This window comes from Vibrio sp. 1CM24A, from assembly GCF_023161725.1.
Classification (GTDB): domain Bacteria; phylum Pseudomonadota; class Gammaproteobacteria; order Enterobacterales; family Vibrionaceae; genus Vibrio; species Vibrio coralliirubri.
Genome location: NZ_JALNTS010000003.1, coordinates 115344 through 230686 on the forward strand (window position 1 = coordinate 115344; position 115343 = coordinate 230686).

The window sequence follows — 115343 nt, forward strand, 5'->3', positions numbered from 1 at the left end:
AATGGTGTTGTAATCGACGCCAGAAATATTGATGAACTCTGTCTTATCTTCTTTGCCATACGGATACAGTTTGGTGGTGTTTTTTAATGTTGTAATGCTCTGTTCCATACTCTCTGGCGAGCTCACCAAACGCAGCAACAGCCAATGTTGATACCCTTCGCTGACAACCTCAATGTACCCTTCGGGAACCTCGCCCTTCCACGAAGAGTGACGGATAAAATACTTGCCTGATTTAGCTGCATTGTCTGGGTGAGTGACACCAATTCGATCAACGTATTTAAATGCAGCATTGTCGAGTAAACCCATAACCGGAGTAGGAACTTCTAGAATCACCGGGCCATTTTTTACATCAATTTCCGAAGTGACATAAGGTGTCGTCGTGTTTGCTGTTAACCAAAGGCTATTGGCGTCTAAGTTGTCTTCAGAAATTGCGATGGTTTGATTAGGCTTCATGCCGATACTCTCATGCCCCAACAATAACCCTTGTATTGAAGCAACTGGAATACCGGATAGAAAAACACGAACAGCATTAGAGACTTGAACAAAATCTTGCACCTTGGCGTGCGTTTCTAATGTCGGGGCACCATCGGTATAGTTGAGCTCACCTAGATAGGCAGATTCGACCTTATTTGGCGTAATGATACTATCTGGTACTTGCGCACTAAATTTAGGCTCAGCGAGCGCCACAGATGAACAACCTAAAGTAATCAGCAGCGTAACAATAATCGATTTTTTCATAATATTTTCTCTTGTCTAAAATGATTCTCATCGCCTAACCGGCCCCAATTTGTATGCTTCACTTAGGGGCACGCATTAAGCTATTTACTTGCAGAGACGGTTGAGTCTCTATTGCTTGCTAGCCACTGATTTTTTCCATGTCTTCTAGCATCCAGTTTTTAAAGAAAGTCTTCGATGTTGGACGGTAAAGTCGGAACAATAAGAAGTAATCTTCACCACCTGTAGGAACCCAGTTTTCCTCCTGCCCTTTTGGTGCTTCAGGGCCGAAATACAGATCATACGAACCATCTGGATTCTTTTTCATCGTGTCAGCGTTTCGAGACGATAGTCCTACTCGATCGACTCCTTTAACAAAATTCTTGGTTTCCATGTTGTAAACAATCGCTGACCAGAAGTCCTCGACAGGCGTATCGGCTGGTACATTGAGCTTGTACGTCGCTTTGCCATCTAACATCTCACCTTTTGAATCACGTAAACCCGTTAGATAAAAGGTTGAACCACCGAGTTGTTTAGGCAAGTAAGTCACGTAGAAGTACGACGCCGCACGCTTATCAACTAACACCTCATCTTCATCCACAAATGGGAAACCAAGCTGAGCTTGAAGGCCAAAATTCCAGAAGGACCATTGCGACAGAGGTTTGCCGTTTTCGTCTCTCCATAGCGCACTCACCGTTTGATCCGGTTCAACGAACTTTGATTGCATGTGCGCATAGGCCATCAGCACACCTTCACTCATCGCTTTTTTCTGCTCAGCTGTTGGGTCGAATTTTTTCCCTTTTTCAATACCAAGGTCTTTTAGTAACGACGCCATTGCTTTGTCTTGCGTTCTGACCGGGTTCTCTTGGATGACGTCATTAATGTCTTGAAAAAACGTCTCGTTGTAATAAGGGAGGCTGTCATAAGCGACATCTGTTGCGTCCAAGTAATCTGTCTTAGGTGGATTTTCTGCATCGGCTAAGTTGTAGATTTTGATTTGCTTCGCGTAGTTACCCGCATCCAAATCTGTCGCCCCATTGGTTAATGACGGTCTGAATGAAAAGCCATACAGGTACGTATCCGTTTCAAATACAAGGTAACCCTTACTTTCGAGTTCCTGCTTCGTACCTAATTTACTGTCGTAACCTGGTGGCAAGAATAGATACTTCCCTCCTTTGCCTTCGTCAGCACCTTTGTAGCCAACATCAGCAATAGGAACCTCCCATTGGTTAACGATTGAGCCAAAGTAGTTCACTTTGTCTGTTGCTGCTGGAACCTCAATCACCACCGGGCCGTTCTTCGACGTTATCGTTGCCCAAGCGTACGCGGTGGTATCGTTCGCGGTGAGAAACCCCTTTTCGGAACCAAAAGGTTCGTTCACGTAAACCACATCGTTGAAGTCGCCACCAAGGTCACGACGGGTCGCTTTTAGGAAATCGATTTGAGTCACAGCCGGCATATAATGGATTGCTGTTTGAGTGGCGCGCTGCACCATCATTTTGTATTCGAGATTTTCAATCTGTGATGCGCGATTAAGGATGTCATCTGTATCATCGAATGATTGGGAATAGACCGGCATTGTGCTGATAGCAAGTAGCGAAGCTAATAGAAGTTTTTTCATGTTGAGCATATCTCTTCGTAAAGGTGAAACATTCAATTGTTTAAAAAACATCCTTTGTTTGAACCCAGTATACGAAGGAGACCAAATCCCATCCAATGACTTATAATCATTATAAATTATTCGAATTATGGATAATGCTAGATACAATTCGACTATCCCGGTACCACTCAATGATCTGTAAACCTTCCTCTACTCCGCAATAATTTGGTCGATTGTGATCACCGAATCACAATGTGCAGATGTGATTGTTTATATTCAAGGAAATTCAAATAGTTAAGATAAACATAATGTTACGAGCAACGATCGCATTACTCAGTGTTACTAGCTTCGCCGTATCTGCCAACGCCCCTCTTCCTTCTGGAGAAGAGTGGCTCAACCATGCTACTGAAGGGCTTGCACCTTACTGGTTGATGCCTAGCGCTCAAGGAGAACCGGTAGGTAACTTCCCGACTTTCCGCTGTGATGACGGTATCTTGCTAGATGTTTCCGATGTGTGCCCTGAACTGAACAAAGGCTGGATCACGCCACACTTTGGCAAAGAGTTTACGCGGATGAAGTCACGTCAAACTTATGCCTATGGCGTGCTCTACCACCTTACTGGCGATAAACAGGCTTTAGCGCTTGCCAAGCAAGGTGCCTACTACATAATTGATCAGCTAGAAGATAAGCAAAACGGCGGCTTTATCGGCTACACAAAAGAGGGAAAAGTAGGCCAGGATTGGCAGCAGCGTACCTCTCAAGATCAAGCGTACGCGCTGGTTGGCCTTGCTATGTACTACTACTTGACCCAAGACAAAAAGGTAGAACAAGCACTCATCGCACAACAAGCTTTTATCTTTGATAAATATCGACTTAGCGACAACAGCGGTCTTGTTTGGGTACTTGCTGACGATGAAGATGGCAGTGCAAAACGACGTGAGCTAGTCGCACAGCTTGATCAGATAAACGGCTATATGTTGCTCGTCGCACCTTTGCTCAAAGAGCCCGTCAAATCAAAATGGCTTGATGACTTAAACTGGCTCACGCAAACCATGATTGACCAATACCATTCTGAAGATGAACAACGCTTCTACGGCGCAATTCACGATAAAGCTGCGATGATGCCGAATGCTAATCACAACGATTTTGGGCACACCATCAAAGCGTATTGGATGACCTATCTGACAGGCCAAACATTGAATAACTCTGAATGGAAAGAGTTTGGCATCAAAGGGATGAAACACACTCTCGCTCAGGCGCAATATCAGAAAGAGTTCGCCAGCGTCTCCCAATATTATGGCGAAGAACTTCAGAAGGCGTGGAAAGGACAAGAGATAACTGGCTGGCAAAGCAGACCAAACACAAATTGGGCTTCATCATGGGAGTGGGCGGAGCTTGATCAAGCCGCAATGACGGTTTCGCTGGTCGATGGTTCAATGAAAGACGTATTGCAATACACCCTACCGACCTTTCATGATGTATGGGTCGATCATAAATACGGAGGTGTTGGGCTTGATCCAAAACGCACCAAAGCTTTCCATTGGGGCAACGGTTATCACCAGTTTGAACATGCGCTGATTGGCTATTTGTTCGCTCAGCAAGTTGACGCGAAGCCAGCAGTATTGCATTACTCAAGGCCGACCAACAGCGAGATGCCAATGGAACCGTATTACTATCAAGGGGATGTGGTTAAGTTGGAGAACCTAGATGATGGGACACAAAAGGTCAGTTTCAATAACATTCGACCTTAGCGCTGGTATTGGTTCTGATTAAGCGGATTGACAACCAAGCCTGAAATCAGTTTTCAGGCTTTTTAATGGCTACTTTCTCTTCCCTTGCTCCACCAACTTTTCATTCCATGCCGTATTGCCGTCACGCTTAGTCACGTCATACTCTGAACAGAACTGAGAGATAGTCATGTTGTTGTCGCCAGTCGCCAATTTCAACGCCAACTGGACTTGTTGAAGTTTGCTTTGCAGACGCAGAATCTGACCAGCATTTGGGCTTTTTTCTTTGGCATACTTTAAGGCTGCATGCTTACGCTCTGCCGCGCCCGCTCGGCGATCTGCTTCTGATAACAGATACTTGAGTTGAGCAACACTCTTGCCTTTCTTGAAGGCAGGATCAAGCAACTCAACGCATTCATCAAACGATGGATCGATAACGTATGGGTCAACTTTATGAGCTTGTTGGCGCATCCATTCGAGTGCGAGTTTTTCATCTGACATAATTACATCTTTACCAAAGAAACAGCCCTATATGGTATCGCTCAATAGCAAACCGCTGCAATAACAAATTGAGTGACTTTACGCCTTTTTGCACTGTGCCGATTGACTCATTTAACAATCACAGCACCAATAGTTGGCTTTAACGCATCACAAACAGCTCTTCGTGGTAGTGTTGTTCAATATCAAATTGATAGGTGTCTAATTCTTTTTTCAGTGATGTAGAGAACAACTCCGGCCCACAGAAATAAATCTCGTACTCGTTGAGGTCGCCACATTGATTGACAATTCTTCCGGCGTTCAATCGAGGTGAATGTAAGGTGTCTATCACGGTCAACTTCACACCAACCGCGTGTGCAAGGTGCCACAACTCATCGATTAATTGCTTATCAACACCGCGAGTACAATAAAACAACTCAATACGAGGATGATCTCGTTCTGTTTTGAGCGCTTCAAGTGTTGCAAAAAACGACGCAATCCCGACGCCACCAGCAATCCAAATTTGTGGCTTGCTTAGGTCAAAATCAAGTCGACCATAGGGACCTTCAACCGTAACCGCATCGCCCGCTTTCACTCGTTCATAAAGGCCATTAGTAAAATCACCCAGCTCTTTGATCAAAAAGCGCAGCTCTGAATCTTCACTGCCAGAAACAATGGTAAACGGATGAGGATCTTCATTACCAAAACGCAGGTATGCAAACTGCCCAGCGTTATGACCATGCCAAGATGCATCAGGTTTTAAGACTAGCTCCATCACCTCAGCTTGTGGAAAATAACGAGTCGAGGTAATGGCCGCTGAGTGACGATTACGACGCCCAACCAAGCCCAACAAACTGTAAATCGCTGCGATAGACCCAACCAAAGCAAATGCCACAGTTAGATAATAAATAGGCTCTCCCCAATACGCTCGTTTAAGCAGTATTACTGAGTGAAAAGCGATAAACAGGTACGCAACCGACATCAAACGGTGAGACAATTTGAACGGTTTGTACTTCACTGCCGCCCATAGTGACGCCACAAGTAAAATGAGTAATAAGTAGAAGCCCCATTCGCCAATACTCTGAGCAATTCCGCGCAATTCACTGACCCATAACTCCCATCCAGTCAAAACAGCTTGCGGCCCTGAACCATCGTGTCGAACAGGCTTATCTAACACGCCAGACACCACCAATGACTTAGGAATTTGGTACCACAACCAGTGTGTCACACCCAGTGCAACACCACCGATACCGAGCCATTTATGGACTCGATATGCTTTATCCATACCTTTCAGCCAATTCTCAACCATAGGTAAACGCATCGCCAAGATCATGGTGATGGACATTAACATCAGAGACAAAATACCTGAGTACTGAATCATGGCTGAGCGCCATTCAAAGACATCGCTTGAAGCGAATAATTGCGGTTCCATCGCAAACCAAAAGGCTGACATTGTGGCAATCATTGCCCAAATGATATTGCGGACTGTTTTCATTTTTTAACACTCATAAAGACGACATCATTACTTTAGCTCCTGTGATGTAAAGGGACGTCAACGCGCGTAAATCTATGCAAAGGATCTCGTTCATTGTGCTGTAGCAGAGATAAAAGAGACAAGCTGCCCACGGCCAAACTAAGCGCTCTTTGATCGATAAAAGCGGATTCTTCGTACATATAAGTCCGTTAGTGAGCATGCTCGAAGATAACAATAAATGAGAAGAAGAGAAGATATGAAGGATATGAAGGATATGACCCTTTCTAAACAAGATATCCAAACAATGGATCCGCGCCACCGCATTCGTTTAGTTAATTCCTTGTCTGGATTTAAAAGCGCCAACCTAATTGGCACTTGTGATAAACAGGGGTTTGAAAACCTTGCGATAGTAAGCTCTGTCATTCACCTAGGGTCTGATCCGGCGCTGCTTGGTTTTATTGTTCGCCCAGATAAAAGCCGCCGTCATACGCTAGAAAACATTCTAGAAACAAAGTACTTCACCGTTAACAGCATTGGTGCTGACTTTGTCAAAAAGGCTCATCAAACTTCGGCTCGCTACCCTAAACCAGTCTCAGAATTCAACGCGGTCGGTTTAACGGCCTATTATGACGACAAATTCCCCGCTCCCTTCGTCTTGGAAAGCAGTTTAAAGATAGGGTTAGCGTTCAAAGAACAGATCACTATCGAAAGCAATCAAACTCAAATGCTGATCGGTGAGGTTATAACGATTCACGCACCCAAACGCGCCGTGATGCCGGATGGCTACCTTGATCTAGAAGCGTTGGATTTAGTCACGGTTTCGGGGCTTGATAGCTACCACGTAACTCAAAGACTGCACCGATTAAGCTATGCAAAACCACAACAGCCACTCTTTCCACTCACTCGTGAAGGTAACCCAACCTCATGGGAGGCTTTCGAACTCAATCTAGACTAATTTTGTTCGGCAATTTGCTATCAAAAGTGCTAACGTCCTTTAATTACAAGAGATGCATCTCACACAAGTGCATCTCACTGAGCGCCCCATTCATTCTTACGTCTGTTTCCAAGGACCCTTTTGAAGTTAACTCACTTTAAATACAAAACGCGCGAAGGCCCAGACTACCGACATGGCGATCAGGTGTCTTTTATGGACATCAAACAGACCTTTGGTATGGGCAGCATTCGTGTGGGTGCTTGGGTGACGAAAGAAGAAAAAGAGTTGGCCGCAAATCTGATATTCGATTCGCTAGCCGACTTGGCTTACATCTTGGCTTTGCCACCAGAGGCAATTGGCCTACGCGGTACATTAGGCTTAGCGTTTGGCAGTGGCGGCAGAAAAGGCGTGCAAGCACACTATGCCCCCAACCAGAGAGAATTAGCCCTCGCCAAGAACGCCGGAGCTGGCGCGCTCGCTCACGAGTTTTGGCATGCGTTTGACCACTATATCGCTGAGAAAGCGTTTGAAATCGGCGATACTTCTGGCCCTCGTAAGCAAATCTTGTTCGCCAGCGACTGTTGGTTGCACGATAGAAAAGTAAGACCTCATCCATTAAACGAGAGTTTGATGTCTCTGTTTGACGCCACATTGCTTAGCGACAATAACTTGGACAAACACGATTACGTGGCTCGCAGTGTTATTGCCGACAAGGCGATGTCTGCCCGTTACTTCTCACTACCCACAGAGATGATGGCGCGTGCCTTTGAGTCGGTGATTGAATCGTGTTCCGATATCAAGAACGCTTATCTGGTGGATGGCACAACCAAGCCTGACATGTACCCCGTGTATCCGGATATGGCGCATCGAGAAGAGATATACCAAGCACTACAAGGTTACTTCGCACCATTAGGGCGATCTTTGAGTAAATAGCGCTTAGGACAGCACATGACCAAAGCTTCGAAAGCGTTTATAGTCCAGACACACTTCAATATGCATGATTTAGAGGCAGTAATGATCAGTTGGCCATCTTTGGTAAAACTCGACGGTGACGATGAGCTTATTTACGTCGCGTCAGAACAAGATTTCCAGGCGGAATGCTCAGATATGATCTTGGGCGAAGATGATTACCTCATCGATTCAGAGGGCGACATCTACTCGCTTCAATCAAACTCAAACCAACTGGGTTTAGCGAAACGAGCCGAGCAGTATTCGGTTGAAAGCGTGACTAAACTGATTCGAAACCACGAGTTCCAGAAGGCAGAAGTGTGCCTGATGAAGATCCACTTCTTAACGATTGAAGAAGCAATTCAATCGCTGGCTTTTGAGCCACGTTAATAGCTCTCCTGAAAGCTAATAAACGAAACCTGTTAAAACAAAAACAGCGCCTCAATGGGCGCTGTTTTTCGTTGTTGTCTTGGCTATTTCAAAAAAGAGCTAATACATTAAGCGATAAAAATCTGAGCCAATGCGTAGCCCAAGCAACATGCGCCGACCACACCGATTAAACCAACCGACATGAATGAGTGGTTGAAGTACCACTTACCAATCTTGGTGGTACCCGACACATCGAAGTTCACCGTTGCGATATCTGATGGGTAGTTAGGGATGAAGAAGTAGCCGTAAACCGCTGGCATCAAGCCGATAAGCAGTGCTGGGTCTAATCCTAAGCCCAGGCCAACCGGTAGCATCATACGTGCTGTTGCTGCTTGTGAGTTCACCACAACCGATACGATGAATAGCGCTAGTGCGAACGTCCATGGGTAGTTGGTCACCATTTCCACGATGCCAGATTTGAACTGAGGCATTGCGTATTGGAAGTAGGTATCCGACATCCAAGCGATACCGAAGATAGCAATCGCCGCCACCATACCCGACTTGAATACCACGCCGTTTGGCACATCTCGCGGGTCAGTTTTGGTCGCTAACAAGATGATACCACCGAAGCAGAGCATCATCATTTGGATGATCACCGACATCTTGATTGGCTTGTCGCCGTCTACGATGGTTCTGATCTCAGGCACCATCGCCACGATAACAATCACCACAATCGACAATAGGAAAATCAATACCGCATTACGAGCCGAAGTTGGCAGCACTTCATCCAAAGACGTCGCAGTGGTGCTTTCAATACGCTTTTTCCACTCAGGATCTTTTAGGCGCGCTTGGTATTCAGGATCGTCGTTCAGTTCTTTGCCGCGTTTCAAGCTGTACAAAGAAAGTAAGAACGTACCAAACAGCGTTGCAGGTACCGTCACCATCAAAATGGAAAGCAGAGTAATAGAATGTTGAATATCAGAAAGCTGTGCGAGGTAATAAACCACAGCCGCTGAAATTGGCGAGGCAGTAATAGCCAGTTGAGACGCGACAGATGCCGCCGCCATTGGACGCTCAGGACGAATACCGTTCTTAAGCGCGACATCACCGATGATAGGCATGATGGAATACACCGCATGGCCAGTACCCAATAGGAAGGTCATCGAATAAGTCACAAAAGGTGCTATCAGGGTGACGCGTTTCGGGTTCTTTCTTAGTACCCTTTCCGCCACTTGCAGCATGTATTTTAAGCCACCAGCCGCTTCGAGTATCGAAGCACAAGTAACAACGGCGAGGATGATCAACATTACGGTGACAGGTGGAGACGTTGGTGGCATCTTGAAGACAAACACCTCGATAACCAAACCAATACCAGAAACAACACCTAAGCCAATACCGCCATACCGAGACCCGATATAAAGGACGACTAATAAAAATAGAAACTCAAAATACAACATAAGCAACCCTGCTAAAAATGTGGACTAATGTTATTTTCTCCCTAAGCTCAGCCATTTACTTATTGCTTGGTCACACTATGATTGCAGGCTCCCGTTAATTGTTTTTTATAAGATTATGGTCACGCAAACTGACCTGTAAGTTTATGAAATGTAATAAGAAGACGGACGCACAAGCTAGATTTGTTATGTGGAATAATCATAATTGTTTCTGTTAGATCTGGATGTCCTATAAAATATCAGGCTCATAACTGAACGATATTATTCCAACCATAATCAATCACATTTAAAGTCATTCAGAAGCATATTAACGAGCCGATTGGATACATTCTTACTGAACGTTGACTCGCCTATCACTAGACACTATGTCAAAATACCCGCCCTCACGACGACAACACAGAAAGAACCACGTATATGAATTTTCAAGCTGCTATTTTTGATATGGATGGACTGCTGCTCGACACCGAGCGACTTTGTATGCAGGTTTTTGAAGAAGCATGTCACGCGCAAGGTGTTCCGTTTTTGCAAGATGTCTATCTAGGCATCATTGGTTGTAACGCAAAAACCATCGAACAGATTTTTCGAAATGGTTACGGTGAAGGGTTAGATTACCCAGCGCTGAATAATGAATGGCGCACCCGCTACAGTGCAATTGTTAAAAACCAAGCAATCCCAGTAAAAGATGGCGTGATTGAGCTGCTTGAATGGCTAAAATCGAATGACATTCCAATCGCGGTGGCGACCTCCACTCAGCTTGATATCGCAAAGAAGAAGCTTGAGCTGGCTGGCCTAGACTCGTACTTCACCTCGTTAAGCACAGGCTGCGAAGTGACTCACGGCAAGCCTCACCCAGAGATCTACCTGCTAGCGGCAGAACGCTTAGGTGTTGCACCTGAAACCTGCCTAGCGTTTGAGGACTCAAACAACGGTATTCGTTCATCAATGGCAGCGAACATGATCAGCTTCCAAATTCCAGATTTGGTTGAACCTTGCGAAGAAGTAAAAGCGCTTGGTCACACGATCAGCCCTTCGCTACACCATGTATTGGCGCAGCTGCAACAGACCGCCGCTTAAAAGCCAATACAACAAATAAAGACCAATATTAAGCCGACTCACTGAGTCGGTTTTTTTGTGGGTATTCCTTTTATAAAAGATAAAAAATCGCGCTAGAAACTGTTACAGTCGATGTGAAACGATGGAAATCGAGAAGCAATATTGATAATGGAGCAAGAGACGCGTGATTGAAAAAATTGAAAGCCAACTGCTTGATTTTGCACAACAAGAAATGACACAAGATGCGGCGCATGATATTAGCCACATCAAGCGCGTCGTCAAAACTGCTAAGGCTTTATGTGCTCAAGAACAAGCTAAGCTTGAGGTCGTTCTGCCTGCTGCTTACCTTCATGATTGTTTCACCTTTCCCAAGAACCACCCAGACAGAGCCAAAAGCTCACAAATGGCGGCAGACAAGGCGATCTCTTTCCTCAAATCTATCGAGTATCCTGCGCCCTATCTCGACGAGATCCATCATGCGATTGTCACTCACAGTTACAGTGCCAACATCACACCAGAAACCTTGGAAGCACAGATTGTTCAAGATGCTGATCGCCTAGATTCTCTCGGTGCGATAGGCATTGCTCGCTGCCTAAACGTTGGCCAAAGCTTTAACGCAGAGCTTTATAACCACGAAGACCCGTTTGCCAAGCAGCGTGACTTAGATGACAAGCATTACAGCGTCGACCATTTCTACGTGAAACTGTTCAAGCTGGCTGAAACCATGAATACAGAATCCGCCAAATTAGAAGCCAACAAGCGTACCGACTACATGCGCGGTTTTCTAGAACAGTTGGGCGCAGAAGTTTAACGGATTACAAAAGAGACACGCGATAAGGAAGAGGGAAGGATATGGAAATAAACCGCTTTAAAGCATCCGACGCCGAAGAGATCGTCACTTGGTTTACATCCTTAGAAGACTACGTTCTATGGGGCGGGCGAACATTTGGTTGGCCATTAGAAGCCGCCTCTATCATCGAACGCTCTCAAGAGCCACATGTCGAGCTCTATACCTTTTCTGCACCTAAGTCATACTCTGAACCGAAAGCCGATTCAAACACCAACTCAAACGCCAGGGACTTGCTTGGCTTTATGGAATTTCAACGCATGTCAGACAGTGAACTTCGCTTTTGCCGAGTTGCGATTCACCCAAACCAACGAGGCAAAGGGCTTGGGCAATCCATGATAGAAAGTGCATTAGACGCTGCGAAACAAATCCCTGATGTCACCACCATCACCTTGGCCGTATTCAAGCAAAACCACGGCGCAAAACGCTGCTACGACAAAGCGGGCTTTGAGGTGGTAAACAAAGAGCCGAGCGTGAAAGAGTTCAATGGCAAAACATGGCCCTTGTATCAAATGGAATTGAAACTCTCTTAATTGGCTTTCATTTGATTTGAAGACAATGGCTTAAGCTCCTTTTCATATAGAAATTAGTCCCCATATCATAAAGAATCGCTTTAGTTTGGAACCTCCAATGACCCAAGAAAAATTCGACACTATTTATCAACGTGCGGCTCACCGTAAAGGTGGAGCGGCCGAGCTCGAAAAGATTGTTCGTGCACCCCTTTCCCAAGCTGAGCTATCACAGATCACCGACGACCGTTGGCTAGCAGCCTTTACTGAAAAGGTATTCCAATGTGGTATTTCATGGAATGTGGTGAGAAAGAAATGGCCGCAATTTGAAGAAGTGTTCTTTGAATTCAATATCGAAAAAATGCTAATGCTGCCGAATGAGATGTGGGAACAGAAAGCGCAAGATCCGCGCATTATTCGTCACCTGACTAAGGTGATGACCATCCCTGCCAATGCCACCATGATTCACAACGCCAAGCGTGAGGCCGATTCGTTCTCACAAATGGTTGCCGACTGGCCATCAGAACGCATCACAGAACTTTGGGATTATCTGAAAAAACACGGCAAGCGATTAGGTGGTAACACGGGCGCTTACACCTTACGCCAAATGGGTAAAGATACCTTCATCTTGTCATCGGACGTTGAAGCGCACCTACGCAGTACCGATGTGGTGGATAGCGGCCGTAACACCAAGCGAGCACAAGTCGCGGCAAGTAAGGCTTTCAACGAATGGCAGCAGCAATCAGGTCGTAGCCTCAGCGAAATCAGCCAGATCGTGGCGTACAGCTGCGGCGATAATCGCGTCTAGTTTTAGGGCGAATGACTTAAAGCTCAAGATTGCACACAGTTCCCTGCAAACTAAATGTTATAAGTCATTAACAAATAAGCGTGCATCGCACTTTCATCCAGTGGCATTGTATAGATAAATGTATACAATATAGAGTAATACTCATGAATTATTCTCGACCAACCCAACTCGACTAAACAAGGGTCCTTATCTCTATGACAGTTCTCAAAAACTCTGTCTCCAAAGGTGTAAAAACGAAAGTAACAGGCCAGACTCAAGACGATGTTGTTTACTGCCATATCTTCGACGCGATACTAGAACAAAGGCTGCCACCAGCCACCAAATTAAGCGAAGAAGCACTAGCAGAAATCTTTGGCGTTAGCCGTACTATTATCCGCCGTGCCTTGCTGCGCCTCTCCTTAGAACAAGTTGTGGTGATCCGTCCTAACCGAGGTGCTGTGATTGCAGCCCCAACAGTAGACGAAGCCAAGCAGATATTTAAAGCACGTGAAGTGATGGAAATTGCTATCACTGAGCTAGCGGTTAAGAACGCAACCAAAGCCCAAATCGACGAGTGTAGAAAACTGGTCGCGAAAGAGAACTGCGCCTTTGACCAAGGTGACTATGGTTCTGGCTTACGTTTATCTGGTGAGTTCCACATCAAACTGGCTGAAATGGCTGAGAACGCGCCACTGCTGGCTTTCCAACGCAGCTTGGTATCGCAAACCTCTCTGCTTATTGCCCAATACGAAACCGGCAGCCACTCAAATTGCTCTTTGGATGAACATGAAGGATTGCTGGATGCGATAGAGTCTGGCGATGAAGAGCAAGCCGTTGACCTAATGCGAGAGCATTTAAGCCACATTCGCTCCAAGCTCAACCTAGACAGCAACACAGCTTCGAGTGACCTGCATGTGGTGTTCTCTGATCTGCTCAAGAGCAAATCATAGTTCTGCTAACTAGATATCCAAATCTTTTGTTAACAACTTTTTGTTAACAAAACAGAAGAGAAGTAAGCCTCAGCGTTTACTTCTCTTTTTTATGCGTAAAGCCCTCCTCCATCGTTAGACAATCACCACTACTTCCCCTGTTCGCCTTGTTATTACTTGCCTGAATGAGGCTATAGAACTGAATAACACCGATGCGCTCGCCTCCTTAAACTCCTACAATTTTTGTATACATAGATAAAAACACATTCACACTATTAAACTTACCAAAAACCCATCAACTCTTTATAAAACAAACAAGTAGACAATGAAATAAATTGTATACAATTTAACATTGCGCCTCATTGTTGCATTTTTGTAAATAAATAGTTGACCACAGGGTCAGGATGGATAATTATTGACCTAGAAGTCAAAAAGAATACACATGGAAATATGTCGATTTACAAGGAGGTCTCTTGATTACTTTTTTGCTCAATCAGGAAATAAGACGTGAAGACAATCTGTCACCTAACATGACAGTGCTCAACTACCTTCGTACCAAGGTTAATAAAACCGGTACAAAAGAAGGTTGTGGGTCGGGTGACTGTGGCGCATGTACGGTAGTTCTGGGTGAAGTGGTTGATGGACAACTACAATACCGCTCGGTGAACTCTTGCCTTACGTTCGTTTCAGCACTGCATGGCAAACAACTGATCACGGTAGAAGATCTGCAAAATCGAGATCGCTCTTTGCACCCAGTGCAGAAAGCAGTGGTGGATTTTCACGGTTCACAGTGTGGTTACTGCACGCCGGGCTTCATCATGTCGATGTTTGCACTAGGCAAAAACAAACCCGATGCGAGCAAAGAAGACGTCATGGAATCACTGGCGGGTAACCTATGTCGCTGTACGGGCTACCGACCAATTGTTGATGCTGCGATGTCGCTTTCAACAGACCAACCTTTGATCGACCAGTTCGCTGAGCTCGAACGCAACACCATCAAGAAGCTAGAAAGTATTCAAGACACCGAGGCCAACTTACGCCTTGGTCACCTCACCGCTTTTTCCCCGAAAAGCACCGATGAGCTGGCCAAGCTTTTTCAAGCCCACCCGAACGCTAAGCTGGTTGCTGGCGGTACGGATTTAGCACTGGAAGTGACGCAATTCCATCGTGAGATTGAAACGCTGATCAGCGTAAACCTTGTTGAAGACATGAAGGTATGTGAAGAGACCGACACCGATTTAATCATTGGTGCCAACCTGCCTATCAGTGACTCTTACTCGCTACTGAAAAAACACTACCCAGATTTTGGTGAACTGCTGCATCGCTTTGCGTCACTGCAAGTGCGTAACCAAGGCACCATCGGCGGTAACGTGGCGAACGCCTCGCCTATCGGTGACACCCCTCCTCTGCTGATTGCCCTGAACGCGAAGATCAAACTTCGTTGCGGCGACGAGTCACGTACCATGCCGATTGAAGACTACTTCATCAGCTACAAAGTGACGGCGCAAAAAGAGAGCGAATTCATTGAACAGATCATCATTCCTAAGCCAACTAACGACAGCTTCCGAGCTTACAAACTGTCTAAGCGTTTAGATGATGATATCTCTGCAGTGTGTGGTGCGTTTGATATTCAAATCGAAGACGGCAAGGTTTCTTACGCTCGTATCGCCTTTGGCGGTATGGCTGCAACACCTAAGCGCGCGGCGCGTTGTGAAAATACGTTATTAGGCAAACCGTGGACAGACGCTAATATTAAGTTAGCGATGCAGGAACTGTATAACGACTTTGAACCGCTATCTGATTTCCGTGCAAGCCAAGAATACCGTTCATTGTCGGCGGCCAACATGCTGCGTCGTTACTTCATTGAACAACAGAACAAAAACAACCAAATCGAAACAAGGGTAACGTCTTATGTCTAAATCACACGAGCATGCGATGACCCACGAAGAGATGGTTACCATTGCAAAACAAGACCTAAAAACTGGCGTAGGTAAAAGCGTTAAACACGACAGTGCAGCCAAGCAAGTCACGGGCGAAGCGGTATACATTGATGACCGCCTAGAGTTCCCAAATCAGCTGCACGTATACGCACGCCTGAGCACTCAAGCACACGCCAACATCACCAAAATAGATTTATCACCGTGTTACGAATTTGAAGGCGTGGCAATTGCCATTCAAGCGAAAGACGTACCGGGTGAACTGGATATTGGTGCAATTCTTCCGGGTGACCCACTGCTTGCTGATGGCAAGGTGGAATACTACGGTCAACCTGTGATTGCCGTGGCAGCTAACGATTTAGAAACCGCACGTAAAGCCGCACACGCTGCAATCATTGAATATGAAGAACTGCCTGCGATTCTTGATGTAAAAGAAGCGCTAGAGAAAGAACACTTCGTGACAGAAAGCCACACTCAACAACGTGGTGACTCTAAAGCCGCACTGGCACAAGCGAAACACGTGATCTCTGGTGACCTAGAGATCGGCGGCCAAGAACACTTCTACCTAGAAACTCAAATCAGTAGCGTGATGCCAACCGAAGACGGCGGCATGATCGTGTACACATCGACTCAAAACCCGACCGAAGTTCAAAAACTGGTTGCGGAAGTGATTGGCGTACCAATGCACAAAGTCGTGATTGATATGCGTCGTATGGGTGGTGGTTTCGGTGGTAAAGAGACTCAAGCAGCCTCTCCAGCGTGTATGGCAGCGGTTATTGCTCACCTTACAGGCCGACCTACAAAAATGCGTTTGCTGCGCAGTGAAGACATGCAGCAAACCGGTAAACGCCACCCGTTCTACAACCAATACACCGTCGGTTTTGACGACAATGGTGTGATTCAAGGAGCTGACATTACCGTTGCAGGTAACTGTGGCTACTCGCCAGACTTATCAAGTTCTATCGTCGACCGTGCGATGTTCCACTCAGACAACGCCTATTACCTAGGCGATGCAACTGTGGTCGGTCATCGATGCAAAACCAATACAGCATCGAACACCGCTTACCGTGGCTTTGGTGGCCCGCAAGGCATGATGACGATTGAACACATCATGGACGATATTGCGCGTTACCTGAAAAAAGATCCTTTGGAAGTACGTAAGGCAAACTACTACGGCGAAGAAGGCCGTAACGTGACTCATTACTACCAAACCGTTGAAGACAACTTTTTACCTGAGATAACCGAACAGCTTGAACGCAGCAGTGACTATCACGCACGTCGTAAAGAAATCGCTGAGTTCAACAAGCAAAGCCCTATCTTGAAGAAAGGCCTTGCGATCACACCAGTGAAATTCGGTATCTCGTTTACTGCGACTTTCTTGAACCAAGCAGGTGCGCTCATCCATATCTACACCGATGGCAGTATTCATTTGAATCATGGTGGTACGGAAATGGGGCAAGGCTTGAACATCAAAGTGGCGCAAATCGTTGCACAGGAGTTCCAAGTCGATGTCGAACGTATCCAGATCACCGCTACAAACACAGACAAAGTTCCGAACACATCACCAACCGCAGCCTCATCGGGCGCCGACCTCAACGGTAAGGCCGCGCAAAACGCCGCAATAACCATTAAGCAGCGCCTGATCGACTTCGCTTCTTCGCACTTCAAAGTGTGGCCTGAAGAGGTGGTATTTAAGAACGGCATGGTGCAAATCCGTGATGAGATCATGACCTTCAACTCATTTGTTGAACTGGCTTGGTTCAACCAAATCTCGCTATCGAGCACTGGCTTCTACCGCACTCCGAAGATCTACTACGATCACGAGAAAGCGCGCGGTCGCCCGTTCTACTACTACGCGTATGGCGCATCTTGTTCAGAGGTTATCGTCGATACCCTAACTGGCGAAAACAAGATTCTGCGTGTCGATATTTTGCATGACGTGGGTGCTTCACTGAACCCTGCGATTGATATCGGCCAAGTCGAAGGTGGCTTTGTGCAAGGTGTCGGTTGGTTAACGACGGAAGAGTTGGTTTGGAACCAGCAAGGCCGCTTAATGACCAATGGCCCGGCAAGCTACAAGATCCCAGCGATTGCTGATATGCCAATTGATTTCAGAACGCACCTTTTGGAAAACCGCAGCAACCCAGAAGACACCGTCTTCAACTCGAAAGCCGTGGGTGAGCCCCCTTTCATGTTGGGTATGTCGGTATGGAGCGCACTGAAAGATGCGATTAGCTATGTTGCCGTCGATGGCGCGATTCCTAAGCTCAACACACCGGCGACGCCAGAACGTATTCTGATGGCGATTCAGGAAGTCACTGAAACGGCTCCGACTTCGGTCGATGCTCAATCAGAAACGGCTTAGAGCTTATATCGTTCGTTTAGCTTAGGAAGCATAAAGGGATTTAGGAGGACGTATGTTTAAGGATAATTGGATTCACGAACTGGCAAAACTGGAAGAGAACTACGAACCGTGTGTGATGGTGACGGTTCTTGAAGACAGAGGCTCAGTGCCACGTGATGCAGGCACCAAAATGCTTGTCACTCGTGACCGAATCATCGCTACGATTGGTGGTGGTCACCTTGAACATGTGGCCACTAAAATGGCTCGCGAGATGCTGATTGCCAGCGAAAAATCACTCAAAGTAGAACGCTTCAACCTAGGCGCTCGTCTAGGCCAATGTTGTGGCGGAATGGCGACGTTAAGCTTTGAGCCGATTGGCACTCAGCAGAATCACCTTGTGCTGTTTGGCGCTGGCCACGTTGCCAAAGCGCTGCTGCACATTGTCGCGACTCTGCCATTCCGTGTCACCTGGATTGATGAACGTGAAGAAGTGTTCCCTGAAACGCTGCCACACGGTGTTAAAAAGCTTGTTTCAGACGATCCGGTTGGCGAAGTCAAACACATGCCACCAAACAGCTACTACCTTGTGATGACGCACAACCACCAGCTCGATTTTGACCTAACCAAAGCCATTATCGACCGTGAAGACAGCCGTTACTTCGGCATGATCGGCTCGCTTACCAAGCGTAAGAAGTTCGACTTCCGCTTAGAGCAGCGCGGCTACAGCCAAGAACAAATCGAAACCATGATTTGCCCTATTGGCATTAGTGCTGTGAATGGCAAACACCCTGCCGAAATTGCGGTATCGGTTGCGGGTGAACTGATCGCACACTATCAAGGCCAAGCGCTTGAACAAAAGCGCCCAACCAAACAATATCGAAATCAGGATTTGACCGATCAACACAGTCAACCAAGCGACGTAGGCGAGCCACCATTGGAAGAGAAGATCGCCTAACACAAGTCGCAAAGCTTTAGCGGCCATAACGTCGCTGAAGTCATTAAAAGGAAGTAAACATGACAACGCAACGCAAAGCTTATCGCGCCAGTATTTTACACAGCGTCGCCGACCCAAAAGATGTCGGTATCGATGAGTCTTACGACTATTTTGAAGATGGTGTTTTAGTGGTTGAAAACGGCCATGTCGTCGACTTAGGGCATGCCGACGAGGTATTGGCTCGCCAACCTAAAACACTCGAAGTAAAAGAATACAAAGACAAGCTGATCACCTCTGGCTTTATTGATACGCACATCCACTACCCTCAAACAGGGATGATCGCGTCTTACGGTGAACAGCTACTAGATTGGTTAGAGAACTACACCTTCCCAGAAGAAAAACGCTTCAAAAACCCAGTCTATGCACACAAAGTGGCAAAGCTATTCCTAGACGAACTGGCGAGCAACGGCACCACGACAGCACTGGTGTTCGGCACGGTACACAAAGAGTCGGTCAACGTATTCTTTGAAGAAGCCGAGAAGCGTAACCTACGCATGATTGCAGGTAAGGTATTGATGGATCGCAATGCGCCTGATTACCTCACTGACACACCGGAATCTGGTTACACAGACTCCAAGGAACTGATTGAGAAATGGCATAACCGCAGCCGTTTGCTTTACGCGGTAACGCCTCGTTTTGCGCCAACCAGCACACCAGAGCAACTTGCTACTGTCGGTAAACTGCTAGAAGAATATCCAGATGTGTACATGCACACTCACCTTTCTGAAAACGAGAAAGAGATCGAGTGGGTGAAATCGCTGTTCCCAGAGCGCGACAGCTACCTAGATGTCTATGACCATTACGGACTACTTCACAAACGTTCGGTATTTGCTCATGGTATTCACCTTTCTGATTGTGAGTGTAAGCGCCTTGCTGATACTGAATCTGCTATCGCCTTCTGCCCAACTTCGAATTTGTTCTTAGGCTCGGGCTTGTTCCGATTACCTGAGATGGAAGATCACGGCATTCGTGTCGGCGTCGGTACTGATGTAGGCGCAGGCACCAGCTTCTCGATTCTGCAAACCATGAGTGAAGCGTACAAGATCATGCAGCTACAACATAAGAAGCTACACTCGGCTAAGTCGCTGTTCTTGGCAACACTAGGCGGCGCACGTTCGCTGCATTTAGAAGACAAGATTGGTAACTTGGAAGTCGGTAAAGAAGCGGATTTCGTGGTGCTCGACTTGCACGCTACACAGCTGATGCGCTTTAGAATGGAACAAGCTACCAAGCTCGAAGAGAAGCTATTTGTACTAATGAGTTTGGGTGACGACAGAACCGTTAGCGAGACTTACATCTACGGCGAAAAGGCCTACGATGTGAACTTCAAAGATTACAAGAAGCTCGTTAGTTAGTTCGCTAATAAACACACGCTAGGTAACCTTTGTTGTTAAAGAACCCGTCCAGATTCGCCTAGCTTTTAAAGACCAGCCGTTAACGCCGCTGGTCTTTTTTTGTCCCTAATTCAAAGAAATACAAATAATTGCTCGTGGTGTGCTCCACACCCATGACGCGGCTGCCTTATGTTGATAGGTTAGGTTTAATGGCATTAAGTCGTAATTTGTCCGTTTAAAACAAATCATCACTCTCGCTTAGAAAGGAATTCTATGTTCGAACAGGTCGTCAGCATTCTGTTTCCCGTTTTTGCTTTAGCCAGTGCTGGCTTTGCGGTGGGTCGTTGGCTCAAGCCCGATTTCAAACCGATCAATCGCATCAACATGGATGTGTGTATTCCTGCGCTAGTGTTTGCATCGCTGACCACCATGCCTCTCGACACCGAACAACTGCCACTCATCACCGCCTCTTTGGTCGCGGTGTTAGTGCCCGCTTTATTGATGATACCAATCTGCAAGATCTTTAAGCTCAATTTCAAGGCTTGGGCTCCGCCACACATGTTCCGCAACAGTGGCAACCTGGCGATTCCCCTATTTACCTATACCTTTGGCGAGAGCGCATTAGCCCCTGCTGTACTGCTGTTTGTTGTGTCGGCTTGCGTGCACATTAGTGTTGGCTTGGCGCTGTTGAGTGAAGGTAACCCGATCAAACAGATCCTCAAAATGCCGATATTCTTAGCGGCTGCATTAGCGATGACGCTCAACCTGTCTGGCATTGCAGTGTGGAATCCAATCTACGAAGCTACCTCCCTACTCGGCCAAGCAGCCGTGCCTATCATGCTGTTATCGCTAGGTTCGCAAATGGTGAACTTGAAGCTAAGCGGACTCAAAGTAGGCTTGTTGTGTACGGCTCAATCACTGTTCACAGGAGCCATCGCCTTTGCCATCATCTACTTCTTTATTCCGCTGCCTACGCTGCACTTACAAATGATGGTGCTGTTCACCATGTTGCCACCCGCCGTGATGAACTACCTGTTTGCAGAACGCTTCAATGTCGAGCCGCCCAAGGTCGCGTCCATGGTGCTATTCGGCAACTTCCTGAGCGTGGTGACTTTGCCGATCTTGCTATCGTTCGCGCTGTCTATGTCGAGCTAATTATTTGCGCACTTATCCAGTTTAAGCTCTGCCGTCACTTTAGTAAGGCGCAGAGCTATTGCGAAACAGACTAAGTAAGGACTTACATACCAGAAGAGGCTTTCTAATGGCTGCTTCACCTGCGCTTCTCTGGTTTTAATGTATTGGTTCTTTTGTTTTTCATACTGACTCAGCATACCATCCACCCACACGGCATCGCTTTCAACCAACGACACGCTCGGCGCAGGAACCGTAAAATCCGATGCGTTGGGTAACAAGGTGAAATCGACATCTTTGAACGTGATCGCCGTATTCAAATACCACAAACACGCTTCGTGGTGCTGAGCGTGACTATCTAAAGATGGCTGACCGGTGCAGGTATCACTTCTTAATTTATCCAAAGAAAACTGCTGAACCGATTCTAAAATCGCCACCGCTCTGGTTTGTTCGGTTTCAACCCAATCACCCGCTACTTTCGCACGAATCTCAGACACTGCACCCAGCATCCCGATACCCGCCAAGAACGGCCATAGATAATCCATAAGCTTCCATTTGCGTCGGCTCAAGTTGAACCCACACCAAATCGGAAGATGAAAAAGGAGCGTTAGCCCAAGCGATAGCAAAACGAAATTCAAAGAGCTAGAGAGCATGAGTTCGCTATCAAAGAAGTTCTTCATAATGAGAGACTTGCCTGTATAACAAAGAGAAATTTGATACTAAATTCGATATTTGAAATGAGTGTAAGGGGAAAGCAAAAACAGCACTAAAAGTTAGAGTTTGGATAAATAGCATCCAATTGAAACTTGTCGTTATTTCAAAGCCAACACATGATCGATAAAAGCCGACTTCTTTGCACGGTACTTTTCTTGAGACCAACCTTCACAAGACATTTTGAGGGTGTTGTATTGCTCCACTAAAGCGGGGGTCACTCGCAGCTTGTCACGAAATGCCAGAAAACATTCGAACTCAGAACTATTGGCGACCACTTGCAAGGCCACGTCATGAGCGGATGTAGATTCCAACATACACAGTTCGGGTGTTCTTAAGGTATCGAGTTTCTCTGTAAAGCCTAGTGTTGTGAGCCTCCCTATAACATCCTCAAGTTCGCCAAGCTCAACTCCAACGAATATATCCAAGTCGCCTTTAGATACTGCAGATGGAATCGAAGATGCGCCTACGTGCTCAACTCTCGCATTAGGGATTAGCGTTTTGATGTCACGTTCGTATCGGACAAACAGCTCGTTGCAAGCCGCTTGGTATTGTTCCGCGGGGTAAAATTTCATATATCCTTACTCCGAATCACAAACTATTGAACATACCAATTGCTAACAGAAGCAACACGATGCTAATAGCTCCGATATAAGAGATTCTGGTTCGCTCTTTTTCAGTTGGAATCAATGGGGGAAAGCGCCCTAGTGTGAATACTTTACAGACTATCCAGCCAGCTCCGTAACCAATGAACTCAATCAATATCGACTGAAACAGATACCTAAAGAATGAGCTCAACGCCCTAAAATACGCGACTATTAAGTCTTCCATTTTTGTCCTAACTAAAGTCAATTTGGACTAAAAATGCCATGGGTAGAGATTCATATCAAGAACCTTATACAGAACTACACACGTAAAGAATAGCTCTTAAAGGTAAGCGCTCACCACTGACATGCAGTGCTTTACTGAGTTTTCTTTCTCGCCGACAGGCGCAACATAGTGAATTGCAGCTTCGGTATGTGCTTGGTCTGCGAGTTTGCTGATAACCCATGCTGCTAGATATTTGGATGACAAGCAGCCGCCTGCTGTAGCAATGTTTCCTTCCGCATAAAACGGCTGATCCAACACAGTCACGCCGGATTCTATTACCCATGGTTTCGTTGTTAAATCAGTACAGGCTGGAACCTGATTCAGCAATCCCAACACCGACATTAACAAAGTCCCTGAGCATTGACCGCCAATCAATTGTGTTTGTGGGTTAAGGCTTAACCTCGAGAGTAATTTATCATCTTGGGCGATATCGCGGGTCAACATGCCACTTCCAAACAATACCGCATCAGCAGTATTGGCAAACTCCAAAGGTTGCTGAGATTGGATTGTGACTCCATTCATTGAAGTCACTGATTCTGTAGGGCTAGTAATCTGCACATTCCAGTCAAACTCTTTCATTCGATTCAAAATACCCGCTGCGATGAAAGAATCTAGCTCGTTGAATCCATCAAATGTTAGTATGGCAATATCCATATTTACCCTTATCTCTTTGAATAAACGAAATTTCAGTTCAAGTATTATATGTACACTAACCCTGAACTGAACATACTAGCCTAAGAGATTACCATCAGGCAGTCGCTTTCTTACGCCTATTGCGATAACTTTTCAAAGCGCCAGTCAACCAATTCTTCTGATGTAAATTATTCACAAACCATTCAATGAATGCTTCTGAGTATCTATGTCGTCCATCTAACTCATAATGGTAATTTGAACATTTGGCGTTCTGAGTTTTGTTTTTCTTAACAACCGCTTGAAAGGAGTGGCTTGTAATATTTACATACTCTTGTCTTGCGTTGATTTCTTCAATGGCCGTTTTCTGGTGATACGGATGAGTGATATCTGGGCCTTTGGTCTCTCGAATGATGATTGCTTTCTCACCGCCGTCACTCAGGGAGAGCGATAAATCACTTTCTGACGATTTTTTAGTCAATGCCAATTTGTAATCTATAGATATAGAAAATTCATCTGAATCACACTCTTTCGCAATTTCAGTAAATTTCGTCAAAAAACTTTTAACTTGGCAAGCGGTAAGCTCTCCATAAGTTTCTTTAATTACCGCGGTTTCAGGCTCAAATCCATCAACAATAAGACTAAGCAAACCCACACTTTGACCAGCTAGTGGGCTATTACCCATTAGTAATTTATACCGTTTTTGATAGTTAAGAACCGTTGCTTGAAATAAACGCGATAGTTGAGGTTGTAATTCTGGAATTAAAAGATGAATAGCCTGATCACGCAAATCTATTAAGGTTTCCAAATTCTTAAATACATTGTCAGAAGGGTCCATTAGCTTAGACATAGCTTCACGAATGCTAATGCTAAAGTCACCATCTTTAAAAATGCTTGATGCTCCGTCTCTTTTAGCCAATTCCGATTTCAACATAAGCTCCCAAGCGTTCACCATCATAATCGTAAATGCTTCTACACGATTACCTAATGTAGGCCGGTTATAGACCTCCAAAGCTAAAGTAAAAGCATCATGACTTCTTTTAATGAGCTGATTTGAGAACACTTCATCGGGTGACTTTCCTTGAGTATTTTGACTCTGAGACATCAATAAGAAAAACTGGTCATTTGATAGTTGCGTGATACCGCTACATTTCCAAAGTGAGCGACTTACTTTAGTAACATACTTACCTTTTAATTTTTCATTAAAATACTTATTCACCGAGTTAACACTGTAGCCAACAGATTCAGCAACTTCTCTTGCAGTAAATTCGGATCCATTTTCTTCAAGCGTTCGGAGTTCATCCAGTAACTGAAGAAGCATACCTTTTCTAACCATCTCTATTTTCCCTTCGGAAAGCACATGTTCACAATGACTTATGTTTATTTCTAATCACAACATAGCTTTTGATATAGCCAAACTGTTGTTAAAACACTTTAATTCACATATGCATATAGAGTCACCAACTGAATGATAAATCTGCATTTCCTTTGTCCAAAAACAAAAAGCCCCGGTTATAGGAACCGGGGAAACAGGGTGGGATGAGTTTGGCGCGTGCCCGTAAACCAAACTCTCCCCAAGCCTTACCTAAGACTCATGCTCTTAGGTGAAGGATTCACATCATTATTGAAGCGTAGCGCCTTGCTCTACCCAAGTACCGATCAGTGCGCGTTCTTCGTCGGTCATTTGAGTCATGTTGCCGAGCGGCATCACCTTGGTTGTTACGGTTTGAGCAACAATCCTTGGGACGTTGGCTTTAATCTCTTCTGGGGTATCAAACATCACACCACCAGGTGCAGCAGCAAAAGCAGCATGGCTCGGGGTTGATGAGTGACACACAGAACAGCGCTCTTGAATGACTTTGTTGATAGTTTCAAAGCTGACGCCTGCGCTAGCAGTTTGCATTGCGTGGTCTGCTGGTGCGGCCTGAGAACTAGTCGTTGAAGCGGTGTCGTTTGCAGCAAGCTCTTCTGTCGCTGATTCAGTCGCGCTGACTTGCACTTCTTGAACCACTGGTGCTTGCACAACCGGAGTCATCTGTTTTTTCGCATAAGGTGAGGTAACAAACGCAAGCGTGATCATACCCAGTGCTGCTACTGGTATTGTCCATGCAAACTTCTGGCTACCGTGGCGGGTGTTGAAGTAGTGACGTACCAAGATACTGAAGATCGCTAAACCAGCAAGGATCAACCAGTTGTATTCCGAGCCGTAAGTGCTTGGGAAGTGGTTACTGATCATGATGAACAGCACTGGCAGTGTCATGTAGTTGTTGTGACGAGAGCGCAGTAGGCCTTTCGCTGGCAGTGCCGGATCCGGTTCGCGCTTCTCTTCTATCGCTTTCACCAAGTTGCGTTGTGCAGGCATGATAACGCGGAATACGTTACCCACCATGATGGTACCGATGATCGCGCCCACGTGGATGTAGGCACCACGACCACTGAACACTTGAGTTAGGCCGTAAGTTGCAGCGACGAGCAGCACAAACAGCACAACGCCAAGCAACACGGGGGTTTTACCTAACGGTGAGTCACACAGTAGGTCATAGATAAACCAACCGGCAACGAATGAACCAATACCAATCGCAATTGCCGTTGTAGAATCAAGGCCAGAGCCCGGTGCAATCAGGTAAATCTCGGCATTAAGGTAGTAAACCACACCCAGTAGACACACACCGGTGATCCACGTGAAGTAAGCTTCCCATTTGAACCAGTGCAGGTGCTCTGGCATCTCTGGTGGCGCAAGTTTGTACTTCTCTAGGTGATAAATACCACCGCCGTGAATTGCCCATAAGTCGCCTGAAAGGCCGGTTTTTGGGTTTACTCGGTTAAGGTTGTTCTCTAACCAAACAAAGTAAAATGATGCGCCTATCCACGCAACACCAACAATCATGTGAGCCCAGCGTATTGCTAGATTCAACCATTCTGTAATATGCGGATCCATAATAAACTCCTGTATCACAACGCTTTAGCTAAGCGTTGCTCTTCCTTATTGTCGTCCGTTGGCAAGTCGTCCAAATGCAATGCCACTCGGTCGCTGTCGAAATAAACTTCATCACAGTTGTGCCCTTCGCCGCCTCTATCGACGATCAAGAACTGGTCTTGATCGGTGAGGGCGAGAACTGGGTGATGCCACACCCCTTTGTGATAGTTCACTCCTTGACGACCGTTGCTCAAGAAAGCTCGGCTATTGGCTAATGTTGGATCGTCGCCTTTTGGCGCAACAACAATTAAATAGGGTTGACCAAGTAATGGAATGAATGCCTGAGAGCCAAGTGGATGACGCTCTAACATTTTGATGGTCAGTGGGTAGCTCAACGGTGTGGCTTGGAAGATGCTGATGATCGCTTCTCCGTCTTGGTCTTGCACATCCGTTGTCGCTAGCTTGTGGTAGCGACGTGTTGATCCACTGTTGATCATGAAGAAATCACTATTATCGGACTCGATAACATCGCCAAACTCTGCAAAAGCTTGCTTGGTTAACGGTTCGATGGATAAACGACGTATTCCATTACTCATACTCATTTCCTTACCTATTTCGCTTTCGTACCAAACAGACGCAAACGGCTGATACCACCATCTGGGAATATGTTTGCACGTACGTGGGTAATCGCACCAAGGTCGTTTACCTCAGAAATGAATTCGTGAATCTCGTGCGCTTGCAGCTTTTGTGCTGGCAACAGCTCACGCCAGAATAGGCTTTGTGTTTCTACTTGGTCGTCGGTACCACCTTTCACGTAAGCCGCTTGAATCGAGCAGCTGTCAGGGTAGTTACCTTTGAAGTGGGCTGTATCAACAACGATGCGTTCGATGTTACCTGGGTGACCTAGTGCCACGATAACCCAGTCGTTACCCGGTGTACGACGACGTGCTGTTTCCCAGCCATCACCCATGTTTTCACCGCGGCCAGGACCTAAGATATTGGCTTTGTTACCGTAGTGTTCGTCACTACATGCGAGAGCTCGGCCACCGTGTTCAACCGATGCTAGGTCGACTTGTTGCTGAGAATCTATTGCTTCCCAATCCACACTTGGTCGACCATAAACACGTAAACGTGCAACACCGCCATCTGGGTAGATGTTCAAACGTAGGTGCGTAAATACTTGGTCGCTTTCAATCGCTTCAAGATGATGATGATCACCTTGTAGTGCCATTGAAGGCAGAATTTCTTGCCACTCTGTTGAGTCTGTTGGCTCACCTTGTGGTGAATAACACGCGTCAATTGATGCCGAAGGTGGGAAGTTACCTGTGAAGAATGAGGTATCAATATCAACGCCAGCAATGGTGCCAGCTAGGCCAAGGCGAACGACACAGTAGTCGTAACCTTCACCACGTTTACGTCTGCTTTCCCAACCGTCCATCCACTTGCCGTTATCGTCGTATAAGTCGTCTTTCCACTCTGGCGCTGCGTGGCTGAGAAGACGGCTTTTATCTGCGAAAAAATCGTCTGTTGCGAAGGTAGCTTCTGCGCCGAGTTTTTCGTCTGCAAGGTTTATGTATTGTTCAAATGTTTGGGTCATGTCCGTGTAATCCTATCCAATTAATCAAGTAATAATAAAATGAGAACTCAGTGGCTTATTCGCTTATAAAGCGTGCTCTTAGCGCACTAAGACTGGGCTGAGATAGCTGTTAACTCCGTTAACTTACATATCCCAGAGACGAAACATCGCGATCTTGTTGATCTCTTGAATCGCCGTAGCAAACTCAGTTTCACTATCATTTCCTAATCGCATCTCGAACGACTCAAGAATTTGGTAACGATTGGCTCCCTTCACCGCCATGATAAAAGGGAAATTGAAGCGACTTTTGTAGCTGTTGTTGTAAGAAGTGAATTTTTCAAATTCTTCGGCGTTGCACTGGTCGATGCCCGCCCCCGCTTGTTCTTTGGTCGACGACTCGGTGAGTTCGCCGTTTACTGCTGCTCGACCGGCTAAATCCGGGTGAGCGTTGATCAAAGCCAACTGTTTGCCTTGGTCTGCACTTAACAAGGTCGATGCCATTTTCAGATGAAGATTCTCGATATGGTCATCTTCGGCATTCAAACCTTGGTCATACACCACTTCTGCAACCCATGGGCTGTGTTCGTAGACATCAGCAAAGTGAGCGACAAAGGTATCGCGGTCCATGGTTGTTGGTTGGCATGATCGAAATTCAGTCACGTAAGCCTCCTTGCTTCACTGCTAGTTTTGCTGTTGATGATTAGCGTTATTTGGTTGATATGGATGATGTTGGTGCCAGTGGTTGGCGATATCGATTCGACGACATAACCACACGCTGTCGTGCTGTTTTACGTAATCTAAGAAACGTCTCAATGCAGCAATACGACCGGGGCGACCAATCAGACGACAATGCAGCCCAACCGACATCATTTTCGGTGCGGTTTCGCCTTCCATATAAAGGGTGTCAAACGTGTCTTTCAGATATTGGAAGAATTGCTCACCAGAGTTAAAGCCTTGCGCCGTTGAAAAACGCATGTCGTTCACATCAAGTGTGTAAGGGATCACCAATTGCGGATGACCAGTCTCGGTGTGCCAATAAGGCAGGTCATCGTCATAAGCATCTGAGTCGTAAAGAAAACCGCCCTCTTCAGCAACCAAGCGACGAGTATTTGGACCCGTTCGACCTGTGTACCAACCTTGCGGGCGCTGACCCGTCACTTGTTGGATGATCTCAATCGCTTTGGTCATGTGGTCGCGCTCTTCAGACTCATCAATGTATTGATAGTCTATCCAGCGGTAACCGTGGCTACAGATTTCGTGACCCGCTTCGACCATGGCTTTGGCAACGTCTGGATGACGCTCAATCGCCATTGCGACAGCAAATACAGTCAGTGGGATTTCATATTCATCGAACAAGCGAAGAACACGCCACACACCTACACGGCTACCATATTCATAGATGGATTCCATGCTGATGTGACGTTCGCCTTTGATCGGTTGTGCTGACGGGATCTCTGAAAGAAAGGCTTCAGACTCGTCGTCTCCATGTAACAAACAACGCTCACCGCCCTCTTCATAGTTCAATACAAAAGAAACCGCGACGCGCGCATTACCTGGCCATTGAGGGTTGGGAGGGTTAGCTCCGTAACCGATCAAATTTCTTGAATAATCCTTATTCATCCAAGTACTCCTAACATAAGTGGTTGGCTTAGCCGCTCTTTCATTGGTTCATCAAAATGAATCAATGAATGGATTTTCCAAAAACTGAGCAACCTTACCCCTGTACATTTATTGTATACAATTATTTATCTCAATGTAAAGATTTTGTTATTCAAGTTAATTTTCTTTATTCAAACCATTTAAAAACAATGCTTTAACAATACAACCCTCGACCAAAAACCAATAAGCCACATCTAAAAAGTCAGAAAAAACGACTAAATAGTTAACATTTTTCCAACAATTTGCTTTACTAATTGTATACAGTTCGTACATAGTTAGTGATAACAAAGTGACCAGTTGCATTCTTTGCAGGGTCGAATTACACAGATAAACCACGGAACAGAGGAGCGCCAAAAGCGCTATTAAAGGACTATGGGAAGACTAACAACACACGTATTAGACACCACACACGGCTTGCCTGGCGCAGAGATCAAGGTAGAGCTTTATAAGGTCAACGAAGACTCAACAGAAAAGCTGGCGACGGTACTCACTAACTCCGATGGCCGAACCGATGCGCCGATTCTGGCAGGAAATGATTTCCGACCGGGGAAATACCAATTGGTGTTTTACGTCGCCGATTACTACAGAAGCAAAGGCGTGGAGCTGGATGGCGTGCCCTTCCTAGATGATGTGGTTATTCGCTTTGGTCTAGATGATCCAGACGCGCACTACCACGTTCCTCTTCTCGTCTCGCCTTACAGTTTCTCAACCTATCGGGGCAGTTAGTCCCGTGACCTAGAACTTCGAACTAGGCTCAACCAACAAATCATAAACAAATTCACGTGTACACCCCAAAAGGTGTGCACTCACTAAACACGCTCATATAAAAATACTAACAACGTTATTAGTTAGAAGTTGATGATTAAACAACAGATAACTAAAGAAATAACGGCTAGGAAAAAACCTTAAAACTTAATATTGAAATCTCGCTGTATTCAATAAATGGATCACAACATAAAAGGACTTGCTGACATGAGTGAGAGTAAAACAGAAATACTCAACCAAGATGCGAACAACGGAATTTTAGAGAAGTTTTTTAAAATTAAGGCCCACGGAAGTAGCGTAAAAAATGAGTTAGTCGGCGGTGTCACCACCTTCGCAACCATGGCTTACATCATCTTCGTTAACCCACAAATTATGGCCGCTTCAGGCATGGATTCAGGCGCGGTATTTGTCGCGACCTGTATTGGTGCTGCGATCGGTTGTTTGTTAATGGGGCTATTTGCGAACTGGCCTGTCGGACTTGCGCCGGGCATGGGCTTGAACGCCTTCTTCTCGTTCACTGTAGTAAGCGAAATGGGCTACAGCTGGGAAGTGGCACTGGGTGCGGTGTTTATCTCCGGTATCTTGTTCGTCGGGATGAGCTTCTACAAAGTCCGCCAATGGATCATTGAAAGTATCCCAGTGAGTCTGCGTTACTCCATGACAGCGGGTGTTGGTTTGTTTTTGGGTCTGATTGGCTTAAAAACAGCAGGCATCGTCGTTGAAAACCCAGCAACTTTGGTATCACTAGGTGACTTCACTAAACCAGAAGCGCTACTGGCGGCTATCGCGTTCCTTATCATCGCGGTTCTCAGTGAGCGTAAAGTCTTTGGTGCGGTGTTAATCGGCATTTTGAGTGTCACTCTGGTCGGCATGATGCTTGGCTTAGTGCACTACAACGGCTTCTTCGCAGCGCCACCAAGTTTAGCACCTACGTTCCTAAAAATGGACATTATGGGCGCTCTCGATGTTTCAATGATCAGCGTTATCTTGGCTTTCCTTTTTGTAAACATGTTCGATACCGCGGGTACTTTGATGGGCGTGGCTGAGCGTGCAAACCTGACGAACCCAGAAACAGGCAAGATCGAAGGCCTGAGCAAAGCGCTGAAAGCCGACAGTATCTCAAGCGTGGCAGGTGCGTGTGTGGGTTGTCCGCCAGTAACCAGTTACGTAGAAAGTGCAGCGGGCGTTGCAGCAGGCGCACGAACTGGCCTATCGGCAATTGTGGTTGGTGTGTTGTTCTTAGCGGCGATTTTCCTATCTCCACTTGCAGGTATGATCCCAGCTTACGCAACCTCTGGCGCTCTGATTTATGTGGCGTTCGTGATGATGAGCAGCATGCAGCACGTTGACTGGAAAGACTTCACCAACGGTGCTCCCGCAGCCATTACAGCGTTAATGATGCCTCTGACCTTCTCTATCGCGAATGGTATCGCACTCGGTTTCATTACCTACACAGTGCTGAAACTGGCGACAGGTAAAACAAAAGACGTCTCGATTTCGATGTACTTCCTAGCGGCTATCTTCATCGCCAAGCTGGTATTCATCGGTTAACCCTATAGTTCCTGAGCAGTCGTTTCTTGATTGCTCACAACGTTGCTTGGCTGGTTCGCAAGCCAAGCAACAACATGATTTTTAAGAAAGCTAATTACATTGATGACGAGAGCATAACCCCTACCGATTCAGTGCACCTTTTTTATGACCCTACGCAGTTTGTAGAAGTCATTATTTGACCGCCAATCGCCTGTAAACGGAAACGCAGGCAGAGGAATATCAAATGAAACTTCTGTACACCCTAAATGAAAGACCGCCTCATGGGCTAACCCTCCTACTCGCACTGCAACACATGCTCGCCTCGATTGGTGGCATTGTGGCTGTTCCCCTTATTGTCGGCGCTTCTATCGGCCTACCTAATACAGAGATCGTCTCGCTGATCAATGCTGCGTTATTGGCGTCTGGTATTGTGACCGTCGCTCAATGTCTTGGTTTCGGCCCTGTCGGTATTCGGCTGCCCGTTGTGATGGGTTCAAGCTTTGCCTTTTTGGGTGTCGCTATCTCGATTGGTAACGAAGGTGGCGTCGCCGCTATTATGGGCTCAGCACTTATCGGCTCATTCGTGGTAATTGGTGCCAGCTTCTACATGGACAAGGTTCGAAAGCTGTTCCCGACCGTGGTAAGTGGTGTGGTGGTTACCTTAATCGGTTTAACCATTTTACCGGTTGCCATGAATTGGGTCGGAGACTCTCCTGCCAACACGGAACAATTCGCCACACTACCTAAACTGTTTCTAGCCCTTGTATCGTTAGGCATCGTAGTCGGCGTATCGGTTTACTGTAAAGGTGCGGTTGCCGCTTCAGCTATCGTGATTGGTTTAGCGGGCGGCTACATTGTGGCGCTATCGCTCGGCATGGTCGACCTTGAGCAAATCAGCTCTGCCGCTTGGGTTGGTGGCCCAGAACCTTTCAAATACGGCTTCACCTTTTCTGCGAGTGCCATCATCAGCATGAGCTTGGTTTACATCGTGGTTATCGCCGAAGCGACCGGTGACTTCATGGCACTCGGTAACAACTGCCAAACCAAAGTATCTGGTAAAGACTTAAAACGTGGCCTTCTAGGCGATGGCCTTGGTAGTACCTTATCTTCAGTTTTAACGGCAATGCCATTGGCGTCATTCAGTCAAAACGTCGGTATTGTGGGAATCACAGGTGTAGCGAGTCGCTATGTAGTGGCTGCAACCGGTGGTTTGTTGATTTTAGGTGGTTTGTTCCCGAAATTAGCCGCCATTGCCGTCACAATACCTAAGCCTGTTTTGGGCGGGGTGGGTTTCGTGATGTTCGGTATGATCGCCTACGCGGGTATCCGCATGTTGATCAAGGCCGCAGACACCAAGCGAAATGCCTTGGTAATCTGTGTTGGTTTGGCATCTGGTTTGGCCGTCACTTTCGAACCAAGATTGCTGCAACACTTACCGCATGATTTAGCGAACTTTCTTCATTCTGGCATCACTACCGGTACTATTATGACGGTACTGCTGAACCTTGTTCTGCCAAAATCTTCACGAGCAGAAGAGCAAGAAGCGCTAGCCGAAAGCCAAGCGCAAGTTGAGCTAGAAATGAAAGAACAAGCTGAAGAAGCACTTCAAGCAGATGAACAATTAGAGATTCAACAAGCAAGTACAGAAGCAGACGTTCAAGCGGCATCAGAAAACCCTGAGCCAAAAACGAACTAGCTGGTTCACTGACTAACGTAAAACCGATTTCCGTAGGATCAGGGCTGATTAGAGCATTAAACGTTTTAACGACCCTGATTCGAATTTATCTTTTAACTACAAATACCAAATAAAGACCCTCTTCCCTGAAAAGGCTGAGATGGCTAAGGACTACTATGAATGGAAACCATCTGGATTAAGAATCCTCTCGCAATCTACACTGGCTCACTGGCTGATGCAGAAGGCGGAATTGTCATTAAAGGTAATACAATCATTGAATTGGTTGGTAAACACAAAGAACCGACCTTACCTGTAGATTACAGCGTCGACGCTTCTCGTCATGTTGTGACTCCTGGGCTTATCAATGCGCACCACCACTTCTATCAAACCCTAACGCGTGCCTACCCTGGCGCACTCAATAAAGAACTCTTCAATTGGCTACAAAGCCTCTATCCAGTTTGGGCCAACCTCGATTCTGAGATGATGAGCCTTGCTACAGAGCTGGCGCTGGTTGAACTAATGATGTCGGGCTGTACCACCGCCTCTGATCACCATTACTTACTGCCAAACGGGCTTGAACACGCCATCGATTTACAAGTCGAAGCAGCAGAGAAGCTGGGAGTTAGAGCCATATTCACACGCGGTTCTATGAGCCTTGGGGAAGATGAAGGTGGGCTACCACCACGACACACCATTCAAACCGAACAGACCATCATTGATGACAGCCAACGCTTGATTCGTGATTACCACCAGCGTGATGAAGGCGCGATGATTCAAATCGCACTCGCACCTTGTTCGCCGTTCTCAGTCACCACGGATCTAATGAAAGAGACCGCTAAGATCAGTGAGCGTGAGAACGTCATGATGCACACTCACCTATGCGAAACCTTGGATGAAGAAGACTTCTGTATCGAGAAGTTTGGCCTACGCCCTGTCGATTACCTAGAAGATGTGGGCTGGCTCAACGAACGTACTTGGCTTGCTCATGGTATTCACTTCAATCCAGAAGAGATCAAGCGTTTGGGTAAAGCAGGCATTGGTATCAGTCACTGCCCAACGTCCAACATGATGTTGGCTTCCGGTATTTGTAAGAACAACGATCTTGAAGCCGCTGGCGTTAAAGTCGGGCTAGGAGTGGATGGTTCTGCCTCCAATGACGGTTCGAACATGATTGCCGAAGTGCGCATGGCGATGTACTTACAGCGCCTACAATATGGCTCTGCGAACGTATCTCACTTCGACGCACTGCGTTGGGCAACATCGGGCTCTGCCGCCGCAATGGGCAGAACGGATATCGGTACGCTAGAAGTTGGCAAACAAGCTGACATCGCGATGTTCAAGCTCGACGATATTCGATTCTCTGGTAGCCACGACCCACTGGCTGCATTGCTACTCTGCGGTGCGCAACAAGCGGATAAAGTGATGGTAGCCGGCAAATGGCGAGTTAACGATGGTGCTGTGATTGGCGTAGACATGGAGCAACTGATGCACCGCCACCACGCTGCGGCGATGAAGCTCGGTAAGTTGGCGATGAATAACTAGAGTTTCGATATTTTGGATTCACCGGAAAGCAAAAGGCCGACGTGATGTCGGCCTTTCTTGCTTATTCATTCTATTCGATTTTTAGAATCCGCTTGACGTCCTAATCCATCAAGCTCTTAGACTTAATCGCTTTCTTAGAAAGCTCTTTAGCGAACTCAGTGATGTCTGCTTCGAACTCATCGACGCTTTGGCGGATGTCATCCAGTTGAACTGTCTGCATCACTCGGTTTTCCATTACGATTTGGCCGTTAACAATCGTAGTGTCGATGTTGCTTGGGTTCGCTTGGTAAACTAGTGTCGCGTATGGGTCGTAACTTGGCATCATGTTCGCTGATTGTGTCTCTACAATCACGATATCCGCTTTCTTTCCTACTTCAAGAGAACCGATTTGGTCTTCCATATGTAGGGCTTTTGCGCCGCCTAATGTCGCCATCTCAATGACTTGTTCAGGGATCATGATGGTGCGGTCTGAATGCTTTAAGCGTTGCATGTTTGCTGCGTAGCTTAATGTGCGCATGATATCGACTTGGTTAGAGCTCATTGGACCGTCGGTTCCTAAGCCAATGCGCATGTCAGCACGGTACATCTCCCACGCAGGGGCAATGCCTGTCGCACCTTTAGCGTTCGCCATTGGATTGTATGAGATACCCGCGTCAGCTTGTTTCAGTAGCTTTTGGTCGTTCTCCGAAAGATGGATACCGTGAGCAATGACTACACGCTCATCAAGCACACCGATTTCATCCATGTATTCGACTGGCGACGTTGCTTTAGTTTCATCTTTGATGCGCTTCTCTTCATTCGGGAATTCAGCAACGTGAATCAGCACCGGCACATCGTATTGAGCAGACAGCTTGTTGATCTCTTGCAGCTTGTCTTTGCTGACTGTGTACACCGCATGTGGTGCATAAGCAGGTGTAATCAGCTCATCGTTTTTGTACTGCTCAATAAAACCTTTGGCATACTCAATGCCGCCATAAGGTTCTTTGGCATCAACCACTGGGAACTTAATCACGGTTTCGCCGAGCACGGCGCGTAAGCCGACTTCTTTGGTCGCTTTTGCCATTTCGTCCATGTGGTAATACATATCGGCATAAGTGGTTACACCGCTTTGTGCTAATTCGATAGAGCCAAGCTTGGTTGCATTGTAAATCAGTTCACGGCTAAGCTTTTCAGCTTCTAGAGGGAAGAAGTAAGCGAACAAGCGGTTCGAGATGCCCTCTTCACCTAATCCACGAAACGCAATCATAGGTAAATGGTTGTGCGCGTTCACCATACCCGGCATGACGATTCCATCTTGAGCATCAATCACCTTTTCAGCGCGATATTGAGTGATCAAATCCTCGTTACCGACTGCGATAATCTGGTCGTTTTTCACCACTACCACACCATCTTCAATCACATCCATTTCTGAATTGATCGTCAGAATTTGTCCGTTAGTGATGATCAGATCGGCGTTGTATGTTTGAGTTGCGACCGTCGAACCACAGCCTGCCAGTAGAACAGCGCTGATGGTGCATGCCAAGCTTTTAAGCGTCATTGCTAAACCTATATGTTGTGCGTGTAATATTGTTAGAAGCTTCACTTTGTTGTTCTTAGCTATTCGTGCTTGAGAACAACAATGCCGCAAATTTTCGCGACACTATACCCTTATCTTTAAATAAAATGGCATACCAAATCGAGCCAAATTCAAGAGAAATAAGTAATTGCACAACAGGTCACAAAAAGTGGCTTTACACTAGTCGTCACTCCTGTACAAAAACAAAAAAGGCCCGCAATCGCAGACCTAAATAAACCTTCAAATACCGTTAGCTTTTCACACCGCAACCTTTAATCACTAACTGGGTGATAAACTCAGCGGCTTCTTCGTAGTCTTTATCATCGAGCTGCTCTTTCTGCATTACACTGCAAATCTGCCATCCAAAGTCGGCGTAAGTTTGAGTGGCCGCCCAAATGGTAAACATCAAGTGGTGTGCGGGGACATCGTCCATTAGACCTTGCGCCGACCAAGTTGAGAACTTATCGAGGATCATCTGGGATTGTTTATACAGCTCGTCACCGATCTCTTTTGGTAACACTTTCGCGCCAGACATCACTTCATTGGCAAACACTTTAGAGGCGTGTGGATGGTCGCGAGAAATGATCAGCTTGGTTTGAATATATTGAGACAAGGCTTCAACAGGATCGCTGAGTTCTTCAATCGGACGAGACGCTTCTAGTAAGGGCTGAGTGACGGTTTCAAGCACAGCGTTGTAGAGCTTATCTTTAGAGCTGAAATAATAGAATACGTTAGGTTTGGGAATGTCGGCCGCTTTTGCGATATCGGCCATTTTTGTTGCGGCATAACCATGAGTGGCGAATTGTTCACACGCGACTTCGATGATTAAATCTTGATTCTTTTGTCTGATCCTAGACATATTGCATCCTTTACAGCTCGTTACTGAAATCATAGTAATCAACGTGCTTCATTAGTCCAGAAGATAATTTCAGAACTCAAGGTCACAGCATTGATAACAATAAAATGGTCGCTCTATTTGTTAAGAAGCGACCATTCCATACCCTGCGTTTGAACTGTCCAAATTAAAGAATCAATATCGCTCTGAAGTCATTCACGTTAGTCAACGTCGGGCCCGTGGTAAGAAGCACATCGACTTGCTTGAAGAAATCGTAACTGTTGTTGGCATCGAGGTAGTCTTGCGCTTTAAGCGACAGGCTCGAACCTTGTTGCCATGTTTGAGGTGTAATCCACGCACCCGCATTGTCTTCCACACCATCAATCCCGTCGGTATCGGCAGCCAATGCAAATATATTGTCTTGGCCTTTGAGCTCGTTATATAGGCTCAACAAGAACTCACAGTTACGCCCACCGCGACCATTGCCTTTAACGGTTACTGTGGTTTCGCCACCAGAAAGTATCACGCAAGGCGCCTCAAATGGATGCTTATGATTGGCCACTTGCTTAGCCAGCGCAGCGTGAACCTTCGCGACATCTCGCGCTTCCCCCTCTATGCAATCACTCAACACATAAGCCGGAATGCCCAAGCCTTCAGCTTCTGCAGCAGCGGATTCCAATGCCGACATTGGTGTGGCGATAATATGGTGCTCGGCGTTTTTCCAACACGCGTCATCTGGTTTCACGGTTTCTGATTCTGGGTTGTTCAACCATTCAAATGCCGAAGGTGGTGTTTCAATTCGATAACGTTCCAGTATTGCCATCGCATCAAAGCGGGTGGTGGTGTCTGGTACGGTTGGGCCCGATGCAATCACACTGATGTCATCGCCCGGCACATCTGAAATCGCCAATGAGACGACTCTTGCTGGGTAAGCGGCCTTTGCTAGTCGCCCACCTTTGATTAACGATAAATGCTTACGCACACAGTTCATCTCATCAATAGCCGCGCCAGATTTAAGCAGTGCTTTATTGATTTGTTGCTTCTCTGCCAAGCTGATGTCACCACCGGGCAGACTTAACAAAGCAGAGCCGCCGCCAGACAATAGGCAAATAACCGTATCGTCAGCGCTCAAGTCACTCACCAATTGCAGCATACGTTGGCTTACTTCTAAGCCCATCGCATCCGGAACTGGGTGCGCCGCTTCAATCACCTCAATGTGTTCGCAAGGTGCGGTGTGCTCATAACGAGTCACCACTAAGCCTTCAAGATCACGCAGTGCAAGGTCTTGTTGTTTCTTTGCCTGCCAAACCGCTTCAAGCTCTGCTGCCATTGACGCGGCCGCTTTTCCTGCTCCTATCACCACAGTTCGCCCAGCTTGATTAGCAGAGCGGTAAAAAATATCTTGAGGAAGAAAAGGTTCGATGTGATTTTTAGGTAGCGCCTGATTAACAGCACTTGAGAAAAGGGTTTGCAGAAACTGCTTAGCATCAATGTCCATCAGCCACTCCTTAGTTGACGGAGAAAAAAAGAACCCCAATACAAGGCGAAAGGGTGCCTGCTAAGATCAAGTTGGAAAGGAACAACTTCAACCTTTGCCTCGTATCAGGAACGCGTATAAAAGGAGACGAAACTACGCGATTTATAAACAAACTGTTGGGCTACGAATCGATAGCAGCCCTAATTAATTAACGAATCGAGTGGTCAGAGCGTTTCTCTATCGCTTGAATAAGCGCAGAGTGGTCCCAACCTTCACCGCCCATTTCGGCGCACTCACCAAATAGCTCTTGAGCATTCGCCGTATTCGGCAGCGCGACACCTAATTCTTGTGCGCCCGTTAGCGCAAGATTCAGGTCTTTCTGGTGAAGTGAGATTCTAAAGCCAGGGTCAAAGGTGCCTTCAACCATGCGCTCGCCGTGTACTTCCAAGATCTTAGAGTTAGCAAAGCCGCCCAATAGAGCCTGACGTACGCGTGCTGGATCGGCACCGGCTTTTGAAGCAAAAACTAACGCTTCAGACACGGCTTCGATATTCAGAGCAACGATGATTTGGTTAGCCACCTTACACGTTTGACCTGCACCGTTGTCACCCACTAGCGTGATATTCTTACCCATGATTTCAAATAACGGACGCGCTTTATCAAAGGCGTCTTGCTCACCGCCCACCATGATAGTCAGCGCTGCATTGATAGCGCCTACTTCGCCACCTGATACCGGAGCATCAAGGTATGAAGCACCGCCTTCGTTGATTCGCGCTGCAATGGCTTTGGTCGCGATTGGCGAGATTGAACTCATATCGATAACCAGTTTTCCAGCAGCGCCACCGGCGGTAAGGCCTTGCTCGACGCCATTGTCACCAAACAGGACGTCTTCCACTTGAGGCGTATTCGGCACCATTAGAATAATGACATCCGCCGCCTCTGCCGCTTCTGCGGGTGAATGGCAGACCGTTGCGCCTGCTGCCACAAGATCGGCAGGTGCTGCATTAAAGTGATCCGACAGAATCAAATCGTGACCTGCTTTTTGAAGATTACTCGCCATAGGTTTCCCCATGATGCCAGTTCCGATAAATGCAATTTTAGACATTTTGTTCTCCTTAACGTTTGAGGGTTACCAGACGTAATTAACGGTACTGGTGTAGCCAACCAAGGCCTTCTGTCGTTGTTGTTTTCGGCTTGTATTCGCAGCCAACCCACCCTTGATAGCCAAGTTCATCAAGATAATTGAGCACGAATGGGTAATTGATTTCTCCCGTCCCCGGTTCGTGTCGACCTGGATTGTCAGCCAGTTGAACGTGTGCGATTTGGCCAATGTTTTGCTGCATGGTCGGCGTAAGATCGCCTTCCATAATTTGCATGTGATAAATATCGTATTGGATAGAAAGGTTATCGCTCCCTACCTCTTTGATGATCGCTTTGGCTTGCTCCGTGGTGTTCAAGAAGAAGCCCGGAATATCGCGGGTATTGATCGCTTCTATCACTAAGCTAATGCCTTCTGCTGCGAGCGCGTTCGCCGCGTAATGCAGGTTAATCACAAACGCCGATTGCGCATCTTGTTGGGTGACACCTTGCGGAACAATCCCCGCCAAGCAATTCACTTGAGTACAACCGAGCGCTTTTGCGTAAGCGATGGCTTTAGGTACACCCGCTTGAAATTCTTCAACTCGCGCTGGGTCGACCGCGATACCACGGTCGCCAGCGTCCCAATCACCCGCAGGCAAGTTAAATAGCACTTGCTCTAGGTTATTAGCGTCGAGCTTTGCTTTGATTGCCTGAGCATCAAAGGCGTAAGGAAAAAGATACTCCACACCTTGAAAGCCCGCTTCTGCGGCAGCTTCAAAGCGGTCCATAAAATCAACTTCCGTGAATAACATTGACAAGTTTGCTGCAAATTTTGCCATGACTCTGTCCTTATTCTTTATTTTTGAAAATCTGGTTATTTGTAGTAGAGCCTCGCTCTATTGGAGGCTTTTCCGTAGAGCTAAGCCTCAGCTCTACGGATACACATGACTTAATGATTACTTGTACGCCAGCGCCGTTGGAGCATCGCCGCGGCTTTCGGCAAGCGGTTCAAACTCGTTAATAGCATTGATCTCTACGCCCATCGCAATGTTGGTTACTCGCTCAAGAATCAGTTCAACGACCACTGGCACCTTGTGCTTGTTCATCAGCTCTTTTGCTTGCTCAAACGCAGCGGCAATTTGCTCTGGTTCACGAACTCGAATCGCCTTACAACCTAAACCTTCAACAACCGCAACATGGTCAACGCCGTAGCCTTCAAGCTCTGGTGCATTCTGGTTATCAAACGCCAGTTGTACACAATAATCGATATCAAATTGGCGCTGTGCTTGGCGAATCAAACCTAGATACGAGTTGTTCACCAACACATGAATGTATGGCAAGTTGAACTGTGCACCTACTGCCAGTTCTTCGATCATGAATTGGAAATCATAATCACCAGAGATAGCGACAATATCGCGATTTGGATCGGCGGCTCGTACGCCCAATGCGGCGGGTGTTGTCCAACCTAGCGGGCCAGCCTGACCACAGTTGATCCAGTTACGAGGCTTATAAACATGCAGGAACTGAGCGGCGGCGATTTGCGACAAACCAATGGTGCTCACATAACAAGTATCACGACCAAATGCCTTATTCATCTCTTCATAAACACGCATCGGTTTCATTGGCGCTTCATCGAAATTGGTTTTACGCAGCATGGTCGACTTGCGTTCCTGACACTCACTTGCCCAAGCATTTCGATTCGGCAGTTTGCCAGCGTCACGCCACTCTTGCGCCACTTCAACCATTAGCTCTAGTGCAGCTTTCGCATCAGAGACAATGCCTAAATCAGGACAGAACACACGGCCGATTTGGGTTGGTTCAATGTCGACGTGTACGAACTTGCGGCCTTCGGTGTAAACATCCACAGAACCGGTATGACGGTTTGCCCAACGGTTACCCACACCAAACACAAAGTCAGAGTTGAGCATGGTTTCGTTACCGTAACGATGGGATGTTTGTAGCCCCACCATGCCCGCCATTAAGTCATGATCATCCGGGATCGATCCCCAGCCCATTAAGGTTGGAATCACAGGAACACCAGTGATCTCGGCAAACTGTTGCAACAATTCAGATGCGCCAGCATTAATCACGCCACCACCGGATACAATCAGCGGTTTTTCCGATTGAGACATCATGGTTAATGCTTTCTCAACCTGCGCGCGTGTCGCTTGTGGCTTATAAGGTTCTAGCGGTTCATAAGTATCGATATCAAATTCAATCTCAGCCAGCTGAACATCAATCGGTAGATCAATCAGGATTGGACCCGGACGACCCGAACGCATTAAATGAAAGGCTTTTTGAAATGCGCGTGGCACTTGAGCAGGTTCCAGTACCGTGGTTGCCCACTTAGTCACAGGCTTAGCGATAGATTCAATGTCGACCGCTTGGAAATCTTCTTTGTGAAGACGAGCACGTGGCGCTTGGCCTGTGATGCATAGAATTGGAATCGAATCTGCAGACGCAGAATAAAGACCCGTGATCATGTCCGTTCCCGCAGGGCCAGAGGTACCAATACACACACCAATATTGTCTTGATTAGTGCGCGTGTACCCTTCGGCCATATGCGATGCACCCTCTACGTGGCGAGCTAAGACGTGGTCGATTCCTCCGAGCTTTTTCATAGCCGCATACATAGGATTAATTGCTGCGCCGGGAACACCAAATGCGATGTCTACACCTTCACGTTTAAGCACCTCTACCGCTGCTTCAATCGCTTTCATAATTGCCATTCGAACCTCCAGTTCAGATTGTATACAATTAAACTAACTTTTGTGTACTATGAACCATCCTCGCTATTTATCAACCCCAAAATGAAACAATTTCGTTACATCAAGCTACCATTTTGAGTAAGCACCCACCCTTAAAAGCTTACAATTCATTGCTTTACATAAAATATCTTTACGTAAAAATAAATCACAAAAAGACCAAATGATAAATAAATGTTAAATACCCTTTGCTTGTTTACAATTTATGAAATATAAATACCCTTAAAAAGAGCATTTTGTATACAAAGTGACATCGTATTGTTCAAAGGAGACAACAATGATGAATGACGTAAAAGAGAGAGAAGAAGTACAGTGTATGCAGGTACTCGGGAATATGGACAACTCCGAGTACAAAGAGATCTTGTCTAAAGATGCATTAAAATTCTTAGAAGCTCTCGTCAATAAGTTTGGAGATCGCCGTCATGCCCTGCTAAGTGACCGCGACGTAAAACAAGCTCAATATGACGAGGGTGAGTTACCCAATTTCAGAAAAGACACCATTTCCATTCGTCAGAATAAAGAGTGGAAAGTGGCAACACCGCCACCAGAGCTACTCGATCGGCGCGTAGAGATCACCGGGCCTATCGAAAGAAAGATGGTGATCAACGCGTTAAACTCAGGCGCGAAAGTCTTCATGTGTTGCTTTGAGGATGCGTCTTCCCCGACTTGGGCCAATATGGTCGAAGGGCAAATCAACCTAAGAGATGCCAACCTTGGTACCATTAGTTACTTCGATGAGAAGAAACAGAAGAGTTACCAATTAAACAACGATCCTGCACTGCTGATTGCCCGCCCACGTGGTATTCATTTACCTGAGCAGTCCATTCAATTCAACAATCAGCCTATCGGCGGTTGCTTGATGGACTTCGCCTTATACTTTTTCCACAACTATCAATCACGTGCACAACAAGGTTTGGGGGTTTACTACTACATTCCAAAACTTGAAAGCATGGAAGAAGCACAATGGTGGGACGATATTTTCAGCTTCACCGAAAATTATTTCCATGTACCAAAAGGCACCATTCGCGCGACAGTATTGATCGAAACGCTACCAGCCGTGTTCCAGATGGAAGAGATCTTGTATGCAATGCGTGATCACATCGTGGCAATGAACTGTGGTCGTTGGGATTACATTTTCAGCTACATCAAAACGCTGAAGAACCATAAAGACCGCATCCTGCCAGATCGTCACGGCATCGGCATGGATCAAGAATTCCTCAACGCCTATAGCCAACTGTTGGTGCGTACTTGTCACGCTCGTGGCGCACTGGCGATGGGTGGTATGTCAGCCTTTATTCCAGCGAAAGACCCGCAAGAGATGGCACGAGTGACGGCCAAAGTCATTGAAGACAAACAGAGAGAATCTCAAAACGGACACGATGGCACATGGGTCGCGCACCCTGCATTGGTTGATTTAGCGATGTCGATATTCGATAAGCACCTCGATGGCAAAGTAAACCAAATGGACTTCCAAAGCCCAGACCATGTGATCAATGCAGACTCTCTGCTAAAACCTTGTGAAGGCAGCCGCGACGAAGCAGGCGTTCGTAAGAATATCCGCATCGCGCTGTATTACATCGAAGCTTGGATTCAAGGCTACGGCTGTGTACCTATCTACGGCCTTATGGAAGATGCCGCCACCGCTGAGATCTCGAGAGCCAATATCTGGCAATGGATCCATCACGGGGTAACGCTCGATGATGGCCAAACCTTTACCAAATCACTATTCCACTCTTGGCTTTACCAAGAGCTGGACACCATAAAACATGAAGTCGGAGACTCGCGCTATGCAGCAGGTCGATTTGAAGAGACAGCCGATCTTTTCTATCAACTTTCTACAGCCGACGAGTTCGCTGCCTTCCTAACTTTACCCAGCTATGGGCTATTACAAGAGTCCAGTTAGGACTCTTGTACCGAGCTGAATCAGTCAATGATATTCACAAACAAGAGTAATGATTGGCTGACTTAGCTTGGTACATGGCCCCTTGAAAAACTAGGAGATAACATGGGAAGTTTGACTCTACAACAAGCGTTAACCATCATTGATGGCACCTTAAAAGCAGGAAACAAGATCCACACAGAACCTTTGACGGTCGCCGTCTTAGACAGCGGTGGCAAGCTGATTTCTCTGCAACGTCAAGACGGCTCTAGCATGATGCGACCAGACATCGCGATCGCTAAAGCGTGGGGAGCACTCGCACTGGGCTGTTCCTCTAGAAAACTCGCCCAAGATGCTGACAACCGACCAGCATTCATCTCCGCCGTAAACGTACTCGCACACGGAAACATGGTGCCAGTGCCAGGGGGCCTACTGATTCGAGATAAGGACAAAACGGTACTTGGTGCGATTGGGGTCAGCGGTGACATCTCAGACATCGACGAGAGCTGCGCCATCAACGGGATTGGCTGCGCAGAATTGTTTAGCGACGAGATGCTCCAAGCTTAACTCGCCAATTAGCTGTACTTGAAGTTCTTAAACAAGAACAAAAAAACCGAAGCTATTAGGCTTCGGTTTTTATTCATAAGTTGCGCCAACAACACTAACGAATACCATGTGATTAGACAAAGAACGCTAACGTACAAGAACCATTAAGCGCGTCCATTTAGCGTCTTCCTTCAACTTGTTAGACAGCCAGTAATCAACACTAAACGATCCTGCGCCAAGTACCGCTAACGCCAGATACCCACCAGCAACAGAGACATTTTTGTAGAAGTGAATCATTTGCCCCGACGAACTTGGGTCGAAGTGAAACATAACACCAGAGACCAATGAGAAAAACGCAATCGAGAACGCGGTAAAGCGAGTCATAAATCCAGCTAGAATCGCCAGTCCGCCACCGAGTTCAAGCAAAATCACCAAAGGCAACAAGTGAGTGCTGACTCCTTGAGAAGTCATGTATCCCGCTGTTCCTTCGTAGCTAAACAGCTTTCCCCAACCCGCTTGAATAAACAAGTAAGCCAATAAAATACGAGCGAAAAAAGTCAGTGTGTCGTTCAATCTGGTGTTCATAGTTCTAAGCCTTGATAAGTTTCATTGCCGATAGGTTATTCGACTTAGCATTAAGATGATAACGAGAAAAATAGAACAACTTGTTTGAAATTTTAGTAGACATACTCGCATACAAATTACTGACTGATTCCGAAGATTGAACAGCCTCAATGCTGTTACCATTACCTTAAATTCATTGAAACTCTTGCCCCATATTTATTGATTTTATGAAGACTCTGAAGAAAACACTGCCGCTCGACACCTTACAAATATTGGATGTTCTACAACGTGAGGGAACTTACTCGTCAGCCTCTGCGCACCTCAATCGTTCCGTTTCTGCATTAAGTTACCAGATTCAAAAATTAGAAGACGAACTTGGCATCTTGATCTTAGATAGGTCAGGACACAGAGCCGTGTTTACTCAGGTGGGACAAATGTTGGTGGAAAATGGTCGACAGTTGCTGGCTGGATCAGATGAACTCATAAACCAAATACAACGTTTTTCCAGTGGTTGGGAAAGCGAACTATTTGTGTCCTATGACGGCATTATCGGGCAAGATATTGCGTTGTCGTTAATCGCTGATATGGCAACAGAATGCAGCACGCAACTGTATGTCCAAGAGGATATTTTGTCGGGAGGCTGGGAGGCATTAACCTCAGGAAAAGCAGATATTCTCATCTCATCGATGCCCAATATCGAGCTACCGAATACAGTGAATATTAAAACTATCGGCAGTGTAGAAATGATTTGGGTCGCCGCAAAAAACGCACCCATTTTAGATGAACCAAACCCGCTCAGTGAATCTACACGACGTGAGCACACAATCATCGCAGTGGCCGATACCGCTAAGTCAGAGCCTAAAGTCACCAAAAACATCTTACTAAACCAAAAAACCAGTACGGTCAGTTCAATGACTAGTAAGCTGACGGCAATTCAACGTAACCTTGGTATTGGCACTCTACCTAAACAGCTTATAACCGCCGAGTTAGAAGCTGGAAGCTTAGTGGAAATTGGCCACGCGAGAACCGTTGATATCGTGCTTGCGTGGCAAATAGGCAACATGGGTAAGGCAAAAACACTCGCTTTGAAAAAGTTAGAAAAGTGCTGGAGAGCATCGGCTCAAACTCACTAACTTGCTTCTAGCTGGGCACTCCGAAAAGTCTATTTATCTCGTCCGATAAATAGACTTTGTTGGACACTCTCTCCTTGAGGTGTGGTTGCTTCAAATCGGTACACCCTCGGGATATTTCTCTTGTAGAAAAATGCTTGTCCTCTGTCTGATGTTTCTGTCACTTGTTGCCCACGAATATTGGTGGTGACCTGAGCATTAGGGACGCGTTCTCCATCTTGATAAACCGTAACGACAACGCCGTTGGTTTGTTCGCTGATCGACATTTTCAACTCTGCATGGGATGCAAATGACGTTGCGAGTAGTACTGTACTAAGGGCTATTTTAAGTTTCATTTTAGTGTTCTCTGTATTGTGGGAATACGAGAAATATACGGATGGGCGCTTTCTATTGATAACGGGAAGTCTTAAATAGGATGTCCTAAATTATTGAATTACATCGATGGAACTTGTTCGGTTTTCTGGCTCAGTTCTGATCCCAAACAAACCGAGACTAAATAGCACGACACCAAATTGAAGCCACAAAAAAACCGAAGCTCATCACTTCGGTTTTCAAATCAAATTAAGCTCGTTCAGCTCACTAAATTCAGAAAGACGATTCAACCAGTGATTACTCGTAAGCACTCAACCACGTTTTTAAAAGTTGGTTGGTGTTTTTCTTCTGGCTAGCAGATAAAGATTTAACCAGTTTTTTCTGCATCTCGACATGTTCAGTCATCATCTCATCGATCAAAACTAGGCCATCTTTGGTTAGCTGAACACTCACGCTGCGTCTGTCTTCTTTGCTGTGCTCACGGCTGATCAGCCCTTTGGCTTCTAGCTTATCAAGGCGATTGGTCATCGCGCCAGATGTCAGCATCATGGATCCAATCAGTTCTGATGGCGTCAGTCGGTAAGGCTTTCCAGAACGTCGCAACGTCGCCAGCACATCAAACTCACCTAGCTTCATGTCGTATTTTTTATGAAGATCGGCAACTTGCGTCTCCATATACTTGGCAATACGCATAATCCGACCCATCATTGCCATAGGCTCAGTTTCTAGTTCGGGCTTTTCCTTTGCCCATTGCTCTACTACGCGGTCGATAGCATCCATTTGCAATCTCGCTCCGTTGTTAGTCTGATTACTTCAAACTAGTTTAACATAAAGATACTTTACAACCACTAGTTCTCAGTATACAGTTCACACAATAGTTATCTTAACGTAAAGATATTTTAAATGAACATATTATTAGCAATGATCCCCGCGTTCTTTTGGGGAACAACCTATGCAGTGACGCAATTTACGCTACAGGAGTGGCCACCATTATTATTGGGTGCTTTGCGTGCGTTGCCTGCTGGTTTGTTATTGCTAGCAGTAAAGCCAACATTGCCTAAAAAAGGCGAGTGGCAGATCATTTTCACACTGGGCCTTATCAATATCGCGACTTTCTTTGGCTTGATCTTCGTGATGGCGCTAACGCTGCCTTCGGCGATCTCTGGCGTGGGCATGATCTCCGTGCCTGTGTTCGCGATGATCTTCCATTGGGTAGTGAAAAAACAGCGCCCACATTTGATTCAAGCCTTGTCTGGTATTGGCTTGATCACCTTAGCGTGGGTACTGTTTAACCCAAGCCAAATTGCTCTGAACCCAATCGGTTTAGGCGCAATGTTTGCCGCAATCATGTGTATTGTCATCGGCAGCAGCATTACCAAGTCACTGGGTAACCGCATGCACTGGTGGAAGGTATTAACGTGGCAACTGATTCTGGGCGGTACGATTTTGTCTATCGCGTCTGGCGTTCATGCATTCATCGACCCGCAGCCTTATGTTAACGCTGTCACTCATTTCGATACTCGTAATGCTATGGGGCTCGTGTGGGTTATTGGGCTAAACACTGCACTGGGTTACGGCATGTATGTGTGGTTGCTACAACGTATGTCGGTGGTTGATTTCACCTTCGGTGGCATCGCAAACCCAGTAGCTGGCATCGTGACAGGCATGGTGTTGATGGGTGAATCATTTACTCCAGTCCAGTATTCACTAATGACCGGCATGATCGTGATGTCGCTGCTACCACAACTTATTCTGGCAGTCAGGCAGTCCAAACAAGTTAAGCCTGTTACGCAGTAGATACCGTATCTTAAACGTATTGAACAAAAACGCGCCTAATTGTGGGCGCGTTTTTTATTGCTACGCTAACAGCAATGACCCAACAGCCATACTCGTGAGTTGATTACTTTCTGAGCAAAATTAGACCTCACAAAGAATAATGACTTTACTTAAACTATCTAAAGTGAATTTATTTTCTATAAAATAATTACATTGGAGATTTAATTACTACAAAAAACTAAAATTAGAGATAAAAAGACAAAATTTTTCTCCGACTACCTTTCTATACTGTGCCACGTCATTAAGGCGCTACAAGCCTATGATTTAAAATAATTATTAATGAGTAGTCACCATGAATTCGAAGTCGCTAACTATCTTGCTTTTTGTCTCTGTTTGCTTAATTTGGGGAACCACTTGGTTCGCTATGGAAGTAGCATTGCATTCTATCCCACCTATTTTTGCTACTGCGTTGCGCTTTTTACTTGCAGCACCTCTGCTTGCAGTATTGGCGAAAGTCTTCAACCAACCACTGCTGTTCCCTAAAGGTAAGCGCCAATGGCTGCTTATTGTTGCGTTGATGTATTTCGCGATTCCGTTTACGTTGATGATCTATGGCGAGCAATACATCTCTTCAGGTTTAGCGTCGATCATCTTCGCCAACATGCCTGTCGCAGTAATGCTGATGTCTGGCTTATTCTTAGGTCTACGACTGGCGAAGCACCAGATATTCGGTTTGATCGCTGCTGTTGTGAGCCTATGTTTAATCCTTGGTAATGAAATGCAGATGGGTGGCGATGACTACCTTATTGGCACGGTTTGTTTAGGCCTTGCTGTTGCGATTCACGCAGTGATGTATGTGTTGGTTCAAAGGCACTGCAAAGGTATTGAAGTACTAACCTACAACGCCGTACCGAGCCTAATTGCAGCTCTTTTCTTATTTGCCGTATCAGCTATGGGCGAAAACGTAAATGTTGAATCTTTCACTTGGGACTCAATCTCTGCTGTGGTTTACCTAGGCTTTGTGGCGAGTGTTGGCGGCATTGTGGCTTACTTTAAATTAGGACAGGTTTCGACGCCGTTCCAAGCGTCTATCTGCTTCTTAATCTTCCCAGTGGTTGCGCTACTGATCTCTTGCTACATCAATGGTGAGGTTCTATCTGAACAATCTCTGCTTATGATGATCCCTCTACTTTGTGGCATCTTGCTGACCAAGGCACCTAAGGGAATCTTCAAGCTACGCTCTTCTTTGAAAACAGTAAGTAGCAACTAGGCTAAGCTAGACTAATAATCTGTATATATAACCCTAGGGCTCGCAATGAGTCTCTAGGGTTTTATTTAGTTACCACTCCGACTTAAACCTCTCTCTCACTTCCAGCCGCATATAAACTCTGTTTACTCTACTTTCCGAAATTACGTGCATTAAAGCTAGCGTAACTGATTCGATCGTAGGTTGAATAATTAGAAAACTAAAGCCTTTGTAAAGTGCTAAACATCACGTTTATTGAAAAGTAATGTTGACAATTTAAATTTAGAATTAACGGGGATTAGTAATTATCCTACGGCTCAACTAATCAATAAACAGAGTTTCAGGTACTCATCAACACTTCGAGTTAATTTTCTACTTATGGAGGGTCACAATGACCAAAAAGTACATTTTTCTTATATTCACCGCCTTAAACTTATCTGCATGTGGAAGTGGTTCATCTCCTTCATCAGACACTCACCAAGACAACTCTTCTCTGACCGTATCCCAATCAATTCAAGCTAAAAGCATACTTTTGGAATGGAATAAAATTGAAGGCATTAAACATTATAAGTTGATACGTTATAGACCCTCGACTCAAGGTTTAATTAGCGAAGTAGTTGACCCCTCTATCACTGGTACTTCATATAAACTAAAGATCGACCTCGTCGATTTTGATGCCGCTTCTTCTGATTATGAACTGTTAGCCTGCAAAGATAATGATTATTGTCTTGTTCAATCCCCACAATTTCAATTAAAGAATCTAGAACAAACTGTCATCCGCGTTAAAACATATCTTGACCATTCTGAGTGGAACAACGTTCGATTTGGCGAAGCTATAACTTGGCAAAATGACCATTTAATTGTCAATTCAGGTAAAGATACAACTCGCGTAGTTGATATTTATACAAAGCAGAAAAGTGGCAATTATGGTTATGATGAATACATAGCTAATAGTACGAGCTATAACACTGACGGACAAAAAACAACGAATAGTCTGGTGGGCATAGGTAACACTTTCGAAGACATGATGCTTGCAACATCTACGTGTTCGACGAAAAAAGAAGCGCTAGTTCATATTAACAAAATGCACCACGATAATAATGGGCGTCCAAAACTTTCGCTTAAAAATTACAGCGATTCAAGTGGGCAAGCTTTAGCTAGTTCAGGTGAAAATGGCGGTATCATCATCATGGGAGACCCCGAAAAAAATGATGCAGGGGAAGTCTCATTCTTCATCAATAAAGACCTCAACTTTCCAGCAGCTCCTGAATCGGGCATAAAAACTTTACGTCACCCTAATGAGTTGAAACTAAAGCGTCCAGATGACCTAGCTGTAGATGCAAGGTTCGGTGCTAGTGTCGCTATTGCACAAGACAACGTTTTAGTTGTTGGTGCTCCTATGGATTCAATGCGAAAAGGGACAGGAAGCGAAGTCCAACACGGTGGTGCTGTCTATGTATACCGTCTTAACCCCTCTCCAAACGAATACAATGATATTTGGCACTTAGAAACCATACTGAAATTACCTATTCCAACTGAGAACAGTGGTTATGGGTCTTCAGTGACTATAAAGAAAGACGCAGATCTCATTCTTGTTGGAGCTCCGGGGATCGATCAAGTTTTGAGTTATAGATACGATTCACAAAAAGGGTTTTGGTCAAACGTCGATACAATAGATCCAGTAAAAGCGTTTAAGGGGCAAAAGTTTGGTACTGGTATTTCGCTTAGTGACAATGGTTATCTAGCGGTATCCGCCCCGCTTGCCCCATGGCGTGGATTTGGTTTTCATCACAGCTCTGATACCTTAGAAGTTGGTGGCGACCCAGATGGTGCTGTTTATATTTACCACCTAACCAGCTATGGTGATCGAGACTATGCATGGGAAGGGGTTTTTACGGGTGATAGTGTCAGTGGTGTAAAAGAAGAGTTCGGAAAATCAATGATGTTTAAACCCGGCACTGACGAGCTTGCTATCGGAGCACCTGGACATCCTTCTGATCCTCTTCTCGATTGGAGTGACAATTCTTGGAAAGACGCTGGAGCCGTGTACATTTTCTAAATCAGTAAAGTAACTGTACATCAGCTGAAAAGGTATGAGGAACCAAACTACAACCCTCACTTGAGAAAAGTAATTAATGGAATCAATAACGTAGATATTCACATCTAGGGTTTTATTGTGATTTATTAGTTAGTTTACGTTAGCGGATTATTTTACTGTTAATAAACTCGGTAACTTTACTTATACCCGTATCCATTGTTGATGGTATCAACCACTCTATAATTAATCAGAGCCAAGGTAAGTTATTATAAAGTTATATTTAAAATACTATTAGTCACTAAAAAGTAGGAACATTGGAATGAGATCAGGTTATGAAAGTGAACTATCACTTATTTTTGGTGGTGAAGATATAAAAATGGATCGTATATTATTTCTGTTGGAAAGAATTCATCAGTATGAGAGAAGTCTATATTGGATGAAAATGAAATTTATGGTCTTCGGAATGATAATTCCCACAATACTATCAATAGCTGCACTCTTTTTCTCAGTTATTAAATAAACCATTCACGTGTATTAACTTAGTCGTAAGGTCGAGTTTTCACTCGACCTATCACACTATACTCAATTCAAAAATCGTGATTCGAACCCAACATACGATATTTGTCCATTTAGGCCGCTATACACATTCCTTTGAACATGAGAACTGAAGCGAAAACTGCTTATTTTGTCTCGCGTTGATAAGGTATATCACACCTTACCTTACTGTTCGTAAATCCGAGTCTTCAAGTTCATCCGTTTAAAGCATATCGTTTATCGACCATAAACTAGCACATACAAAAAAGCTCCAATAGCGATATTGGAGCTTTTTATTTGTCTCTACCTAGCGTTAACGCCAGCTAAACATTCGCACTTCATTACCTTCTTCAGGTGTCTTAGGAATGTTTAAAGACAACGCCAAAGAAACCGCCGCCATCGCAGCGCCAATGTAGAAAACCGTTGCAGGGGAAGACAGCCAAATCACACCAAACACGACCGGAATAACGACTGCGGCAATATGGTTGATGGTGAAAGAGACACCAGCGGTTGATGCCATGTCTGCCGGGTCTGCGATTTTCTGGAAGTAAGTTTTGATCGCCAGCGCCAATGCGAAGAACAGGTGATCGACCACGTAAAGTGCCGCCGCCCATTCCGCGCTTTGCACCAAACCATAACCGACAAACACACCAATCAAACCCACATACTCGAAGATCAACGCTTTGCGCTCACCAACCACACCGATGAATCGTCCAATGCGTTTTGCAAACAAGAAGTTAAATAGGTAGTTAACCAAGAACAACAATGTGACGTCGGCCGCCGAATAACCGAACTTCTCTACCATCAAGAAGCCTGCAAATACGGTGAAGATTTGTCGTCTCGCGCCGCTCATAAACGTTAGCGCGTAGTAGAGCCAGTAACGCTTACGCAGTACCAACTTTTTATTCTGTGGCGTCTTGGTCTGAAACTCAGGGAAGCCAAAGGTCATCACCAAAACTAGAATAAAACCAATCCCGCCAGTAATACCGTACACCCAAGCAAAGTCGAGCTTCAGCTGTTCTAGCATCACCCAGATAGATCCGTAAGTGATTAAAGATGCCAGTGCGCCGACTGAGATCATCTTACCTAGCATCTCTGGCGCTTCTTCTTTGCTTAGCCATTGCAATGACAGAGATTGCTTCAGCGTTTCAAAATCACAATATGGATAGCACTTTCACTTAAAATTGAGCGAGCGAGTGAGTGCAATGTGCCGTATTGCCGCCGCTGCACCCATAGAACTATGCAAAACAAGCTTTACACAAAATGCAACTATCGTAAAGGTTGCTCAAATTACAGTTGAATAGGAGTCAAAATATGCGTTTCGTAAAGGTTAGTGGCTTTGCTGGCGTCAACGATAAGTCGAAAAGATCTACAAGGTAACGGTTACGCTTGTGCGAGTTACTTAGTTGGCAAGTTACGGCCTTAAAATCTTCGCTGCTACCAACGATATGAATCTAACTCTCTGCTCTTGTGATTGCCGTATACAACCACACTCTATCAACTACTTGTCCTTTTTTAGTGCGATATGGCAAAGAAAACTCACTTAGGGTCTATTAGTGGCAAAAATTGAATTTAGTCTAACAATCACAACAACTCGACAAACACTCGATAAATATCTCAATATTAAAAATGAATATAAAGATAAGAAACGCTTACTCCAGGAGATTCAATAAGTCACTTGATACGTTTGATGAACTTAAGCTCGGGGCTTTCAAGCAGCGAATCATTTCCGCATTTTCGACAGATTTTAGAGTAATAGCTAACCCCGCACTGACTAAATGTAGTTATTTAAGATGAATCCAGAGCATGTGTAAAACACATATCCCCAGCGTATTTTCCAGGTAGCTCTAACACAAGACAACAAACAATGAATCGAGAGCGACGTTCAAAATCACTGGTCGTCGTAACTGGCTTATTGAGAGTAACTCAGCAGGTAAACTCTGCGTCATATCTTATTTGTATACATTGACCTTACAAGGTTCTATTGGCCTTCTCAATTGCACTTAATTGCATAACAGGTTGTAAATTACTTTCAGCGAGATAGTTTTGGCAAATGTTAACTAAATAACCTGATTTTCCGACTACAACACTTGTTTTTCCTGTACCTGCGCCAGCGAGTAGAAGGTTATTGTCGATATCAGTCACACAAGCAATTCTCTACTTGTTTGTAAGAGGGTTCGATTCAACTGTCGGAAGGCAATATATTTTGCTCGATTCCAATAAGCTTGTCGCATAACCTCTGCTAGTGCACTCGGCAAAGGTTATGTGAACCGACTATAGCAAACACGTCTTTGCCCCAAAGTTGCTTAGACCTTTACTCATTAGCATCCTGTTCATGAGCTTTTGCCCTACTAAAAGTTATCCATTTTTCTAATGCTGTTCGTTGTGAATCCCCGTGTTGTATCACGGGGGTAAATTCGACCAACTGACAGCTCTCTAACGCCCTGCCATTACTCGCAGCGTATTACCAGCCGCTTCAGATAGCTCTTCCACTTTACCTTTAGTAGGCTCTTCAACATAACTGCTATTCTTTATATTTAATGCATCTCTTATGATGGACATTTTTTGCATTACACGCTGCTTATAACGTTCACCTGGTTCATTATCTTCGGCTAATCCTATTGCTTGCGATTCTGTCACTTCAGTAACAAGATAAACCAGTTTTTTAAGTTTTTTGAGCTCATCAAGATTGTTAATTAGGCCTTGAATCAATACTCCTAACCATTTAGATATGAACAAGATTATCAAACTATTTACCGTAACCGATGGGATTCTACTTATTAACAATTCATAAATGTTAGCTCCACGATTAAATGAATCGATTAAGTCATATGACCCGCTAAGTAAGCTATGTACAATCGCTGCACCTACTATTCCCAAGAGACTAATTAATGCCAAAAAGAGTGAGTTCTGTAAGCTTAACTCTCGTTTAAAAGAGTCAAAATCTTCACTGTATCTATATTTTTCTACCTTTAACTTGTTTAAGTCTACGGTTAGAGCCTTATTTTCTGATTTTACTTTTTTGTTGAATTTAGCTAGTTTTTCATTTTCGTCATTAAAGTCAAACAGAACTTGCGTTTGTTTTTCGACGTCCTCTTCAAGTTGTTTTAAGTTGAATCGACTTGCTAATTCACGTTCGTCTAACTTATCACGCTCATCTTCTTTGGATTTTATAATGGAGTCGAGCTCTAGTAGTTTGTCTTCTAAGGTAAAGACATTCGCTTTTATTTGATCACGTTTGGTTTCTAAAGCTTGATTCTCTTGAGAACTTTCTTGAATTTCTTTTACCTTGTTTTCCCATTCGGTTTGAATTTGCTCGTAGCTACCTTGAATTTGGTCAAATAGAATCTGTAAGTTTTGAACCGTTCGCCCCATGATGCTCACACCAGTTATATTTTTTATAACCTCGGTATCGACAAACTCAATTTTTCTAATGATTTTTGACGGTGTCCAAATGAAAACCTCCCCATCACCATCTTTAGTTTTTTTAGAATATTGGACTTCCTCATACTCATCGTCACTGTATTGAATACGTAAAGCAGTAATTCTATACCCTGGCATCAACCTTATCCGTATACTCGCTATTAGCGCGAAATCACTATCAAATAGCATTTGGTCCGGTAGATTGAGGTTCTCAAAACCTGGGTTCGGCTCAAAGAACGTTCCACGGTTGATGAAAAAAGGATTTATCGATCTTGCTAAAGGTAAGGTTTGGTGAGATTTTAATGCTGCAATATTCATTGAGTTTCATTTTTAGGCAATTTGCAACTATTATGCATTTGTTTGAATTCTCTTTAAATGACCCAATTCAAAACGTTCGCTTATCATTGATTAAACAATCAAAAAAGCCGAACCCTCTCAATAAAGGTCCGGCTTCTTTCTCCTTGATATAACCAAAAGGAGGACTGACTAATTCATACTAAACAGGATGGAGCTTCGCGCCAGTCGAAGTAACATTATCAACAATTAGCTTTAATGTTTGCTGATATGCCCTAGACTTTGAATTCGCCTTGATAGAACCATACTTTTCTAATGCTATTTCTTGATATTGGTTATCGCTCTCGCAAGGCCTAACAAGTATGTTGAAGTCTTTATCTCTAACTCTGATAGAATCCTCAGAAGCGCTATCCCTGCTAATATTTGTTGCGGCCTCACTACTTGGCCAATTGGCAGGTCCTTACTATCGCATAACTGATGACGTAGAGGAAAACCATTGGGAAAATGAACTTTGTTATCAAAGCGATTTCGTCAAGCCTTGACGCTATTGACTCCATTAGTCGCCGATTTCACTTCTTTCAGGGGGTGCAAGATGCCAACCTACAAAGATCCCAGTGGTAAAAAGCGCAAATACACAATATTTGACGCATATGACATCGAATATTTTCTCGGATAGTAGCTTACTCATACCTCCCATTTTATTGACTGAAGAAAGCTAGATTCCACCAAAACTCAGCTTATCCGAAGCGTGTACCTTAAAGCGCAGACTCTAACGCGCTTGTGGACAATTGTGTTTCAGGGGCTTTGCTAATTTAGCATTTCACGGATTACCTTGAGTATCACAAGACCTCTAGTAAAGTGGCCAAATTTACCCATCTTCTACAACCTCCACTACGCGCTTATCGTGTTAGGTCTGTATAGAGCCCTTTAATATTTGGTAACTCCATAAAAACAGAAGGAGCCCCATTTTTTAATTCTAGATTTGAGTTTAGCCTGCTAGTCGTTGTTATCAGAAAACAATGGTTAATCGCGCGTGTGACTCCTACGAAAAGCAAATTTAGCTCTTGCTCATAATCGTCAATTTCCCATGTTGTGAAATCATATTTGGGAAAAATGTATTGGTACAAGTCCATGATAAAAACAGCTTTAAACTCTAATCCTTTAGATTTGTGTACGGTCATTACATTTATCGACTCAGTAGTCGTATACATGTTTATGAATTTCTTGTTCTCAATCACTTGAGACAAAATCTCGAACTCTGTTTGCGCGAGTTCTGACTCTAGCAATAGTGGACATAGATTCTTGATGTATATAGCTAACGCTGATTGTTCGATATCCCGACATATTTTAATGACGTCAATTAGCTGAGACTTATGTTTCTGTGATTTCTTCTCACAATACTTTTCAACAATGTCAGTAGCACTCCAAGCTAGATCATAACGAAACTTTAATATGTCGTGACACATCTGAAGATGGGAGCTATTGGAATTGTGTAGTGGATTTTCTCTATAGACGACATGTGGCAATGGTAAGTGTTCGTCAAATAGCTCAAGACTGCTGTTATTTCTTACTAATATTGCAATATCAGAGTATTTCAGGTCTGTGTATTTCTCTCTTAACTTGTATACAATCTGCTCTATCTGTTTGAACGCATCTAGCTGTGTGCCTGTAAATCGAGCATGGTAAATCCTTTTATGGTCGCACTTGGTAAGTTGACTATTTGGCTCCAATAACCTGTTAGCGTAGTTAGTTATTGAAGGATGACACCTATGGTTTATATATATAGTATGCTTAGCGAAGTCGTTGCGTTCAGATAACTGCAAGAGATACTCAGGCTTCCCATCCCGCCACTTATAAATAGATTGATTTATATCACCTACTACTATGCCTTTTAATCCATAATTTAAAATCGATAGGAATAGTCGATGCTGTTCTGAAGACGTATCCTGATATTCGTCGATGTATATTGCTTTATACCGAGCTGCAATATAGCGTTGACAACTGTTTGACTTGCTTAAGACAAATTGTGCCAACTGACTAGTAAAGTTTAATAGTACTATTCCCTTCATGAATAGAAATTGTGATACTTCGATAAGATTGCTGGATATTTGACCGACATTATTTGCACCGAAGTTACTTTGCAGCTCATCCAATACACTTTGTGGCAAATCTTCAAACTTAATACACTCTAGCTCTTGATGGGGCATACTAAAAGCATGCCTGCCAAACGGGTATATTATTTCGGACAAGCAAAACTGATCTATTGTTCCTATAAAACTAGAGTTTGTATTGAAACAACCTTTAGCAATTTTCTGGGTGATTTCTTTACTAGCCTTTTTAGTAAATGTTATTCCGATGATACCTTGATACTGCGGGAGGCTGATTAGGTCCTGTTTAATTTTTTCTACTATGACAGTGGTTTTTCCGCTACCGGGACATGCAACAATCACCATGTTACCAGCTTGTGCTATTGCATCTTTTTGCTCAGTTGTATATTCAAAGCTCATCCTTATAACCCTTTTGCTCGTTCAATCGCTTGGAGTAAAGGCTTTGCTAATTCACCATTCTCAATTTTGGCTAAAGATGACCGATACCGACTAATAAACTGACGCATATTGATAGCCTTACTAGACTTTAAGTAGTTGATAGCTTTGAGCTTATCGTTGCTTCCAGAAAACTCTTCCATTTCCAACGCAAGTTCGTCATAAAGGTCTGTTTCTAGGTCGACTCTAGCTACGAACAAACCTCTAGGGTTTAACAGCTTGCTGTAATCTTTCCACACATCTGAACTTGCTATTGATTCTGGAGTTTCATCAAGTCCAACTCTTGCTATTGGAGGTATAGGAATAGTCATATTGGCAATCTCTATACAGCGATTAAAGCCAGCTAGTGTTCGTTCATCTTTATGCGGAACTTTGGAAACATCATTATCAGTACGCACGACATAGGGGATACCCATAGCGGATAAAATCTGGGTATAAACCTTAAATTGAACGCCATCAACGGAAATTATGGATACATTAAAGTAGTCGAGACATTTATCGATCTCTTTTGACATTTCTTGGTACAGTAACTTTTCTGAAGGCCCTTCAACTAATAGCACGCAAGAAGAAAAAAAGGCTTCAGCAGGCAAAATACTCATTCGATACCCAAGATCATCCCATGCATCATTTATACACTGTGAACACCCCTCTGATGCAGCGACGCTAGTATCTTTATCTATATACAAACGAATAATAGAGCTTGGTTTAAATTGCTCTACTACTTGTGGCGAATGGGTGGTGATTAGTACTTGACCGCATAAAGATTCATTAAGGTATGAGGCTAGCCTTCTTTGTTGATGAGGGTGCAAATGGGCCTCAGGTTCTTCGACACAATAAAATGTAACGTGATGTTGAGGATCATATTCGCGTTCACTTTTCGCTTTCCATAACGCCAACAAGATTTGATTGTCTCGACCATCACCACCTAACAATAATGGTGCTCCATTTTTCTCGGCGCCAAGTTGAAGATTATCAATAAATTGTTGAACTTGTATCGCACCAGTATCTAAAGTTACTCGATAGCCAGAGTTTAGGTGAGAAAGAGACTTAAGCTCTTCATTCACCAAGCTAGTTGATTGTCTAACGTAATTAAGGTTTTTTATTTGGCTATTTATAGTAGTCAAACTTTTTGAAATTAAAGAGGTATGAGTATCATCATTTTTAACTTCTTGCTCTGGTCGTTCTTCTTTTGCGATCTTAAGGAGATGTTTCTTTTCTGATTCGATAAACCTTTTCAAATCTCTTCTTGATTGGACATACTTTAAACTTATAGCCTTAAGATAAAACCGAGAATTCGCTTCCTGTAGATCATCCATGCTACTACCTGTAAGTATTTGATAGTCGCCTGACAGTTTTGCTCTAAAAGAGAATACGGTAGTGTCATCTTCAGACACATGTCCTCTCAAAATCGAACGAGCTGAATCTTCGCAAACGTTCTTGAAAAATAGATTTACTTCAAAGTCAGAAACTTGCTGACCATTTGAGTCAATGTAAAAGTCTGTCGTTTGCGGTTCAATATCGCGCTCGGATAGAGACCGATCTAAAAGTAGTCGAAGTGCAAAAATAAGGTTTGTTTTACCAACGTCATTTGCACCCAGAATAAGTGTATTTGCGTTAAAGTTTATTGTGCTTCGAGAAAAATTTCTAAACCCAATCAGCTCTACTTTTTCGATTTCCATCAATATTCTCAATCAGTTGCTCTGCAATTATTATGATATTAACCCCTTTTTTTGATGAGGGATATCTAGAATCGAAATAACTAAGGGTGTCATTGAAAATGCGCCAAAAAGATTCAAACAACATTTTGAGTATACAAGTTAGTTGATAGCTCAAACGCATATGCGTTGGTCGAATTTACCCCGTGATACACCACGGAGATTTACAATGCACCCCATTAGATCAATGGATAACTTTTAGTAGGGCAAAGCCCATGAACAGGATGTGAATGAGTAAAAGGTCTACCAAATAATGGGGCAAAGGCGACTTACGAAACAACTTGTTTCGCATTTTTGCAAGGCCCTCTGCAAAATTTAGGTATTAAAATTTGTCCAACAGGCTGTTTGGACAATTCGGGCATGTAAGGGTTGTTGCAAACTCTGCAACTACTGAGGATTCCTCGGTAGTTGTTCACTAGCTAATCCTATGGTTTTACTGTGGCTCCTGAAACGTTTGGGGGCAAAAGTTTGTAGCAACAAAGCTCACGAAAACACTCCATGCTCTAAACGGCCAATCAAATTGAGTACAGCCTTGGTATCTTCGGCTGTCGAAAGCATATCAATTGGTCGTTTGTTACCAAGTCCTCGAACTGGGTGCTTAAGCCAGTGATTAGCAGCTTCTTCACTACCAAACAGTGCTAACGCAGCCTGGAATACTTGATCAAAATTCTTTTTGGTTTCTTTATTCACCTTAAACTCCGCCCAAATTTATATGATAGGTCCTCTACACCATACCTACATCAGGAAAAGTTGGTCAAATAATGATTAGCGAACGGATAGATAGTAATGAGCTCTGCAATAATTGGGCAAAGACGATTTACGAAACAACTTGTTTCGCATTTTTGTAAGACCCTCTTGCAAAATTTAGGTATTAAAATTTATCCAACAGGCTGTTGGACCATTGGGCCATGTAGGGGTTGTTGCAAACTTTGCAACTACTGAGGATTCCTCGGTAGTTGTTCATTAGCTAATCCTATGGGTTTTACTGTGGCTCCTGAAACGTTTTGGGGTATTTTTGAGCTAGCAGGATTTACTAGCTCTTTCAGACCAGAAGCAATACAGGGTCGAAATTCTGAATTTATATTGAATCAAACGAGTTGGTAAAGTAATAGGCCTACTCAAGAAGCCAAAAATGCCGATATTACCCGCTGTCTAAAAGTTCCAAGCCGAAGCTCATCAAATGCGCCAAATGCGCCAAATGCGACATCAATATTCTCAGTGTTCCTTGTCGTGCTATTCCATACAAGCTTAGAGCTAAGTCCTCCTCGCTCTTCTAGCAGCCCCTTTTCGCTCAGACGGTTGCGCTTAGTATCTGGCTCGGCTTCTGCAAACTTTTCCCACTTTGCATATATACACGACTCAGGGATATCTTGTTCAATCCTTTCTGCATAGTCAATCAAGCTTTGTTCAGCAAAGGTGAATAACCACGCTTGTTGATTTGTCGCGCCGTTCACACGAAGAATTCGCCCGAGCACCTGTCTGAAGTACAATTCGGTTTTGACTGAACTCATGTGACAACACACTTGAAGGCGCGGAATATCGGTCCCCTCACTAATCATTCCAACGCTAACAATCCATTGAGTATCGCCTCGTCTATAACGTTCAATCTCTGCTAAAGGCTCTTCATGCCGATAGGTCACTATTGAGACCGATTGAGCATACTTTTCAAAAAGTACCTTTTTAATTGTTTGTGCATGCTGAACTGATGCAGCAACAATTAACCCTCCAGCCGTCGGGGATCGAGAACGGATTTCTTCAAGCTTTTTGCAACCCAATCCAAGTAAGTACTCCATTGCATCTTCATTATGAATGATGCTTTGATATGAGGCCTTGGTCTGCTTAATCATTTCCAATATTGAAGAAAAAGACTCCACCTTCTCATCGTTCGTCACGGTCAAATGTTCATTATCAACCAAAACAATCTTAGGGGCTCTGCAAACCTTATCGCCGATTGCTTGTTTTAACGTGTATTGATAATCAACCAAAAGCATTCCGTCAGGATCGCTGTACTGTCCCAACACTATCGGCAAAGAGTCTGAACGCCACGGAGTCCCTGAAAGAGCAAGGGTATACGTTGCGAGTCCTTGAATCTTTGCAAGGACTTGTTGCCCCCAAACATTCGCATTTTCAATCTCTGTACCAGAGCAGTGGTGTATCTCATCAAAGACCACAAAAACTCGATGATTTCTTAGCGTCAGCCAAAACTCCTCATTTAGAAATTGAATCGACTGATAAGTGAGAGATCGTCCAATAGAACCTAATCCTCCATTAAAGGTACAATTAAGAATCTGTGAAAAGGTTTTCTTTATTCCGCTTGAAATAGTTAAAGAAGGTGAGAAACATAATACAAGGTCGATCTTGTCCTCTTGCATCAACCTTGAAGCGACCGTCGCAGCCAGTACCGTTTTTCCAGCCCCTGGAGTTGCTTGGCAGAAGAAGTGCTGCTGGTTTGAGCTGTATTTCTGTAATGCCTTCTCTGAGCATTGTGCCTGCCATGGCCTTAGCACGACTGGTTGTCCTCACAAAGTGTTTTGAGAACACTGGTGAGTACATTCACTCTTCCTAACAACTGCGCTGAATGCTCTCTTGCTTGCTCAAGAAGTGGAAGCAACCTCGGCTCGAGTTCAGGAAAGCGGCTACAGAGAGACTGATACTCATTAATCTCCCCAAAAACAATCTCTAGCTCACCTTTGTACTGATTGCGTTCGTGTCTTAATACCGAGTAATCAGACGAGGTGGAAAAAGTAACCTTAGCTTTGTCTGATGCAGTATCGATTTGAAGGCCTTTAAATAAGTCTGTTTGAAAGTATCGTTTCTGCTGCCCCGCCCCTTCAACTCGAAGCAAATTGTTCTTCACCAAACGAAGGAGCTGTCGATAAACCTTACGACGAGCATCATCCAAATCAACATAGGAGTCATCAATCGAAACAAATGCATCTCTTAGCTCAACAACTAAAAAACCATCCATCTCTTTTTCAATCAATAAGTTGTGCATTTCATCACTGATTTTCAAAGAACGCTTCATGTACCGCATATACCACTAAAATACTAAGGATTGCTTAGTATACAGAAATCAGTAAAACTAAGAAAATCTTAGTTACCGTGAGATCAGAGACATGAAACTCAAGTGCCATTCGAAAACCCAATTCCAGTGCGGCTCAAAGAAGCCCGCAAAAAAGCAAACCTCTCTCAAAAAGCATTGGGAGTACGTATAGGTATGGATGAAAGCTCTGCTAGCCCTAGAATGAATCAATACGAGAAGGGTAAACACACCCCAGATGTACAAACCTTAAAGCTATTGGCCGATGAACTAGGTGTGCCTTTAAGTTACTTTTTCTGTGAAGATGCAAGCGCCGCAGAACTAGCATGTATTGTTTCTCAAATGACAGAGAGTGATAGGAAAGAATTAATTTCATCATTGCTAGCCAAAAGTAAACGTGAAGTCTAGTTGCATATTCAGACTTAGATTTGGTCTGCGGAATGACTAAATAGGTACTATTTAGAATCTTCCTTTACTGTTTCTTGTTGGCAGAATTCAAAGTCGCTTGATGAGCACACATGTATGATAATTCACTGGTTTCTATTGGCGCTAGAACGTTTCTGGACATTTCTGTGTCAGTGTTTTTGCTAAATTAGCAATTCATGAATAAATACAGGTATGGAAAGTCATTAACTTGGTGCTCAGCGTGAATAAACCAGTTCAAGGCGCAATGCCCCTCGATTATCATCGAATAATTTACTTAATAAAGTGGCTTTGGGCTTGTTCAACACTCGGGATTTATTGTTGGCTGCGCAACACCTAAATCCTTATTTGTATGTTTATTTTCTTGGCCACGGATTATCAGGTTCAACGTGTATCATAGGTTTATCATCAGAGCCTTTCCCTTGACTGTGTCCACTACCACTTGGACTGCCCCGCCAGTGTCCTTTGTCTGAATCACCATGAGATGCTTTACCACGCCAAGCACCTTCTTTATCGCTACCCTTCGTGGAGCCTTTACCTACGCCGTTACTATCTTTTTTTGCCATTTCAGATACCTTTGGGAACGAAGAAGTTTTCAGGTGGATAAGCTTTGATAACTTCATCAATACACGTTGTTTTTACAGTTTTATTCTCGGTACTTTCAGGAGATTTGCTGACTAGAGTCGCATGCTTTTCCATAATTTCATTGAACTTATCTATGTGAATTTCATTGTATTTCCTAGCCGTACTGATACCAACTTTTAGTTGCATCAATTCATATGACAATGCTCGATATTCACTGAGAACCTCTTCATATAGACGCACTCTTTTTGTAATACCTAGAATTGGCTTCGCAACAGATATAACTGCGGAGATAACCAAAAATGATTGCCAAAAATGACCGGCTAGACCTTCATTCCATAAAGTCAGACTAGCTATAGCAGATGTCGAGGCTGTTGCAGCAATAGCGAACTCCATGAAATTATTAATTCGCACATATTTTTGGAGCCTGTATCCAAAGTATTTCTCATTTAACTTTGCTGTTCGTAGCAAGTCATAAACTTCCCATACTGGGTGATCCTGTCTCAAGTTACCTCCTGTAAACATGTAGCCGCGTTAAGCAGACTAAAATGGTGGGTTATAATGTGTAGCGAAGCGAAACCTAACCCACTGTTTTAGCCACGTTTTAAACGTCTTGCTAGCTTTCGTATTTGGATACCCGTTTAATAATGTCTGGAATTTCTTCATACGATTCGTACCAAATTATGGTAACCCCTAGCTCTTTCATTAATTCTTCATTAAGAGTGTGGTGCCTATCTAAAAATTTTTCTGCTGACACGACATTTTCTATTTTAGATACAGTTTTACCCTTTTCTTTTTCAAAGCAAAACTCTTTTGATGATAGCCGCTTCATAAATGCAAAATGCTTGCTTCGCTCAATGTTTTTAGATGAAATTTCAAGCAATCTGCGGAGGTTTGGATCTGTCATAGACAAGCCGACCATTAGACAGGTATTTTCCCTAAAAGAGTTTAATTGCACTAAGTTAGACCAATGGTAAGAATCAGAATAAATCTGATGATAACCCTCTTCGGAAAAAACTAACGTAGAACCATCCAAACCATCAAATGACTTTCGGTCTTCAGGCAAAAAACCATGAACATGATAAATGGGTAACTCATCAGGATCATAGCTTTCGTTGTCAGTGTATATACAGCGATGATGAATCGCATTGCTTGATAACTGCCTTTCAATCAAATCGTCAAAATTATAGGTGACAACTGATTTCACTTTAGCCCCAGTCCTTCTTGGCAGACACATTGCAGCTATTGACTTAATTAACTCGGAGTCTATTTGGAAATTAGAGTTACGCAGTTTATAAAGGTTTTTGGTCACAGCTTCGATAAATAGCTTTGCTTCACCATCTCTCTTTGAAAGACCTTTTCGCAAATATCTTGCAGCCATTAATGCAGATGGTTCATCGATACTATTCAGCCTTTGTACAAGCTCACCGATATCGTTTTCCCCAATTGCAGTATCACCATCAAACTCTTGAGTTAAATAAGTAACAAAAAGAGAGTTTAATAATGTATTCCAATCCGGCATGCCTGCGCTACTAGAAACCCCTGCCCCTAGAAATAATGAAAATTGACCTTTTTTATAAAACTGTTTTAGGTTCTCTATTATCTCTTCGCGCTCTTGCTTCCAATCCCTTATAGGCTTAGATATCGCAGATGAAAGTCTTAATGCAAATAAGTTATTTGCTATTTTGTTCACTACTCTTCTATTTCTTGCCGCAATTTTATTTAACTCTGGAGGCCCCCAAAAAGTGACTTTAAATGGTAGGTTATTGCGTGATAATTCGTCGTGAAACCTATGAATTACATTTTCAGGGATTGGTTTAGCCGAAATCACTAAAAGATTAGAGAATTTGTGCTCAACATATTCATTTAAAAATTGATGAGATAACTTATCTAAAAATCTTCTTATTGAGCCTGTAGCAAGGTTAAATTTTATCTCAATAACTGTTGGCCCATCAAAAGAATCAAAACCTTCTGGCGCAATAGCATCACCAAACCTAGATGGTTCGGTCGATATGAGAAATCTCTTTTTTTGACTTTCAATGTGGTGTTTAAATAAATGCTGGATAAAAGTTTCAAACGAATAGTAACTTTTAGGCCCTCCCTCATCTATCCCTGAAATAATATCATCAATAATCATTGTTCGACTCATGTCCTTAGAAAACTAACGCCAAGCTAACTTGCCCGAAACCGTGGCATAGACTTTTGCGAAGCAAAAATGCCATGCGTTTTGGGTCACTGTTGAGCGCCTTGTTAGCACTTTATTTACCGCGCTTCTCATCCCATGTTTCTAGAACAAATAGCGCAAGTGTATGTGCCGAATGTATAGCTAGCCTAGCGTGCCTTGGTTTAAGTTTATAAGTTTTACGACCTTCACCATGAGCTGAGCTTGCGTGAGTTCTAAAAGCACCAATACCGTCAACAATTGACAAAATACCGGATAATACTCTTTTAAGGTCATCATCTTGCACAAGCTTAGTATCAAACCCTAAGTCAGACCTTACAACTTTCCATACGTTTTGAAGGTCTTGTTTTTGAGGCTGAGGCAAGTTCTCGTCAGCAATATAAACTTTAAAAATTGATTCGAGAATATTGCAAGCAGCTGAAACAGCTTCTCTTGGTTCAGAGTTAACGTTGTCTAATGCTCGGTTAAATTCAGCTTCAATTGATGGGATATCTCTACCTTTAATTAACTCAGATAGTGATTTACTTGGTGCTGAACTACCATCAGAAATAATACCACCAGTTAAATAAGTTAAATTACACCTATCTAAAACCGCTTGAAGCTTTACTTTAAGCTCTTGTTTCTGATCTACAATATTTACACCCCAAAGGACTTTAGTGTTGTCCTCCTCTTCCGGCAATTCCATATATGTTTCAATCAGTTTCCCTAATACTTTTAGTGGAAATTCTGATTCTTTGTTTATACGGCGTAACCAAGCTTGGGTTTTAACTGGCTTAGATCCCTCTGGCGGGTCACCAGGAGCATCAGCATACAAAAATAGATTATCTAAACCTGCATGAGACTCAATATTGTATAGAGTGTCTGACAGTACAGCGATTATTGGAGCAGGAATTTCTTTTCGCATACTACCTCGGATTATGACTTAAAGTGCTAACGCCCTGTTAAGGTGTGAGCAACGCAATACCGAAGCCGCCGCATACCACCTTAAACGCTAAACGCAACGCATAGAATAGCAAAAATGCCAAGCGTTGCGAATCACTCTTAAACAGATTGTTATGTGTGTACAATCAACTCAATATCACACTACTTGCTTGCCATATACATATAGCTTTGGTTTATCTCGGCTACAAACAAGCTTGATACCTTCACCAAGCGGTATTTCTATTTGCTCGACATTTCCTAAGCGTTGTCCATTTGGATAATAACCACACCCTAAGCTCCATGCCTTTCTACCATTAGCATGGTAGCCAACACCTAAACTGTATGCTTTTCTGCCGTTATCATGATATCCAACACCTAAACTCCAAGCTTTACGACCGTTTGCATGATATGCAACACCTAAACTCCAAGCTTTTCTACCGTTAGGGTGATAACCAACACCTAAGCTCCAAGCTTTACTACCATTTTCGTGATAAGACAGCATAAGATTCCCCTTTGTTCTAAAACCATATGATCACCACATATAATATGTGGTTATTTATCTGAATTTAAAGGGGAAGCTTTAAGCACATAACATTTTAATATCGTGCTAGCACGAATTAATATATTCAGCATACCTCACCCCCTTTCCTAACCAACTGAAAAATATGAATATAATTCAGATTGGCTCTAGTTTCTAGTTGAAAACCGTGCAAGCACACATTTCTTCCGATTCAAGGCACGTTATCAATCAAAACCGAGTCAGTTATATTACTAAATTAGAATGTAACGGATTAGCTCACGTATGGAAAAGTAACGCCCGCAATAAGGTGTGCCAACTCTGATCTAGCCAAGCACACTGAACTTCAAACCAAAATTGCCGAGTAAAATGCATCACCTTGATTGCATTGTTGAATTTGTTCCATCTGGCAGTTTAATTTCTAGTTTCTCGTTAAATTCAGCGGGAGTTGTAAGCATTGTAATATCGGATAAATCCCCAATCTCCAAGGTATACGGGCTTGGCTTTTCTCTCTGAGTATCGATCTTAACTCTATACTCTCGTTGCTCTCTGAACATACTACGTTTTTGATAACCCAACTTATCTTCTGGCATCGGGCCATGGAACTCATGCTCATTAAAGTAGTCCACTAACCCCAAATTTCCTTCAAGACCTAGAGTTTCGATAGCTACCTCACAGCGATTTATAAACTCAGTCACATTGAGTACAACAACACAATACTTTCCTAGCCCAAAACATGACTCATGTAGCTCTAGGGTCGTTCTAAACTCTTTAATCGTGTCAGCAGAAATATATTCATGACCCCGACTATTTAATGAATAAATACAAAACACATTTTGAGATAGTAAATGGTCACCATGAACAACAATCGGGGCGGCTAGTTCGGAAGATGGAATTGAAATTTCACCAAAAGTTATTTCGCCAAGCTGACTAGGCTGATACATAGCAATGATGCCTTCATGATCATCACCTCTTAACTCGCCTGATTCATCTCGATATTCTTTAAATGATTTAATTGTATTCATGAACAATTTCCCGTTCACGAAATCTTCTGCATGTTCCTTCTTCTCAAATAACTTAACGAATGCAAATATTGTCGCCATTTTACCTCCTAATGCATAGCCTTGCTAAGTTGCAGCTAACGACCACGACACTCAAGCAAAGACACCTCAATGACTTAACTCAACCAAATTCGCCAAACGTTAGCTGTCGACTTGAGCAATTTGTTAACTGGCGATACTCTCGATTGCATGGGCACTGTTCAATGCCAAGTCAAGATAGCGCTCGGCTTCATCTTGAGAGATGGCGAAATCTGGTAAATGACTAGCTTTATTACGAAGCTGTCTAAGGCTATTAATTACTTCGAGGCTATTCGGGCTGAAATTTCCAGTGCTTGCAAGGTGTTCGAGTATTAACTTCGGGTTAGTACGTTTTATTGTAGTGCCAGTGGTTAGGTCATTTTTCACTGCCGCAATTTCAATTAGCGTCCAAGCCTCGACAATAGCTGCACGTGGAGAAATTTCAGCCAAGCGATAGAGTCTTTCCTTCTGGCTTAACTCCTCTGGTGTTGGCTCACCAACCACCTCTTTAGTCTGTTCTAGCTCAGAAGCCTTCTGTTCAGCTTGTTGCAAATCAAGACTAAAGTTAATTTCAGTTTCACCATGTTTTAGAGCAGTAAGACGAGCTAACAACCCTCTTACCTCCGCACGAAATAAATAGCCCAGCCACACGACGGCAACTGGCCACGCCAAAGCTTTTATAATTTCTACAATATGTTCCATATTCATCCTAGCCAGTTAACGCTTTGTAGACGGACTTTTCCGGCTTTGCATTCCGTCTATGTTGCTGCCATTTATTATGAAACTCAACTGGTATCAACCTGTTATGTGAATCGGCATATAGTTGTGGGGGCGAATTACGAAAAAATTCCGTATAAGAGAACAAAGCACGGATTAGATTAACTTGGTCTATTGGTGTACTGATCAGATGTTCCGTTTACGGCTTCTGTGAAGGGTTGGGGCATTATCGTGTTACAAAATGCCAAATATAACGGTTCTTAATATGACTTTCCGTTAAGCACTTTTAGCTACAGATCTAACAGCTTTAGCGATAGAAAATGGTCTTATCTCGTCATTGGAGAAATGAACCTTATAACAAGGGTGTGTTACCCATACCCCATTATTTTGACGTCTCTCGTAAGCAACACTGAAAGCTGTAATTAAACGACCATTTAGCTCATAACCAGGTGAGTTATCACAGTATCTTACATATACATCTTTGAGTGCTTCATATAGCTCTCCCGCCTGAATTAATCCGCTTGATAGCTGTTCTTCCTTCTGATCGGTGAAGTAGCTTATCGCGTCTCCTTGTTTCTTAAATAACTGCCCTGCAATTGTCACTGGTTTTGCTTTGCCCATTAATATGATCCCCTTAAATCCCGTTAGTCTGTCTTTAGCGCCTTGTATGGCTAATTTTAAACTTTGAATACCATTTCAGGTGCGTACTTCAAAACAAACCTAGCGACGTCTTCACCTGCCATTAAATCTATTTGCTTACCTATTTTGTCGCTCAAACTCTGCACTGAAGCTTCTAAGCTTTCTGTGCTTAAAGCTGTTGTAATTATAATCCCAGCATTCGCTTCATAAACTTTAATCGCCTCTTCAATTTGTGAGACAGCTTCGAGAGAATAATGACTTCCCTCAAACGACTTCACTTGAACTACGACTTTGGTTTCAAAGTTTAGGTTTTTGAACGTGACGATTAGATCGGCACCATGATCAGTCCCCCAACCAGACCCATTATCCTTAACATCGACAACGCCTTCTACTTTGCGAAATACTTTCGCTAAGTAGAGCTCTAAATCCTTACTTTTGTTCATTTGTTGTATCGAAGACGTAATTTCAGCAAGGTATGCTTTCGTCTTTTCTTTAAGGTAAAACTCACCTTTTGACTCTCGACTCAAGTCAACGCTGTTGTTTCGTAAATTAGTAATGGATTGATGAAAATCTTGCTCTTCGTACACTCGGTGATACCTACTTCTAGGTCGTAGGTTTACGGAAGGTAAGACATTGTCATTTCGTCTAGAAAATACACATATAGTCGTTGAATCTACAGGAATTGAATGTCTAAAGTCAGTACCATGTGTACTTTTAACCCCTTCATCAAATTCATAAGTACCAACTACTTTTACAGCAGTGCACTGTCCCCACTCGGGAGTGTTTATATGAACGATCCAATCATTCGGTTGAATTTCTAGTAAGAATTGTTGTTTAGAATGCCAGTCTGACCATTGCTCTAGCAATAAGTTATGTTCATCTCTCTGTGACCAACCAAATCTAGATTTACCATTTCGAACAGATTCAAACACCAATGATCTATTTGTTGAATCGTCAACCTTACTAAATGCCCAAACAGCCATATACACTCCTACTGAACTTATTCGCCGAATGCTTTATAGACGGAACATTTCCGTTTTTTGAATCAGCTTATCTTGCGCTCGCTCATTATGAAACTCAACAAGTATCAACATGTTGTGTGATTGTGTTAAACCAATTGAGAAGGAACTACGGACACAATCTGTATAAAACACCACGTCCTAAAGGATTAGCTCTAGTAAGTCAAAATTCACAATACGGCTTGGAGGATAGCTTTGGTTCTAACTTGAAAACGGGCAAATACGTGTTTGCCGAGATCGGCGTCAGCACGTCTTTGGACAAAAGAATCTTAGAGTATTGGTTCTCACATGCGAGATTTAGATTAGACAATGTATCTTGAAGCCCTCAACGTTTGTTATGATTACGATTTAACCAAAATCACGTGTTACTTTTTCAAACTGACGCATGACAGGTGTTGGCTGAAAACCAAGCTTCCGATAATTCTCCAAGCATGACTTTAGAACAATGAAGCTTTGGAATTGAAGATCAATATCGATCATTGTCTCCTCACCCTTGTCGTGGTGTTTGATTATGTTCCTAGACCAATTCCTTTCTCGAAGAATGATATTCGTTTTAGGGGTATCCTCTTTACGCCATTCTGCTTTGAAACGCTTAAACATAACAAAGAAAGTACTATAAGGCTTTGAGTTTATTGCTTCCACTAACCCCTCACTCAAACTTTCAGCACTACCAGCTAAAGTAAGAGAACATATGTATTCTTTTTTCAGGTATAGCGAGCATGCCTTGTTTATCTGAATAAGCAATATTGTATTTTTATCGATTTTCTCTTTCATATACCGTCCTAAAAAAGTAGTTATAGCGCTTTGCTAAGGGGCAATTGACTGTTGGCTAAACTTGCGCGAAGCCAACAGTCAATTGTTTTTTGAAGTAGATTCAAGTTCAAATGTTCTATTGTGCTTTCTGCCGTCCGTTTGCCATTGAGCTAATCCACCTCTTCGAATAAACATGAGACATTCAAGTTTGGAAAACTGGAGGCATTTACAATAACTCTTTCGATCATCTCTTGCGCTAATTCATAATCACTTTTATAGATATCTCGCTCTGCGCGGCATCGAGCAAGTTCCTCACGAAGCTTTTTCACCTCATTGATGTCTTTTGATGTAATCGATGAGTCATCAGTTAGAATCACTCCTCGAATTTGATTTTTCTTAAATCTAAAATCTGAATAAATTGATGGGTATGTATTGATAATGGTGGTTTTTGTTACTTTAATACCCAAATCATTAAAAATCGCTTCAAGTAACGCATTCCAGGTAAACTTTGCGCCAGTCCAGTTGTGAATAAGAGTTCTCACCTTCATCACTTCATCTTTATTTAAGGCTTTAGCACTCATGTAGATATACCTTTGCTTTTCAGAAAGTCAGTCAAAACGCTCTTCGGTTTGCTCTCTATCTTAGACAATTCATCAATCTTATCGCTAAGCTCCTGTTTGAAATCAGGTAATTTTCTAATTATCTCACCAAGGCTAATCCGTTTAGTGATGTCATATAATTCAAAACGGATATTGGTCTTTCGAAACCCCATAAAACGAATTAAAGCTCCATCTTCAATCTCGGGAGACATCATTAGTCCAAGTAATTCATGATAAAATGCAAGGCTTTCGGTCTTTTCCATAAATTGAAGCTTAGATAACTCACTCTTATGAAGGTTCTTTTTTTCAATAACCTGTTCTAACCACATCTCTTGTTGAGCTATATCACTTTTCATAGCAGTAATGGCAGCTTTGCTACCTTTGCAAAACGCTGCTTTTGTACAGTCAGCGCAATGATATTTGAAGTCCGATAAATGGGTGCAAGGTGATTCGGATAAGTCCTGCAAACAAAGCCCAACTCCCGTATCTGTTGCAGCCCTTTTTGTAAGCTCTTGGTACGCATTGGCTGTGATCACATTTGAGTGTATGTAGGAATAATCCTTATCTTGGTCGGTATGCCTCGACATTCTAAATGCGATTTCGTCATTAGTTAAGTGATCATAGTCAGCGTTAGTTCTTATATCTACGCGCCCAGAAGCAATTGCGATATGCTCGTCACTAACTTCAGACTCTTGATAAATCGTATTGCTATAGTGCCGGATCATATGAGGGGTTATCCCATATACTTCTGCGGAATAGCCATTGGATGTAAAAAATAGTCCAGCATTACAATGATTACATTGAGATATAGCGGTTCTAAACACTCCAGCATATTCAGTAGAGTCAATTGCAAAAATCGATGTGGAGAGCGGCCACGAACCTTTAGAGTTCAATTGGCGGCCAGTAAATATAGTAAGCGCATCCTTTAGTAAGACTAGGTTGCCGTTAGCATGAAGCCGGTAGGGGAAATTAGGGCGCATCTTCTTTAAATGAGCTATAAACTCTTGTTCAAGTTGTTTGGGGGTTTCAGCAGCAGTGATGCGTTTAATTCGTGGATTTTTATAATCACCAATAGTAAGCCCCAGTAAAGCAAATTTTTGTGACAGACTTTGGAAAGGGGCTTTAGAGTCCACACTGAATGGGTATCCTTTTATCTTTTTTAAATGAGAAGTGACGCTTTCAGGAAGCTCTTCGTATAGTCCCAATAAACTGCCCAACGTCCATAAGTCAAGAGGTTTTTCAGGATCAACGCCTTTCCAATCGTCTATTTTAATCCCAAATAAAATATTGTTCGCGGGTAAGTCTTGGTTTTCATAATAACGGGTCAAAGCTCTAGCTGGTGCGCCAGATTGGATTAGAAAATGAATAGCTTTTTCAACAAATGGAATTAGAGGACCATGAACATGCTTCTTATTTACACCAAAACCTTTTGATCCAGGGAAGGTTAAATTATAAACCTCTTGACCATCACTAGACTCTCTGCTGGATAGTGAATGCATAGTAAGGTAGGGATTTTCCGCAGCAAATCGCTGTGTGGCCGCAAGACTAAGCATATAAGCACTAGCAACATATCTATTTCTGGTATTTTCATAAATATCTATTTCTTGATCGGTTTCTGGCATGATTTTCTGAAAAATAGATAGTGCTACAGCAATATCTTCGTCGGAGGGCATTTTTTTATTTAACCTCCTCGACACTTTTGCAAGGGTGCGATCTGGTGCGACTGAAGCTAAAGGCTTGAACAGTAAAAGGTCATCAATTGCACCGACAGACTGCAATGTTTTTATTGCCGCCAGAATTTTGCTCTCTTCGACATATTCTGAATTAGGTTTTAATGAGCCATCCATAAGCCAACTCATAAAATCACGATGCTTAGATGGCGTATATTGATAAATTTTTAAACTCTTTTCCTGCATCCACCCAATCCATTTTTGGAAATAGTGGCAATGCTCTTTAGGCACGAAGTGATAACCCGCTTTCTTCCTCTTCTCCTCGATAAATACGGTCAAAGCTTTACAAATATCATGATAATAAGAATGAAAAAGAGCATTTTCTTTTTCAGTAAGCCGAGCGAACTGCTTGTGTGTCTTAATCATTTCGTTTGGATATAAGTATCTATTGAAAATAGATACGCTGTGTCTCTTGAGGTTTCCAGCTTCATGGAAGAAGAACATATCGCTCCACGTTGCTTGAGTAGAATCCTCTGCATCCTTTACGGCAAAAAAATGAGACGGTTTGTTTTTTTGTTCTTCTATGAATTTTTGAAGCGCTGACTCATAGTGATTTATCATTTACAATACACCTATTCGTTGTTGCTAAGAGCCTTTAAAGCCAGATCGCAATAATGTATTGTTGCCGCTATTTTATGCATCTGATGCTCTAGCATCGCTAACTGGAGACCAGTATAACCAGCCTTTTTTTTGGCCTTATGCTTAGCCTTTACTATCGTGTAAAAATGTCGGTGATTGCCTGTTGCTAAAGGCTTAAAGCTATGGCATCCATAACACGATATAGGTTTAGTTTGAGAGCACCCTTTGCACATAGGTAGCGAGGCTGATTTTCCTAACTCCCCAGCATCTAGGTCTTCAATTGCTGCCTCATTCTCTTCAATACTGTTAGATATACGCTTTCTTAGTTCTTCGGCAAATACGCCAGTTGCAGCAGCCACAAGAAAGCCTGAGTCTGTTCGCTTGTTATCTATTTCAGCCTGTACGTCTGGGGGGATATCTATATAACTTTGTTTCACAGCATCTAAAGTGGAGTGCGTTAAGGATGCGGCAATCTGTTCTACGGGCACTCCTGCGGCACTTTGAACAGTACCAGCGTAATGCCTTAGCCTTCTTGAGTTTACGGTATATTCACTATCAGGGAGTCTGTCAGAACACGGTCTGAGAGTGGCTATTGTTCCAGCAATCAACCTCATTGCGTATGATTGACTCATAAACCAAGATGTATTTTTAACAGATTTAACAAATGCATGCTTGCATTCGTATTTCTTTGCTTCATTGAATAGCACTTCATTAATAACGAGCGGAAGTTCAATCATTAATGCGATTATTTCATCATCACTCATGTCAAAAGATGACTCGTGGACACTCTGCTTTAATAGGGCGAAATATTTTTCATAAAAGACTTTTAACTCCTGAGAAAACTCAAGAGAGACCGGAAATGGGCTGGCTACAGGCCTTACTGGTTCATCATCTTTTTGCTTAACGTAGCGAGGAAAGAAATAACCTTCTCCATTGAAAAGGAACGGCGCAGATTCGAAGTTATTCTGGGTGAAGTGAGACCATTTGATTATGCGTATTTGTTCTGGTCTCAGGTGGTAATTTATTGCAAGCCTCAATCCCACAAATTGATTTAACTTACCTATGTAAGTAATGCTCCCAGCTCCTTTTCCAAAACCGCTTCGCCAGTTTTGAAAGCGACTCTCATCAAGAACTACGGATGCCCAATCATTAAGCTTTATGACTAAATCAGTCATTTCGTAGCTGCTTAATGAGCCTGTTCGAATATCCCAAGGATCTCTTTTGGGACGCTTAAGACTGTATTCTTTCAAGGCGTTGTTTACGTGAGTATACTTTCGGGGGTTTAGACGCGCCAGTGAAGAAAAAAATGCTCTAAGGTGGATTTTTTTTGAAAGAGCAGAAGAGCCTTCAACTGCCGAAGTTACACCTTCAATATCGAGGCTCTTAAGCGGGATGAGAACTATGGCATAAAGCATGTTTAACACATACATTCCTTTACTAGCCAACATTGATAATGTTTCTCTAACGACTAGTTGTTCATCGAATGTAAGCTCGCTTTCATCAAGTATAGAGATAGGCACGAAGTCTTTAGCGCTATATCCGCTTCCTGTTTTCCATTTATCTGCATAAATATTATTTTCAAAACAATGCCCGGTATTTTTATCCATTGTGGTAAAAATTGCTTCATTGCCTTTTCGAGCGATTTCTTCATTGAGGCGCTGACTAATCGAAATTGATTGTCTACTTCTTGGCATCGTACATTTCCTTCTGGTGCTGCAAATTCACCTCTCCCATTCTCTTAACTGTTTCAAGTCTCGCGTACAATTGTCCCATTTGACTATTCCGTGACCAGCCCATGCCCTCCTTTCGCATCTTTTCTTTTTCATCAGCATTGAGGTTGTTGGCTTTTGCAATATCGTCGAGGTCCTTATTCCAGTGATGGCGAAGGCGGTGAGGGTGGATATGGAACCCAAGAACCTCTGTCAGCTTTTCAAAAATTTTGTTGTACGAGTTAAGTGATAAAGGAACTCCAGCGCTGTGATTGCGGCCACTTTTTTCCGCTACAAAAACAAACTCATGCTCACCTGCTGCCTCAAATCTCAATCTTGAGTTGTCGTAATGCTTTTTAATATCAAGCACTAGTTCAGATGGAAGAACCGCTATGTGCTCACGAGTTTTATGTGCTGCGCTGCGCTTACGAGAATCACTAGGGTCATTAGGAGTACGTTTCATGTACAATTTATTGCAATCGCCGCTAAAGTCGAAATCGCCTATCTTTATTTTAGCGACACCAGAACGCCGGAGTCCTGTTGCAATGATTACCCAAATAATAAGAAAATTCCTCAGCTTACTTTTTTGGAAAGGGTTGTTTGGGTTGTCAGGTTTGATTATTTCGACAAGTTGATCAAATTGGTTGTCTGTAAGCGGTTGTTTCAGGACGCTTGCATGAGCATGCGCTTTTGAGCGTCTACGCTTAGAATTACGCAATTTGTTAAGGATATCCTCTAGGTTGTACTGTTGCTCAATAGTTGGTTTTTTGATGTGATATTTAAAAACGAATTGTAAGTATTGATAAGCGATATCAATACGCCGATTGAAAGCTTCAGAACCTATCGGCTTCAAGCTCTTATTGCTTCCGCTATACATAACCTGATGAAGTTGCTTTTCGCTAAAATCTAAAGATCGCACACTGCCTTGCGAGTTACTTCGGCTAACCACGTAATGTCCAGCATCGACAGCTCTAAGTTTAGATGCCGATATATACAAGTTTATTTGCCATAATGACGGTAACTGACCGCACGAAACAAGCCGCTCAACATCAACATTCATTAGTGACATCAATTTAAGAAAATGGGAAAGAGCATACACTCTGGCTTCGTTAGATGCGTCCGATCCACTTTTAATAGAGTGGATGAATAGAGTCCGCTCAACTCCAGGGAAATGGGAGTCGTCCAAAAGAGCAAACATAGTCTTGCCGTTTGACTTCTTTGAGCGGAAAAACTTTAAATTTGTCATGCAACCAACATTTACGATTATTTTTTATGACATATCAATAAAATTAGTAGGGGAAAGAATGGCCGTCAAGGTATGTGTGTCATTTAAATCTTGGTTTTTATGGTTTTTTTTCTGAATTGACATTTACGTTTTTAGTTGCGGTTTAGTTATAGTGGAAACCCGTCGACATCAAAATAGTGGTAAGCAAAAGGCCTGTCAATGAAGGGAATAAACCGGTAATCGCGGTGCCCACAGTGAGCATCGCCAGCGATATCAACATGAAGCGTTGCTCACGAATGAATGCCAACACAAACACCACGGTAAACGCCAAGAAGCCCGGGATCTCACGCACACTTTGCAGTAAGCCAATATCCGCACCATCAAAGTTCGCTTTCTCGATCACGAAATTATTAAGCAAAGCCATCCAGCTCGAAAACGCGATAGGTACAACAATCGAAATCAGTAATAAAAAGTTTTGCGGCGTTTTCCAGCTCGCGGTTCTATCGAACATTGACGGACTCCTGTTCGTCTAATTGAGTGAGCACTCGTAACGTCAACTGCTCAGTATAAGGATTAATCTTCCAATGCTCAGGGCTCCAGCCTTTTACGAAGCGTTGGAAATCGGCCCACGCCACGTAAAACATTGGCCGCCATGTGGCTTCTACCACATCGAATGAAAGCTGTGGTTGATAGTGCGCTAATGCTTCTTTCAAGTGCTGGAAGTAAGCATCTAGTACTTCTGATTCAAGCTCTGCACAATCTTGCGGCCTCACCGCACTGCTCATAAACAGAGCCACATCTTTCATCGCACAGCCGAGACCCACATATTGGAAATCGACCGCAGCTGCGCGCTCGCTTTCCGAATCAAAACAAAAGTTAGCGAGCTTGGCATCGCCATGGACTAAGGTTTGATATGGACACTCTTTGAGTAAACGGTCGATGTGCTTGGCTTGGTTCTTCAATGGTAAATCAGCCAAGGCATTGAGCTCATCAGGACGTGTATCTAGATGCCAATATGTGCCAACTTGCCACAATGATGATGACTGTTTTTGATTGATATTGATGTGCTTTGCGTGAAAGTTAGCAAGCCATTTAAGGCAAGCATTACGTTGTTTTTGCTCTTCTCGTGTGTAACTAGATGCCTGATAGTCAGAAGCAGCAAGCACATCAAACTGAGAGGTTAACGGAAAACCTATATCCGCTAAGTCTTGCATCACAATTAGCCACTCATTCTCTTCTAGTTCACATTGCAGCCCAACAGGTACAGGGCAGCGCTCATCCCATTGTTGGGTGAACGACTGATACCAAGCCGTTTCCACTTGGTAAGAGTGTACCTTTCGTTGGTGAGAGAGTTTGGTGTTCCAGCCTCTGGGGTGTTCAGCTTTATCTGGCAACGCGACATGTTTAACAATCACACTCTTGAGTTCAGCACGGCTTGCTTGAGAAAAGACCAAGCGAACTAACTCGCCATATCCACCCCATAGGCGTTGAATCACTTGGACATCAAATCCTTCATGACAACCCAATGAGGTCGCTATTTTTTGATAAAGCTGATTTTCTCTTGAGCTTGCTGTAGCTTGAGCTCGATTATTCGACGATATTGATTGAGACATATTACTCGTTGTTATGCTTTATCGGATAGAAGATGTGACCACTGTGTCTGCCTATTCATGTAGTGAACCACATAGCTACAAACCGGCACAATTTTGAAGCCCGCTTGTTCGATTTCAGGCAATACCGACTCCATCATCACCTTACCAAAGCCCTTGCCTTGCAGTTCATCTGGAATGCGTGTCGACGTGATATGTAGTACATCTCCGTCCTTTTGATACTTAACGACCGCGAACTGGTTGGGTTCTAGCTCTACCGTGATCTGGTTCACTTCTTGATCCCATTTTACTGCCTGCATTCTCAACTCCTGCAAATAATTGATACGACAAACAATAAAAGTTTGAAGTATGAGTTCCTTGTAATAGACTAACGCAAGTGCATATAAATAAAACTAAGTACTTACAAACACAGCAAATAATTCAGTGCAATCGGCTTAATATAAAATCAGCAATGATAAAAGGCACTCTATAAATCTATGTGAGTACGTCCACTTAATCTAGCACGTAATAACCCCTTGTTAGCAAGTTACCAATATAACTAACAGACGCATGTTGGCGCATGGAGAACATATAATGAACGCACCCCTGAAGAAGCCTTTGGAGCATAATCAGGCACTTCAAGACCCTCGTAATCGCACCGTTTCCACCATCAATAGCACCGATGCACTGGCCATGATTGAGCACGGCAGTGAGCTGACATTAAATGTCTCGACTCCCGTTGGTACGAAGTTTCTCGCCACCACCAAGTTTATCGGTACGCACAGTGATAACTGTATTGTGGTTGAGGTTCCCGAGGTATCCAATGAAGATCTGAACTTTTTCTTTCAAGAAGGTTTTTGGATGACTGCTCGTGCGTATTCTCTACGAGGTGAAGGCGCGCTTATCCACTTTAGAAGCCAAATTCATCATAAGATTGGTGAACCCTTCCCTATTCTTGTACTTTCAACACCAAGCACGATGCAAGTGACTCAGCTGCGTAAAGAAACACGCTATGAAGTGAATCTGGCTTCAAGAATAATCTTCAACGACCAGCGAGCAAACTGTGAGATAAGAGACTTATCGAAAAGTGGTTGTCGTTTCGTGACCTCACCGACCTCTCGTGCGATTCAGATTGCAGATCGAGTGTCTATTGAGATAACCCCTGAGAACTACAACGGACCACTGATTCCGCCATTGCGAGGCATCGTCTGCAATCTACAGAAATCGACGCACTACGCTCGATACGGTGTTGAATTTGATGATATTGGCCGAGCTAACGCCAAACACTTATTGGCAAAACTGAAGTTCGATGGCACCAAGCTCTGCTTGCGAAACGGGTAACGCCTTTTAAGACGCGACTTTCACCGAATACCGTAATCCGGCCAAAAACGAATAGCTCACTAGCGAGCCGAATCGTAACCAATAAAAAAGCCATCGACTCTATAATCGATGGCTTTTGCGTTTTGACTGTTTATCTGTTTGTTTAGCTATCTATTTAGCTTAGCTATTAAACTGTGTATCTAGATATTCAAGCTATTTACGCAGTGCGTTCAGCTTCGCTTGGGCGATACCAAAGATAGTATCAATTGGATAGCTACCCTCATCACTTGCTTCACCAGCGGCTTTGCCTGTGAACAGCTCAATCGCTTCTGTTACATGGTCAATCGCCCAGATATTAAACTCACCCTTTTCAACCGCTTTAACGATATCGCTACGCAGCATCAGGTTGTGAACATTCGAGCGCGGGATGATCACCCCTTGCTCATTTGAACGCCCCTTGATTTCACACACATCAAAGAAACCTTCAATTTTCTCGTTCACACCACCAATTGGCTGAGACTCACCAAACTGATTCATCGAGCCAGTAATCGCGATGTCTTGACGGTTTGGCTGCTTAGAAAACGCTGACACCACCGCACAGAACTCGGCCATACTCGCACTGTCACCATCGACGCCACCATACGATTGCTCGAAGGTGATGTTAGTGGTAAGCGGGACTTTGGCTGTCTTACCAAACACAGAAGAAAGGTAAGCCGACAAGATCATCACACCTTTCGAGTGAATACTGCCACCTAGGTCTACGTTTCTTTCAATATCAATAACTTCACCATCACCATAAGCGGTGGTAGCCGTGATTCGGTTTGGCGCACCAAACATATGATCGGTTGTGCTGAGTACAGACAGCGCATTCACTTGCCCAACCGCTTCACCGTCCACATGAATCAGCGTTGTACCGTTGGTGAAGGTTTCCATTACGCTGTCTTGCAATCGTCCAACACGCATCTGTTGGTTCGATAACGCTTGGTCAACGTGTGTTGCACGAATCAGGTTCGATTTTGAGCCTCTCGCCACATAGTTTGACTCACGAAGCAGATTAGCAATGTGTGCCGAGTGCAGAGACAATTTACCTTGGTCACCCGCCTGACGAGAACTGTGCTCGATGATGCGAGCAATCGCTTTGCGGTCACAATGCAACATGTTGTTGTCGTGCACAATACTTGAAATAAAGCGCGCGTAATGCATTTCAGAATCCGCGGTGCGCTTCATCTCATCTTCAAAATCGGCTGTCACACGGAACAGTTCACCAAACTCTGCATCGTAGTGTTGCAGCAGTTGGTAAGTTCGGTAATCACCAAACAGGATGATCTTAACGTCCAATGGAATCGGTTCAGGATCAAGCGATACCGCCCCCGTTAAGGTCACCTCTTTTTCTAATGAAGTGAAACTCAATTGACGTGAACGCAGTGCTCGTTTCAAACCTTCCCAAACGTAGGGCTGCTCAAGTACCTTCACCGCGTCCATCAGTAATACGCCGCCATTCGCTCTGTGTAAGCTACCTGCGCGAATCAGTGAGAAGTCAGTAAATACGGTGCCCTTGAACGTTGCCGTTTCTACATAGCCAAACAGAGAGTGGTAATTTGGATTCTCTTCCACCACGATCGGCAGAGTCTCCTCCTTCTGGCTCACAATCACGTTAACCTTGTAGCGACGCGGCATTTTCTTATCCAAAGAGGCCGTTGCAACTTCGGCTTGCTCCGTGCTCTCTTCTAAGAAGATGTCAGCGTTGTCGACAATGTCTTTACGCAGTGCTGTTAGGTACTTTTTGATGTCTGGATATTGGCTGTAATCCTTCTTCAATTGCTTGATGAAGTGAGTGATCACATCTCGCGCCGTATCATCATTAAGCTTTTGAATTTTCTCAGTGTACGTCTCTTCAAGCTCCGTCAACTCACGAGAAATGGTTCGTAGGCCGACTTCCAATCCATCAATGGTTTTATCGAATTGATCTTGTTCTTCCGGCGAAAGCAGATCGAAGCTCTCTTCGGTATGAAGATCATCACCATTCATGGCCACAAACTGGTAATCACCCTGAGTGGTAATCGTCAGGTTAATGCCCTTGTCTTTCGCTTCTTGGCTAATGCTTTCTAACGCGGCTTGTTGCTTAGCTGCTAATTGGTTTTTAAGCCTGTCAGCACGGCTAAAGTACATCTCGTTATCAAACGCTAGAGGCATACCTTTCAGCAGTTTTCGCATCAATTTTTCAATATCTTGCTTTAAGCTGCTGCCAACGCCACGAGGCAATTTCAGTACCTTAGGTGTACGAATATCTTCAAAGTTCGCGATATAACACCAATCAAAAAGCTCCTGCACTTCTTGAGGGTGACGGTTCAGATAGCGCAAGATCATGGTGCGTTTACCCAGACCATTTCGCCCTATCGCATAAATGTTGTAACCCTTTTCCTTGATTGACATCGCGAACTCAACGGCTTTTTGTGCCCGTTCCTGCCCGACGATTTCGTCAATTGGAGCCAGTTCTTTGGTCGACTTACATGGTAGCTTGTCTAAATCCGCTACCTGATACAGCTGTTCTGTATTGAGTCTTTGCATCGCCATCGCCGCCTCCTTAGTCCTTCATTACTTGGGTGTAGATAAAATCAGTGTAGATGTAATTTCCTACAAATTTAGTGACTTACGCTACACAGCTGTTCAACTGAACAAATAACACACAATTTAAGCCATTTTTAGGAATAGCTCGTCATTTAATTCACCAACTTAACATGTGAATGATTTTAATTTGCAATTGATAATAAATATCATTAACATTTTTAGATATTATAAATTGAGGATGTGGATATGGAAATTGAACGATGCTGGATGCACTACCTAAAAGCTGAACAGTTAATGGAACAAGGTCACTGGCCTGAAGCACAGCGCCTGTATGGTGATGTTCTAACCTCACTTCCTCATCACATCCAAGATGCAGCATACCAAAGCGATATTAAGCCTTGCCAATTTGCCTGCCTGCTTGCCGGGTTGAGAGATGCGAGTGTCGCTCAATCAGAGATACTCAACCGTTTAGGTCAGCATCAACAAGCCTTCGATACCTTAAATCAATCTTACGCTCTGATGCAATTTATCTCTCTGGAGAACACTGAGCTGATTCAACGTACCTTTGGGTTATTGGAAAAGCAGAGCGAAGATTTACTCAATCACTTGATCGCTTTTTGCAGCGCTCAGCGCAGTTCGCATTGGATGCTCGAACTAGAACAAATTCAACGTGCTCATCACCATTTTGGGCAACTTAAAACAACGTCAGAAGTTCAATCTTCACCTAATGTCTTAAATTGATAAGGATATATCATGTCGGACCGGGCCATACTTAAAGTCAATAACCTCTCCGTTAGCTTCACAACCAATGATGGAATCATTGATGCGGTCAAAAAGGTTAACTTTACCCTTAACTCAAGCGAAACCTTGGCCATTGTTGGTGAATCAGGTTCAGGTAAATCCGTCTCTTCCAACGCGCTTATGCGTTTGCTTCCTGATAACGCGATTATTGATAAACAATCAGACATCGAGTTTGAGGGGCAATCGATTCTTGGCAAGACTGAGCGAGAAATGCAGTCAATTCGTGGCGATAGAATCGGCATGATCTTTCAGGAGCCGATGACCTCTCTCAACCCTTACCTTCGTGTTGGTATTCAAGTGGCGGAAGCCATTATGTGTCATCGCAATGTATCGAAATCAAAAGCAAAACAGCGCGTACTAGAGCTCTTCAATCTGGTTCATTTGCCCATGCCAGAGCAAGCTTATACCAAGTACCCGCATGAGTTTTCAGGTGGTCAGTTACAGCGCATCATGATTGCGATGGCCTTGATTAATGAACCCGACATTTTGATTGCCGACGAACCCACCACAGCATTGGATGTGACTGTTCAGGCGGAAGTACTTTCTCTTATCAAAGAGATTCAAGGCAAAATGGGCATGGCGATTTTGTTCATCACCCATGACCTAGGCGTCGTGAAACACTTTGCCGACCGTGTACTCGTCATGTGTAAAGGGGAATTGGTTGAAGAAGGGCAAACACAAAAGCTGTTCGATAACCCTAAGCACGATTACACGCGCATGCTGATAAACTCTATTCCGAAAGGCGCTAAGGTTCCTGTTGAGGCGACAGCCCCAGAGCTATTGTGTGCTGACGACATCCGAGTTCAGTTCTTAGTTAAATCACACTTCATCAAGAGTAAAAGCCAGTACTTCGAAGCCGTAAAAGGCATTTCGTTGAACCTTAAACAGGGCGAAACCTTGGGCATTGTTGGTGAATCTGGTTCAGGTAAATCAACCCTTGGACGTGCATTAATCGGCTTGCTGCCAAGCAGCGGACGCATAGTTTACAAAGGCCAAGACGTTAGTTTGTTGAACGACAAAGAGCGTCACAAGCTTAAGAAAGATGTGCAGATGGTGTTCCAAGATCCTTATGGTTCTTTATCACCACGCATGACGGTTGGGGAGATCATCACCGAAGGCTTAACGGTGCATCAACCTCATCTATCCAAGAAAGAGAGATTAGAAAGAGCTCGCAAAGCGTTGATTAAAGTTCGCTTAGAGCCGAATTCAATTAACCGCTATCCGCATGAATTTTCCGGCGGACAAAGGCAACGTATCGCGATTGCTCGCGCGTTGATTCTTGAACCCTCCTTCATTTTGCTGGATGAACCGACTTCGGCACTCGATCGCTCAGTACAACTGACCGTGATTGACCTACTCAAAGACATTCAAGCCAAGCACAATATCGGCTTCCTGTTCATCAGCCACGATCTCTCGGTAGTGAAAGCACTGTCGGATCGCGTGCTGGTGATGCAGAAGGGCGAAGTGATGGAAGAAGGGTCTGCAGAGGAGATTTTCAATGCGCCGAAAAACGACTACACCAAGAAACTGATCGCAGCGTCATTCGACTTAGAAAATAAATCGAAAAAAAATGCCGCGTAGAGGGAACTAATCAACATTAACAGCGTCTTATAAGTACATTCTGAATAATCTCCTAATGGATTGAAATCTAGAATGGATATAGCAAAACTGGTTTGGCCGCCAAAAGAAAAATGTCGCATGGATGCGACATTTTTCGTTTCTGAAGGGAAATAATTCATCTTGAAATATCATTCCCTGTCATCAAATCGCTTCATTACACACTATCGATACAAAGACTTAGTCGACTCTCTGACAATTAAATCAATCGGTGGTAATCGAGCTTCATGCCTCTCGCCAGATAATAGGTTCAAAATCGACTGAGCACACACCTCGCCAATCTCTTCAATTGGCTGCCTTAATGTTGTTAACGCGGGTGTGAAATACTTCGACGTTGGCAAGTCATCGAACCCAATCACTGACACATCTTCTGGCACTTTATAACCGTGATCGTGTAGCGCCTTAATCGCCCCATAAGCGGTTTGGTCATTGGCTGCAAATAGAGCGGAAAAGTGAACCTTAGATTCAATCAACTCTACCGTTTTCTCATAACCAGACTCACTGCTGAAATCGCCCTGTTTGACGAGTTTTGGCATCACTTTAATGCCTGCCTCTTGAAGGGCTTTCTTGTAACCTTCAAAGCGACTTCCCGCATCCGGTTGGCTTGAAAGCCCCTTGATGTGAGCAATGTTCACATGTCCTTGTTGCAGCAAGTGCAGAGTCGCCATATAGCCACCCAACACATTATCGATATTGATCGAGCGAACGTTATCCTCAACGATGTCGTAACCCACCGCGACAATCGGAATGTCTTGAGCGTACTTGGCGATGTCGTCTTTGGTAATACTGCCCGTCACGATGATCATGCCATCCACATTACTTTTAGCCAGGTACTCCAACGCGTGTATCTCGAGCTTTTTTTGCCAGTGCCCCGTCGCGATGACCAATGAATAGCCTTGAGCTATCAGGGTTTTCTCCATGTCGTTGAGGATGCGACTGGTATAAGGGCTGTCAGGGTGTTGCACCAATACACCAATCGTCAATGAACGGCGGTTGATGTTCTCCTGCATTTGAAAATTGGGTTTGTAGCCAGTGTCTTTGATTGCTTGCTCGATGTTCTGACTTTTATCATCCGACACATAAGTGGTTCGATTAAGAAAACGAGAAACCGTGCTTGGGGAAACACCAGCAAGTCTCGCTACATCGTATACGGTGGTTTTTTTAGTTTTAGTGCGCATTTCGATACCCTAATCCAGTGACATTTGGGGAGCCCGAAAGCTCCCCACCTATTTCAACCTGCATACCACTGCTTTTGTTGAAACTCGTGTCGTTTAGTTAATACATGTAGGCGAAAATCATCCCCGGTCTGAAATAACGACCTGCGGTATATTTCAAGCCGGTACTCAACAGCCATTTGTGAAGAACGATGGCTTGCTCCGCTGAGGTTTCGCCTTGCAGCATACTAACAAATTTATCACTGTCTTTAGTCAGGCTAGGACTCACTCGACCGTCAGATAGCACACACTTTTGCAATTTAAGGGCAGTAAGCCACTTTTTCGCATCACTTTGTGACAATTTAAAAGATTCTGAAAGATCTTCCTCATCAAATGAGACTGAGCAGTTGAACCCTTCTGGCGCTGCAAATGGAATTTTTGAATAGTCATACAACGCGGTATACACAGTATCCATCAATGTTTCCGCTTGCTGAGATTTACCCGCCAGACTCAACGCTGTCGCGACACTAAACTGCACGCCAATCCACACGTCTTGCGCTTGAAACGCTTCATGCGGTGAGCCATCAGCCTGCGTCATGTTCGCGACACCAAGCTTAGGGCTATTGATCTCAAAGTTGTGCTTATAAACATAATCTAGGGCACGTTGGATATTCTCTTGCGGGAAAATACCTTCTAAACCGATGAGCTTTAGATAGCTGTCGGCCAACAAGGCATCGCCAAAGCTGTTGTCGGAATCTGGCACTAAATCTAAGTAGTCTTGTGTAAATGCTTGAGGCGCGGTATCGCTAAGCAAGCGTTTCTTAGAGACTCTTTGAGATACTTTACTGATGTTGATGGAGGTATCCGTTTCATTTAGATAGGTATTGAGCGTGTTTTTGTCAGCAATCGCATCACCCGTCAAAATCAGACCTAAGGTTTCCAGTGCTTGGTAGCCTTCACCTGTTAAATGCTTAGCTTGAACGGGCGTGACGAAGAAGTGGTAGTAACCCTCTTTGTCATCCCACAAGCTTTGCTCAACTGTTGCTAACGCCTTTTTCGAACGCGTTAAGTAACCGCTAGCTAGTTCGCTTTCACCCATCAATTGTGCAAGCTCGCTTGCTGCTTGAAGACCAGCAACCCACAGGCTCGCACAGTAAATAGAGATGCCGTGAGACGCGAGGTTATCGAAGGTATCGTCTGTGCCACGGGTTAGTGGTAAATCATCGCCTTCAGCGATCAAGTTCGATAAGAAATCGATGCTCTCTGTTACGGCCTGCCAGCACTCTTTAACCACAGAAATATCTTGTGTGTTTTGATAGTGGCGGTACACCATCAGAATGTACTTCGGTGCTAAGTCCTTCCACTCTTTCACGTTGTGCCAGCTGTACGCGTCAGGCTGGATGTCGAACGGGCTGCCCAAATCGTGGATTACCGCGCCTCGAATAGCACGTACGCCTTGGTACTTGTCATCAATCAATTCTGCATTAGGCGTCGCTTCGTATTCCCAGTAGCGGCGCTGAGTGAAATCTTCGGCCAAAATAGCTTTCGAGAACTCTTTCATCACGCAGCCATCAAGCTCAGGCAGCAAGTAAAGCAGAGAGAATGAGCCGTAGAAATACACATCCAGAGAGTTAAAGAATGGGTAATCGACACACTCTTTCACCAAGAACTTGTCTTCTTTATCCCATACTGTTGATTCGGCAAGGAACGACAATGAATTCATCGCCATCGTCGCATAGCGCAGTGCCGATTCAGGCTGTGATATTTTGCTTTGAGCTTGCTCTAGGAAAGCGGTTTGTTGTGTGACGATCTGCTGCTCAATGGTTTCGAGCTTTGGCAATACATCTTCTAACATCGGCAGTGCAGGTTGCGCTTGCGGGTAGAATTGCGTGTAGGCCTTGTCTGAATGCCAACCATTAAGCATGACTTTGCTGTGCGCCATCACCTGTGCAAAACGCAGATCAACAGACTCACCCGCTTCCAATTCAACCTGAACCACAACCAATGCGCTCAACGCTTCACGCCCTGTGTAAATTCCTGTTTGGAATTCCGCGTTGGTACGGCCTGTTTTCAGTGCGAACTCTGTTTGTTCCTCTGCCTTAGAGGTATAAAGCGTTGGCTTCACAGAAATCGAAACCTTGCCAGATTCTGTCAGTTGATTATCCGCTTGAACACCAAACACCACTTCACCTTCAATATCACTTTGATAGGGAGACTGACTGGTCAGTTGAACACCCGTAAAGCTGTGACTTTCACCCTTTAAGTTAACCGTTTGATGCTGCTGAGCAATTGGGTTTTGAGACAAGGTACAAGCCGAATCTTGAATACCATCACGTCCTTTTTGGTAGGTTGATCCAATCAAGTTTTTTAGCGGCTGAGCAAGCGTAATCACACGTGTTTGCGATGAATTATTGGTTAATTCAAAGTGATTCCAGTGCATCGGCAAAGAACACAGTCGTTTGTCCTCTTTAACGATCGGAGAGACTACCTTACGCTTTATTTTAATATCATCGAAACTACTATATTTATATTCAGCCAGTGGATATAAAGCTTGATACTCTATATCTCTACCATTAACACTACCTGTATCATTATTTTCACCCGCAGTAAGTGATAATAATCTCGTTGTATCATTAATTAATAAACCATTAAAGAAATCCAAGGCGACATATAATTGACAAATAATCGACGATGGATCTTCTTCAATCAATAATTGAGTCTTATTTGAAAATTCAACGTTCCACTTTATAAAGTTAGATTTATTATCTTGGTAGAAGTGACCATTTTTCAATGCCGCGCGAATGTGGTTAATCGCATTCGACATTTCTGCGCTTTCAATCTTCTTACCATCAAACAAGGCAGGATAGAAGTTTAGGTGAACACTCAGCTCTTGCCCATCAATGACTTGTAGCGTGTCGATGGTTGGCACATTCATCACCGAGGCATGAAAATCATTAAAATTAACCACTTGCTCTGAGCAATCAACAAATATACCTGGAATAAAACTGAAGTTCGGCGTGTTACCATTTGGCGTCAGTGTAAATGTGTTACCAATTCCGCCTACCGCTATGCCAGTGTTTTCTGGCGTAGTGGAAATTGGCGTGTACCAAGGTTGAACAAATTCAACTGCATCACCTTTTTTGCAAAGATGTTCTGAATTTCCTGAATAGCTTGTATATGGAATTTTATTATTCATTTTAAAACCGCCATTGAATATTTTTTTCTTCTTGTTAATATCTTTTTAAAATGGAGACATCAACATGTTTAAAATTATAAATGAAAAATTTGGAAATATTGACTCAGTCACATTAATAAACCACCAACATGGTATAGAACTTCAAATAATCAATGGATTTGGCGCTGTTATAAATAAATATATTGTCAACAACAGTCCATTCTCTTTTATTTGTGGTTATCAGAATTATGATGAACTGATCAACCAACATCCGTTCTTTTCCCGCAGTGCTAAATTATTCCCTTTTCCAAACCGTTTAAACTTAGGTCGTTACAGTTTCGATGACCAAAACCATCAACTCCCAGCTAACTTTCCTTGGTCTGATCACGCCGTACATGGCCTGCTCTACAACCAACCGTTTTCAATCACAAACAGCGTAGTCACTGAAGAATCCGCCAGTGTGACGTTGCAGTATCAAACGTCATCATTGCATCCTGCTTTCCCGTTTTCTTTCAGCCTTGATGTCACCTTCACGATAGACGTCACGGGCAAGCTTACCTCTTCAACAACCGTCTCTAACCTTGGTGATTCAGCCTTCCCATTCGGTGATGCTTGGCACCCTTACTTTTCACTCGGTACGGAACTGGCACAATGCGAACTGTCCATGTCACCGTGTTCCGAAGTCATACATGTGAACGATCTACCCAATGGGGAAAAGCGCGCCTTTGACTGTTTGTCTTTGGGTGGTTCACTCACCAATCAAAGCTTGAATCACTGCTTCCAATTTGATTCCAAAACAACCAATCAACTTACGTTTACACGTTCAGATTTGTCTGCCGCTATTCACTATCAACAAGATGCGAGCTACCCATTCGTTCAGCTATACACGCCCACGAGTGAGCAAAGTATTGCAATAGAACCAATGACTTGCCCTGCTGATGCATTCAATAACCAGATTGGCCTACTGACGCTTGCCCCGAACCAATCTCAAACCTTCATTTGGCAATGCCAAGCAACCTATCAACCTATCAACCTATCAACCTAAATAACTAAACCAAATCAAGGCAGCCGCTGAATGCGAAATCAGCCCCCAGAGAACGCATTGCTAACGAAACAACTGCAACGAAAGAACCAAACTAAAGAAGCAATAAAGGGCGCATAACGCGCCCTTCTCTTTGTTAACCTAAGACCACTTCAATAGTGTGCTCACCAGAGGTAAACACTGGCGCTTTATTACCTGAAATTAGGTCACCATTGACCTTCATCTCAACCACGCCCTTACATACTTTATTCGGGTTAGTGACATGAATATGATAAGTCGCGCCACGGAACTGACGACGTACTTTGAATTCAGGCCATTCTGCCGGAATACAAGGGTCTACCACCAAGCCATCCACTTCAGGGCGAACACCCAGAATCCATTGCGTACCCGCAACGTATGTCCAAGATGAAGTACCTGAAAGCCATGCATTTCGGCCTAAACCAAACTGCTTATGTTCATCACCCAAAATGTTTTGTGGGTAGCAGTAAGGCTCAGACTCGAAGGTATCGATATCGTCATTTTTCGAAGCTGGGTTAATTTGACGGTAGTACTCGTAAGCACGCTCGCCGTTGCCCATTTTAGCTTCTGCAATCATCACCCATGGGTTTGAATGCAAGAAGATACCGCCGTTCTCTTTCGCACCTGGTGGATACGTTGATACGCCACCTAGCTGTGGATCAAAACCGTTGTAGCCCGGTGTTGAAAGCTTGATGCCATTGGTGGTGTTTAGTTTGTTGTAAACCGAGTCTAGCGCTTGCGTTGCACGCTCTTGTGTTGCGAAACCAGAAATCACAGGCCAGCTTTGACCGTTAGTGTAGATCTGCCCTTGCTCATTTTTATGAGAACCGATTGGCAGACCTTGCTCATCGAAGTAACGAACAAACCATTCGCCATCCCAGCCACACTCATTCACCGTGCTCTGCATCTGTTGGTACTGATCTTTAAACTTAGCCGTCAGTTGCGCTTCACCACGTAGCTCACACAAGTCCAACATGTCGAGCAATGCTTTGCCGTACATGTTCGCCACCATCATCGACTCAGCACCCGTTGGCAGGTTCACCGTGTCATTCCAGTCAGCAAAACCTAATAATGGAAGGCCATGCTCGCCGGTATTGGTGTACGTAAATTCAATCGCGCGACACAGGTGATCCCAAACCGTGCCCGTTTCTACTGGGTTACCCGCTTTGTCTTTTTGATAGAACGGGATCGCTTTATTCAAGAAATCTGCATTGCCCGTTTCTTTCACGTATTGAGTCACCGCGTAGATGATCCACAGGTGATCATCGCCGTAGTAATCAGGGCGATCTTCTTCTTCGCGAGAGTCACCCGCGTTCGCTTCCATCGTTGATGGGAAGAACTGGTGCATCGCTGAACCGTTAGTGTTCTGAACAGACAACAGACGCTCGATAAATTCGCGCGCTTCCTCAGGCATATGTGTAATAACGCCTAAAGTATCTTGCGAAGAGTCACGGAAACCGATACCACGAGCACCATAGCCCAGCTGGTACAGAGACAAGTAACGAGACCAGTTCTTGGTTGTATGGCACTGACGTGGGTTATGTACGTTCAGCATCGAGTTCATAGCTGGATCTGGCGTTTCAACCTGAACCGCTTGCAAGTATGTGTCCCAGTGCTCTGCCAGTTCAGCGAAAGCCGAGTCAACCACTTGGTGGTCACGGTATTTAGCCAATAGAGGCAATGCTACTTCTAGACTCTGTTCTTGTGCGATTTGTACAACCGTGCGTTCTGTCTGCTCTGGAGATAACCAACCTAAGCGCAGATTCAGTGCACCAATGTTGTCGCCACGCAGACACTCAGTATTGCAAAGCTCGTCGTTGTCTAATGCCTGTGGCGCTGCCCATGTACCGTAGCCCAAATTGCCCAAGAACGATTGGCGGTCACCATCAAAAGACGTCGCTGGGCGATCCGCTGTCATCAGATTCACCGCGTAATCGCGCTTCATGAAGGCATACTGCTCAAGCACGGTATGACCCGATTCTTGCTGATGCGCTTTAAGTGTCATGGTTTGTGGAACCCAGTCAGCATTGAGTAGCTGCTTAAGCGCATCGAAGTGCGTGAATTCATACACAGGCACGACATCAACGTGTAGCGCTTTGTCTGAAATGTTGGTGACCTTGATGTCTTGTAGTAGTACTTGGTCTGCTTTTGGCACGAAGAAAGTCGCTTCACAACGCACACCAAAGGCTTCTGCAATGATGGTGGTGTAAGACAAGCCCGTGTGGTTTTCAAACTTATCCAACGGCTTCAGAGTTGGTGTGTAGAAAGGTGAGAACACCTCTACGTTACCCGCTTCATCACGCACCTTGAGGTATAGGGTCGAGCCTTTGAAATCTGAGTTTGGTAGTTGAGCAATGTACTTGGTGATGCGGTTCAGTGCCGGGTCGCCCTTACACAGCAATACGCCGCCGTTGCTATCTACAATGCCACCAAAATCTAATGTGCCCACGTAGTTACACCATTTGATCGGTGTGCATGGTGTGGTTGCTACGTATTCTTTGTTTTTATCGTCAAAATATCCGAATTTCATCATCACTATCCCTAGCCCCTCCCAAATCAGGAGGAGCCAAAACAATTTTTCGTAAGTTGGTTGGTGTCAGCTCAATGGCTGATTTGAATTAATTGGCTAGCTCGCTAGCGAGTTCTCACTCAGTGCGTCAAACAGGTGGAAAGCGTCCAAGTCCAAGTAAAGTGTCAGTTCTTTCACATCCACTTCAGCGGCTTGGGTTTCAACCATCAGCGGTTGACCACCAATTTCTGTTTTCAGAAGAATGCTCGCGCCTAGCAATTCCTTGTCTTTGATTTTCACAGGGAATGGCAGTACGCGATCGTGGTCCACTTGCTCAGCTCGTAGGTGGATGTCTGTTGGACGAACACCAAAGTGAAGCGCTAGGTTTTTAGATGCCAGAGACTTAAAACGCTCAGGCAGTGGGATATGAACATCGCCAAGTTCAACGAAGTACTCGCCCTCTTTTTCAATCAGTTTCGCTTCCAACATGTTCATTGACGGGTTACCGATGAATTGCGCGACAAACTTATTGGCTGGGCGTTGGAAAACCTCGGTTGGTGTGCCCACTTGAGCAACGTAGCCGTCTTTTAGGATCACGATGCGATCTGCTAGCGTCATCGCTTCGATTTGATCGTGGGTCACGTAGATCGTGGTGGTTTTAAGTTCACGGTGTAGGTGTTTGATCTCTTCACGCATCACACCACGAAGTTTTGCATCTAGGTTAGATAGCGGCTCATCAAACAAGAACACTTTAGGTGTACGAACCATCGCTCGGCCCATTGCTACACGCTGACGTTGGCCACCAGAAAGCTCTTTTGGCTTACGATTCAGTAATGGATCAAGCTCTAGCATTTTCGCCGCTTTTAAAACTTCTACGTCGATTTCAGCTTTCGGCATGCCTTTCAGTTTCAAGGCAAACGCGATGTTCTCGTAAACGGTCATGTGTGGGTACAGAGCGTAGCTTTGAAATACCATCGCTAAGTCACGGTCTTTCGCATCGACTTTATTCATCAACTTGCCGCCAACCACAATGTCGCCAGAGCTGATGCTTTCAAGGCCAGCAAGCATACGTAGCGTAGTCGATTTACCACAGCCAGATGGGCCAAGGAAAACCACGAATTCACCGTCTTCAACCGTAAAATCAAACTCTTTTACAACTTCAACGTCACCGAATGATTTTTTGATGTTCTTAAATTCTACTTTAGCCATTATCTGTTCTCCTCAGCGCGCTCTAGAAGCATATTTCGGTACGCAATTGCGCTCTGTTTCAATGTTCTTTCTTGGGTGGTGTAATCAACGTGGACGATGCCAAAACGCTGGCAGTAGCCGAATGCCCACTCAAAGTTATCCATCAGGCTCCAAGCGAAGTAACCATCGACTTTCACGCCAGCTTCAACGGCGTTGTGAACCGCTTCGATGTGGCCTTGGAAATAACGAACTCGTTGGTCGTCCATCACTTGTCCGTTAATACGCTCGTCGTTACCTGCAGCACCGTTCTCTGTGATGTAGATAGGTGGCATGTTTTCGTAGCGAGCATCCAGTCTGACCAATAAATCGGTTAGACCTTGTGGGTTAATCTCCCAGCCAATGTAGGTGTGTTCAGCATCGGTTTGTTTCACCGATTCAATATCGCCATTCTCGTTAAAGCGAGCGACATTACGTGTGTAGTAGTTGATACCGATGTAATCGACAGGTGCGCTGATAATGTCTAAATCACCTTCAAGGATCATTGGCATGCTCATCGCTTGACGTTCAACCACCAGCTGTGGGTACTCACCTTTTAATACTGGGTCGATGAACCAGTGGTAGTTCTCCGCTTCGCAGTAGTCGGCCGCACCTTGATCTTGTGGCGTCAGTGGGTAAGCCGGCGTCGCGTTGAATACCACGCCATGCTTAGCGTGAGGTGCATTGTTACGAAGGATCGGCATTGCCAAACCGTGAGCCAACATTAGGTGGTGAGATGCTAAGTAGCCCTCCTTCTCACCCTTGATACCCGGCGCATGTTCGCCCCAACGGTAGCCTAGGAACGCGGACACAAACGGTTCATTGAGTGTTGTGTATACGTCGATGTTGTCACCAAAGTATTTGCTCACCACTTCAGCGTATTCTGCGAATTTGTAAGATGTTTCTCGGTTTAACCAGCCGCCCTTGTCTTCAAGGTATTGTGGTAGATCCCAGTGGTACAAAGTCACATACACTTTCATACCACGAGCATGACACTCATCGATGATCTGACCATAGAACTCAAGGCCTTGCTGATTCACCACACCGTCTTGCGGCAGGATACGCGGCCAGGCAATTGACAGGCGGTAAGCATCAACGCCTAAGCCTTGAATCATTTCGATATCTTGTTTCCATAGGTGGTAGTGATCACACGCCACATCACCATTATCACCGTTATCGACCTTGCCCGGCTTCTTACAGAAAGTGTCCCAGATAGACGGTGTACGACCGCCCTCTTCAACGCCGCCTTCAATTTGGTATGAAGATGTCGCGACACCGAATACAAATTCCTTACTGCGTAACTTTGAATCACTTGGAAGTTGAAATTTATTCATTGTTATAACCCTTAAACCTAACCTTTAACTGCGCCGGACGTTAAACCACTGATCATCTGTTTCGATGCGAACAGGTATGTAATCACGAGTGGTAAAATAGAAATTGTGGTACCTAGCATTACCGCGCCCCATGGCGTATTCGGAATGCCTTGAACACTTCGTAGTGCTTGTGTGATGACGTAATTGTCAGGGTTGTTTAGCACCACGAGAGGCTGCATAAACATGTTCCAGAAGAAGACGAACTGAACAATCGCAAGCGTTGCTAATGCTGGTTTCATCAGTGGCAGTACCACGCTCCAGTACGTTCTGAACTCGCCTGCACCATCCAGTTTCGCCGCTTCTAATAGCTCTTTAGGAATTGATGCAATCACGTGCTGACGCATCAAAAAGATACCAAATGGTGTGGTGGTGAACGGTAGCCATACCGCCATGTGGTTATCCAGCAAGCCTAAGAATTTCACGATCATGAAGTAAGGGATCAAGCTAAGCACAGGCGGAATCGCCATCGAGCCAACCAGCATGCCGAACAACACGTTCTTACCGCGGAACTTAAACACAGCAAATGCGTAACCACCCATGCTACAGAACAGCAGCGAGATGGTGGTGCCTAAGAACGCCACGTAAATCGAGTTAAACATCGCTTTCCAAAACGGCATGATTTCTAGCAGTTTTGCGTAGTTGATTGCCAAGCTATCGCCAATAGCAAAGCTGATGCCCGAACCAAAGATTTCCGAACGATCACGTGTTGAAAGCAGAGCTGACCACACAAACGGGAACACCGTAATGATTGCAGAAACAACCAGTAATATTCCGAGCATCACCATCAAGATCTTAGTCAGAATGAACATGCTGCGTTCGCTTGGTATCAGGCCACTTAGTGGTGAGGTATTTGTCTTAATTGATGTCGACATCTTAATGTTCCCCTAAGCCTTTCTTACCGAAGAGTAAAAATTGAACCAATGTACAAGTCGCGATGAGTGCAAACAGTAACCACGAGATAGCAGATGCTGTACCCATTTCTAGCCATTCCCAACCCACTTTGTAGAGGTACATCGAGATAGTTAAACCAGATTGGCCAGTACCACCTGTACCACGTGTTAGTACGAACGGTTCTTCAAACATTTGCAGGTTACCGATGATGGTCATCGTGATAGCAAAGAAGATGAATGGACGAATCATTGGTAGTGAAATGTTCCAGAAGCGGCGGAAGGCATTGGCACCATCCATACGTGCAGCTTCTAAGATGTCTTTAGGAATCGTCATTAAACCCGTGGTGTAAAGGACGATGTTAAAACCGGTGTATTTCCAGAAAACCATGATTGCGATAGACGGCTTCACCATAGTGGCATCGTCTAACCAACGGATTGGTTGAAAATCGTTAACCCAAGCGAATGCCCAACCAAACAGCGTGCTATCGGCCAGAGCCATCAGCGTTTGGTTAATAATTCCTGAGTTAGGAGAGTACATATTGAAGAAAATCAGTGACGCTGCGACCGTTGATGTAATGAACGGTAGAAAGTACGCCGATGTTAGCCAGTGACGCATACGGTCACCCATTGAAACCAACATGTAAGCCACTGGAATAGCGACTAAATGCTGAGCCACGCCTGAAGTGATTGCTAGCCAAAGCGTGTTCTTCAATGAACGCCATAGCCATGGGTCCGTTAAAGCAATGTGATAGTTCTCAAAACCAACGAACTCCATCGCATCCATGCCTCTTACCGGGTTCCACTCGTGGAACGACAGGTAAACAGAGAACAACAGCGGGAAGATCCCAAATACAGAAAAAATGATCAGAAACGGCAGAAGAAATCCATACGGTGTAAGCGCTTTCAAATTTAGACGAGAAAAAAGGCTTTTGTCCGCAGGTTCTATCGTTGTGCTCGCTGTATGATTCATAGTAACGACCTCTTAAAAAGGAAGCGCGTTATCCACGCTTCCTCACTTACTTAAAGTAAAAACAAATTAAAGATTACGCGTGCGACGCTTGATTAGACGCTCTGCCTCTTTAAGCGCTGTCTTGATGTCTTTGCCTTCATCAAGTACTTCCATCAAAGCGTTCTCTAAGATAATAGAACGTGCAACGTGGTCGCCTTGTGCTGGAGATACTGGTTTGATGTTTTGTGCCACTTCAGCAAACAGTAGACGGGCTTTTTGTCCGCCTAGGAACTCCATCTCTTCTTGGAACAGCTCATCGTCATACGTTGTTGTATTCGCAGGGAAAGCAGCAATCGTTTCGAAGTGCTTAAGCTGTACTTCACGATCTGTCGTCATGTATTCAATAAGCGCCCAAGCTTCATCTGGGTTGTCTGATTGAGTTGGAATTGAAAGGAATGAACCACCCCAGCTGCCGTAGATACCATCAGGTAGGTTTTCTACTGCCCACTTGCCTTTAGTTTCCGGTGCAATCCAGTTGTTTAGGTGACCAAGAAGCCAAGCGCCAGATAGTTGAGTTGCAAATGTGCCGTTGCGGAAGCCTTCGTACCATTCGTTAGACCAAGCTAGGATGCGGCCGTCTAAGCCTTTGTCACGAATCTCTTTTGCTACTTCAAAAGCGTGAACAAAACGCTCTGATGTCACAACCGGGTTACCATCTTTATCAAAGTACAGACCTTCACCTTCAGGAACCGTCGTGAAGATGATTGCTTGCGCGACGTCGGCTGCTGAAGCAATAAGTTGTACGTTTTGCTCTTTTAGTTTTTCACCAGCAGCAATGTATGAATCCCAATCTTTGATTGCTTCTTCTACATCAATGCCCGCTTTTTCGAATACGTCGGTGCGGTAGTACATAACACCTGGACCTAGGTCGACAGGAATGCCGTACATGTCGCCGTCAGCGCCTTTGCCTTGTGCCCATGCGTAAGGTGCGAATCGTTCTTCGTATTTATCTGCACCGTAGTTTTCAGACAGGTTAACTAGACCGCCAGAGCCAACGAATGGACCGATTTTCTCAACGTCGACAACAATCACATCGCCAGCACCAGAGCCCGTAGCTAGGTTAGTCGTTAGTTTCGTGTGGTGGTCACCATGGTTATTCATAAGGTAATCAACTTTAATCCCTGTCTTCTTCTCGAAATCAGGCAATAACACCTTCAAGCTGCTATCGAAATCAGGGAAGCCGTCGAAACGAATCTCTTTGTCAGCCGCATTCACAGCCGTTGTACCTAATCCTAAAGCAACCGCGCATGAGAGCGCCAAGGTCTTAAATTTCATGTTCTATCCTTAATATTTTATAGGGTAACTGGTAAATCCGATACCGAGTTTCTAGTAACCAACGTCGGCAGCAATTTAAAGTTCACGTCATGTTTAATTTTTTTTAGCTTCTGTAGAGTGAGCTGTACTGCTTCAACGCTCATCTCTTCAATAGGGAAATTAATGGTGGTCAAACTAGGGGTCAGATAACGCGCGAAGATGGTGTTATCGAAGCCCACCAGTGATACATCTTTCGGAACTGACAGTCCCTCTTGATGCAGCACCTCAAAGGCGCCGAATGCCATGTGATCATTCGAAGCAAATACTGCTGTGAAATGACACTTACGATTCATCAGCTTCTTCATAGCGCTGATGCCCGTCTCTTCAGTAAAGCCCGCTTCCGAGACTAGGGCCTCATCGTATGGCACACCCGCTTCTTCCAAAGCCTTTCGATACCCCTGCAAACGCCCCCTAGCATCTGCTTTATCTAAAGGCCCGGTAATACACGCGATATCTGTATGTCCCTTTTGCAAAAGATATTGAGTAGCGAGTAGCCCCCCGACTTCGTTATCAATATCAATACAACTCATCGCCATTTCTGGGATGAAGCGGTTAATTAAAACCACAGGGGTCCCCTGTTCTTCCAATTCAATTAAATAATCATCACAGAGCAGTTGAGTATGAAGAATCAAAGCATCGACACGACGCCCCAACAGAAACTCCACAGACTCGCGCTGCCCTTGTTCGGTGTTCGAACCCGCTGTAACCACAGCGTGGTAACCAAAGCGGCGTAGGTTTTCCTCTATGCAATGCAAGATGCCTGAATAGAAAGACCCGCCCAGTTCTGGAACAACAACACCCACACTTCCGGTACGACTTGAAGCCAAAGCCTGAGCGATAGAGTTCGGGCGATAACCCAATTCTTTGATCGCTTTTTCAACCTTTAACTTCTTGTCGTGACTCACTCTACTGGTGCCATTAATCACTCTAGACACTGTCGCTTGAGACACACCTGCATGTTCTGATACGTGTTTAATTGTTGCCACTCGAACCTCGATACTTCATTAGCTTGTAACCGCTTACAAAACGATTATTAAGAAATTACGTTTTAGTTGAAGTGAGTGTCATCACACTAAAGTTGGAGGTAAAAATGCCAGTTGTGGAAATCATGAAAGCGCTTACAGATTCACTTTACGCCATGAAACTGTTTCATGAGATTATTGTTTATATTATCAATATGACGTTCGATTACTTGCTCGTCAGATCAAAGAAGTACGCCAAAATTCATTTTTTTAAAGCGTCATTTGATGATGAATCCGCAGCTGACGGCAATATACACGGGGAAAGTGACCTTGTTATTTCAATGGCCTTTCGAAATTGTATGAGAACATTTCCTCTCATGAGCACTCACATTAATGCTCCGTTGACCCGACACAAAAATGCCCAGAAAAAGCTGGGCATGGAAGAGGGTAGAGTCTCCTCTAAACCGTATTTTCTGATTGCTCGGCGAGCTTAAACTCTTGAGTTAGTGAGAATTGCTGCTGCGACATGGTTTCAAGCTGTTGACCATGAGAAAACAAAACCTGAGATCGTTGAGAGTTGTCCTCTGCCAAGGTGTGTATCTGACTGATGTTTTGTGTGACTTGAGAAGCAACCACTTGGTGTTCCGTGGTTGCAGTCGCGATTTGATGACTCCTTTGCTCAACCTCATTAAGCAGATCAGACACCGTTGAAATTGAATGATTCACTTCGCCCGTTTGCTCAACACATTGAACCATCCCCACCACACATTGATTGATTTGTTCCACCGCCAATTTAGAACTGGTTTGCAGCTGTTCAATCTTATTGTGTATCTCTTGCGTTGACGCATTGGTTTTGGCCGCTAACACGCGAACTTCATCAGCCACCACAGAGAAACCGCGCCCTTGTTCTCCCGCTCGAGCGGCTTCAATGGCGGCATTCAATGCCAACAAATTGGTTTGTTCGGAGATCCCAGATATCACATCCAAAATGGAGCCAATGCTGGCACTTTCGCTTTCGAGCTGGCCAATGGTCGCTGTTGATTCTGCCAACTTACGTTCTAAACTGCCCATCAACTCGACGCTTTTATCCATCGTCTTCTGGCCATCACTGGAACTCGACACCGCTTCGGTCACAAGCGTTAGCGTTTGATTCGCGGCTTGAGTTATTTCTGTCACCGAGCACTCGATCTGCTCCATAGCTGTTGCCACCATCACCGTTTGATTGGTTTGGTCTTGCATCGCCTCACTCAAAGAGCGGCTAGTGCTTTGGTTCTCTAAAGACGCCTCTTTTAAGCGTGTAGACGACTGACGCATGTTATCAATCATTTGAGTCAGGTGGCTGATCACTAAGTTGACCTTGTCGCTAACTGAACCGAACTCATTATTGGCTTGATATTGCACCATCGTGCTCAAGTCTTTATTGGCAACTTGGTCGAGTGCACTTTGCAGCAGCTTGCTTGGTTTACGGATCCCTTTGGCAATATTCAACCCAATCAACAGTGCAATAAGTACGGAAGAAAGTGCAATAACGCTCTGCATCACAAGGGCTTGCTGTGAAGAGTCCATCGACTCATGATACAAGCGCGTCGCAGTATCTTCAGCGTACGTAGACAGCTCATCAAAGTGACTTAGCTGAACATCAATCAACTGTTCAATTTCCTGCTTTTGGAGGGAGATAGATTCATCGAGTTTAACGGTTTCTTTATGGGTAGATACTGAACCATTGGCTGAAAACGCATGTGAAGCGAGCAGTGATAAAGACTGTTTACTGCGGCGCAGCAAAGATGAATCTAGGTTGTCTAAATCTGCTACCGCTTGTTCGAATCGCTCTTTGCGACTTTGCAGGCGGCGCTCAACACCGCGTACTTCCGATGACGTTTGCAGTGAAAACGCTTCGTTAGCTTCCGATGCGATCAAACTCAATTGCACCAACAGAGCTTCGACTGCCTTTTGTGTCTGCTCCGAATCTGCACTCGCGAGTTGATTCACCAAGGTATTGTTAAGCTGCCCCACTACAGATTGAAATTGCGCCTGCTCCATCGAACCGAGATCTTTGCTATCCAAATACTCAACGTAAAGCTCCAATACCCGCTCTATCTTATCGATCGTCGACACGCCAGTTTGAGTGATGTTGTTGAGCATGGCTTCCATTTGCGAACCAGCCTCACCCTTGCCTTCGAACCAGCTCAATTGCTGCTGATATTGCTTGATGTTGTTTAAGAAAGTTTGCTTCAGTGGCTCCAGTTCATCAACATAATTAGCGGACAAGTAGGGTGTGGTGCTGCGATTAATGTCCAAGAATCGAATCGTCAGCGTAGATGATTGAAGCATTAATGGGGTGGCTTGCTGGGTGATGTTTTCGATTCGAGTCGTTATGTCTTTATTGCTACTGATACTTAACCATGCAGAGCCCAGCATGATCACAATCAGTACAAAGAAACCTAAATATACTCGAGACACGATGGAAGAAAGTCTCATGGTGAATCCTTGATCTAGTGGCGAAAAAAAGGGCACAAAGAATGTGCCCAAGAATGGAGTTAATTGAAACGTACCCTAATTAATCTGCCTTTAGGGCTAAAATGGACAGTCTTTACTACTTTTAAACACAGGCTCTTTGAAAATATGCCTAATTCAAAGAGCTGCTGATGCTAGCTTGTGATTACCACCAAGCTTCAAACATTGCGCCGAACGATAATGTATCAACATTGGTTGTCTTCACTGTGTTGCCTTTCGTTTCTACATCACCCACGGTTGTGTAGAAGCGAAGCATTGGACGACTCCAAGGTAAGCCACCTAGAGAAACGTTTTGAGACAGCGTTACTTTCCACGCGTTCTCTTCACCGTCATCATCATAATCAACCATGCCGTAGCCAGCTTCTAACCATGTAGAGTGAACATCATCCCATTGGTATTGGGGACGAACGATACCTGCGTATTCCGTGTTCTCGCGATCTAAGTCTGAGCCGGAGTTGTCTTTGTACGACACTAAGTAATCGATGATGAAGTTGTCTGATGCTGCGTAGCTACCTTCAACACTTGCGTACAAAGTCTGGTAGTCGCCTTTCAGGTCATAAACCGAAGTGTCTGCACCGTCACCATACTTAACAATCAACTTGTTAGACTCACCCAGCCCTAAAGTTGCACCTACTAGATATGCTGTTTCATCACTGACTTTTGGATCACCCGCTACGTCTGAGTCGGCTTCATCTGAAGCAAAACCATAGTTCGCATATAGGTCTAGTTGACCGATACCCGCGTTAATTGAGTGAAGTTTAGAAGTGATTGCGTATCGACCGTTGTCGTTAACGAGGCCGCCTTTCACTTGGCCCACAAAACCCATATCCAGCTTAGCGCCACCGAAATCTAGATTGTTAAAGCCTGCACCTTGACCATCGTGTGTCATCCAGAAGTAATCGTTCAAACCTTGTTGCGGACGTTGATGGAAGTCGCGACCAGCCCACATATAAAGCTCAGGTTGGCTTTCAAATACATTGGTTACACCAGCGTACATTTTTTTCATGCTCAAGCCGCCGTCGTCAGCCCAAGCGTCTGCCTCCCAGTGGTCAGCCATGAATACGACGTCCCAAATCGCACCGTTGTCAGCTTGGAAAAGCTTAGCTAACTGAACCTCACCACCATTGGCTTCGTTACCCAAACGACCGACAGAACGACCTGTTGTACCGATGTCTACGTAACGCTCATCACCGCTCTTGTAGTGAGCGCCGTAACGAGCATAACCAGAGAAGACGATGCCTTCTGGCACCTTAGTTTCTGCAGTTAGGACTGCGGGCTGTTGATCGTTAACATAATCAATATCCACAACCCTAGATTCTAACTCTTGAATTCGTTTTTCTAATGCTTCGATATCAGTATCAGCAGCAAAAGAAGAGAGTGAAGCAAGCGACGCCGCCACTGCGACTGTTATTGGCAAAAGCTTAAATTTTTGCATTGTAATTCCCTATTATTTTTTTGAGTTTTTATCGAACAGGGAAATATTAAGCAATGAAAGCGTTGAAAAGTTGGTCGCTGTTCACACTGATAAATCAGCCTAAAATCCATGAAACTTTTAGAATATCCATGACGAAAACTACTAATTTAAGATCAACAGGTTAGGATTGACATTGCGTGAAATATCAGCTTGAAATCGCTTTCATTTCATCAGTAATGGTGGCGGCTATCACGGAAAACAGTGTGTGAAAGTGAAGGAAATATGGTGCAGTTTTGATTGGTTTTCATATATATGAAAAACCTCAAAATCTAAGGCAGATTTTGAGGTTTTTTGGTCTGAGTAAAATAGCCCGTTATCTAGAATCAAGCATTCGCTAAAGTGAATCTAGAGACTCAATCCCCATATTGAACAGAGTAAATGCGTAGATATCGGCGGTTAAATCGATCGCTTTGCTGAGCGGCATTCCGGCGCCATGGCCCGCATTAACATCAATACGAATCATCACGGGCGCGCCACCTTCATGCTTATCTTGCAGCTCTGCAATGAACTTATAAGAGTGAGCTGGCACCACGCGGTCATCGTGATCAGCCGTCGTAACAAGAGTCGCCGGATAATCAACGCCACGCACCACATTGTGAACGGGAGAATAGCCAAGTAAGTATTCAAACATCTCTTTGTTTTGTGCTGATGTGCCGTAGTCGTACGCCCAGCCTTCACCAGACGTGAAGGTGTGGTAACGCAACATGTCCAACACCCCAACGGCAGGCAGAGCCACTTGGAACAGCTCAGGCCTTTGTGTCATGCAAGCGCCTACTAGCAAACCTCCGTTAGAACCGCCGCGGATCGCTAACGTATCACTGCTGGTGTAGTTTTCTTCGATTAAAAATTCCGCTGCGGCAATGAAGTCGTCAAATACGTTTTGCTTTTGCTGCTGAGTACCAGCTTTGTGCCATGCCTTACCGTATTCACCGCCGCCACGTAAGTTAGGCACGGCATACACACCACCAAGTTCTAACCAACTGCCTACCGTACCAGAGAAATAAGGGGTTAGGCTCACGTTGAAGCCGCCATAGGCGTACAACATGGTTGGGTTACTACCGTCTAGTTTTAATCCCTTTTTGTAAGAGATAAGCATCGGAACCTGAGTGCCATCTTTTGAGGTATAGAAGACCTGTTTAGACTCAAATTTATCCGATTCAAACGGAGACTCAGAGCGCTGATAGATTTCTGAACTGCCCGTTTCGACATCGAATGAGAAAATCGTTGGCGGCGTGACATAGTTGGTAAAGGTGTAATAAAGCTGGGTTTGCTCTTTTTTACCACCTAAGCCACTGGCCGTTCCCATCCCAGGCATGTGAAGTTCTCGAACTAAGTTACCTTGGTAATCCAGCTGATCAATTTTAGACACCACATCCACCATGTAGTGCGCAAACAAGTAACCACCACCCGTGCTGATGTCCAATGGCTGTGGCTTCTCAGGGATGATATCAAGCCACTTCCCAGCACAGGTATCAAAGCTCACGACCTTGCCGTTTGGCGCATCTAAGTTGGTATATAAGATGAAGACTTGGTCTTGGTTATCGATGAGGTACGTATCGCTATCCACATGATCAATCAGTGTATTCAATGACTGCTCTGATGATTTTAAATCGATATAGAACAGTCGATTACCTGATGTCGACTCCTTGCCGAGGATGATCAAGTATCGATCGTCTTCGGTGGTGTACCCGGATACATAGCGATGCTGCTCATCGTTGCTTTCGCCAAAGATCACCTTGTCGCTAGCTTGATCTGTGCCCAACTCATGGAAGTACAGCTTGTGTTGTTCTGTACGAGCAGAAAGTTCACTGCCGTCTGGCTTGTCATAGCTAGAGTAATAAAAGCCGCGATTACCCAACCAAGAAATACCAGTAAATTTAGCGTCAGTGATTTCGGCTTCAAGCTGCTGTTTAGTCTCGGTATCAATAACGAAGATCTTGCGCCAGTCGCTACCACCTTCAGAAATGCTGTACGCCACTAAGCTGTAGTCTTTAGAAAACGACACCGAGCCTAGAGATGTGGTGCCGTCTTCCGAGAAGGTATTCGGGTCTAAGAAGACTTCAACCTGCTGCCCCTCTTTCTGACGATAGAGAATACTGTGATTCTGCAGGCCATCGTTCTTATAGAAATAGGTGTAATCACCTCGCACAAACGGCTGCGAGCTCTTTTTGTAGTCTTGCGCTTTCGCCAATCGCTCTCGCAGTTCAGCGCGATACGGAATTTGAGCAAGGTAATCAAACGTGACCTCATTTTGACTCGCTACCCACTGCGCGGTCTCGTCACTTCTATCATCTTCTAACCAACGATACGGGTCTTCGATTATCTGGCCAAAATAGTCATCGCTGACGATCTGTTTGTTGGTGACTGGATACTCTTTTAGATAGCTCATCGTGATCCTTATTAAAAATAATGTGAAATCGTCAGGTAACGGGTTCTGATGTGTTCAATCAATAACTTAATCTTGTTCGGTGGTTGGCGCGTAAAAGGGTACACCGCATAAATACCGAGCTTTTTGCCCACTAAGTCAGGGAAGATATCCACCAGCTGACCATTACGAATATCGTGATAAACCAGACAACGTGGCACGTACGCCACACCATGGCCGCCCAACGCCGCTTTACGAAGTGCCGTGGCGTTATCGGTAGAAAATGAACCCGAGACACGCACGATGTATTTGTCGTTGTCAGTACATCCGTCTTTACTATGCAGGAACTGCCATTCACTGGCACCCGTTGTTTGATACGCGTATTGCAGACAGTTATGTTGCACCAAGTCTTTAGGTAACATCGGCTTACCGTTCTTAGCAATATAAGATGGAGAAGCGCAAACCACCCATTGAGAATCCAAAATATGACGGGCAATGAGGCTTGAATCTTCCAAGTAGCCGGTTCGAATCACCAAGTCGAGACCATCCTCTACCAAGTCGACAAAGCGATTGTTCAGAGACATATCGACCGTTAAACCTGGGTGCATATTACAAAACTCGGCCACAGCGTCTGCGAGAATCAAATCTCCGGAGATAGTAGGCACTGACATTTTGATATGACCACTGACATTTTCACCAAAGCCTGAAACTGCGTCCATAGCCTCTTGAGCTGCCTGCTTCACATTTTTGGCCCCGTGTAACATTGCCTTGCCCGCCTCAGTCAGGGTCAATTTACGCGTGGTTCGATATAATAATTGCACACCAATCTCTTCCTCTAAACGCGCAATTCTTTTACTAACTACCGAATTTGTAAGGTTATTTTGCTCTGCCACCTTACTGAAACTGCCCAGTTCTACCACCTGTGAAAACAGGATCAAATCGTCTGCTCGCATCTGATTATGCCAATTTTGGAATTAATTATTTTCATTATTTCCCTATATCAATAAAAAATAAAGGGGTAAATTCACGCCAAATTAACAAAACAATTACAAAAACAGTCATTCCAATTACAAGATTCGCCTAAAGAAGGTTCCCGTTTAGAGGCCAAAGCGATTCAAATAATGACAAACCATAACGTGATCTTTACTTCAAACATGAACGTTTGAAAACAGTACGAGGAAGTACCCATGAGTGAAACTCTACTAGCCCTATTGGCATTTTCACCAATAGTTGTTGCAGCGATTCTGCTGGTTGGCCTTAACTGGCCTGCAAAAAAAGCGATGCCTGTGGCATTTGCCTTAACCGTTGCTATCGCCCTACTTGCTTGGGACATGTCTGGCACTCGCGTGCTGGCTTCTGTATTCCAAGGCTTCGGCATTACCGTGTCGGTTCTCTGGATTGTGTTCGGCGCCATCTTCTTATTAAACACTTTGAAACACACCGGAGCCATTACCACTATCCGCAACGGATTCACTGATATATCCGCTGACCGTCGTGTTCAAGCAATCATCATTGCTTGGTGTTTCGGTTCATTCATTGAGGGCGCATCTGGCTTCGGCACACCAGCTGCCATCGCTGCACCACTGCTGGTTGCTATCGGCTTCCCTGCACTTGCTGCGGTACTGATGGGCATGATGATCCAATCTACGCCAGTATCATTCGGCGCGGTTGGTACACCTATCATCGTTGGTGTGAACAAAGGTTTGGACACGCACAACATCGGTGAAAGCCTGATTGCTCATGGCTCAACATGGGATGCTTACCTACAACAAATCACGTCAAGCGTTGCGCTGATTCACGCTTCTGTTGGTGTAATGATGCCTGTATTGATGGCAATGATGCTGACTCGCTTCTTCGGTAAAAACAAAAGCTGGACTGAAGGTCTAGATATCCTGCCATTCGCACTTTTCGCAGGTGCTGCTTTCACTATTCCTTACGCACTAACAGGTGTTTTCCTAGGCGCTGAATTCCCATCACTGATTGGTGGTTTGGTTGGCCTAGCAATTGTGGTTACTGCAGCAAAACGTGGCTTCCTCGTACCAAAATCAAAATGGGATTTTGAAAGCGAAGACAAGTGGCCAGCAGAATGGCTAGGTTCTCTGAAAATCGACCTTGATGACAACAATCAAAACCATAAGAAAATGAGCATGGCGATGGCATGGGCACCTTACGTGCTGCTTGCTGTCACTCTAGTTGCTAGCCGTGTAAGCCCTGAGTTCAAAGGCCTGCTTAAGAGCGTGAGCCTTTCGTTCAGCAACATCCTAGGCGAGACAGGCGTAAGCACAGCGATTCAACCTCTATATCTACCGGGCGGCATCTTAGTCTTCGTCGCGCTGGTTGCGGTTCTAATGCAATCTCGCAGCGCAGCTCCACTGGCTAAAGCCTTTGGTGAATCAAGTAAAACACTGATTGGCGCAGGCTTTGTGTTGGTGTTCACCATCCCGATGGTACGTATCTTCATTAACTCTGGTGTGAACGGCGCTGATTTGGCAAGTATGCCGGTAACGACTGCGAACTTTGCAGCTGACCTAGTTGGCGGCGCATTCCCAGCACTGAGTGCAACGGTTGGCGCGTTAGGTGCCTTCATTGCAGGTTCGAACACAGTTTCAAACATGATGTTCAGCCAATTCCAGTTTGAAGTGGCACAAACTCTGACTATCTCTAGTGCGGTGGTTGTCGCTCTGCAAGCGGTTGGTGCAGCAGCAGGTAACATGATTGCGATTCACAACGTAGTAGCGGCATCGGCAACGGTAGGTTTACTAGGACGTGAAGGTGCAACGCTACGTAAGACAATCATCCCAACGTTCTACTACTTGGTGATGACAGGGATCATCGGCCTAGTGGTTATCTACGGCTTCAAAATGACAGACGCACTTATGTAAACCATAAGTCGTTACAAAGCACTTGGCGTTAATACTCAATTCCCCGACTGCAACACCGTCTAATAAGACAGTTGATGAGTTTCGGAATGGATACTGAAACACATCAACACCCTCGGGTATTAACGCCATTTTCCCGTTTTATCGTTTTATCGTTTTATCGTTTTATCGTTTACAGCTTCAAAGCTTAAGCAAGATCGAACACTTACTTTCAAGAATTAAAGCAGCCCAAACCAAGCTCTCATAGAAGAGCAACATCCCAAGAATTTAGGACTGAAATTATGATCATATCCGCATCGACTGATTACCGCGCCGCAGCAAAATCGAAATTGCCACCGTTTCTTTTCCACTACATTGATGGCGGTTCTTACGGAGAACATACCCTACGCCGCAACACGGCTGATCTGGCAGAGATCGCGCTCAAGCAACGTGTGCTTAATGACATGTCGGACCTAAATTTGGAAACCGAGTTGTTTGGCGAAAAGCTCGCAATGCCAATCGCACTGGCTCCTGTTGGTCTAACAGGCATGTACGCACGACGTGGTGAAGTACAAGCAGCAAAAGCCGCCGATAACAAAGGCATTCCTTTTACCATGTCGACCGTATCGGTATGCCCGATTGAAGAAGTCGCACCCAAGATTGAACGCCCAATGTGGTTTCAGCTTTACGTATTAAAAGATCGCGGCTTCATGAAGAACGTTCTTGAACGCGCAAAAGCCGCTGGCGTTACAACGCTGGTCTTCACCGTGGATATGCCAGTACCCGGCGCTCGCTATCGTGACATGCACTCAGGAATGAGTGGCCCGAATGCGGCAATGCGTCGTGTATTCCAATCGATGCGTCATCCTAGCTGGGCCGTTGATGTTGGTTTACTCGGCAAGCCTCACGATCTTGGCAACATCTCTACTTACCGCGGTTCACCAACCAAACTGGAAGACTACATCGGTTGGTTGGGCGACAACTTTGACCCATCAATTTCATGGAAAGACCTAGAGTGGATCCGTGATTTCTGGGACGGCCCTATGGTCATCAAAGGCATTCTTGATGAAGAAGATGCAAAAGACGCCGTGAGATTTGGCGCAGACGGTATCGTAGTTTCAAACCACGGCGGTCGTCAGCTTGATGGTGTGTTATCAAGTGCCAAAGCACTGCCTGCAATTGCAGACGCAGTAAAAGGCGACACTAAGATTCTGGTCGACTCTGGTATTCGTACTGGCTTAGATGTAGTGCGCATGATGGCGATGGGCGCAGATTGCACCTTACTTGGCCGTTCTTTCGTCTATGCGTTAGCGGCACAAGGACAAGCAGGTGTTGAAAACCTACTCGACCTTTACGACAAAGAGATGCGCGTTGCGATGACATTGACAGGCGCCAAGACAATCAAAGACTTAACTCGTGAATCTTTGGTGGGATTAGATTAAGTCCGTTGATTCACTGTAATGCTTTGGTCTACTTAGACTGAAGTTCAATCGGTGTCACAGCAATTCCACTGCCGTTGTGACACCGTTTAAGCACTGGAAAATAAAATAAAAACAAATCAGTGCCAAATAGAAGCACAAGGAAGCAAAGATGGAGACAAACACATCCCATGAGCGAGTAGTAGACGTACAAGCTTATCAGCAGCTTGAATCGATACTGGCTCAAAAAATAGAAACGGAACGCATTGTCACGCAAGAGGCAAAGCGCTTGGCTTACGGCACCGATGCGAGTTTCTATCGCTTGGTGCCGAAAATGGTGCTAAGGCTCAAGAACTTAGACGAAGTGATATTCACCATTCAAAGCTGTCGCGAACTGGGTATTCATTTTACGTTTCGCGCCGCGGGTACCAGCCTATCAGGACAAGCCGTTTCAGACTCGGTACTTATCACCCTGACCGACGACTGGCGCGGCCACGAGATTGTCGATAACGGCAATCAAATCATCCTTCAACCCGGTGTAATTGGCGCTGATGCCAACAAATACCTTGCCCCTTTCCAACGTAAAATCGGCCCAGATCCAGCCTCAATCAACACCTGTAAAATCGGTGGCATAGCGGCGAATAACGCCAGCGGCATGTGTTGTGGTACTGCGCAAAACTCCTATCGCACCGTCGAGAGCATGAAAATCGTATTGAGTGATGGGTCCCTGCTTGATACCGCAGATAACGCCAGCGTTGAAGCATTCAAGCAATCACACAAAGCGCTGTTTGAAGGCATTATTGATTTACACCGCCAGACAAGCTCAAATCAAGAACTGGCAGACAGAATCCGCCACAAGTACCGCCTCAAAAATACCACCGGCTACGCGCTCAATGCTCTAGTTGATTACCACGACCCAATTGAGATCATCAAACATCTGATGATTGGCTCAGAAGGCACGCTAGGCTTCATCGCAGAGATCACCTACAACACGGTTATCGAACATCCGAACAAGGCTTCGGCGCTGTTGGTGTTTGCCGACATAGAACAAGCAAGTAAAGCCGTGACTACGCTATCAAAAACGCCGGTTGCTGCTGTTGAATTGATGGATGGCAGAGCACTACGTTCAGTGGCTGATAAACCGGGTATGCCTGCATTTATGCCAAGCTTGGATTTAGAAGCCGCAGCTATTTTGGTTGAATCACACGCCAGCTCCCAGCAGGACTTAGATTTACAATGTAAATCAATTTTGGATGCACTGGCTGATTACACGATTGTTGAATCGGTCCCTTTCACGTCCGATCCGAAGACAGTCGCGACTCTGTGGGGCATCCGAAAAGGCATGTTCCCAGCAGTTGGCGCAGTGCGTGAAGTCGGCACTACCGTCATCATTGAAGACGTTGCTTTCCCTGTTGAAAACCTCGCTAACGGCATTCGAGAGCTGCAAGAGCTGTTCGATAAATACGACTACAGCGAGGCGATCATTTTCGGCCATGCACTCGAAGGCAACCTGCACTTTGTGTTTACCCAAGGCTTCGATAGCCAAGAAGAGATCGACCGTTACGGCGGTTTCATGGACGACGTTGCCGAGCTGGTTGCAGTGAAATATCAAGGTTCACTGAAAGCGGAACACGGCACGGGCCGAAACATGGCACCTTATGTGGAATTAGAATGGGGCAAAGATGGCTATGCCTTGATGCAACAGATCAAAGCACTGTTCGACCCAGAAAGGCTGCTTAACCCCGGCGTTATCATCAACGACAATCCAAACGCCCACATCACAGACTTAAAGCCGATGCCTGCCGCCGATGATCTAGTCGACCGCTGTATTGAGTGTGGCTTCTGTGAACCTGTTTGCCCTTCTCGCACGCTGACTTTATCACCTCGCCAACGTATTGTTTTATATCGCGAGCTACAACGCCGCCGTGCGGCAGGAGAAGAGATAGAAGCCAGCGAGCTAGAGAAGACTTTTGAATACCAAGGCATTGATACCTGCGCTGCGACAGGCCTATGTGCGGAGCGTTGCCCAGTGGGCATCAACACTGGCGATTTAGTGAAGAAGCTTCGTATCGCCAAATATGAGAAGTTCACACCAATTGCTAAGTGGACAGCGGAGCACTTCTCGACCACCACCAAGCTGACTAAGGCTGGCCTCAAAACTAATCAAGTGGCGAGTAAGGTTCTAGGTGCGAATACAGTCGGCAAGCTAACCAATGGCTTGCGCTCAATGACTAAAGGCGCGACACCGGTTTGGATGCCTGAGATGCCGCAATCCAATAGTCACTCGCCAACCTCATCACCAGTGACGGCAGAATCTTCAAGCAATCATAAGAAGGTGGTTTACCTCCCTTCCTGTGCCAGTCGAACCATGGGGCAACAAAGCGATGCGGGCGACCAACGTCCTCTAACTGAAGTGACCATGTCTCTGCTTAAAAAAGCAGGATTCGAGGTAATTCTTCCGAAGAAGCTAGACGACCAATGTTGTGGCATGCCTTACGACAGCAAAGGGATGACCGATTTAGCCCAATCTAAAGCGCAACAGCTCGAAGAAGTGTTGTGGCAGGCCAGTCGTCAGGGTGAATACCCAGTCTTAATGGATACCAGCCCATGTGCTAAACGCAGTATTGAACAGTTCACCAAACCGTTAGAGGTATTAGAACCGACAGGGTTTGTGAACCAATACTTGCTTGAGCACCTGACACTTGAGCCAATTAAAGAAACCGTAATGCTGCATGTGACTTGTAGCTCTCGTCGAATGGGTTTAGAAGACGCGATGTTGAACCTTGCTAAAGCCTGTACCGAAGAGGTCATCGTTCCTGAGCATATTCAATGCTGTGGTTGGGCAGGTGATAAAGGTTTTACCACGCCAGAGCTGAATGAAGCGGCGGTACACCCACTCAAAGAGCAAGTGCCGAGCAACTGTACTCGTGGCTTCAGCAACAGCCGAACCTGTGAGATCGGTTTGTCACATCACAGTGGTATTCCGTATCAGTCAATCTTGTACTTGGTGGACGAAGTCGCGCAATAGCATCGTTCATAGCGCAAAGGTATTAACTTAAACCTAAAACGAAAAATGGCAGCCCAATCAGGCTGCCATTTCTTTATTCGATTTAAAACGCATTACCGAGCTAGATATTGCTGAGCTAACGGCTACTGAGCTAGGCGTATCAACTCTTCTGGCGAGTAGTGTTCTGCTTCTGCACCTTTGGAGATTAAGTCGATCACTTGGAACTCATTCATGTCACCAAACTCTTTAGTTAAATAATCACGAAACGCTTTCTCATTC

The 115343-nt window shown here is 44.5% G+C and carries 95 protein-coding genes and 3 pseudogenes (2 of these 98 cut by a window edge); 33 read left to right on the top strand and 65 right to left on the bottom strand.

The annotated features are described in order from the left end of the window. Both MSG38_RS08060 and MSG38_RS08065 read right to left on the bottom strand, forming a co-directional pair. On the bottom strand, positions 1-738 hold the 5' end (the start) of the coding sequence (locus MSG38_RS08060) for a DUF1214 domain-containing protein (RefSeq protein ID WP_248401569.1). The gene continues 753 nt to the left of window position 1, outside the view; the window shows 738 of its 1491 coding nt (coding positions 1-738); it begins with the start codon at positions 736-738; its stop codon lies beyond the left edge, outside the window. Between the two features lie 118 nt (positions 739-856). Continuing rightward, on the bottom strand, positions 857-2335 hold the full coding sequence (locus MSG38_RS08065; RefSeq protein ID WP_059018333.1) for a DUF1214 domain-containing protein: 1479 nt from the start codon (positions 2333-2335) through the stop codon (positions 857-859). Between the two features lie 287 nt (positions 2336-2622). On the opposite strand from MSG38_RS08065, the gene MSG38_RS08070 reads away from it, so the two are divergent. After that, complete coding sequence (locus tag MSG38_RS08070) at positions 2623-4065, top strand: N-acylglucosamine 2-epimerase (RefSeq protein WP_248401570.1); 1443 nt, start codon at positions 2623-2625, stop codon at positions 4063-4065. Between the two features lie 69 nt (positions 4066-4134). On the opposite strand, the gene MSG38_RS08075 is transcribed toward MSG38_RS08070, so the two are convergent. Together MSG38_RS08075 and MSG38_RS08080 are read right to left on the bottom strand one after the other, a co-directional pair. Then, complete coding sequence (locus MSG38_RS08075; protein ID WP_017061620.1) at positions 4135-4542, bottom strand: hypothetical protein; 408 nt, start codon at positions 4540-4542, stop codon at positions 4135-4137. 139 nt (positions 4543-4681) lie between these two features. Then, positions 4682-6013, bottom strand: coding sequence for a ferric reductase-like transmembrane domain-containing protein (locus MSG38_RS08080; RefSeq protein ID WP_050645879.1), 1332 nt, complete (start codon positions 6011-6013; stop codon positions 4682-4684). Between the two features lie 244 nt (positions 6014-6257). Between MSG38_RS08080 and MSG38_RS08085 the strand changes: the two genes are divergently transcribed. The 3 genes from MSG38_RS08085 (at position 6258) to MSG38_RS08095 (ending at position 8264) form a co-directional block, all read left to right on the top strand. Beyond that, positions 6258-6947 (top strand): flavin reductase, encoded by a 690-nt coding sequence (locus MSG38_RS08085; RefSeq protein ID WP_019821275.1) that lies wholly within the window; start codon positions 6258-6260, stop codon positions 6945-6947. A gap of 120 nt (positions 6948-7067) precedes the next feature. Then, entirely contained in the window at positions 7068-7859 is a 792-nt protein-coding gene (locus MSG38_RS08090; RefSeq protein WP_248401571.1) for a CLCA_X family protein, read from the top strand. A gap of 81 nt (positions 7860-7940) precedes the next feature. Next, complete coding sequence (locus MSG38_RS08095) at positions 7941-8264, top strand: DUF4144 domain-containing protein (RefSeq protein ID WP_248401727.1); 324 nt, start codon at positions 7941-7943, stop codon at positions 8262-8264. Between the two features lie 107 nt (positions 8265-8371). On the opposite strand, the gene MSG38_RS08100 is transcribed toward MSG38_RS08095, so the two are convergent. Next, entirely contained in the window at positions 8372-9700 is a 1329-nt protein-coding gene (locus tag MSG38_RS08100) for an anaerobic C4-dicarboxylate transporter (protein WP_010432780.1), read from the bottom strand. A gap of 411 nt (positions 9701-10111) precedes the next feature. On the opposite strand from MSG38_RS08100, the gene MSG38_RS08105 reads away from it, so the two are divergent. The 10 genes from MSG38_RS08105 (at position 10112) to MSG38_RS08150 (ending at position 21586) form a co-directional block, all read left to right on the top strand. Next, positions 10112-10771, top strand: coding sequence for an HAD family phosphatase (locus tag MSG38_RS08105; protein ID WP_248401572.1), 660 nt, complete (start codon positions 10112-10114; stop codon positions 10769-10771). A 163-nt stretch (positions 10772-10934) separates the two neighbouring features. Then, complete coding sequence (locus MSG38_RS08110) at positions 10935-11561, top strand: HD domain-containing protein (protein WP_248401573.1); 627 nt, start codon at positions 10935-10937, stop codon at positions 11559-11561. A gap of 41 nt (positions 11562-11602) precedes the next feature. After that, positions 11603-12130 (top strand): N-acetyltransferase, encoded by a 528-nt coding sequence (locus MSG38_RS08115; RefSeq protein WP_248401574.1) that lies wholly within the window; start codon positions 11603-11605, stop codon positions 12128-12130. Positions 12131-12227: 97 nt separating this feature from the next. After that, positions 12228-12914 carry a DNA-3-methyladenine glycosylase I gene (locus MSG38_RS08120; protein WP_017101307.1) on the top strand — a complete coding sequence of 229 codons (687 nt, stop codon included), beginning with the start codon at positions 12228-12230 and terminating at the stop codon, positions 12912-12914. A gap of 194 nt (positions 12915-13108) precedes the next feature. Then, positions 13109-13843: a GntR family transcriptional regulator gene (locus tag MSG38_RS08125; RefSeq protein WP_048611788.1), complete on the top strand. Its 735-nt coding sequence runs from the start codon at positions 13109-13111 to the stop codon at positions 13841-13843. 452 nt (positions 13844-14295) lie between these two features. Continuing rightward, complete coding sequence (gene xdhA / locus MSG38_RS08130) at positions 14296-15741, top strand: xanthine dehydrogenase small subunit (RefSeq protein ID WP_050632513.1); 1446 nt, start codon at positions 14296-14298, stop codon at positions 15739-15741. Further along, positions 15734-18124 (top strand): xanthine dehydrogenase molybdopterin binding subunit, encoded by a 2391-nt coding sequence (gene xdhB / locus MSG38_RS08135; protein ID WP_248401575.1) that lies wholly within the window; start codon positions 15734-15736, stop codon positions 18122-18124. Before xdhA ends, xdhB begins: the two co-directional genes overlap by 8 nt. A 52-nt stretch (positions 18125-18176) precedes the next feature. Further along, complete coding sequence (xdhC, locus tag MSG38_RS08140) at positions 18177-19058, top strand: xanthine dehydrogenase accessory protein XdhC (protein WP_017630713.1); 882 nt, start codon at positions 18177-18179, stop codon at positions 19056-19058. A 59-nt stretch (positions 19059-19117) separates the two neighbouring features. Beyond that, entirely contained in the window at positions 19118-20452 is a 1335-nt protein-coding gene (guaD, locus tag MSG38_RS08145; protein ID WP_248401576.1) for a guanine deaminase, read from the top strand. A 252-nt stretch (positions 20453-20704) separates the two neighbouring features. Next, entirely contained in the window at positions 20705-21586 is an 882-nt protein-coding gene (locus tag MSG38_RS08150; RefSeq protein WP_004732869.1) for an AEC family transporter, read from the top strand. Here the strand turns inward: MSG38_RS08150 and MSG38_RS08155 are convergent. From MSG38_RS08155 to puuE, 10 genes are all read right to left on the bottom strand, one after another. After that, positions 21583-22107, bottom strand: a complete 525-nt coding sequence (locus tag MSG38_RS08155) for a hypothetical protein (RefSeq protein ID WP_050632517.1) — start codon at positions 22105-22107, stop codon at positions 21583-21585. The genes MSG38_RS08150 and MSG38_RS08155 overlap by 4 nt on opposite strands. A gap of 267 nt (positions 22108-22374) precedes the next feature. Further along, on the bottom strand, positions 22375-22848 hold the full coding sequence (locus MSG38_RS08160; RefSeq protein ID WP_102393985.1) for a GrpB family protein: 474 nt from the start codon (positions 22846-22848) through the stop codon (positions 22375-22377). A gap of 16 nt (positions 22849-22864) precedes the next feature. Beyond that, positions 22865-23104 carry a hypothetical protein gene (locus MSG38_RS08165; protein WP_102393986.1) on the bottom strand — a complete coding sequence of 80 codons (240 nt, stop codon included), beginning with the start codon at positions 23102-23104 and terminating at the stop codon, positions 22865-22867. Between the two features lie 96 nt (positions 23105-23200). After that, positions 23201-23797: a DJ-1/PfpI family protein gene (locus MSG38_RS08170; RefSeq protein ID WP_248401577.1), complete on the bottom strand. Its 597-nt coding sequence runs from the start codon at positions 23795-23797 to the stop codon at positions 23201-23203. Between the two features lie 94 nt (positions 23798-23891). After that, positions 23892-25109: a DUF3644 domain-containing protein gene (locus MSG38_RS08175; RefSeq protein WP_248401578.1), complete on the bottom strand. Its 1218-nt coding sequence runs from the start codon at positions 25107-25109 to the stop codon at positions 23892-23894. 285 nt (positions 25110-25394) lie between these two features. Beyond that, a complete protein-coding gene (locus MSG38_RS08180) occupies positions 25395-26711 on the bottom strand; it encodes a urate hydroxylase PuuD (protein ID WP_061037654.1) in 1317 nt (438 codons plus the stop codon). A gap of 14 nt (positions 26712-26725) precedes the next feature. Next, positions 26726-27286: an ureidoglycolate lyase gene (locus MSG38_RS08185; protein ID WP_004732859.1), complete on the bottom strand. Its 561-nt coding sequence runs from the start codon at positions 27284-27286 to the stop codon at positions 26726-26728. Positions 27287-27300: 14 nt separating this feature from the next. After that, complete coding sequence (gene alc, locus MSG38_RS08190) at positions 27301-28287, bottom strand: allantoicase (protein WP_017083065.1); 987 nt, start codon at positions 28285-28287, stop codon at positions 27301-27303. A 123-nt stretch (positions 28288-28410) separates the two neighbouring features. After that, positions 28411-28926 (bottom strand): 2-oxo-4-hydroxy-4-carboxy-5-ureidoimidazoline decarboxylase, encoded by a 516-nt coding sequence (gene uraD, locus MSG38_RS08195; protein ID WP_017067791.1) that lies wholly within the window; start codon positions 28924-28926, stop codon positions 28411-28413. Positions 28927-28947: 21 nt separating this feature from the next. Further along, complete coding sequence (puuE, locus tag MSG38_RS08200; RefSeq protein ID WP_248401579.1) at positions 28948-29886, bottom strand: allantoinase PuuE; 939 nt, start codon at positions 29884-29886, stop codon at positions 28948-28950. Between the two features lie 411 nt (positions 29887-30297). Here puuE and uraH point away from each other — a divergent pair, with 411 nt between their 5' ends. From uraH to MSG38_RS08220, 4 genes are all read left to right on the top strand, one after another. After that, positions 30298-30651, top strand: coding sequence for a hydroxyisourate hydrolase (gene uraH, locus MSG38_RS08205; protein WP_017076963.1), 354 nt, complete (start codon positions 30298-30300; stop codon positions 30649-30651). Positions 30652-30897: 246 nt separating this feature from the next. After that, complete coding sequence (locus MSG38_RS08210; protein ID WP_048611821.1) at positions 30898-32241, top strand: NCS2 family permease; 1344 nt, start codon at positions 30898-30900, stop codon at positions 32239-32241. 223 nt (positions 32242-32464) lie between these two features. Next, positions 32465-33916 carry a nucleobase:cation symporter-2 family protein gene (locus tag MSG38_RS08215; RefSeq protein WP_248401580.1) on the top strand — a complete coding sequence of 484 codons (1452 nt, stop codon included), beginning with the start codon at positions 32465-32467 and terminating at the stop codon, positions 33914-33916. Between the two features lie 159 nt (positions 33917-34075). Continuing rightward, on the top strand, positions 34076-35437 hold the full coding sequence (locus tag MSG38_RS08220) for an 8-oxoguanine deaminase (RefSeq protein WP_248401581.1): 1362 nt from the start codon (positions 34076-34078) through the stop codon (positions 35435-35437). 100 nt (positions 35438-35537) lie between these two features. Here the strand turns inward: MSG38_RS08220 and MSG38_RS08225 are convergent, their stop codons facing one another. The 6 genes from MSG38_RS08225 to gcl form a co-directional block, all read right to left on the bottom strand. Further along, positions 35538-36974, bottom strand: coding sequence for an amidohydrolase (locus MSG38_RS08225; protein ID WP_248401582.1), 1437 nt, complete (start codon positions 36972-36974; stop codon positions 35538-35540). A gap of 268 nt (positions 36975-37242) precedes the next feature. Continuing rightward, positions 37243-37851: a TetR/AcrR family transcriptional regulator gene (locus MSG38_RS08230; protein ID WP_102530223.1), complete on the bottom strand. Its 609-nt coding sequence runs from the start codon at positions 37849-37851 to the stop codon at positions 37243-37245. Positions 37852-38014: 163 nt separating this feature from the next. Further along, positions 38015-39325, bottom strand: coding sequence for a glycerate kinase (locus MSG38_RS08235; protein WP_059018098.1), 1311 nt, complete (start codon positions 39323-39325; stop codon positions 38015-38017). A 187-nt stretch (positions 39326-39512) separates the two neighbouring features. Further along, positions 39513-40409 (bottom strand): 2-hydroxy-3-oxopropionate reductase, encoded by an 897-nt coding sequence (locus MSG38_RS08240; protein ID WP_048611851.1) that lies wholly within the window; start codon positions 40407-40409, stop codon positions 39513-39515. A gap of 37 nt (positions 40410-40446) precedes the next feature. Beyond that, the gene (gene hyi / locus MSG38_RS08245; RefSeq protein WP_017075254.1) at positions 40447-41223 is read right to left on the bottom strand and encodes a hydroxypyruvate isomerase; all 777 of its coding nucleotides are present in this window, start codon (positions 41221-41223) and stop codon (positions 40447-40449) included. Positions 41224-41340: 117 nt separating this feature from the next. After that, positions 41341-43113 carry a glyoxylate carboligase gene (gcl, locus tag MSG38_RS08250; RefSeq protein ID WP_050632529.1) on the bottom strand — a complete coding sequence of 591 codons (1773 nt, stop codon included), beginning with the start codon at positions 43111-43113 and terminating at the stop codon, positions 41341-41343. A gap of 313 nt (positions 43114-43426) precedes the next feature. On the opposite strand from gcl, the gene aceB reads away from it, so the two are divergent. Together aceB and MSG38_RS08260 are read left to right on the top strand one after the other, a co-directional pair. After that, positions 43427-45052: a malate synthase A gene (gene aceB / locus MSG38_RS08255; protein WP_048613675.1), complete on the top strand. Its 1626-nt coding sequence runs from the start codon at positions 43427-43429 to the stop codon at positions 45050-45052. A gap of 102 nt (positions 45053-45154) precedes the next feature. Next, on the top strand, positions 45155-45595 hold the full coding sequence (locus tag MSG38_RS08260) for a heme-binding protein (RefSeq protein ID WP_008220964.1): 441 nt from the start codon (positions 45155-45157) through the stop codon (positions 45593-45595). A 126-nt stretch (positions 45596-45721) separates the two neighbouring features. Here the strand turns inward: MSG38_RS08260 and MSG38_RS08265 are convergent, their stop codons facing one another. Then, positions 45722-46159, bottom strand: a complete 438-nt coding sequence (locus MSG38_RS08265) for a DoxX family protein (RefSeq protein WP_059018096.1) — start codon at positions 46157-46159, stop codon at positions 45722-45724. A gap of 206 nt (positions 46160-46365) precedes the next feature. On the opposite strand from MSG38_RS08265, the gene MSG38_RS08270 reads away from it, so the two are divergent. Beyond that, positions 46366-47271 (top strand): LysR family transcriptional regulator, encoded by a 906-nt coding sequence (locus tag MSG38_RS08270; protein WP_059018094.1) that lies wholly within the window; start codon positions 46366-46368, stop codon positions 47269-47271. Between the two features lie 29 nt (positions 47272-47300). Here the strand turns inward: MSG38_RS08270 and MSG38_RS08275 are convergent, their stop codons facing one another. Both MSG38_RS08275 and MSG38_RS08280 read right to left on the bottom strand, forming a co-directional pair. Then, complete coding sequence (locus MSG38_RS08275; RefSeq protein ID WP_059018092.1) at positions 47301-47603, bottom strand: hypothetical protein; 303 nt, start codon at positions 47601-47603, stop codon at positions 47301-47303. Between the two features lie 274 nt (positions 47604-47877). Beyond that, positions 47878-48360, bottom strand: coding sequence for a MarR family transcriptional regulator (locus MSG38_RS08280; protein WP_059018090.1), 483 nt, complete (start codon positions 48358-48360; stop codon positions 47878-47880). A gap of 123 nt (positions 48361-48483) precedes the next feature. Here MSG38_RS08280 and MSG38_RS08285 point away from each other — a divergent pair, with 123 nt between their 5' ends. The 3 genes from MSG38_RS08285 (at position 48484) to MSG38_RS08295 (ending at position 52661) form a co-directional block, all read left to right on the top strand. Next, positions 48484-49377, top strand: a complete 894-nt coding sequence (locus MSG38_RS08285) for a DMT family transporter (protein ID WP_050653185.1) — start codon at positions 48484-48486, stop codon at positions 49375-49377. Between the two features lie 331 nt (positions 49378-49708). Beyond that, positions 49709-50626 (top strand): DMT family transporter, encoded by a 918-nt coding sequence (locus MSG38_RS08290; protein WP_248401583.1) that lies wholly within the window; start codon positions 49709-49711, stop codon positions 50624-50626. A 367-nt stretch (positions 50627-50993) separates the two neighbouring features. Further along, positions 50994-52661 carry an FG-GAP repeat protein gene (locus MSG38_RS08295; RefSeq protein WP_248401584.1) on the top strand — a complete coding sequence of 556 codons (1668 nt, stop codon included), beginning with the start codon at positions 50994-50996 and terminating at the stop codon, positions 52659-52661. A gap of 826 nt (positions 52662-53487) precedes the next feature. Here MSG38_RS08295 and MSG38_RS08300 read toward each other — a convergent pair. The 9 genes and pseudogenes from MSG38_RS08300 to MSG38_RS08340 all read right to left on the bottom strand — a co-directional run. Beyond that, positions 53488-54327, bottom strand: a pseudogene (locus MSG38_RS08300) (MFS transporter); the annotation flags it as partial. Positions 54328-55145: 818 nt separating this feature from the next. After that, a complete protein-coding gene (locus tag MSG38_RS08305) occupies positions 55146-55319 on the bottom strand; it encodes a UvrD-helicase domain-containing protein (RefSeq protein ID WP_248401585.1) in 174 nt (57 codons plus the stop codon). A 291-nt stretch (positions 55320-55610) separates the two neighbouring features. Next, a complete protein-coding gene (locus MSG38_RS08310; RefSeq protein ID WP_248401586.1) occupies positions 55611-56915 on the bottom strand; it encodes a hypothetical protein in 1305 nt (434 codons plus the stop codon). A 294-nt stretch (positions 56916-57209) separates the two neighbouring features. Further along, positions 57210-57350: pseudogene (locus MSG38_RS08315) on the bottom strand (regulator); the annotation flags it as partial. Positions 57351-57790: 440 nt separating this feature from the next. Continuing rightward, entirely contained in the window at positions 57791-59398 is a 1608-nt protein-coding gene (locus tag MSG38_RS08320) for an ATP-dependent helicase (protein ID WP_248401587.1), read from the bottom strand. 2 nt (positions 59399-59400) lie between these two features. Next, positions 59401-61113, bottom strand: coding sequence for an AAA family ATPase (locus tag MSG38_RS08325; RefSeq protein ID WP_248401588.1), 1713 nt, complete (start codon positions 61111-61113; stop codon positions 59401-59403). Between the two features lie 519 nt (positions 61114-61632). Then, positions 61633-61839, bottom strand: a complete 207-nt coding sequence (locus MSG38_RS08330) for an antitoxin Xre/MbcA/ParS toxin-binding domain-containing protein (RefSeq protein WP_248401589.1) — start codon at positions 61837-61839, stop codon at positions 61633-61635. Between the two features lie 428 nt (positions 61840-62267). Then, positions 62268-63656: a DEAD/DEAH box helicase family protein gene (locus tag MSG38_RS08335; protein ID WP_248401590.1), complete on the bottom strand. Its 1389-nt coding sequence runs from the start codon at positions 63654-63656 to the stop codon at positions 62268-62270. Beyond that, the gene (locus MSG38_RS08340) at positions 63650-64162 is read right to left on the bottom strand and encodes a hypothetical protein (RefSeq protein ID WP_282450368.1); all 513 of its coding nucleotides are present in this window, start codon (positions 64160-64162) and stop codon (positions 63650-63652) included. The genes MSG38_RS08335 and MSG38_RS08340 overlap by 7 nt, the downstream gene beginning before the upstream one ends. A 114-nt stretch (positions 64163-64276) precedes the next feature. Between MSG38_RS08340 and MSG38_RS08345 the strand changes: the two genes are divergently transcribed. Beyond that, positions 64277-64597 carry a helix-turn-helix transcriptional regulator gene (locus MSG38_RS08345; RefSeq protein ID WP_248401591.1) on the top strand — a complete coding sequence of 107 codons (321 nt, stop codon included), beginning with the start codon at positions 64277-64279 and terminating at the stop codon, positions 64595-64597. A 371-nt stretch (positions 64598-64968) separates the two neighbouring features. Here MSG38_RS08345 and MSG38_RS08350 read toward each other — a convergent pair whose 3' ends face one another. The 17 genes and pseudogenes from MSG38_RS08350 to MSG38_RS08435 all read right to left on the bottom strand — a co-directional run bounded on the left by MSG38_RS08350 (position 64969) and on the right by MSG38_RS08435 (position 80772). Continuing rightward, positions 64969-65178 (bottom strand): hypothetical protein, encoded by a 210-nt coding sequence (locus tag MSG38_RS08350; protein ID WP_248401592.1) that lies wholly within the window; start codon positions 65176-65178, stop codon positions 64969-64971. 1 nt (position 65179) lies between these two features. Continuing rightward, complete coding sequence (locus MSG38_RS08355; protein WP_248401593.1) at positions 65180-65701, bottom strand: hypothetical protein; 522 nt, start codon at positions 65699-65701, stop codon at positions 65180-65182. A gap of 109 nt (positions 65702-65810) precedes the next feature. Then, a complete protein-coding gene (locus MSG38_RS08360) occupies positions 65811-67331 on the bottom strand; it encodes an SIR2 family protein (RefSeq protein WP_248401594.1) in 1521 nt (506 codons plus the stop codon). 121 nt (positions 67332-67452) lie between these two features. After that, the gene (locus MSG38_RS08365; RefSeq protein WP_248401595.1) at positions 67453-68280 is read right to left on the bottom strand and encodes an abortive infection family protein; all 828 of its coding nucleotides are present in this window, start codon (positions 68278-68280) and stop codon (positions 67453-67455) included. Between the two features lie 174 nt (positions 68281-68454). Then, positions 68455-68799 (bottom strand): YadA C-terminal domain-containing protein, encoded by a 345-nt coding sequence (locus tag MSG38_RS08375; protein ID WP_248401596.1) that lies wholly within the window; start codon positions 68797-68799, stop codon positions 68455-68457. 389 nt (positions 68800-69188) lie between these two features. Beyond that, positions 69189-69917 (bottom strand): hypothetical protein, encoded by a 729-nt coding sequence (locus MSG38_RS08380; RefSeq protein WP_248401597.1) that lies wholly within the window; start codon positions 69915-69917, stop codon positions 69189-69191. 123 nt (positions 69918-70040) lie between these two features. Continuing rightward, positions 70041-70595 (bottom strand): hypothetical protein, encoded by a 555-nt coding sequence (locus MSG38_RS08385; protein WP_248401598.1) that lies wholly within the window; start codon positions 70593-70595, stop codon positions 70041-70043. A 291-nt stretch (positions 70596-70886) separates the two neighbouring features. Further along, the gene (locus MSG38_RS08390) at positions 70887-71231 is read right to left on the bottom strand and encodes a hypothetical protein (protein WP_108167992.1); all 345 of its coding nucleotides are present in this window, start codon (positions 71229-71231) and stop codon (positions 70887-70889) included. Between the two features lie 56 nt (positions 71232-71287). Continuing rightward, complete coding sequence (locus MSG38_RS08395) at positions 71288-72232, bottom strand: restriction endonuclease (RefSeq protein ID WP_248401599.1); 945 nt, start codon at positions 72230-72232, stop codon at positions 71288-71290. Positions 72233-72616: 384 nt separating this feature from the next. Beyond that, a complete protein-coding gene (locus MSG38_RS08400; protein WP_248401600.1) occupies positions 72617-73042 on the bottom strand; it encodes a hypothetical protein in 426 nt (141 codons plus the stop codon). A 149-nt stretch (positions 73043-73191) separates the two neighbouring features. Beyond that, positions 73192-73602: a hypothetical protein gene (locus tag MSG38_RS08405; RefSeq protein ID WP_102501600.1), complete on the bottom strand. Its 411-nt coding sequence runs from the start codon at positions 73600-73602 to the stop codon at positions 73192-73194. Beyond that, on the bottom strand, positions 73599-75911 hold the full coding sequence (locus tag MSG38_RS08410; RefSeq protein ID WP_248401601.1) for a hypothetical protein: 2313 nt from the start codon (positions 75909-75911) through the stop codon (positions 73599-73601). Before MSG38_RS08410 ends, MSG38_RS08405 begins: the two co-directional genes overlap by 4 nt. An 11-nt stretch (positions 75912-75922) precedes the next feature. Then, complete coding sequence (locus tag MSG38_RS08415; protein ID WP_248401602.1) at positions 75923-77623, bottom strand: hypothetical protein; 1701 nt, start codon at positions 77621-77623, stop codon at positions 75923-75925. Then, entirely contained in the window at positions 77610-78884 is a 1275-nt protein-coding gene (locus MSG38_RS08420; RefSeq protein ID WP_248401603.1) for a site-specific integrase, read from the bottom strand. Before MSG38_RS08420 ends, MSG38_RS08415 begins: the two co-directional genes overlap by 14 nt. 148 nt (positions 78885-79032) lie before the next feature. Beyond that, positions 79033-79374, bottom strand: a pseudogene (locus MSG38_RS08425) (MFS transporter); the annotation flags it as partial. Next, on the bottom strand, positions 79364-80476 hold the full coding sequence (locus tag MSG38_RS08430; protein WP_248401604.1) for a phosphotransferase: 1113 nt from the start codon (positions 80474-80476) through the stop codon (positions 79364-79366). The pseudogene MSG38_RS08425 and the gene MSG38_RS08430, both read right to left, overlap by 11 nt. Before the next feature lie 11 nt (positions 80477-80487). Further along, positions 80488-80772: a GNAT family N-acetyltransferase gene (locus MSG38_RS08435; RefSeq protein ID WP_048611915.1), complete on the bottom strand. Its 285-nt coding sequence runs from the start codon at positions 80770-80772 to the stop codon at positions 80488-80490. Positions 80773-81046: 274 nt separating this feature from the next. Here MSG38_RS08435 and MSG38_RS08440 point away from each other — a divergent pair, with 274 nt between their 5' ends. Then, the gene (locus MSG38_RS08440; RefSeq protein WP_017065025.1) at positions 81047-81793 is read left to right on the top strand and encodes a flagellar brake protein; all 747 of its coding nucleotides are present in this window, start codon (positions 81047-81049) and stop codon (positions 81791-81793) included. A 192-nt stretch (positions 81794-81985) separates the two neighbouring features. Here the strand turns inward: MSG38_RS08440 and MSG38_RS08445 are convergent, their stop codons facing one another. Next, positions 81986-84346 carry an ATP-binding protein gene (locus MSG38_RS08445; protein WP_248383030.1) on the bottom strand — a complete coding sequence of 787 codons (2361 nt, stop codon included), beginning with the start codon at positions 84344-84346 and terminating at the stop codon, positions 81986-81988. A 240-nt stretch (positions 84347-84586) separates the two neighbouring features. Here MSG38_RS08445 and MSG38_RS08450 point away from each other — a divergent pair, with 240 nt between their 5' ends. Further along, complete coding sequence (locus MSG38_RS08450; RefSeq protein WP_029235272.1) at positions 84587-85081, top strand: hypothetical protein; 495 nt, start codon at positions 84587-84589, stop codon at positions 85079-85081. Positions 85082-85093: 12 nt separating this feature from the next. Then, positions 85094-86722, top strand: coding sequence for an ABC transporter ATP-binding protein (locus tag MSG38_RS08455; protein ID WP_248401605.1), 1629 nt, complete (start codon positions 85094-85096; stop codon positions 86720-86722). A 200-nt stretch (positions 86723-86922) separates the two neighbouring features. On the opposite strand, the gene MSG38_RS08460 is transcribed toward MSG38_RS08455, so the two are convergent. Continuing rightward, the gene (locus MSG38_RS08460; RefSeq protein ID WP_048611919.1) at positions 86923-87936 is read right to left on the bottom strand and encodes a substrate-binding domain-containing protein; all 1014 of its coding nucleotides are present in this window, start codon (positions 87934-87936) and stop codon (positions 86923-86925) included. 97 nt (positions 87937-88033) lie between these two features. Then, complete coding sequence (locus tag MSG38_RS08465) at positions 88034-91108, bottom strand: GH116 family glycosyl hydrolase (RefSeq protein ID WP_248401606.1); 3075 nt, start codon at positions 91106-91108, stop codon at positions 88034-88036. A gap of 64 nt (positions 91109-91172) precedes the next feature. Between MSG38_RS08465 and MSG38_RS08470 the strand changes: the two genes are divergently transcribed. After that, positions 91173-92132, top strand: a complete 960-nt coding sequence (locus MSG38_RS08470; RefSeq protein ID WP_248401607.1) for an aldose 1-epimerase — start codon at positions 91173-91175, stop codon at positions 92130-92132. Positions 92133-92265: 133 nt separating this feature from the next. Here the strand turns inward: MSG38_RS08470 and MSG38_RS08475 are convergent, their stop codons facing one another. The 7 genes from MSG38_RS08475 to MSG38_RS08505 form a co-directional block, all read right to left on the bottom strand. Beyond that, positions 92266-94680, bottom strand: coding sequence for a glycosyl transferase (locus tag MSG38_RS08475; RefSeq protein ID WP_248401608.1), 2415 nt, complete (start codon positions 94678-94680; stop codon positions 92266-92268). Between the two features lie 93 nt (positions 94681-94773). After that, positions 94774-95865: a sn-glycerol-3-phosphate ABC transporter ATP-binding protein UgpC gene (gene ugpC / locus MSG38_RS08480; protein WP_019826228.1), complete on the bottom strand. Its 1092-nt coding sequence runs from the start codon at positions 95863-95865 to the stop codon at positions 94774-94776. Then, on the bottom strand, positions 95865-97214 hold the full coding sequence (locus tag MSG38_RS08485) for a GH1 family beta-glucosidase (RefSeq protein WP_248401609.1): 1350 nt from the start codon (positions 97212-97214) through the stop codon (positions 95865-95867). The genes ugpC and MSG38_RS08485 overlap by 1 nt, the downstream gene beginning before the upstream one ends. A 17-nt stretch (positions 97215-97231) precedes the next feature. After that, positions 97232-98125, bottom strand: coding sequence for a carbohydrate ABC transporter permease (locus tag MSG38_RS08490; RefSeq protein WP_248401610.1), 894 nt, complete (start codon positions 98123-98125; stop codon positions 97232-97234). Position 98126: 1 nt separating this feature from the next. Further along, positions 98127-99113: a sugar ABC transporter permease gene (locus MSG38_RS08495; protein WP_009846152.1), complete on the bottom strand. Its 987-nt coding sequence runs from the start codon at positions 99111-99113 to the stop codon at positions 98127-98129. 66 nt (positions 99114-99179) lie between these two features. Further along, the gene (locus MSG38_RS08500) at positions 99180-100427 is read right to left on the bottom strand and encodes an extracellular solute-binding protein (protein WP_248401611.1); all 1248 of its coding nucleotides are present in this window, start codon (positions 100425-100427) and stop codon (positions 99180-99182) included. 17 nt (positions 100428-100444) lie between these two features. Further along, positions 100445-101452: a LacI family DNA-binding transcriptional regulator gene (locus tag MSG38_RS08505; RefSeq protein WP_248401612.1), complete on the bottom strand. Its 1008-nt coding sequence runs from the start codon at positions 101450-101452 to the stop codon at positions 100445-100447. Between the two features lie 104 nt (positions 101453-101556). Here MSG38_RS08505 and MSG38_RS08510 point away from each other — a divergent pair, with 104 nt between their 5' ends. Continuing rightward, a complete protein-coding gene (locus MSG38_RS08510) occupies positions 101557-101922 on the top strand; it encodes a hypothetical protein (protein WP_122082287.1) in 366 nt (121 codons plus the stop codon). On the opposite strand, the gene MSG38_RS08515 is transcribed toward MSG38_RS08510, so the two are convergent. From MSG38_RS08515 to MSG38_RS08530, 4 genes are all read right to left on the bottom strand, one after another. Next, positions 101888-103906 (bottom strand): methyl-accepting chemotaxis protein, encoded by a 2019-nt coding sequence (locus MSG38_RS08515; RefSeq protein WP_122082286.1) that lies wholly within the window; start codon positions 103904-103906, stop codon positions 101888-101890. The genes MSG38_RS08510 and MSG38_RS08515 overlap by 35 nt on opposite strands. 181 nt (positions 103907-104087) lie before the next feature. Further along, positions 104088-105377 (bottom strand): carbohydrate porin, encoded by a 1290-nt coding sequence (locus tag MSG38_RS08520; protein ID WP_248401613.1) that lies wholly within the window; start codon positions 105375-105377, stop codon positions 104088-104090. Positions 105378-105750: 373 nt separating this feature from the next. Continuing rightward, entirely contained in the window at positions 105751-107805 is a 2055-nt protein-coding gene (locus tag MSG38_RS08525) for a prolyl oligopeptidase family serine peptidase (RefSeq protein WP_248401614.1), read from the bottom strand. A gap of 11 nt (positions 107806-107816) precedes the next feature. After that, entirely contained in the window at positions 107817-108734 is a 918-nt protein-coding gene (locus MSG38_RS08530) for a LysR family transcriptional regulator (protein ID WP_048611944.1), read from the bottom strand. Positions 108735-108968: 234 nt separating this feature from the next. Here MSG38_RS08530 and MSG38_RS08535 point away from each other — a divergent pair, with 234 nt between their 5' ends. The 3 genes from MSG38_RS08535 to MSG38_RS08545 all read left to right on the top strand — a co-directional run bounded on the left by MSG38_RS08535 (position 108969) and on the right by MSG38_RS08545 (position 115085). Continuing rightward, entirely contained in the window at positions 108969-110663 is a 1695-nt protein-coding gene (locus MSG38_RS08535; RefSeq protein WP_050620157.1) for an L-lactate permease, read from the top strand. Between the two features lie 278 nt (positions 110664-110941). Beyond that, the gene (lldD, locus tag MSG38_RS08540; protein WP_050620158.1) at positions 110942-112081 is read left to right on the top strand and encodes an FMN-dependent L-lactate dehydrogenase LldD; all 1140 of its coding nucleotides are present in this window, start codon (positions 110942-110944) and stop codon (positions 112079-112081) included. Positions 112082-112229: 148 nt separating this feature from the next. Further along, positions 112230-115085 (top strand): FAD-binding and (Fe-S)-binding domain-containing protein, encoded by a 2856-nt coding sequence (locus MSG38_RS08545; protein ID WP_248401615.1) that lies wholly within the window; start codon positions 112230-112232, stop codon positions 115083-115085. A 122-nt stretch (positions 115086-115207) separates the two neighbouring features. On the opposite strand, the gene MSG38_RS08550 is transcribed toward MSG38_RS08545, so the two are convergent. Next, positions 115208-115343, bottom strand: partial view of a hypothetical protein gene (locus MSG38_RS08550; protein ID WP_248401616.1) — the 3' portion only. It continues 107 nt past the right edge of the window; 136 of the gene's 243 nt are visible here — the last part of the coding sequence; the start codon falls outside the window, past its right edge — the gene reads right to left on this strand; its stop codon occupies positions 115208-115210.

Excerpts from the sequence above, each read along its gene's own strand:
- MSG38_RS08230 (WP_102530223.1), bottom strand. The coding sequence starts at position 37,851 with ATGTCTAGGATCAGACAAAAGAATCAAGATTTAATCATCGAAGTCGCG.
- MSG38_RS08495 (WP_009846152.1), bottom strand. The coding sequence starts at position 99,113 with ATGAATCATACAGCGAGCACAACGATAGAACCTGCGGACAAAAGCCTT.
- alc (WP_017083065.1), bottom strand. The coding sequence starts at position 28,287 with ATGACCCAAACATTTGAACAATACATAAACCTTGCAGACGAAAAACTC.
- lldD (WP_050620158.1), top strand. The coding sequence starts at position 110,942 with ATGATCATATCCGCATCGACTGATTACCGCGCCGCAGCAAAATCGAAA.
- MSG38_RS08350 (WP_248401592.1), bottom strand. The coding sequence starts at position 65,178 with ATGGCAAAAAAAGATAGTAACGGCGTAGGTAAAGGCTCCACGAAGGGT.
- MSG38_RS08070 (WP_248401570.1), top strand. The coding sequence starts at position 2,623 with ATGTTACGAGCAACGATCGCATTACTCAGTGTTACTAGCTTCGCCGTA.
- MSG38_RS08470 (WP_248401607.1), top strand. The coding sequence starts at position 91,173 with ATGTTTAAAATTATAAATGAAAAATTTGGAAATATTGACTCAGTCACA.
- MSG38_RS08085 (WP_019821275.1), top strand. The coding sequence starts at position 6,258 with ATGAAGGATATGACCCTTTCTAAACAAGATATCCAAACAATGGATCCG.
- MSG38_RS08260 (WP_008220964.1), top strand. The coding sequence starts at position 45,155 with ATGGGAAGTTTGACTCTACAACAAGCGTTAACCATCATTGATGGCACC.
- MSG38_RS08215 (WP_248401580.1), top strand. The coding sequence starts at position 32,465 with ATGAAACTTCTGTACACCCTAAATGAAAGACCGCCTCATGGGCTAACC.
- MSG38_RS08280 (WP_059018090.1), bottom strand. The coding sequence starts at position 48,360 with ATGGATGCTATCGACCGCGTAGTAGAGCAATGGGCAAAGGAAAAGCCC.
- MSG38_RS08080 (WP_050645879.1), bottom strand. The coding sequence starts at position 6,013 with ATGAAAACAGTCCGCAATATCATTTGGGCAATGATTGCCACAATGTCA.
- MSG38_RS08095 (WP_248401727.1), top strand. The coding sequence starts at position 7,941 with ATGATCAGTTGGCCATCTTTGGTAAAACTCGACGGTGACGATGAGCTT.
- MSG38_RS08420 (WP_248401603.1), bottom strand. The coding sequence starts at position 78,884 with ATGACAAATTTAAAGTTTTTCCGCTCAAAGAAGTCAAACGGCAAGACT.
- MSG38_RS08385 (WP_248401598.1), bottom strand. The coding sequence starts at position 70,595 with ATGGAACATATTGTAGAAATTATAAAAGCTTTGGCGTGGCCAGTTGCC.
- MSG38_RS08465 (WP_248401606.1), bottom strand. The coding sequence starts at position 91,108 with ATGAATAATAAAATTCCATATACAAGCTATTCAGGAAATTCAGAACAT.
- MSG38_RS08310 (WP_248401586.1), bottom strand. The coding sequence starts at position 56,915 with ATGAATATTGCAGCATTAAAATCTCACCAAACCTTACCTTTAGCAAGA.
- MSG38_RS08520 (WP_248401613.1), bottom strand. The coding sequence starts at position 105,377 with ATGCAAAAATTTAAGCTTTTGCCAATAACAGTCGCAGTGGCGGCGTCG.
- MSG38_RS08435 (WP_048611915.1), bottom strand. The coding sequence starts at position 80,772 with ATGCAGGCAGTAAAATGGGATCAAGAAGTGAACCAGATCACGGTAGAG.
- MSG38_RS08525 (WP_248401614.1), bottom strand. The coding sequence starts at position 107,805 with ATGAGCTATCTAAAAGAGTATCCAGTCACCAACAAACAGATCGTCAGC.
- MSG38_RS08285 (WP_050653185.1), top strand. The coding sequence starts at position 48,484 with ATGAACATATTATTAGCAATGATCCCCGCGTTCTTTTGGGGAACAACC.
- MSG38_RS08445 (WP_248383030.1), bottom strand. The coding sequence starts at position 84,346 with ATGGCGATGCAAAGACTCAATACAGAACAGCTGTATCAGGTAGCGGAT.
- MSG38_RS08180 (WP_061037654.1), bottom strand. The coding sequence starts at position 26,711 with ATGGATCCGCATATTACAGAATGGTTGAATCTAGCAATACGCTGGGCT.
- xdhB (WP_248401575.1), top strand. The coding sequence starts at position 15,734 with ATGTCTAAATCACACGAGCATGCGATGACCCACGAAGAGATGGTTACC.
- MSG38_RS08485 (WP_248401609.1), bottom strand. The coding sequence starts at position 97,214 with ATGAATAAATTTCAACTTCCAAGTGATTCAAAGTTACGCAGTAAGGAA.
- MSG38_RS08270 (WP_059018094.1), top strand. The coding sequence starts at position 46,366 with ATGAAGACTCTGAAGAAAACACTGCCGCTCGACACCTTACAAATATTG.
- MSG38_RS08150 (WP_004732869.1), top strand. The coding sequence starts at position 20,705 with ATGTTCGAACAGGTCGTCAGCATTCTGTTTCCCGTTTTTGCTTTAGCC.
- MSG38_RS08460 (WP_048611919.1), bottom strand. The coding sequence starts at position 87,936 with ATGCGCACTAAAACTAAAAAAACCACCGTATACGATGTAGCGAGACTT.
- MSG38_RS08185 (WP_004732859.1), bottom strand. The coding sequence starts at position 27,286 with ATGAGTAATGGAATACGTCGTTTATCCATCGAACCGTTAACCAAGCAA.
- MSG38_RS08545 (WP_248401615.1), top strand. The coding sequence starts at position 112,230 with ATGGAGACAAACACATCCCATGAGCGAGTAGTAGACGTACAAGCTTAT.
- uraH (WP_017076963.1), top strand. The coding sequence starts at position 30,298 with ATGGGAAGACTAACAACACACGTATTAGACACCACACACGGCTTGCCT.
- MSG38_RS08430 (WP_248401604.1), bottom strand. The coding sequence starts at position 80,476 with ATGTCTCAATCAATATCGTCGAATAATCGAGCTCAAGCTACAGCAAGC.
- MSG38_RS08400 (WP_248401600.1), bottom strand. The coding sequence starts at position 73,042 with ATGAAAGAGAAAATCGATAAAAATACAATATTGCTTATTCAGATAAAC.
- MSG38_RS08450 (WP_029235272.1), top strand. The coding sequence starts at position 84,587 with ATGGAAATTGAACGATGCTGGATGCACTACCTAAAAGCTGAACAGTTA.
- MSG38_RS08410 (WP_248401601.1), bottom strand. The coding sequence starts at position 75,911 with ATGATAAATCACTATGAGTCAGCGCTTCAAAAATTCATAGAAGAACAA.
- MSG38_RS08455 (WP_248401605.1), top strand. The coding sequence starts at position 85,094 with ATGTCGGACCGGGCCATACTTAAAGTCAATAACCTCTCCGTTAGCTTC.
- MSG38_RS08105 (WP_248401572.1), top strand. The coding sequence starts at position 10,112 with ATGAATTTTCAAGCTGCTATTTTTGATATGGATGGACTGCTGCTCGAC.
- MSG38_RS08535 (WP_050620157.1), top strand. The coding sequence starts at position 108,969 with ATGAGTGAAACTCTACTAGCCCTATTGGCATTTTCACCAATAGTTGTT.
- MSG38_RS08065 (WP_059018333.1), bottom strand. The coding sequence starts at position 2,335 with ATGAAAAAACTTCTATTAGCTTCGCTACTTGCTATCAGCACAATGCCG.
- MSG38_RS08175 (WP_248401578.1), bottom strand. The coding sequence starts at position 25,109 with ATGGTTAGAAAAGGTATGCTTCTTCAGTTACTGGATGAACTCCGAACG.
- MSG38_RS08220 (WP_248401581.1), top strand. The coding sequence starts at position 34,076 with ATGGAAACCATCTGGATTAAGAATCCTCTCGCAATCTACACTGGCTCA.
- MSG38_RS08475 (WP_248401608.1), bottom strand. The coding sequence starts at position 94,680 with ATGATGAAATTCGGATATTTTGACGATAAAAACAAAGAATACGTAGCA.
- MSG38_RS08440 (WP_017065025.1), top strand. The coding sequence starts at position 81,047 with ATGAACGCACCCCTGAAGAAGCCTTTGGAGCATAATCAGGCACTTCAA.
- MSG38_RS08360 (WP_248401594.1), bottom strand. The coding sequence starts at position 67,331 with ATGATTATTGATGATATTATTTCAGGGATAGATGAGGGAGGGCCTAAA.
- MSG38_RS08265 (WP_059018096.1), bottom strand. The coding sequence starts at position 46,159 with ATGAACACCAGATTGAACGACACACTGACTTTTTTCGCTCGTATTTTA.
- hyi (WP_017075254.1), bottom strand. The coding sequence starts at position 41,223 with ATGGCAAAATTTGCAGCAAACTTGTCAATGTTATTCACGGAAGTTGAT.
- xdhC (WP_017630713.1), top strand. The coding sequence starts at position 18,177 with ATGTTTAAGGATAATTGGATTCACGAACTGGCAAAACTGGAAGAGAAC.
- MSG38_RS08235 (WP_059018098.1), bottom strand. The coding sequence starts at position 39,325 with ATGGACATTGATGCTAAGCAGTTTCTGCAAACCCTTTTCTCAAGTGCT.
- MSG38_RS08170 (WP_248401577.1), bottom strand. The coding sequence starts at position 23,797 with ATGGATATTGCCATACTAACATTTGATGGATTCAACGAGCTAGATTCT.
- MSG38_RS08160 (WP_102393985.1), bottom strand. The coding sequence starts at position 22,848 with ATGAAATTTTACCCCGCGGAACAATACCAAGCGGCTTGCAACGAGCTG.
- MSG38_RS08075 (WP_017061620.1), bottom strand. The coding sequence starts at position 4,542 with ATGTCAGATGAAAAACTCGCACTCGAATGGATGCGCCAACAAGCTCAT.
- MSG38_RS08515 (WP_122082286.1), bottom strand. The coding sequence starts at position 103,906 with ATGAGACTTTCTTCCATCGTGTCTCGAGTATATTTAGGTTTCTTTGTA.
- puuE (WP_248401579.1), bottom strand. The coding sequence starts at position 29,886 with ATGAATAAGGATTATTCAAGAAATTTGATCGGTTACGGAGCTAACCCT.
- MSG38_RS08100 (WP_010432780.1), bottom strand. The coding sequence starts at position 9,700 with ATGTTGTATTTTGAGTTTCTATTTTTATTAGTCGTCCTTTATATCGGG.
- MSG38_RS08210 (WP_048611821.1), top strand. The coding sequence starts at position 30,898 with ATGAGTGAGAGTAAAACAGAAATACTCAACCAAGATGCGAACAACGGA.
- MSG38_RS08510 (WP_122082287.1), top strand. The coding sequence starts at position 101,557 with ATGCCAGTTGTGGAAATCATGAAAGCGCTTACAGATTCACTTTACGCC.
- MSG38_RS08120 (WP_017101307.1), top strand. The coding sequence starts at position 12,228 with ATGACCCAAGAAAAATTCGACACTATTTATCAACGTGCGGCTCACCGT.
- MSG38_RS08325 (WP_248401588.1), bottom strand. The coding sequence starts at position 61,113 with ATGGAAATCGAAAAAGTAGAGCTGATTGGGTTTAGAAATTTTTCTCGA.
- MSG38_RS08225 (WP_248401582.1), bottom strand. The coding sequence starts at position 36,974 with ATGACGCTTAAAAGCTTGGCATGCACCATCAGCGCTGTTCTACTGGCA.
- MSG38_RS08295 (WP_248401584.1), top strand. The coding sequence starts at position 50,994 with ATGACCAAAAAGTACATTTTTCTTATATTCACCGCCTTAAACTTATCT.
- MSG38_RS08165 (WP_102393986.1), bottom strand. The coding sequence starts at position 23,104 with ATGGAAGACTTAATAGTCGCGTATTTTAGGGCGTTGAGCTCATTCTTT.
- MSG38_RS08115 (WP_248401574.1), top strand. The coding sequence starts at position 11,603 with ATGGAAATAAACCGCTTTAAAGCATCCGACGCCGAAGAGATCGTCACT.
- MSG38_RS08415 (WP_248401602.1), bottom strand. The coding sequence starts at position 77,623 with ATGCCAAGAAGTAGACAATCAATTTCGATTAGTCAGCGCCTCAATGAA.
- MSG38_RS08380 (WP_248401597.1), bottom strand. The coding sequence starts at position 69,917 with ATGGCGACAATATTTGCATTCGTTAAGTTATTTGAGAAGAAGGAACAT.
- MSG38_RS08375 (WP_248401596.1), bottom strand. The coding sequence starts at position 68,799 with ATGCTGTCTTATCACGAAAATGGTAGTAAAGCTTGGAGCTTAGGTGTT.
- MSG38_RS08490 (WP_248401610.1), bottom strand. The coding sequence starts at position 98,125 with ATGTCGACATCAATTAAGACAAATACCTCACCACTAAGTGGCCTGATA.
- guaD (WP_248401576.1), top strand. The coding sequence starts at position 19,118 with ATGACAACGCAACGCAAAGCTTATCGCGCCAGTATTTTACACAGCGTC.
- MSG38_RS08390 (WP_108167992.1), bottom strand. The coding sequence starts at position 71,231 with ATGGGCAAAGCAAAACCAGTGACAATTGCAGGGCAGTTATTTAAGAAA.
- gcl (WP_050632529.1), bottom strand. The coding sequence starts at position 43,113 with ATGGCAATTATGAAAGCGATTGAAGCAGCGGTAGAGGTGCTTAAACGT.
- MSG38_RS08405 (WP_102501600.1), bottom strand. The coding sequence starts at position 73,602 with ATGAGTGCTAAAGCCTTAAATAAAGATGAAGTGATGAAGGTGAGAACT.
- MSG38_RS08240 (WP_048611851.1), bottom strand. The coding sequence starts at position 40,409 with ATGTCTAAAATTGCATTTATCGGAACTGGCATCATGGGGAAACCTATG.
- MSG38_RS08125 (WP_048611788.1), top strand. The coding sequence starts at position 13,109 with ATGACAGTTCTCAAAAACTCTGTCTCCAAAGGTGTAAAAACGAAAGTA.
- MSG38_RS08275 (WP_059018092.1), bottom strand. The coding sequence starts at position 47,603 with ATGAAACTTAAAATAGCCCTTAGTACAGTACTACTCGCAACGTCATTT.
- MSG38_RS08155 (WP_050632517.1), bottom strand. The coding sequence starts at position 22,107 with ATGGATTATCTATGGCCGTTCTTGGCGGGTATCGGGATGCTGGGTGCA.
- MSG38_RS08530 (WP_048611944.1), bottom strand. The coding sequence starts at position 108,734 with ATGCGAGCAGACGATTTGATCCTGTTTTCACAGGTGGTAGAACTGGGC.
- MSG38_RS08290 (WP_248401583.1), top strand. The coding sequence starts at position 49,709 with ATGAATTCGAAGTCGCTAACTATCTTGCTTTTTGTCTCTGTTTGCTTA.
- MSG38_RS08365 (WP_248401595.1), bottom strand. The coding sequence starts at position 68,280 with ATGCGAAAAGAAATTCCTGCTCCAATAATCGCTGTACTGTCAGACACT.
- MSG38_RS08500 (WP_248401611.1), bottom strand. The coding sequence starts at position 100,427 with ATGAAATTTAAGACCTTGGCGCTCTCATGCGCGGTTGCTTTAGGATTA.
- ugpC (WP_019826228.1), bottom strand. The coding sequence starts at position 95,865 with ATGGCTAAAGTAGAATTTAAGAACATCAAAAAATCATTCGGTGACGTT.
- aceB (WP_048613675.1), top strand. The coding sequence starts at position 43,427 with ATGATGAATGACGTAAAAGAGAGAGAAGAAGTACAGTGTATGCAGGTA.
- MSG38_RS08395 (WP_248401599.1), bottom strand. The coding sequence starts at position 72,232 with ATGGCTGTTTGGGCATTTAGTAAGGTTGACGATTCAACAAATAGATCA.
- MSG38_RS08320 (WP_248401587.1), bottom strand. The coding sequence starts at position 59,398 with ATGAGCTTTGAATATACAACTGAGCAAAAAGATGCAATAGCACAAGCT.